111 protein-coding genes and 1 riboswitch (2 of these 112 running past the window's edge) are annotated in these 114393 nt (G+C 57.9%); of the genes, 52 read left to right on the top strand and 59 right to left on the bottom strand.

Annotated elements, in window-relative coordinates:
- On the top strand, positions 1 to 1508 hold the 3' portion of the coding sequence (locus AC2FFP_RS14430; protein ID WP_496881186.1) for an autotransporter assembly complex protein TamA. The gene continues 241 nt to the left of window position 1, outside the view; 1508 of the gene's 1749 nt are visible here — the last part of the coding sequence; its start codon lies off the left edge, out of view; the stop codon is at positions 1506 to 1508.
- A 38-nt stretch (positions 1509 to 1546) separates the two neighbouring features.
- Positions 1547 to 5584 carry a translocation/assembly module TamB domain-containing protein gene (locus AC2FFP_RS14425; protein ID WP_496881185.1) on the top strand — a complete coding sequence of 1346 codons (4038 nt, stop codon included), beginning with the start codon at positions 1547 to 1549 and terminating at the stop codon, positions 5582 to 5584.
- 12 nt (positions 5585 to 5596) lie between these two features.
- On the opposite strand, the gene AC2FFP_RS14420 is transcribed toward AC2FFP_RS14425, so the two are convergent.
- From AC2FFP_RS14420 to ychF, 7 genes are all read right to left on the bottom strand, one after another.
- Positions 5597 to 6118: a thioesterase family protein gene (locus AC2FFP_RS14420; RefSeq protein WP_496881184.1), complete on the bottom strand. Its 522-nt coding sequence runs from the start codon at positions 6116 to 6118 to the stop codon at positions 5597 to 5599.
- On the bottom strand, positions 6102 to 6908 hold the full coding sequence (locus AC2FFP_RS14415; RefSeq protein WP_496699698.1) for a cyclase family protein: 807 nt from the start codon (positions 6906 to 6908) through the stop codon (positions 6102 to 6104). Before AC2FFP_RS14415 ends, AC2FFP_RS14420 begins: the two co-directional genes overlap by 17 nt.
- 111 nt (positions 6909 to 7019) lie before the next feature.
- On the bottom strand, positions 7020 to 9803 hold the full coding sequence (gene fdhF, locus AC2FFP_RS14410) for a formate dehydrogenase subunit alpha (RefSeq protein ID WP_496767089.1): 2784 nt from the start codon (positions 9801 to 9803) through the stop codon (positions 7020 to 7022).
- 13 nt (positions 9804 to 9816) lie between these two features.
- Positions 9817 to 11520: an NAD(P)H-dependent oxidoreductase subunit E gene (locus tag AC2FFP_RS14405; RefSeq protein WP_496767090.1), complete on the bottom strand. Its 1704-nt coding sequence runs from the start codon at positions 11518 to 11520 to the stop codon at positions 9817 to 9819.
- An 85-nt stretch (positions 11521 to 11605) separates the two neighbouring features.
- Positions 11606 to 12487 (bottom strand): LysR family transcriptional regulator, encoded by an 882-nt coding sequence (locus AC2FFP_RS14400; RefSeq protein WP_496844478.1) that lies wholly within the window; start codon positions 12485 to 12487, stop codon positions 11606 to 11608.
- Positions 12488 to 12556: 69 nt separating this feature from the next.
- Entirely contained in the window at positions 12557 to 13066 is a 510-nt protein-coding gene (locus AC2FFP_RS14395) for a GNAT family N-acetyltransferase (protein WP_496844476.1), read from the bottom strand.
- A 7-nt stretch (positions 13067 to 13073) separates the two neighbouring features.
- A complete protein-coding gene (gene ychF / locus AC2FFP_RS14390; RefSeq protein ID WP_496844475.1) occupies positions 13074 to 14171 on the bottom strand; it encodes a redox-regulated ATPase YchF in 1098 nt (365 codons plus the stop codon).
- Positions 14172 to 14369: 198 nt separating this feature from the next.
- On the opposite strand from ychF, the gene AC2FFP_RS14385 reads away from it, so the two are divergent.
- The 9 genes from AC2FFP_RS14385 (at position 14370) to hmuQ (ending at position 22860) form a co-directional block, all read left to right on the top strand.
- A complete protein-coding gene (locus tag AC2FFP_RS14385; protein WP_496779541.1) occupies positions 14370 to 14855 on the top strand; it encodes an acyloxyacyl hydrolase in 486 nt (161 codons plus the stop codon).
- A 79-nt stretch (positions 14856 to 14934) separates the two neighbouring features.
- On the top strand, positions 14935 to 15726 hold the full coding sequence (gene trpA / locus AC2FFP_RS14380; RefSeq protein WP_496726827.1) for a tryptophan synthase subunit alpha: 792 nt from the start codon (positions 14935 to 14937) through the stop codon (positions 15724 to 15726).
- A 153-nt stretch (positions 15727 to 15879) separates the two neighbouring features.
- Positions 15880 to 17046: an alpha-hydroxy acid oxidase gene (locus AC2FFP_RS14375; protein ID WP_496740172.1), complete on the top strand. Its 1167-nt coding sequence runs from the start codon at positions 15880 to 15882 to the stop codon at positions 17044 to 17046.
- Positions 17047 to 17312: 266 nt separating this feature from the next.
- Positions 17313 to 17969, top strand: coding sequence for a 50S ribosomal protein L25/general stress protein Ctc (locus tag AC2FFP_RS14370; RefSeq protein ID WP_496767097.1), 657 nt, complete (start codon positions 17313 to 17315; stop codon positions 17967 to 17969).
- 201 nt (positions 17970 to 18170) lie between these two features.
- Positions 18171 to 20051: a DUF3604 domain-containing protein gene (locus AC2FFP_RS14365; RefSeq protein ID WP_496767098.1), complete on the top strand. Its 1881-nt coding sequence runs from the start codon at positions 18171 to 18173 to the stop codon at positions 20049 to 20051.
- Positions 20052 to 20141: 90 nt separating this feature from the next.
- Positions 20142 to 20822 (top strand): aminoacyl-tRNA hydrolase, encoded by a 681-nt coding sequence (gene pth, locus AC2FFP_RS14360; protein WP_496726824.1) that lies wholly within the window; start codon positions 20142 to 20144, stop codon positions 20820 to 20822.
- A gap of 82 nt (positions 20823 to 20904) precedes the next feature.
- Positions 20905 to 22068: a serine hydrolase domain-containing protein gene (locus AC2FFP_RS14355; RefSeq protein WP_496844474.1), complete on the top strand. Its 1164-nt coding sequence runs from the start codon at positions 20905 to 20907 to the stop codon at positions 22066 to 22068.
- Positions 22069 to 22077: 9 nt separating this feature from the next.
- On the top strand, positions 22078 to 22455 hold the full coding sequence (locus tag AC2FFP_RS14350) for a DUF2237 family protein (protein WP_496767100.1): 378 nt from the start codon (positions 22078 to 22080) through the stop codon (positions 22453 to 22455).
- Positions 22456 to 22539: 84 nt separating this feature from the next.
- Positions 22540 to 22860 carry a heme-degrading protein HmuQ gene (hmuQ, locus tag AC2FFP_RS14345; protein ID WP_496767101.1) on the top strand — a complete coding sequence of 107 codons (321 nt, stop codon included), beginning with the start codon at positions 22540 to 22542 and terminating at the stop codon, positions 22858 to 22860.
- Positions 22861 to 22891: 31 nt separating this feature from the next.
- On the opposite strand, the gene AC2FFP_RS14340 is transcribed toward hmuQ, so the two are convergent.
- From AC2FFP_RS14340 to AC2FFP_RS14305, 8 genes are all read right to left on the bottom strand, one after another.
- Complete coding sequence (locus AC2FFP_RS14340) at positions 22892 to 23515, bottom strand: class I SAM-dependent methyltransferase (protein ID WP_496767102.1); 624 nt, start codon at positions 23513 to 23515, stop codon at positions 22892 to 22894.
- Positions 23516 to 23565: 50 nt separating this feature from the next.
- On the bottom strand, positions 23566 to 24813 hold the full coding sequence (trpB, locus tag AC2FFP_RS14335; protein ID WP_496767103.1) for a tryptophan synthase subunit beta: 1248 nt from the start codon (positions 24811 to 24813) through the stop codon (positions 23566 to 23568).
- Positions 24814 to 24880: 67 nt separating this feature from the next.
- Positions 24881 to 25216, bottom strand: a complete 336-nt coding sequence (locus AC2FFP_RS14330) for a hypothetical protein (protein ID WP_496767104.1) — start codon at positions 25214 to 25216, stop codon at positions 24881 to 24883.
- A gap of 46 nt (positions 25217 to 25262) precedes the next feature.
- Positions 25263 to 25904, bottom strand: a complete 642-nt coding sequence (locus tag AC2FFP_RS14325; protein WP_496767105.1) for a phosphoribosylanthranilate isomerase — start codon at positions 25902 to 25904, stop codon at positions 25263 to 25265.
- Between the two features lie 11 nt (positions 25905 to 25915).
- Entirely contained in the window at positions 25916 to 26266 is a 351-nt protein-coding gene (locus AC2FFP_RS14320; RefSeq protein WP_496735491.1) for a lipopolysaccharide assembly protein LapA domain-containing protein, read from the bottom strand.
- Positions 26267 to 26273: 7 nt separating this feature from the next.
- On the bottom strand, positions 26274 to 26558 hold the full coding sequence (ihfB, locus tag AC2FFP_RS14315) for an integration host factor subunit beta (protein ID WP_037310872.1): 285 nt from the start codon (positions 26556 to 26558) through the stop codon (positions 26274 to 26276).
- A gap of 271 nt (positions 26559 to 26829) precedes the next feature.
- Positions 26830 to 28506, bottom strand: a complete 1677-nt coding sequence (gene rpsA, locus AC2FFP_RS14310) for a 30S ribosomal protein S1 (protein ID WP_496844471.1) — start codon at positions 28504 to 28506, stop codon at positions 26830 to 26832.
- Between the two features lie 248 nt (positions 28507 to 28754).
- The gene (locus tag AC2FFP_RS14305; protein WP_496844470.1) at positions 28755 to 29030 is read right to left on the bottom strand and encodes a DUF6525 family protein; all 276 of its coding nucleotides are present in this window, start codon (positions 29028 to 29030) and stop codon (positions 28755 to 28757) included.
- Between the two features lie 215 nt (positions 29031 to 29245).
- Here AC2FFP_RS14305 and AC2FFP_RS14300 point away from each other — a divergent pair, with 215 nt between their 5' ends.
- Entirely contained in the window at positions 29246 to 30721 is a 1476-nt protein-coding gene (locus AC2FFP_RS14300) for a sulfatase family protein (RefSeq protein ID WP_496881183.1), read from the top strand.
- 95 nt (positions 30722 to 30816) lie between these two features.
- Here the strand turns inward: AC2FFP_RS14300 and AC2FFP_RS14295 are convergent, their stop codons facing one another.
- Both AC2FFP_RS14295 and AC2FFP_RS14290 read right to left on the bottom strand, forming a co-directional pair.
- Positions 30817 to 32505, bottom strand: coding sequence for a tryptophan halogenase family protein (locus tag AC2FFP_RS14295; RefSeq protein WP_496844468.1), 1689 nt, complete (start codon positions 32503 to 32505; stop codon positions 30817 to 30819).
- 306 nt (positions 32506 to 32811) lie between these two features.
- Positions 32812 to 33336, bottom strand: a complete 525-nt coding sequence (locus AC2FFP_RS14290; protein WP_496881182.1) for a hypothetical protein — start codon at positions 33334 to 33336, stop codon at positions 32812 to 32814.
- A gap of 218 nt (positions 33337 to 33554) precedes the next feature.
- Here AC2FFP_RS14290 and AC2FFP_RS14285 point away from each other — a divergent pair, with 218 nt between their 5' ends.
- Positions 33555 to 34034 carry a YHS domain-containing (seleno)protein gene (locus tag AC2FFP_RS14285; RefSeq protein WP_496844466.1) on the top strand — a complete coding sequence of 160 codons (480 nt, stop codon included), beginning with the start codon at positions 33555 to 33557 and terminating at the stop codon, positions 34032 to 34034.
- Between the two features lie 24 nt (positions 34035 to 34058).
- Here AC2FFP_RS14285 and cmk read toward each other — a convergent pair whose 3' ends face one another.
- The 10 genes from cmk to miaB form a co-directional block, all read right to left on the bottom strand.
- Entirely contained in the window at positions 34059 to 34685 is a 627-nt protein-coding gene (cmk, locus tag AC2FFP_RS14280; RefSeq protein WP_496844465.1) for a (d)CMP kinase, read from the bottom strand.
- 5 nt (positions 34686 to 34690) lie between these two features.
- Complete coding sequence (gene aroA, locus AC2FFP_RS14275; RefSeq protein ID WP_496844464.1) at positions 34691 to 36043, bottom strand: 3-phosphoshikimate 1-carboxyvinyltransferase; 1353 nt, start codon at positions 36041 to 36043, stop codon at positions 34691 to 34693.
- A 68-nt stretch (positions 36044 to 36111) separates the two neighbouring features.
- On the bottom strand, positions 36112 to 36822 hold the full coding sequence (gene trmB, locus AC2FFP_RS14270; RefSeq protein WP_496767110.1) for a tRNA (guanine(46)-N(7))-methyltransferase TrmB: 711 nt from the start codon (positions 36820 to 36822) through the stop codon (positions 36112 to 36114).
- Positions 36823 to 36926: 104 nt separating this feature from the next.
- Positions 36927 to 38108 (bottom strand): methionine adenosyltransferase, encoded by a 1182-nt coding sequence (metK, locus tag AC2FFP_RS14265; protein WP_496767111.1) that lies wholly within the window; start codon positions 38106 to 38108, stop codon positions 36927 to 36929.
- 5 nt (positions 38109 to 38113) lie between these two features.
- A riboswitch (SAM-SAH riboswitch) is annotated at positions 38114 to 38162 on the bottom strand.
- A 45-nt stretch (positions 38163 to 38207) separates the two neighbouring features.
- Complete coding sequence (gene lnt / locus AC2FFP_RS14260) at positions 38208 to 39701, bottom strand: apolipoprotein N-acyltransferase (protein WP_496844463.1); 1494 nt, start codon at positions 39699 to 39701, stop codon at positions 38208 to 38210.
- The gene (locus AC2FFP_RS14255; RefSeq protein ID WP_496881181.1) at positions 39698 to 40585 is read right to left on the bottom strand and encodes a hemolysin family protein; all 888 of its coding nucleotides are present in this window, start codon (positions 40583 to 40585) and stop codon (positions 39698 to 39700) included. The genes lnt and AC2FFP_RS14255 overlap by 4 nt, the downstream gene beginning before the upstream one ends.
- 36 nt (positions 40586 to 40621) lie before the next feature.
- Positions 40622 to 41116, bottom strand: coding sequence for an rRNA maturation RNase YbeY (gene ybeY / locus AC2FFP_RS14250; RefSeq protein ID WP_496767114.1), 495 nt, complete (start codon positions 41114 to 41116; stop codon positions 40622 to 40624).
- Positions 41117 to 41155: 39 nt separating this feature from the next.
- On the bottom strand, positions 41156 to 42178 hold the full coding sequence (locus tag AC2FFP_RS14245; protein WP_058273235.1) for a PhoH family protein: 1023 nt from the start codon (positions 42176 to 42178) through the stop codon (positions 41156 to 41158).
- Positions 42179 to 42332: 154 nt separating this feature from the next.
- Positions 42333 to 43064 carry an outer membrane protein gene (locus tag AC2FFP_RS14240; protein ID WP_496881180.1) on the bottom strand — a complete coding sequence of 244 codons (732 nt, stop codon included), beginning with the start codon at positions 43062 to 43064 and terminating at the stop codon, positions 42333 to 42335.
- A gap of 217 nt (positions 43065 to 43281) precedes the next feature.
- Positions 43282 to 44601, bottom strand: coding sequence for a tRNA (N6-isopentenyl adenosine(37)-C2)-methylthiotransferase MiaB (gene miaB, locus AC2FFP_RS14235; RefSeq protein WP_496881179.1), 1320 nt, complete (start codon positions 44599 to 44601; stop codon positions 43282 to 43284).
- A gap of 120 nt (positions 44602 to 44721) precedes the next feature.
- Between miaB and AC2FFP_RS14230 the strand changes: the two genes are divergently transcribed.
- The gene (locus AC2FFP_RS14230) at positions 44722 to 45585 is read left to right on the top strand and encodes a hypothetical protein (protein WP_496881178.1); all 864 of its coding nucleotides are present in this window, start codon (positions 44722 to 44724) and stop codon (positions 45583 to 45585) included.
- 29 nt (positions 45586 to 45614) lie between these two features.
- Here AC2FFP_RS14230 and AC2FFP_RS14225 read toward each other — a convergent pair whose 3' ends face one another.
- On the bottom strand, positions 45615 to 46412 hold the full coding sequence (locus AC2FFP_RS14225; RefSeq protein WP_496726800.1) for a phytanoyl-CoA dioxygenase family protein: 798 nt from the start codon (positions 46410 to 46412) through the stop codon (positions 45615 to 45617).
- Positions 46413 to 46498: 86 nt separating this feature from the next.
- On the opposite strand from AC2FFP_RS14225, the gene AC2FFP_RS14220 reads away from it, so the two are divergent.
- Entirely contained in the window at positions 46499 to 47389 is an 891-nt protein-coding gene (locus AC2FFP_RS14220) for a LysR family transcriptional regulator (RefSeq protein WP_496767118.1), read from the top strand.
- A 1-nt stretch (position 47390) separates the two neighbouring features.
- On the opposite strand, the gene irrA is transcribed toward AC2FFP_RS14220, so the two are convergent.
- A complete protein-coding gene (gene irrA, locus AC2FFP_RS14215) occupies positions 47391 to 47807 on the bottom strand; it encodes an iron response transcriptional regulator IrrA (RefSeq protein WP_109312620.1) in 417 nt (138 codons plus the stop codon).
- A 188-nt stretch (positions 47808 to 47995) separates the two neighbouring features.
- Between irrA and fabA the strand changes: the two genes are divergently transcribed.
- Genes fabA through AC2FFP_RS14195 form a run of 4 tightly spaced genes read left to right on the top strand, consistent with a single transcriptional unit; the run spans position 47996 to position 50811 of the window.
- The gene (gene fabA, locus AC2FFP_RS14210; protein ID WP_282152633.1) at positions 47996 to 48505 is read left to right on the top strand and encodes a bifunctional 3-hydroxydecanoyl-ACP dehydratase/trans-2-decenoyl-ACP isomerase; all 510 of its coding nucleotides are present in this window, start codon (positions 47996 to 47998) and stop codon (positions 48503 to 48505) included.
- A 31-nt stretch (positions 48506 to 48536) separates the two neighbouring features.
- Positions 48537 to 49766: a beta-ketoacyl-ACP synthase I gene (gene fabB / locus AC2FFP_RS14205; RefSeq protein ID WP_496767119.1), complete on the top strand. Its 1230-nt coding sequence runs from the start codon at positions 48537 to 48539 to the stop codon at positions 49764 to 49766.
- 5 nt (positions 49767 to 49771) lie between these two features.
- A complete protein-coding gene (locus AC2FFP_RS14200) occupies positions 49772 to 50563 on the top strand; it encodes an enoyl-ACP reductase FabI (RefSeq protein WP_496735389.1) in 792 nt (263 codons plus the stop codon).
- A 59-nt stretch (positions 50564 to 50622) separates the two neighbouring features.
- The gene (locus AC2FFP_RS14195; protein ID WP_058273151.1) at positions 50623 to 50811 is read left to right on the top strand and encodes a hypothetical protein; all 189 of its coding nucleotides are present in this window, start codon (positions 50623 to 50625) and stop codon (positions 50809 to 50811) included.
- An 18-nt stretch (positions 50812 to 50829) separates the two neighbouring features.
- Here AC2FFP_RS14195 and AC2FFP_RS14190 read toward each other — a convergent pair whose 3' ends face one another.
- Entirely contained in the window at positions 50830 to 51258 is a 429-nt protein-coding gene (locus tag AC2FFP_RS14190) for an FKBP-type peptidyl-prolyl cis-trans isomerase (protein ID WP_496767120.1), read from the bottom strand.
- A 128-nt stretch (positions 51259 to 51386) separates the two neighbouring features.
- On the opposite strand from AC2FFP_RS14190, the gene AC2FFP_RS14185 reads away from it, so the two are divergent.
- The 9 genes from AC2FFP_RS14185 to AC2FFP_RS14145 all read left to right on the top strand — a co-directional run bounded on the left by AC2FFP_RS14185 (position 51387) and on the right by AC2FFP_RS14145 (position 59560).
- Entirely contained in the window at positions 51387 to 52073 is a 687-nt protein-coding gene (locus AC2FFP_RS14185; RefSeq protein WP_496735383.1) for a haloacid dehalogenase type II, read from the top strand.
- A complete protein-coding gene (locus AC2FFP_RS14180; protein ID WP_496735382.1) occupies positions 52073 to 52900 on the top strand; it encodes an alpha/beta fold hydrolase in 828 nt (275 codons plus the stop codon). The genes AC2FFP_RS14185 and AC2FFP_RS14180 overlap by 1 nt, the downstream gene beginning before the upstream one ends.
- Positions 52897 to 53871 (top strand): threonine ammonia-lyase, encoded by a 975-nt coding sequence (locus tag AC2FFP_RS14175; protein ID WP_496767121.1) that lies wholly within the window; start codon positions 52897 to 52899, stop codon positions 53869 to 53871. The genes AC2FFP_RS14180 and AC2FFP_RS14175 overlap by 4 nt, the downstream gene beginning before the upstream one ends.
- A gap of 59 nt (positions 53872 to 53930) precedes the next feature.
- Positions 53931 to 54719, top strand: a complete 789-nt coding sequence (gene pcaD, locus AC2FFP_RS14170; RefSeq protein WP_496767122.1) for a 3-oxoadipate enol-lactonase — start codon at positions 53931 to 53933, stop codon at positions 54717 to 54719.
- Positions 54720 to 54731: 12 nt separating this feature from the next.
- Positions 54732 to 55460: an alpha/beta fold hydrolase gene (locus AC2FFP_RS14165; protein ID WP_496881177.1), complete on the top strand. Its 729-nt coding sequence runs from the start codon at positions 54732 to 54734 to the stop codon at positions 55458 to 55460.
- A 67-nt stretch (positions 55461 to 55527) separates the two neighbouring features.
- Entirely contained in the window at positions 55528 to 56727 is a 1200-nt protein-coding gene (locus AC2FFP_RS14160) for a TCR/Tet family MFS transporter (RefSeq protein ID WP_496881176.1), read from the top strand.
- Positions 56728 to 56808: 81 nt separating this feature from the next.
- Positions 56809 to 57903 (top strand): Zn-dependent alcohol dehydrogenase, encoded by a 1095-nt coding sequence (locus tag AC2FFP_RS14155; RefSeq protein ID WP_496767125.1) that lies wholly within the window; start codon positions 56809 to 56811, stop codon positions 57901 to 57903.
- 24 nt (positions 57904 to 57927) lie between these two features.
- On the top strand, positions 57928 to 59160 hold the full coding sequence (locus AC2FFP_RS14150) for a mandelate racemase/muconate lactonizing enzyme family protein (RefSeq protein WP_496881175.1): 1233 nt from the start codon (positions 57928 to 57930) through the stop codon (positions 59158 to 59160).
- Between the two features lie 109 nt (positions 59161 to 59269).
- Positions 59270 to 59560: an ArsR/SmtB family transcription factor gene (locus AC2FFP_RS14145; RefSeq protein ID WP_496767308.1), complete on the top strand. Its 291-nt coding sequence runs from the start codon at positions 59270 to 59272 to the stop codon at positions 59558 to 59560.
- Positions 59561 to 59563: 3 nt separating this feature from the next.
- Here AC2FFP_RS14145 and AC2FFP_RS14140 read toward each other — a convergent pair whose 3' ends face one another.
- Positions 59564 to 62560: a cyclic nucleotide-binding domain-containing protein gene (locus AC2FFP_RS14140; RefSeq protein WP_496881191.1), complete on the bottom strand. Its 2997-nt coding sequence runs from the start codon at positions 62558 to 62560 to the stop codon at positions 59564 to 59566.
- A gap of 244 nt (positions 62561 to 62804) precedes the next feature.
- On the opposite strand from AC2FFP_RS14140, the gene AC2FFP_RS14135 reads away from it, so the two are divergent.
- Positions 62805 to 63164, top strand: a complete 360-nt coding sequence (locus tag AC2FFP_RS14135) for a DUF3307 domain-containing protein (protein ID WP_496779658.1) — start codon at positions 62805 to 62807, stop codon at positions 63162 to 63164.
- 12 nt (positions 63165 to 63176) lie between these two features.
- Here the strand turns inward: AC2FFP_RS14135 and AC2FFP_RS14130 are convergent, their stop codons facing one another.
- From AC2FFP_RS14130 to AC2FFP_RS14100, 7 genes are all read right to left on the bottom strand, one after another.
- Positions 63177 to 63908: a hypothetical protein gene (locus AC2FFP_RS14130; protein WP_496881174.1), complete on the bottom strand. Its 732-nt coding sequence runs from the start codon at positions 63906 to 63908 to the stop codon at positions 63177 to 63179.
- 56 nt (positions 63909 to 63964) lie between these two features.
- On the bottom strand, positions 63965 to 65269 hold the full coding sequence (locus tag AC2FFP_RS14125) for an NAD(P)/FAD-dependent oxidoreductase (protein WP_496881173.1): 1305 nt from the start codon (positions 65267 to 65269) through the stop codon (positions 63965 to 63967).
- The gene (locus AC2FFP_RS14120; protein WP_282120739.1) at positions 65266 to 65940 is read right to left on the bottom strand and encodes a TetR/AcrR family transcriptional regulator; all 675 of its coding nucleotides are present in this window, start codon (positions 65938 to 65940) and stop codon (positions 65266 to 65268) included. Before AC2FFP_RS14120 ends, AC2FFP_RS14125 begins: the two co-directional genes overlap by 4 nt.
- Positions 65941 to 67491: a trimethylamine methyltransferase family protein gene (locus AC2FFP_RS14115; protein ID WP_496881172.1), complete on the bottom strand. Its 1551-nt coding sequence runs from the start codon at positions 67489 to 67491 to the stop codon at positions 65941 to 65943.
- Positions 67492 to 67493: 2 nt separating this feature from the next.
- Positions 67494 to 69896 carry a GcvT family protein gene (locus AC2FFP_RS14110; protein ID WP_496881171.1) on the bottom strand — a complete coding sequence of 801 codons (2403 nt, stop codon included), beginning with the start codon at positions 69894 to 69896 and terminating at the stop codon, positions 67494 to 67496.
- A gap of 112 nt (positions 69897 to 70008) precedes the next feature.
- Complete coding sequence (locus AC2FFP_RS14105; RefSeq protein WP_496767132.1) at positions 70009 to 70638, bottom strand: glutathione S-transferase family protein; 630 nt, start codon at positions 70636 to 70638, stop codon at positions 70009 to 70011.
- Positions 70639 to 70655: 17 nt separating this feature from the next.
- Positions 70656 to 71153, bottom strand: coding sequence for a class I SAM-dependent methyltransferase (locus AC2FFP_RS14100; RefSeq protein WP_496767133.1), 498 nt, complete (start codon positions 71151 to 71153; stop codon positions 70656 to 70658).
- Between the two features lie 233 nt (positions 71154 to 71386).
- Between AC2FFP_RS14100 and AC2FFP_RS14095 the strand changes: the two genes are divergently transcribed.
- From AC2FFP_RS14095 to AC2FFP_RS14075, 5 genes are read left to right on the top strand one after another with little or no spacing between them, the layout of a single operon-like run.
- Entirely contained in the window at positions 71387 to 73159 is a 1773-nt protein-coding gene (locus tag AC2FFP_RS14095) for an ABC transporter ATP-binding protein (RefSeq protein WP_496726786.1), read from the top strand.
- Positions 73152 to 75062, top strand: coding sequence for an ABC transporter substrate-binding protein (locus AC2FFP_RS14090; RefSeq protein ID WP_496779611.1), 1911 nt, complete (start codon positions 73152 to 73154; stop codon positions 75060 to 75062). Before AC2FFP_RS14095 ends, AC2FFP_RS14090 begins: the two co-directional genes overlap by 8 nt.
- A gap of 14 nt (positions 75063 to 75076) precedes the next feature.
- Positions 75077 to 76105 (top strand): ABC transporter permease, encoded by a 1029-nt coding sequence (locus AC2FFP_RS14085; protein ID WP_170561146.1) that lies wholly within the window; start codon positions 75077 to 75079, stop codon positions 76103 to 76105.
- Entirely contained in the window at positions 76102 to 77256 is a 1155-nt protein-coding gene (locus tag AC2FFP_RS14080) for an ABC transporter permease (protein ID WP_496767134.1), read from the top strand. Before AC2FFP_RS14085 ends, AC2FFP_RS14080 begins: the two co-directional genes overlap by 4 nt.
- Entirely contained in the window at positions 77253 to 78608 is a 1356-nt protein-coding gene (locus AC2FFP_RS14075; RefSeq protein ID WP_496881170.1) for a CoA transferase, read from the top strand. Before AC2FFP_RS14080 ends, AC2FFP_RS14075 begins: the two co-directional genes overlap by 4 nt.
- A gap of 88 nt (positions 78609 to 78696) precedes the next feature.
- Here the strand turns inward: AC2FFP_RS14075 and AC2FFP_RS14070 are convergent, their stop codons facing one another.
- Positions 78697 to 81072: a mechanosensitive ion channel domain-containing protein gene (locus AC2FFP_RS14070; protein ID WP_496844451.1), complete on the bottom strand. Its 2376-nt coding sequence runs from the start codon at positions 81070 to 81072 to the stop codon at positions 78697 to 78699.
- 357 nt (positions 81073 to 81429) lie between these two features.
- On the opposite strand from AC2FFP_RS14070, the gene AC2FFP_RS14065 reads away from it, so the two are divergent.
- Genes AC2FFP_RS14065 through AC2FFP_RS14035 form a run of 7 tightly spaced genes read left to right on the top strand, consistent with a single transcriptional unit; the run spans position 81430 to position 87927 of the window.
- Positions 81430 to 82644: a glycosyltransferase family protein gene (locus AC2FFP_RS14065; protein ID WP_496844450.1), complete on the top strand. Its 1215-nt coding sequence runs from the start codon at positions 81430 to 81432 to the stop codon at positions 82642 to 82644.
- The gene (locus tag AC2FFP_RS14060; RefSeq protein ID WP_496844449.1) at positions 82641 to 83888 is read left to right on the top strand and encodes a glycosyltransferase family 4 protein; all 1248 of its coding nucleotides are present in this window, start codon (positions 82641 to 82643) and stop codon (positions 83886 to 83888) included. The genes AC2FFP_RS14065 and AC2FFP_RS14060 overlap by 4 nt, the downstream gene beginning before the upstream one ends.
- A complete protein-coding gene (locus AC2FFP_RS14055) occupies positions 83888 to 84964 on the top strand; it encodes a glycosyltransferase family 4 protein (protein ID WP_496779621.1) in 1077 nt (358 codons plus the stop codon). The genes AC2FFP_RS14060 and AC2FFP_RS14055 overlap by 1 nt, the downstream gene beginning before the upstream one ends.
- Positions 84961 to 85545 (top strand): histidine phosphatase family protein, encoded by a 585-nt coding sequence (locus AC2FFP_RS14050; protein ID WP_496767139.1) that lies wholly within the window; start codon positions 84961 to 84963, stop codon positions 85543 to 85545. The genes AC2FFP_RS14055 and AC2FFP_RS14050 overlap by 4 nt, the downstream gene beginning before the upstream one ends.
- Positions 85542 to 86684, top strand: a complete 1143-nt coding sequence (locus AC2FFP_RS14045) for a glycosyltransferase family protein (protein WP_496767140.1) — start codon at positions 85542 to 85544, stop codon at positions 86682 to 86684. The genes AC2FFP_RS14050 and AC2FFP_RS14045 overlap by 4 nt, the downstream gene beginning before the upstream one ends.
- Positions 86681 to 87436: a polysaccharide deacetylase family protein gene (locus AC2FFP_RS14040; RefSeq protein ID WP_496767141.1), complete on the top strand. Its 756-nt coding sequence runs from the start codon at positions 86681 to 86683 to the stop codon at positions 87434 to 87436. Before AC2FFP_RS14045 ends, AC2FFP_RS14040 begins: the two co-directional genes overlap by 4 nt.
- A 14-nt stretch (positions 87437 to 87450) precedes the next feature.
- Positions 87451 to 87927: a class I SAM-dependent methyltransferase gene (locus tag AC2FFP_RS14035; protein ID WP_496767142.1), complete on the top strand. Its 477-nt coding sequence runs from the start codon at positions 87451 to 87453 to the stop codon at positions 87925 to 87927.
- Here the strand turns inward: AC2FFP_RS14035 and AC2FFP_RS14030 are convergent, their stop codons facing one another.
- Positions 87928 to 89067: an alpha-D-ribose 1-methylphosphonate 5-triphosphate diphosphatase gene (locus tag AC2FFP_RS14030; RefSeq protein ID WP_496779628.1), complete on the bottom strand. Its 1140-nt coding sequence runs from the start codon at positions 89065 to 89067 to the stop codon at positions 87928 to 87930. It abuts the gene before it with no gap.
- A 52-nt stretch (positions 89068 to 89119) separates the two neighbouring features.
- Between AC2FFP_RS14030 and AC2FFP_RS14025 the strand changes: the two genes are divergently transcribed.
- Positions 89120 to 89803, top strand: coding sequence for a DUF1045 domain-containing protein (locus tag AC2FFP_RS14025; protein ID WP_496844447.1), 684 nt, complete (start codon positions 89120 to 89122; stop codon positions 89801 to 89803).
- Here AC2FFP_RS14025 and AC2FFP_RS14020 read toward each other — a convergent pair.
- From AC2FFP_RS14020 to phnG, 8 genes are read right to left on the bottom strand one after another with little or no spacing between them, the layout of a single operon-like run.
- A complete protein-coding gene (locus AC2FFP_RS14020; protein WP_496881169.1) occupies positions 89785 to 90333 on the bottom strand; it encodes a ribose 1,5-bisphosphate phosphokinase PhnN in 549 nt (182 codons plus the stop codon). The genes AC2FFP_RS14025 and AC2FFP_RS14020 overlap by 19 nt on opposite strands.
- Entirely contained in the window at positions 90330 to 91013 is a 684-nt protein-coding gene (gene phnL, locus AC2FFP_RS14015) for a phosphonate C-P lyase system protein PhnL (RefSeq protein ID WP_496706868.1), read from the bottom strand. The genes AC2FFP_RS14020 and phnL overlap by 4 nt, the downstream gene beginning before the upstream one ends.
- Positions 91014 to 91037: 24 nt before the next feature.
- On the bottom strand, positions 91038 to 91808 hold the full coding sequence (gene phnK, locus AC2FFP_RS14010; protein WP_496706870.1) for a phosphonate C-P lyase system protein PhnK: 771 nt from the start codon (positions 91806 to 91808) through the stop codon (positions 91038 to 91040).
- Entirely contained in the window at positions 91805 to 92665 is an 861-nt protein-coding gene (locus AC2FFP_RS14005) for an alpha-D-ribose 1-methylphosphonate 5-phosphate C-P-lyase PhnJ (protein ID WP_496740115.1), read from the bottom strand. Before AC2FFP_RS14005 ends, phnK begins: the two co-directional genes overlap by 4 nt.
- Entirely contained in the window at positions 92662 to 92934 is a 273-nt protein-coding gene (locus tag AC2FFP_RS14000) for a hypothetical protein (protein WP_496767148.1), read from the bottom strand. Before AC2FFP_RS14000 ends, AC2FFP_RS14005 begins: the two co-directional genes overlap by 4 nt.
- 28 nt (positions 92935 to 92962) lie before the next feature.
- Positions 92963 to 94054: a carbon-phosphorus lyase complex subunit gene (locus AC2FFP_RS13995; protein ID WP_496881168.1), complete on the bottom strand. Its 1092-nt coding sequence runs from the start codon at positions 94052 to 94054 to the stop codon at positions 92963 to 92965.
- A 3-nt stretch (positions 94055 to 94057) separates the two neighbouring features.
- On the bottom strand, positions 94058 to 94633 hold the full coding sequence (gene phnH / locus AC2FFP_RS13990; RefSeq protein WP_496767150.1) for a phosphonate C-P lyase system protein PhnH: 576 nt from the start codon (positions 94631 to 94633) through the stop codon (positions 94058 to 94060).
- Positions 94633 to 95091, bottom strand: a complete 459-nt coding sequence (phnG, locus tag AC2FFP_RS13985; RefSeq protein WP_496767151.1) for a phosphonate C-P lyase system protein PhnG — start codon at positions 95089 to 95091, stop codon at positions 94633 to 94635. The genes phnH and phnG overlap by 1 nt, the downstream gene beginning before the upstream one ends.
- Positions 95092 to 95194: 103 nt before the next feature.
- Between phnG and phnF the strand changes: the two genes are divergently transcribed.
- Positions 95195 to 95905: a phosphonate metabolism transcriptional regulator PhnF gene (gene phnF, locus AC2FFP_RS13980; protein WP_496767152.1), complete on the top strand. Its 711-nt coding sequence runs from the start codon at positions 95195 to 95197 to the stop codon at positions 95903 to 95905.
- Here the strand turns inward: phnF and AC2FFP_RS13975 are convergent.
- From AC2FFP_RS13975 to phnC, 6 genes are all read right to left on the bottom strand, one after another.
- Positions 95902 to 96066, bottom strand: coding sequence for a hypothetical protein (locus tag AC2FFP_RS13975; RefSeq protein ID WP_496767153.1), 165 nt, complete (start codon positions 96064 to 96066; stop codon positions 95902 to 95904). The two genes, phnF and AC2FFP_RS13975, sit on opposite strands and share 4 nt — an antisense overlap.
- The gene (locus tag AC2FFP_RS13970) at positions 96063 to 96683 is read right to left on the bottom strand and encodes an LbetaH domain-containing protein (RefSeq protein WP_496881167.1); all 621 of its coding nucleotides are present in this window, start codon (positions 96681 to 96683) and stop codon (positions 96063 to 96065) included. The genes AC2FFP_RS13975 and AC2FFP_RS13970 overlap by 4 nt, the downstream gene beginning before the upstream one ends.
- A 24-nt stretch (positions 96684 to 96707) precedes the next feature.
- On the bottom strand, positions 96708 to 98075 hold the full coding sequence (gene phnE, locus AC2FFP_RS13965; protein WP_496767155.1) for a phosphonate ABC transporter, permease protein PhnE: 1368 nt from the start codon (positions 98073 to 98075) through the stop codon (positions 96708 to 96710).
- Positions 98072 to 98953, bottom strand: coding sequence for a phosphonate ABC transporter, permease protein PhnE (gene phnE / locus AC2FFP_RS13960; protein WP_496767156.1), 882 nt, complete (start codon positions 98951 to 98953; stop codon positions 98072 to 98074). Before phnE (AC2FFP_RS13960) ends, phnE (AC2FFP_RS13965) begins: the two co-directional genes overlap by 4 nt.
- 67 nt (positions 98954 to 99020) lie before the next feature.
- Complete coding sequence (gene phnD / locus AC2FFP_RS13955; RefSeq protein WP_496881166.1) at positions 99021 to 99923, bottom strand: phosphonate ABC transporter substrate-binding protein; 903 nt, start codon at positions 99921 to 99923, stop codon at positions 99021 to 99023.
- A gap of 65 nt (positions 99924 to 99988) precedes the next feature.
- Positions 99989 to 100810: a phosphonate ABC transporter ATP-binding protein gene (gene phnC / locus AC2FFP_RS13950; protein ID WP_496699749.1), complete on the bottom strand. Its 822-nt coding sequence runs from the start codon at positions 100808 to 100810 to the stop codon at positions 99989 to 99991.
- A gap of 164 nt (positions 100811 to 100974) precedes the next feature.
- Between phnC and rpe the strand changes: the two genes are divergently transcribed.
- Positions 100975 to 101664: a ribulose-phosphate 3-epimerase gene (gene rpe, locus AC2FFP_RS13945; RefSeq protein WP_496699750.1), complete on the top strand. Its 690-nt coding sequence runs from the start codon at positions 100975 to 100977 to the stop codon at positions 101662 to 101664.
- A 25-nt stretch (positions 101665 to 101689) separates the two neighbouring features.
- Here rpe and AC2FFP_RS13940 read toward each other — a convergent pair whose 3' ends face one another.
- Positions 101690 to 102997, bottom strand: a complete 1308-nt coding sequence (locus AC2FFP_RS13940) for a tetratricopeptide repeat protein (RefSeq protein ID WP_496881165.1) — start codon at positions 102995 to 102997, stop codon at positions 101690 to 101692.
- A gap of 474 nt (positions 102998 to 103471) precedes the next feature.
- Between AC2FFP_RS13940 and AC2FFP_RS13935 the strand changes: the two genes are divergently transcribed.
- Entirely contained in the window at positions 103472 to 103813 is a 342-nt protein-coding gene (locus AC2FFP_RS13935) for a RidA family protein (RefSeq protein ID WP_282120772.1), read from the top strand.
- Between the two features lie 93 nt (positions 103814 to 103906).
- Here AC2FFP_RS13935 and tuf read toward each other — a convergent pair whose 3' ends face one another.
- From tuf to AC2FFP_RS13920, 3 genes are all read right to left on the bottom strand, one after another.
- A complete protein-coding gene (gene tuf, locus AC2FFP_RS13930) occupies positions 103907 to 105082 on the bottom strand; it encodes an elongation factor Tu (protein ID WP_496767160.1) in 1176 nt (391 codons plus the stop codon).
- Positions 105083 to 105195: 113 nt separating this feature from the next.
- The gene (locus AC2FFP_RS13925; protein ID WP_496740310.1) at positions 105196 to 105789 is read right to left on the bottom strand and encodes a hypothetical protein; all 594 of its coding nucleotides are present in this window, start codon (positions 105787 to 105789) and stop codon (positions 105196 to 105198) included.
- A 97-nt stretch (positions 105790 to 105886) separates the two neighbouring features.
- Positions 105887 to 108235, bottom strand: coding sequence for a DNA topoisomerase IV subunit A (locus tag AC2FFP_RS13920; RefSeq protein ID WP_496881164.1), 2349 nt, complete (start codon positions 108233 to 108235; stop codon positions 105887 to 105889).
- Positions 108236 to 108437: 202 nt separating this feature from the next.
- On the opposite strand from AC2FFP_RS13920, the gene AC2FFP_RS13915 reads away from it, so the two are divergent.
- From AC2FFP_RS13915 to AC2FFP_RS13890, 6 genes are all read left to right on the top strand, one after another.
- Entirely contained in the window at positions 108438 to 109064 is a 627-nt protein-coding gene (locus AC2FFP_RS13915) for an SH3 domain-containing protein (RefSeq protein WP_496844443.1), read from the top strand.
- Positions 109065 to 109133: 69 nt separating this feature from the next.
- Positions 109134 to 109961 (top strand): SDR family NAD(P)-dependent oxidoreductase, encoded by an 828-nt coding sequence (locus AC2FFP_RS13910; protein WP_496767163.1) that lies wholly within the window; start codon positions 109134 to 109136, stop codon positions 109959 to 109961.
- A gap of 80 nt (positions 109962 to 110041) precedes the next feature.
- Positions 110042 to 110242, top strand: coding sequence for a twin transmembrane helix small protein (locus AC2FFP_RS13905; RefSeq protein WP_496740307.1), 201 nt, complete (start codon positions 110042 to 110044; stop codon positions 110240 to 110242).
- Between the two features lie 3 nt (positions 110243 to 110245).
- Positions 110246 to 110818: a cob(I)yrinic acid a,c-diamide adenosyltransferase gene (locus AC2FFP_RS13900; protein ID WP_058278922.1), complete on the top strand. Its 573-nt coding sequence runs from the start codon at positions 110246 to 110248 to the stop codon at positions 110816 to 110818.
- A 264-nt stretch (positions 110819 to 111082) separates the two neighbouring features.
- On the top strand, positions 111083 to 111841 hold the full coding sequence (locus tag AC2FFP_RS13895) for an electron transfer flavoprotein subunit beta/FixA family protein (protein ID WP_058278923.1): 759 nt from the start codon (positions 111083 to 111085) through the stop codon (positions 111839 to 111841).
- Positions 111841 to 112770: an electron transfer flavoprotein subunit alpha/FixB family protein gene (locus AC2FFP_RS13890; protein WP_496737205.1), complete on the top strand. Its 930-nt coding sequence runs from the start codon at positions 111841 to 111843 to the stop codon at positions 112768 to 112770. The genes AC2FFP_RS13895 and AC2FFP_RS13890 overlap by 1 nt, the downstream gene beginning before the upstream one ends.
- A 60-nt stretch (positions 112771 to 112830) precedes the next feature.
- Here AC2FFP_RS13890 and AC2FFP_RS13885 read toward each other — a convergent pair whose 3' ends face one another.
- Positions 112831 to 113652 (bottom strand): DUF6473 family protein, encoded by an 822-nt coding sequence (locus tag AC2FFP_RS13885; protein WP_496881163.1) that lies wholly within the window; start codon positions 113650 to 113652, stop codon positions 112831 to 112833.
- 162 nt (positions 113653 to 113814) lie between these two features.
- Between AC2FFP_RS13885 and AC2FFP_RS13880 the strand changes: the two genes are divergently transcribed.
- Positions 113815 to 114393: the 5' portion of a 3-hydroxybutyryl-CoA dehydrogenase gene (locus AC2FFP_RS13880; protein ID WP_058273257.1), read on the top strand. 297 nt of this gene lie beyond the right edge of the window; 579 of the gene's 876 nt are visible here — the first part of the coding sequence; the start codon lies at positions 113815 to 113817; its stop codon lies beyond the right edge, outside the window.

Here is a 114393-nt window from a genome sequence, read left to right as displayed (position 1 = left end):
CAGCTGAGATCAGCTCGCTCAGCGTACCGGCGCAGATCAATCGCGCGGTAATCACGGTCAACACCGGCCCCAAGTTCACCTTTGGCGAAGCCATCGTACAACCGATCACGCCCGAATCAGTTCTGCCCGAGGAGTTTGCGGTCGGCAAACTCGCGACCACCGGCGCGATCCAACAAGCCGCGTCAGCTGGCGTGCAGGGTTGGCGCAACGCGGGTCATGCCAAGGCCGAAGTCGAAGGCCAGAAAGTCATTGCCCGCCATGCCGAGGCCAAGCTGGATGCCGAGATCGACCTTACCCCCGGCCCGCGCCTGAGATTTGGCAAAATGATCATCAAGGGCGACACCGATGTGCGCCACCGGTCAATAGAAAAGATCGCCGGGTTTCCGGCAGGCGAAGTATATTCGCCCGAGAAAATCCAGAAGGTCGGCACACGGTTGCGGCGGACCGGGACCTTCAACGTTGTTTCGATTGAAGAGAGGGACACTCCGAACCCGGACGGCACATTGGATTTCGACGCAACGTTTGAAGATTTACCCAAGCGCCGACTGACCTTTGGCGCCGAGATCGCTTCGCGCGACGGGGTAGACGTGACCGCGACCTGGACGCACCGCAACGTATTCCGGCGTGCCGAACGTCTGCGGTTCGAGGCGGCAGTCCGTAATATCGGCGGTGCCGAGGATATCGACGGCCGGATCGGCTTGCGTCTGGATCAGCCCGACCGGCTTGGTCCCGATGACAACACTTTCTGGAACGCGCTTCTGGAACGGCGCAACACAGAAAACTACAACGTCACCGTTGCGTCGCTGGCCTACGGTGCCCGGCGCACGTTCTCTGATCGCCTATATGCCGAAGCCTCAGCCGGGTTTCAGTGGTCCAGCGCGGACGACGCCTATGGCGATGACCGCAGGTTCCGATATTTCATCCTTCCCTTGCGTTCGGAATGGGACGAGCGCGACAGTAAGGTCAGCGCAACGCGCGGCTTTTATCTGGACGCGCAGATCACGCCCTTTGCTGGTCTGTCCGAAACCGAAAGCGGCATACGCATGTTTTTTGATGGACGCGGCTATACCAGCCTCGGCACCGGCGGACGGCTGGTTCTGGCCGGTCGCGTACAGCTGGGATCGGTGCTCGGGCCGTCGCCGGACGGTGTAACACCAGACTTCCTGTTTTTCTCGGGCGGTGCCGGAACGGTTCGGGGCCAACCCTACGAGAGTCTTGGCATCCCTGTCGGCACTGGGATCGCAGGCGGCAAATCTTTCCTTGGTCTTTCCGCGGAGGTGCGCGGCAAAGTCACCGAAGCCATATCTCTGGTCGGGTTTTATGACTACGGTACCGTTGACACATCCTCATTCATCGGCAGCGGCGCAGAATATCACGCGGGTGCCGGACTTGGGGTTCGGTATGATCTGGGCGGTTTTGGTCCTTTGCGGCTGGATCTGGCCGTTCCAGTGCAGGGCGACACCGGCGACGGTTTGCAGTTTTATATCGGGATCGGACAGGCATTTTGATTGGACGTCGCGCATATCCGTTATTGTTTTCGGGGCTGATGCTGTCTGCCCCTCTGCCACTTGCCGCGCAGGAAGAAGGCGGCAGCATGCTGGAAAACTTCCTGCAGGATACGCTCTCCGGCGACGACCAAAACGTGACCGTTAAGGGCCTGCAAGGCGCGTTGAGCGCGCGCGCGACGATTGAAGAGATCACAGTTGCCGATGATGAAGGTGTTTGGCTGACCATCAAGGACGCCGAACTTGACTGGAACCGTTTGGCACTGATCCGCGGCCGGTTTTCGGTCAACTCTCTGACCGCGCAGGAAATCGATATTGCCCGTGCACCGGGCACAACGACCAAGGAAGAACCACCTGCTTCGGCGGAAACGCAACCGTTTCAACTGCCCGAACTGCCAGTTTCCGTCGAAATCGGTGAAATCCGGGTGGATGAGCTGTCTCTTGGTGAGCCGCTGATCGGTGTCGCTGCTGATCTGAGCGTGACAGGCAACCTGTCGCTGGCAGATGGGGCGCTGGACACCAATCTGGACGTGATCCGACTGGACCGCGCAGGGGATGAGATCAAGCTGGCGGCTGGTTTCCAGAACTCAACAAGTGAGATCAATCTGGATTTGCAAGTGAACGAAGCCTCCGGCGGTCTGATTTCAACCGCGCTGAAGATCCCTGACAGCCCACCGATCGGCCTGACAGCCAAGGGCGCGGGCCCGCTGTCGGATTTCACTGCCGATATCGGGCTGAGCAGCGACAACCAGATGCGCGTTACCGGGCAGGTTCAGCTGCAGGCGGCCGAGGGTGGCGCAGCGGACAGTATTGCGTTCACCGCTGATCTGAACGGCGATCTGACACCCTTTCTGGGGGATGACATTGATCCGTTCTTCGGCCCAAAATCACGGCTTTATGTCGATGGCCAGACCAAGCCCGAGGGCGCGCTGGACATCTCGGATTTGGAACTCACCACGCAGGCACTGGATCTGAAGGGTGAGCTTCAATTGGCCGAAGGTGGTGAATTGCAACTGGCGGCCCTGCAAGGGCGCATCACTCCGCCGGATGGCGAAGCCGTCGTTCTTCCGGTCGCGGGGGGCGATACCTCTATCAAGGCGGCGCAGGTGTCGGCACTGTTTGACCGCCAGAACGGAAACCTTTGGGATCTGAGCCTGACGGCCAACGAATTCGCGTCCCCGCAGGCCAGGCTGGGTGATGCCCGGATCACCGCACAAGGCACCCTGGATCAGGGCGAGGTTCTGACTGTCGACGGCGACGTTCAAATAGCGGTCGGCGGAATAGACATGGCCGATGACGCGCTGACCACGGCTTTGGGCGATCGCATCACGCTTGATGGCCAGTTCGACTACAGCAGCGACCAGTCCCTGAAACTGTCTGGGTTTGAGCTTGTGGGCTCTGACTACACTCTGGCGCTGGACGCGCTGATTGCCGGTTTGACCAGCGGCTTGACGGTCGACGGGACGGCCAAGCTGGACGCAACAGACCTGTCGCGCTTTTCGGACCTCGCCAAGCTGGATCTTGCTGGGCAGGTGTCGGCCAGCGTGACCGGAAAAGGTTCACCGCTGGAACGCAGCTTTGACGGCAAAGTCGTCGTCCAGGGCCGCGACTTGTCTACTGGCCGTGATGATATCGACCCGGTGATCACCGGCGAAACCACGATCACTCTGGACGCAAGCCGCGGCACAGACGGCATAACTATCCGTGAATTCGATCTGGACAGTGAGGCCGCCAAAGCCGTGGCCAGCGGTGTTGTGACGACGCCCGACGGCAACCTGACCATTGATGGGCAGGCCCTGGTCAACGCATCGGATTTGTCGGTCTTTTCTGGCTTGGTAAAACGCGACCTTGGCGGTTCACTACAGACGACCGTGAACGGCACAGGCACGGTGCAAACGCTGGAATTTGACGGCACGGCCAGCGTGATAGGTCAGAACATCAGGACTGGTATGGCCGATATCGACCCTCTGCTGACCGGCAGAACCGAGATCGAATGGGACGGCGCCAGAACCGCAGACAGTATCCACATCCGCAGCGCCTCGGTGAATGGCCGCGCTCTCACTGCGCAAGTGCAGGCGATTGTAGACGATCCCACCGGTGATCTGTCGGCAGACGGCCAAGCGCAGTTGAGCGTGCCGAACCTGTCCCTGTTTTCCGGTTTGGCCGGGCGTGATCTGGCGGGTTCGGTCGCTGCAAACGTGCAAGGCAACGGTACCTTGTCCACCCGGGCATTCGATGTTCAGGGCAACCTCGATGCCAACGACATTCAGACCGGCATTGAGGCCGTGGACAAGCTGATCCAGGGCCAGACGACCCTGTCCGTAGATGCCCAGAATGGGGAAGATGGCCTTAGCATTCAAACGTTCCGCCTGAACGGAACGGCCATCACCGCAACGGCTTCGGGTAAGCTGGACCGTCAAGCGGGCGGGCTGGATTTCTCGGTCAAATTGGACGATCTGGCGCGGGTGTTGAACACGATGTCCGGTCCACTGACGTTGGATGGAAACGTTGCCCCGACCTCCAAGGGCGTGGAAGGTACGGTCAACCTGAATGGCCCGGACAGCTCATACGCCAAGCTTGCCGGGACGGTTGACAGCGATGGGTCGGCGGATCTGGACTTTGACGCCAAATTCAACCGGATTGAGCGTTTTTTGCCTGACTTTCCCGGTACCGTAGCCGCCAATGGCAGCGCCAAGCGCAACAAGGGTGTTTGGACTATCGACGCAACGGCCGACGGACCCGCAGATATCAAAAGCAACGTCTCGGGAACGTTTGACGAAAGCACCGGTGAAGCCGACATGAAGGCAGTCGGCGGCGTCAATCTTGGTATCGCCAACATCTTTATCACGCCCAACAAGATCGAAGGCAGCGCCCGTTATGACCTGACATTGTCGGGTAAACCCGCGCTGGAATCCCTGTCCGGTTCGATCACCACTTCCGGTACGTCGCTGGCAATTCCCGGAGCGGGACAAACGATCACAGGCATCAGCGGATCGGTCCAACTTGCAAACAGCCGGGCCACTATTTCCCTGAGTGGCGGACCGCGGGCAGGCGGCAATTTTACCGTCAGTGGGCCAGTAGACCTTACGCCACCATTCAATGCCAATATCACGACTGCCCTTAACAGCCTCGTACTGACCGATCAGTTGCTGTATGAAACCACGCTGAACGGACAAATTGCTATGACCGGGGCGCTGGCGGGTAACAGCTCGATCGCTGGACAGATCACGTTTGGCGAAACCAATATCAACCTCGCGGCTGCATCAGGTGCCGTGGGGGCGGCACCCATTCCGGACATCGTGCACGTAAACGAAAGTCAGGCGGGCTATGTCACCCGTGAGCGCGCTGGTCTGGTTGAAAAAGAAGGCGCAGGCAAAAGCGCTTCACGTATCGCGCTGGACGTCAGTCTTTTGGCGCCCAAGGCCGTGTTTGTCCGCGGGCGTGGTGTCAACGCAGAGCTGGGAGGAAAAATCCACATCGGCGGCACCACTACCTCGGTCATTCCATCCGGTCAGATCGAGCTGATCCGTGGTAATTTTGACATTCTTGGCCGCAGACTGGCACTGACCAAAGGCATTGTTACGCTGCAGGGGGACCTGACGCCCTATATCGAGTTCGAATCCTCGACCAGCACCTCTGACGGCACCGCAACGATCGAGATCGCCGGGCCACTGGATTCGCCCGAGGTCAACGTCTTTTCCGACCCCGAGCGCCCGGCGGAGGAAGCGCTGGCAATGCTGTTGTTCGGTAATCGCTTCTCAGAGTTGTCACCGTTCGTAATCGCTCAGATGGCGGCCTCGCTGGCGCAACTCAGCGGCGCTGGCGGAGACGCGACCAAAGGCCTGCGCGAGTCTACGGGCGTCGACACCGTGGACATCGGCGTGTCCGACGGTGGCGCGGGCCGGCTCGGCGCCGGAGCGTATCTGAGCGACAACCTCTACACCGATTTCACCGTCAACACAGAAGGCGACACCGAGGTGAACCTGAACCTGGACGTTACCGACAGTTTCACTGTGAAAGGCACTGTAGATGGACGGGGTGAGACTGGTGTTGGGGTCTTTTTTTCGCGCGACTACTAAGCAGGCCTCAGTTCACTTTCTGCGGATGCCGATCGGGTGTCCGACCTCTGGGGCCGGGTCGATCGCCGCATGATCCCTCACCATGCTCTGAAGACGCGCGACGGCCCAGCCCGGATAGGGAACCGACCGGCCGGTCGTATGGCTGACATTCATGAACAACGCTTCCTGAGTGGCGCAGATATCACCGTCTTTTTCAGACACCATCTGTGCGAAATAGTGGCCGCGTTTGTGATCTGCGTCCAGCATCCGAAACCGGATGCTGAAGGCCTCACCTTCCAGTACTTCGCGCAGGAAATTCATGTGGGATTGCAAAATATAGGGCCCCTGCCCCATCGCATTGACCTGTGCCTCACCCAGCCCAAGATGATCCACCATCAACAACTCTAGCGCATTGTCAAAGGCGACGCCGTAATAGCCCACGTTCATGTGACCATTATAATCGATCCACTCGGGGCGCGCCTTGAACCCGCGGAATACAAGCGGGGCATCATAGGGTCCGTCATGTCCGGCCAGCGTTTCAGGCGTCAGTTGCATCAAGTGCTCCTTCTTGGGTCTCAAAGATCGCAACCGCGCGGATGAATCCAGCTGAAGCCCCTTTGATCTTGAACGGGAAACAGGAAATCTCGAACCCAGTTGGCGGCAAGGTTTCAAGGTTCGTCAGTTTTTCCATGTGACAATAGCCAACCTCCATCGAGGCCCGGTGCCCTTCCCAAATAATCGATGCATCTTGCGTTTCAGCATATTCCTGCGCGGTCAATGGAAACGGTGCGTCCCAGCTCCAGGCGTCAGTTCCTGTCACGCGAACCCCGCGTTTGGTCAGGTACAGCGTTGCCTCGCGCCCTATGCCGCACCCTTTGGCCAGATAGTCCCGATGCCCATACCGTGTGCCAGCCGAGGTATTCACGACGACGATATCCAGCGGCTGCAATTCGTGGCCAATCCGTTTCAATTCAGCTTCGACATCGGCGGCGGTCGCCACATAACCATCGTCGAAATGGCGAAAATCCAGTTTCACACCGGGGTTCATGCACCATTCCAGCGGCACCTCGTCAATGGTGATCGCGCGCTCGCCTTTGTTCATGGTCGAGTGATGATGGTAGGGCGCGTCCAGATGGGTGCCATTGTGCGTGGCGATCTGAAGGCGTTCGATGGCCCAGCCCTCGCCGCCGGGCAGATCATCTTTCTGCAGGCCCGGAAAGAAGGACATGACTTGTTCGGCGGTCTGGTCATGGGCCAGATATTCGATTTCGGGTAACATGATCGGCGGGTCCGACACGATGCCGGTTTCTAACGGAACTGACAGATCGACGAAGCGGCGCGCCATGTAAAACTCCTCCACCAAGAACGGTGACAGGGTTGGCCGCAGGTAAGCTGCTGTCAAGGAAAGAAAAAGGCGACCCAATAGGCCGCCTTTCCAAGACTGTATGTGACGGATTTACTCCGCCGCGATGGCGTCTTCGATCTTTTCGACGCGAATGGCCGAGAACTTGAACTCAGGGATTTTACCGTACGGGTCGATGGCCGAGTTGGTCAGGATATTCGCCGCCGCCTCGACATAGGCGAACGGAATGAACACCATATCTTCGGCGATCGCCCGGTCGGCTCGAACCATAATTTCGATCGAGCCGCGCCGCGTGGTGAGACGGATCATTTCGCCCGGCTCGATCCCCATCAGTTTCAGCTGGCGCGGGTTCATCGAACAGTTTGCTTCCGGTTCCACAGCATCCAGAACGTTGGACCGGCGGGTCATCGACCCGGTGTGCCAGTGTTCCAGCTGACGGCCGGTTGTGGCAATCATCGGGTATTCCTCATCCGGCGCTTCATCCGGCGGGATGACACTGGCCGGGGTGAACTTGGCCCGTCCGTCTGTCCGCGGGAAGCCGTCACCGAACACGATCGCCTGACCCGGATCGGTCTCACTGAGCGATGGATAGGTGATCGTCTCGGTCTCAAGCCGCTCCCAGGTGATGTTGTCGAGTGACGCCATGGTCAGCTTCATCTCGGCAAAGACCTGAGACACATCCGTGTAGTCCCAGTTCAGCCCGATGCGCTGCGCAAGCTCGACGGTGATTTTCCAGTCCTCACGCGCCTCGCCCGGAGGTGCCACAGCCGGACGCACACGCTGAACCTGACGGTTGGTGTTCGACACGGTGCCGTTCTTTTCATACAGCGCCGAGGCGGGCAGGATGATGTCGGCATAGTTGGCCGTTTCGGTCAGGAAGATATCCTGCACGATCATCAGCTCCAGCTTGGCCAATGCTTCCCGTGCGTGACCAACATCCGGGTCGGACATGGCCGGGTTTTCGCCCTGAATATACATGCCCTTGATGTTGCCCGCATAGGCCTGATCGATGATCTCGGTGACGGTCAGGCCCTTCTCGTTAGAGAAGTCGTCCGAGTCCCAGACATTGTTGAACTTGGCCCGAATGCCGTCATCCATAACCGACTGATAATCCGGCAGGAACATCGGGATCAGACCCGCGTCAGACGCGCCTTGCACGTTGTTCTGGCCACGCAGCGGGTGCAGACCCGCGCCGGGTTTACCAACATTGCCGGTCATCAATGCCAGCGAGATCAGGCAGCGGGAATTATCGGTGCCGTGAATGTGCTGGCTGACGCCCATACCCCAGAAGATCAGACCAGCCTTGGCCTGCGCGAAGGTACGCGCGACACGGCGCAGTTGATCCGGTTCAATGCCGCAGATCGGCGCCATCGCCTCGGGTGTGAAGGCGCGCAGATGCTCTTTTTCGGCTTCCCAGTTCTCGGTCCAGCGGTGGATGTACTGGCTGTCGTACAGTTCCTCTTCGACGATCACGTTCATGATCGCGTTGAGCATCGAGACATCCGCCCCCGGACGGAACTGCAGCATTTCGTCTGCGAACTTGCGCATACCGACGCCGCGCGGGTCCATCACGATCAGCTTGCCACCGCGCTTGGTGAACTGCTTGAAGTAGGTTGCCGCCACGGGGTGGTTTTCGATTGGGTTGGCCCCGATGATGATAACCACATCCGAGTTCTCGACCTCGTTAAAGGTGGCCGTCACCGCGCCCGAGCCCACGTTCTCGATCAGCGCCGCCACGGACGAGGCATGGCACAGACGGGTGCAGTGGTCGACGTTGTTGTGCTTGAAGCCCTGACGAATGAATTTCTGGAACAGATAGGCTTCTTCGTTGGTGCATTTGGCCGAACCAAAGCCAGCGACGTTGCGCGGATCTTCATCACGCAGCGCTTTCAGCTTGGTGGCCGCCAGATCCATTGCTTCTTCCCAGGTCGCCTCGCGGAAATGAGTGCCCAGATTGCCCGGATCGACATTCAACCCCTTTGCAGGCGCATCCTCACGCCGGATCAGAGGTTTGGTCAGGCGGTGTGGGTGGTGGATATAGTCAAAGCCAAAGCGACCTTTGACACACAAGCGGCCTTCGTTTGCTGGGCCGTTAATGCCTTCGACATACTTGACCTTGCCGTCCTTGACCTTCAGCGAAACCTTACAGCCGACGCCGCAGAACGGACAGACGCTTTCGGTTTCGCTATCGTAATCCTTGCTGTCCCCCTGCTGCTGATCGTCCAGCACAGTGGCTGGCATCAACGCACCTGTCGGGCAGGCCTGAACACATTCACCACAGGCGACACAGGTCGAATCCCCCATCGGGTCGTTCTGGTCAAACACCACCTGCGCGGTATGCCCGCGTCCAGCCATGCCAATCACGTCGTTGACCTGCACGTCGCGACAAGCACGGACACAGAGGTTGCAGTTGATGCAGGCGTCCAGATTGACGCGCATTGCAACGTGGCTGTCATCCAGCAGAGGGATTTTCTCGGCTTCTTTCGCCGGGAAGCGACTGTCGCTGACATCGTTCAGCTTGGCCATATCCCAGAAGTGGCTGGATTTATCGTGCGCCTCTTCGGGTTGGTCGGCGACCAGCAATTCCATGACCATTGCGCGCGATTTCTCGGCCCTGTCGCTATCGGTTTTTACCACCATTCCGTCCGCAGCCGGACGGATGCACGAGGCGACCAGAGTGCGCTCGCCTTCCACCTCGACCATACAGGCGCGGCAATTGCCGTCGGGTTTATAGCCCGGTTGCGGCTTGTGGCAGAGGTGCGGAATGGTAAATCCCTGCCCCTTGGCCGCCTCCCAGATGGTCCAGCCCTCGGGCACGGTGACGTCATCGCCGTTCAGGTTGAAGGTGACGGTCTTGGTTGGGCTTGCATCAAGCATGGCTCTGTCTCCCTCAGATTTCGTCAGCGAAATGTTTCATGACCAGGCGGATCGGGTTCGGGGCCGCCTGCCCCAGACCGCAGATCGAGGCATCGCCCATAACCTGGCACAGATCTTCCAGAAGATCCTGATCCCACTTGTCAGCCTGCATCAGCTTCACGGCCTTTTCGCAGCCCGCCCGGCATGGCGTGCACTGGCCACAGCTTTCATCCTCAAAGAAGCGCAGCATGTTCAGCGCGGCATCGCGTGCGGTGTCCTGATCGGACAGAACCACCACAGCGGCTGATCCAATAAAGGTGCCATGTGGCTGCAGCGTGTCAAAATCCAATGGGATATCATCCATCGACGCAGGCAGCAGGCCCGAGGATGGACCACCCGGCTGATACGCTTTGAAGGTCTGACCTTCGATCATGCCACCAGCGGCCTCAATCACGTCCAAAATGGTCGAACCCGCCGGCAGCAGGTAAACACCCGGCTTGGCCACCCGCCCCGAGATTGAATAGCTGCGCAGGCCCTTACGACCATTTTTTTCGACAGAGTTCAGAATCTGCGGCCCTTCGCGGCAGATCTTTGAGACCCAATACAGCGTCTCGACGTTGTGCACCAAGGTCGGACGATTAAAGACCCCAACCTGCGCCACAAACGGAGGACGGTGGCGCGGCAGGCCCTTCTTACCCTCGATCGACTCGATCATCGCGGATTCTTCACCGCAGATGTAAGCACCAGCACCCCGGCGCAAGTCAATGTAACCCTTTTCGACGATCCCGGCCTCTTCCAACGCGGCAATCTCGCGGGCGAGGATTTCCAGCACCGCAGGGTATTCATCACGCATGTAGATGAAGCACGTCTCTGCCTCGACCGCCCAAGCAGCGATCAGCATACCCTCAAGGAAAACATGCGGCGCACGCTCTAGATAATAACGGTCTTTGAAGGTACCGGGTTCGCCCTCGTCACCGTTCACGGCCAGATAGCGGGTGCCTTCGTTCATGCGAACAAAGCCCCATTTCTTGCCGGACGGGAAGCCAGCACCACCCAGACCGCGCAGGCCTGAGGACAGAACGTCTTCTTGTACTTTCTCCCAGTCGCCGCTCTCGCGCAGCTCTTTCAGCTTGGCGTAACCGCCGTTTGCCTCATGGGCGGCAAAGGTTTCGTAATCGGGCAGATGGGCGTGAGTATCACCGGCGGCAATTGCGGCCTGCACCTTTTCCGGGGTCGCATGGTCGATGTGGTTGTGACCAATCTCAAGCACCGGGGCCGTATCGCAACGCCCCATGCAGGGCGCGCGCACCACACGCACTTCGGATGCGTCCAAGCCATCTTCCAGGGCCTTTTGCAACTGCTGGGCACCGGCCATTTCGCAGGAGAGAGAATCACAGACACGGATCGTCAGCGCGGGCGGAGGCACCTCGCCTTCTTTCACCACGTCGAAATGGGCGTAAAACGTCGCGGTCTCATAGATCTCTGCCTGACCGATCCGCATCTCAATCGCCAGCGCGGCGATGTGATCAGCGCTGATATGGCCGTGCTCATCCTGAATCAAATGCAGAAATTCGATCAGCAGGTCGCGGCGGCGCGGGCGGTCGCCCAACAGGCGCGCAATCTCGGTCTGCGCCTCATCCGTGAACTGACGGCCTTTGGGCGTGTGCCGCCCTTTGCCTTTACCTGACTTCCAGACGCCCTTGGGTGCGCCTGATGGCTTGGTATCTAATGGTGCCATGATGCCCTCCGATTGAGGCTCCGTGTCTCATCAGAATAGCATATCGTCAAATCTCTTATCGCTATCGCACGATAACGACACCTTATCACCGTAAAGACGTCACCACAGCGCGCAAAGCACCAACCGTTGGCAATTCCGGGTCTCGGCTTAAGGTGGCCAGACAAATCGGTTTACTTACAACAGGATCGACCAGAGGCAGCACACGCGTCCCCTTAAGATCACCCAGCGCACGCACCAGAACGCGGGGGACAACTGTGGCTGCCAGCCCTTCACGCGCCATGACCATTGAGGCAGTAAAGCCACTGGTTTCAGCGACCACTTGGGGGTGGAGACCCTGCTCAGCGAAGATGCGGTCCAGAATGCGACGGTTCTGCATCTGCGGCTCAAGCAGGCTGAGTGGAAACTCGGCGACCTGTGTCCACGGGATCGGCCCGGTTTCTTCGGTCATATGCGACGGGATCAACAGCACGTAAGTCTCTTCGTACAACGGCTGAACCTGCCGCAGGTCGGTGCCAATGCTGTCGCCATAGGTGATACCCGCATCCAGACTACCTTCGTCCAACCGGTGCTGAATGGACGAGGCCGACATGGTTTCGATCCGTGTGACAACGCGCGGATGCGCCTGATGCAGCCGCTTGATCAGCCGTCCGGTAAAGGCAATCGCGGTTGGGATTACACCCAGTTTGAGTGTCCCGGTAATCTCTCCCTTCGAGGCCAGAACCTGCTGTTCCAGCGCCTTTGTCTCATCCAGAATGCGCCGCGCGCGCTGGACGATCATCTCGCCTTCTTCAGTCAGGCCCTGAAACCTGTTGGCGCGGCGCACGATTGAGATACCCAGCCGGTCCTCGAGATTCCGAATACGCATGGAAAACGCTGGCTGAGAAATTCCGCATTCCTCGGCCGCTTTGGCAAAATGGCGATGCCGGGCCAAGGCGCTAAGCAATTGCAGGTCGCGGATTTCGATCATGTTTCGGTATCCCAAGGTGAGGCCAGAAACCCAGATTAGCGGCTTTTACGTTGGGGGAAAGCGATGTGTTCAGGTCAAAGACAAGGCATAGACATTGTTGAGATAGCCCTGGTCTGCAATCCGGAACTGGGTCTCGCCAATCTGTACAAACCCATTTGCCAGATAGAAGGCGATGGCCGGATCGTTTTCTGCATTGGTGGTCAACCAGACGGAATCGGTCCCTTGCTCTCGGCAATGCGACAGCGCTGCCGCAAGCAGGCGCGTGCCGATCCCTTTGCCGTGATGACGCGGCTGAACATAGAACGTCGAAATTTCCATACCCGACCACCCCGCGATAGGGGCATCACAGACCGGAGAGACGCGAATGAACCCGTCGATCCCCTGTGAATTATTCGACACCAGAATGAACTCTTCCGGATCGCTGATCAGGGCACCGATACGCGCTGGCGTGAACTCGGTCAGCGCGTAATCCGCAAAAAAACCGCTAACCCCGCGTTTGAGATAGGTGCCAATCCAGACTTCAATCGAAATCGCAGCGATGCTCGACGCATCTGAATGGTCCGCTTCACGCAGGGTCAATCGGCGCTCAGGTATTGAACAAAAAGTGCATCACATCGCCGTCTTTGACGATGTAGCCCTTACCCTCGGCCCGCATCTTGCCCGCCTCTTTCGCGCCCTGTTCGCCATTGGCGGCGATATAGTCGTCATAGGCGATCGTCTCAGCGCGAATGAAACCTTTTTCGAAATCGCCATGGATCACACCAGCGGCCTGTGGCGCAGCGGTGCCGGTGCGGATGGTCCAGGCGCGGGCCTCTTTCGGGCCGACTGTGAAATAGGTTTCCAGCTTGAGCAGGTCATAGCCGGCACGGATCAGACGGTCGAGGCCTGGCTCTTCCAGACCCATTTCCTCTAGGAACATCTGCGCCTCGTCTTCTTCCAGCAGGCTAATCTCTTCTTCGATCTTGGCGCTGATGATGACGTGGGAATTGCCCTGCGCTGCGGCCATTTCAGCCACGCGGGCGGAATATTCGTTACCCTCGGCGGCTTCTTCCTCGGACACGTTGCAGACATAGAGAACCGGTTTTGTGGTCAGCAGCTGCAGCATCGTCCATGCTTTGGCGTCTTCGTCGGAAACTTCGACCAGACGCGCGGGTTTGCCGTTTTCCAGCATCGCTTGCGCCTCGGCCAGCAAGCGTTCCTGCTGCTGCGCCTCTTTGTCATTGCCTTTCAGCTTGCGCACCAGATTGGCGCGGCGCTTTTCGATGCTCTCCAGATCGGCCAGCATCAGTTCGGTCTCGATGGTGTCGGCATCGGCCACAGGATCAACGCGGCCGTCCACGTGGGTCACATCGCCATCTTCGAAACAGCGCAGCACGTGGGCAATGGCGTCGGTTTCACGGATGTTCGCCAGAAACTGGTTGCCCAGCCCTTCACCTTTCGAGGCACCCTTCACCAGACCCGCAATATCCACAAAGGTCATGCGCGTCGGAATGATTTGCTTGGAGCTTGCGATGGTGGCCAACTGGTCTAGCCGGTCGTCGGGGACGGCCACATCGCCCACATTGGGTTCGATCGTGCAGAACGGGAAATTCGCCGCCTGCGCAGCTGCGGTTTTGGTCAGCGCATTGAAGAGGGTCGACTTACCCACATTCGGCAGACCCACGATTCCCATTTTAAAGCCCATGACGGCCTCCTGCATAGCATTCGAGCGCAGCTTCTATGCAGGTCGGGCACAATGCGCAAGCCAGCGGGCGCATTAGGTACGCAAGAGCGTTTTGACAACACAATTGATTGTCACGGCTTTGTGCGCTTGCGCACATTGAAACGAGAGCACTAGAATCACCAATTAGCCATTTAGAAAAATTGAATAGTGAATGCTGACATGAGATCTTTCGTTCTTGCCCTTGGGGTTCTTTTCGCCACGACCTCCGCACACGCACAATCAGTTGTCTTCGGTGCCGGATATGCAGATTTTTCCGAAAGTGACGCAAAAGACCAGGCCGCCTTTTCGGTCGAATACCATCATCGCCCTTTCTACGAGGCAACGCGCCTGTCCGCGACATGGGGTGGTGCGCTGACCGTGGACGAAGCCGGTGACGTTCATGTGGGTGCTGGCCTGATCGGTACATACACTTTCGCTGAACGCTGGTTCGTAGAGGGCAGCGTCATGCCCGGCTATTTCTCTGAATCAGAGGAATTGAACGACCTGGGCGGCAGTTTCCAGATCCGCAGCCTGTTGGGCGTCGGTTATACGCTGAACAACGGCAACAAAGTCTCTGTTGCGATTACGCATAAATCGAATGCAAGCACGCAACAGGAAAACCCGGGCGTCAATTCCGTGCTGTTGCGATACCACCTTGCGTTCTAGGGGCTGCGCTGCGAACCGGGATTGATTTCTTTTCAAAGTTTCTGCACATCAGGTCTGAACCTGATTGCAAGGACAGCTTATGACCCGTATCGACGCCAAGTTCGCCTCTCTGAAAGAACAGGGAAAGAAGGCGTTCGTCGCCTACATCATGGCCGGAGACCCAGATTTTGAGACTTCGCTTGAGATCGTGAAGGGCCTGCCCGGCGCAGGTGTCGATGTCATCGAACTGGGCCTGCCCTTTACCGATCCAATGGCAGACGGCCCGACGATCCAGGCCGCCGGTCAGCGCGCACTGGACGGTGGAATGACCTTGCAGCGAACCTTGGATCTGGCCCGCGCCTTCCGCGAGACCGACGATACCACTCCGATTGTGCTGATGGGCTACTACAACCCGATCTATAACCGCGGCGTCGATAAGTTCCTTGCAGATGCCAAGGAGGTCGGAATTGACGGTCTGATCGTCGTCGACCTGCCACCAGAAGAAGATGAAGAGCTATGCCTGCCCGCACAAGCCGCAGGTCTGAACTTTATCCGTCTGGCCACGCCGACCACCGATGACAAGCGCTTGCCCCGCGTTCTGCAGAACACATCGGGCTTTGTGTATTACGTGTCAATCACCGGCATTACCGGTGCGGCCGAAGCCCAAGCTACAAATGTTGGCCCCGAGGTCGCCCGCATCAAATCTGCAACCGATTTACCAGTGATCGTCGGGTTCGGAATCAATACACCTGAAAAATCACAGGCAATCGCAACTGTTGCTGATGGTGCAGTGGTCGGCTCTGCTATCGTCAGCCAGATCGCTGCGGGCAAGCCCACCGGCGAAGTATTGGATTTCGTAAAATCTCTGGCTGACGGCGCACACTCAGCCTGATTGAGACCTGATCAATTTTCAACGCGGTCGGCCCTGTCCGGCCGCGTTTTTTGTTGCCCCGGGATACGTGACGTTGCCTCACAACGTCCCAACGTTGCGAGGGCCTCAAATGGTTGGTAACAAACATCACCAATACTGCGAAGGCCGAACCTCATGCCCGTCATTACCAATATCGACGATCTGAAACGTATCTACGAACGCCGCGTGCCGCGCATGTTTTTCGACTATGCCGAAAGCGGCAGTTGGACAGAACAAACCTTCCGCGAGAACAGCTCGGATTTCGAAGATATCAGGCTGCGCCAGCGGGTCGCCGTGGATATGGACGGGCGCTCGACTGCAACGCAGATGATCGGACAGGATGTTGCGATGCCGGTGGCTCTGGCCCCAGTTGGCCTGACAGGCATGCAGCACGCGGACGGTGAGATGAAGGCCGCAAAGGCTGCCGAGGAGTTCGGCGTGCCTTTCACCCTGTCGACCATGTCGATCAACTCGATCGAGGATGTCGCAGGGCATACAAGCAAACCCTTTTGGTTCCAGCTTTATGCAATGAAGGATCAGGATTACGTCGGTCGCCTGATCCAGCGCGCCAAGGATGCCAAATGTTCCGCATTGGTGATCACCCTGGACCTGCAAATTCTGGGGCAGCGCCACAAAGATTTGAAAAATGGCTTGTCCGCGCCGCCGAAACTGACCGCCAAGACAATTGCAAACCTCATGACCAAATGGGCTTGGGGGATAGAAATGCTGGGCGCACATCGGCGCGAGTTTGGCAATATCGTTGGTCATGCCGAAGGCGTTTCTGATGCCTCATCGCTGGGCGCGTGGACGGCCGAGCAATTCGACCCCAGCCTCGATTGGAAAAAGGTCGAAAAGTTGATGGAGCAGTGGGGCGGCAAGGTGATCCTGAAAGGTATTCTGGATGCCGAGGACGCCAGGATGGCAGCTAAACTGGGCGCAGATGCCATCGTTGTTTCAAACCACGGCGGGCGGCAGTTGGATGGAGCGCTCAGTTCGATCCGTGTCTTGCCTGAAATCATGGACGCAGTTGGTGATGACGTCGAAGTCCATCTGGACAGTGGCATCCGGTCCGGGCAGGACGTTCTCAAAGCGCTGGCACTTGGGGCCAAGGGTACTTACATCGGTCGCGCTTTTGTCTATGGGCTGGGTGCGATGGGCCAACAAGGTGTCACGACTGCGCTGGATATCATCCACAAAGAGCTGGACACCACGATGGCCCTGTGCGGCGAGCGGAATGTGAGCAGTCTGGGTCGTCACAACCTGCTGATCCCCGAGGGTTTCGGCGGCCGATGGCAAGCCTGATCTCGCAAAACCTTCCAGCAAACCATTTCAAAGGGGGCTCTGCCCCACCGCAGCAAGCTGCGATTCCCCCGAGATATTTTCTGCCAGATGAAGCACGGGATCCGATCTTCATCTGGCCCCAAATATCCCGGAGCGCGAGGCAGAGCCTCGCAAAGTATGAAGACCGCGAAAAACCCCTTTTCAAACCTGACAATTCAAGCTAAGGACGCGGCTTCACGCGGGCATACAGCCTTGGAGGATGCCCGCCCTAACATTGGAGAATTATCATGGCTGGAGAGATTCCTGATCTCGTAGCTCTGGAACGGACGGGGACAGGCAAGGGCGCCGCTCGTCAGGCACGCCGCGACGGCATGGTTCCGGGCATCGTATTTGGTGGCGACAAAGAACCGCTGCCGATCCAGATCCCGTTCAACGAACTGTTCAAGCGCCTGAAAGCTGGCCGGTTCAAGTCGACCCTGTGGAACCTGAAGGTTGAAGGCCAGGAAGACGTTCGCGTCATCTGCCGCGACGTTCAACGTGACGTCGTCAAAGACTTGCCGACCCACCTGGACCTGATGCGCCTGCGTCGCACCACCAAAATCGCGCTGTTCATCCCGGTTGAGTTCATCAACGAGGAAGAAGCACCCGGCATCAAGAAGGGCGGCGTTCTGACCGTTGTCCGTCCAGAGGTCGAACTGATGTGCACCGCAGGTGATATTCCTGAGAAAATCACCGTTGACGTGACCGGCATGAACATCAACGACGTTGTAACCATTTCGTCGGTCGATCTGCCCGAAGGCACCAAGCCGACTATCGACCGTGACTTCGTGATCGCGAACATCTCGGCACCGACTGGTTTGTCGACAAGCGACGACGAAGAGGGTGAAGAAGGTGAAGTGGCCGCAGACGAAGTTGAAGTCGTCGGTCAGGAAGCCGAAGAGTAAGTTCAGGCTTAACTGTACTGAAAATGAAACGGGGTTCCATCGGAGCCCCGTTTTTTTCAAATGCACATTTTCGCATTTGATCGCAGACTGTGCTAAGTTCGCTGCCAGTGGCCCAATTGGAATGCCACCAGCTCATCGAATAGTTCAGCGTAGCACGCGATCATGAGACCCCAATCAAATTTTCTACCAGCCCTAATTTCAATGGCCGTCAGCGTCGGTTTCGGATCTTCGGTCACTGCGCAAGTGCAGGACACTCTGCCCAGTAAGGATGACGTTGCTGAACGTTTCACGTCTGATCATTTCTCGCCATATGCCGGTAGAAACTTTCCGACCCGACCGCTTTGGGGTGACACACATCTTCATACCCAGGTGTCCGTTGACGCCGGAACCATGACCCGTCTTAGCCAAGAGGACGCGTTTCGGTTCGCGCGAGGCCACGAAGTCACTACGACGCATGGATTGCAGGCAAAGCTTTCCCAACCACTGGATTGGCTTGTAGTCTCGGACCATGCCGAAATGTATGGGCTAATGCCCCAGTTACTTGGCGGGGATCAGAATGTTCTGTCGACCCCGCAAGGCAAAGCCTGGTACGACGCGCTTACCAGCAACGACAACGACATTGTCTTTGCCACCGCTATGGAAATCGTGGCGTCGTTGTCCGGGAATGAGCCCCCGATCGACAATCCCAAAGCCATCAAGGACGCTTGGCAGAACTATACGGCCCTTGCGGACCAGTACAACGAGCCCGGCGTCTTTACCGCTCTAATCGGTTACGAGTGGACGTCTGAGGGCGGAGACAACATCCACCGCAACGTGATCTTCCGGGATGCTGCGGCCAACGCCAATCAGGTACTTCCGTTCTCGCAATTCGACAGTAAGAACCCTGAAGACCTATGGGCACACCTGGCCGACTATGAGGATCGGACAGGCGGTGACGTGCTTGCAATTCCCCATAATGGCAACCTGTCCAATGGTCGCTTGTTTTCAGTTTCGAACTTTGACGGGACGCCCTTATCGGAAGAAAACGCGCGCCTGCGTGCACGGTTCGAACCGGTCATCGAAACTACGCAGATCAAAGGTGACAGTGAAGCGCATCCGTTTCTCAGCCCCGATGACGAATTCGCGGATTTTGACACGTGGGACGCGTCAAACCTGAACGGGACCGAAGCCAAAACTCAGGACATGTTGCAATACGAGTATTCCCGCGAGGCTTACAAAACCGGTCTGATGCTGGAAGAACAACTGGGCATCAACCCCTACAAGGTCGGTCAGATTGGTTCGACTGACGCGCATACTGGCATGGCAGCCGTGGAAGAGGAGAACTTCTTTGGCAAGCATTCCGGCGTGGAACCGGAGCCAAACCGCTGGGAACATTTGGTTATCGAAGCCCCCGACCCCGAGTTCTCAATCTATGGCTGGAAACAGGCCTCGGGTGGATATGCTGCTGTTTGGGCCATGGAGAATACCCGCGAGGCGATCTTTGACGCGCTCGAGCGGCGCGAAGTCTACGGCACCACCGGTTCGCGTATGCTGGTGCGGTTCTTCGGCGGCTGGGATTTTGCAGAAGAAGATGCTCTGTCTCGCCTGCCTGCCGATCTTGGCTACGCTAAGGGCGTACCGATGGGTTCGGATCTACCCGCCAGAACCGGCGACGGTGCACCGAATTTCCTGATCGCAGCGCTGAAAGACCCCTATAGCGGCAATCTCGACCGTGTACAGGTCATCAAAGGGTGGCTGAACGCAGACGGGACGCGCGGAGAAAAGGTCTATGACGTGGCATGGGGCGGAGATCGTGTGCCCGACGCAGACGGAAAATTGCCTTTGGTCGGGAACACGGTCGATGTGGGAAACGCGACTTGGACCAACACAATTGGTGCACCGGAATTGATCACCTATTGGCAGGACCCGGATTTCGACCCGTCGCAGCGGGCCTTCTACTATGTCCGCGTCATCGAAATCCCGACGCCGCGCTGGACGGCCTATGAGGCCAAAAGGTTCAACGTCCAGATGGATGCCGACGTGCCGATGACCACAACCGAACGCGCCTATACCTCTCCGATCTGGTACACGCCCAAAGGCTGAAGCTCGTCTTTTGCACCTTGCCATCACTGGATTTTCGATCCATTTCGGGGCATGAGGGGCAAGTCCTACTAGGAGGCGCAGAGCAGAGTCATGAAACTTTTTGTCGGACTGGGAAATCCGGGGCAGAAATACGCCCGGAACCGGCACAATATCGGGTTCATGGCACTGGACAGGATTGCCGACGATCACGGTTTCGGCCCGTGGAAATCAAAGTTCCAGGCAGAAATCGCCGAGGGGCGGTTGGGCTCGGAAAAGGTGCTGCTGATCAAGCCACAAACCTTCATGAACCGCTCGGGTCAATCCGTGGGTGAGGCCATGCGCTTCTATAAGCTGGACTCGACAGATGTGACCGTTTTTCACGACGAGCTGGATCTTGCGCCCGGTAAGGTGCGTGCGAAAGCAGGTGGAGGTCACGCCGGGCATAACGGTCTGCGGTCGATCCATGACCATATCAGCCCGGCCTATGATCGAGTTCGTCTGGGCATTGGGCATCCGGGCCGCAAAGAACTGGTCTCGCCTTATGTCCTGAGTGACTTTGCCAAGGCAGATTCGGATTGGCTGGAAGACGTCTTGCGGGGGGTTTCCGACGGTGCCGGTCATTTGGCAGATGGCGATGGTGGCAGATTCATGAACGCGGTCGCATTGCGCACCGCACCGCCACGGTCATCAAAAACCGCTGCGGCCTCCTCGAAATCGGTCGCTGCAGCTACGCCTGAACCCGAGGCGGACACCAGGTCCGCCATGCAAAAACTGATGGACAAGTTCAAGTAAGGCCAACGATGGTGCCGCTACGTCTCAATTGCGAACTGCGCCAGTCCGCGCTCCAATGCACACCAAAAGCGGGAGGTAACATATGCGAACCCTGATGAAATGGGTGCTGCGCATCGTTTTGATGTTGGTGCTGGCAGCGGTGGTCGTTGGCGTTTGGAAGCGCGAAGAGATTCAGCGCCTGATGGCAGTGAACTCTTTGTTTTCCGAAGGAAAGATCATTTACAACTTCTCTCACATGGATGACGCCTTCCTGACTGTCGACCTGCTAAGGGGGGAAGGTGCGACATTCGAACTGCCCTACGGCCCCGGTTTTGACCTGCCCGAGGGCACGGACAAATGGGTCGAAGACCGGGCCGTAACCTCTTTGCTGGTGATGCAGGACGGGCAGATCAGGTTCGAAGAATACTATTTGGGGACCGCCCCCGAGGATCGCCGGATATCCTGGTCGGTCGCCAAAAGCTATCTGTCCGCCCTGTTCGGCATCCTGATGGCCGAAGGCGCCATCGACTCGCTGGACGATCCGGTGGTCAAATACGCCCCGAAACTGCAGGGCACCGCTTATGACGGCGCAACGATCCGCAATGTTCTGAACATGGCCAGCGGTGTGACCTTCGACGAGGACTATCTGGACTACAACTCCGACATCAACCGAATGGGTCGCGTCGTCGCCCTGGGTGGAGAGCTGGATGACTTTGCCGCCTCGCTGAACGAAACGTTCGTCGAGCCCGGCGAGACATGGCAATATGTCTCGATCGACACCCACGTTATCGGCATGATTGTTCGCGGTGCGACGGACCGATCTGTGGCTGATTTGCTGACCGAAAAGATCATTGAACCTTTGGGCCTTGAACGCGACGGCTACTATGTCACCGACGGTGCTGGCGTGGCTTTCGTCTTGGGCGGGTTGAACTTCACTACTCGCGACTTTGCCCGGTTTGGACAGATGATCCTGCAAAACGGCGAGCATAATGGCCAGCAGATCGTGCCCGCTGAGTGGATTGCGGAATCCGTTTTTCCCAGCGCCCCCACCAAGGCCGGAGAGATCGGCTATGGCTATCAGTGGTGGATCCCCCTTGGCGCGCATGAAGGTGAGTTTCTGGCCCGTGGCGTATATGGCCAGTACATCTATTTCGACCAACCGCGCGGTGTTGTTATCGTCGCAACCGGGGCTGATCGCAATTTCCGCGACGATGGTGTCAACGAGGCGAACATAGAAATGTTCCGCACGATCGCTCAAAGCCTGTAAGGTGTGCTCATGCAAAAACTGGACAGCATAAACGTTCTGGGGGGCGTCCTTGCCCCCTGCTCCCGCGATCCACAGACCGGGTTCTTTCGGGACGGGGCCTGTAACACCTGCGCCGAAGATCAGGGCAGTCACACGGTCTGCGCGGTCATGACGGCCGAGTTTTTGGCCTATTCCAAATATGTCGGCAATGACCTGAGCACACCGCGCCCTGAATTCGACTTTCCCGGTCTCAAACCCGGTGACAAATGGTGCCTTTGTGCCGGGCGTTTCCTGCAGGCCCATGACGAGGGCTGCGCGCCCAAGGCCGACCTTGAGGCCACGCATCAGCGGGCGCTGGACATCGTCCCTATTGGAATCTTACGCGAATACGCCGCGAAACCCGATTGACCTCGGGGACAAAACCACATCAAAGAAACCCGCCAGCCGACACTTTGTTTAGCAAGCGCAAAACCGTTAAAAACGAGGTAGGCTATGAGCTTTATCGCGATGAACCGCTTCAAAGTCCGTCTGGGCAACGAAGCCGATTTCGAATCCGTTTGGAAAGACCGCGAAAGCCGCTTGAAAGAACTGCAAGGGTTTCAGGAGTTTCGCCTTCTGAAAGGCCCCGAAGACGACGGATATCGGCTGTATTCCAGCCATGTGATCTGGGACAATCGCAGCGATTTCGAAGCCTGGACCAAGTCCCAACAATTCCGGGATGCGCACAAAAACGCTGGCAACGGCAAGACGCAGTCGGCTCTGGTGGGACCACCTCAGTTCGAGGGGTTCGAAACGGTTTTGCATCAGAACTGATCAATCCATGTCGCCAACACCGGATTGATGTTTACACGGCGCGCGCCAGATAGCCACGCGATGTGCGCGAGGGCGGACCAGTTGGAAAACTGTGCTCCGCCTCCAGCAGCCACCCCGCATCCTTTAGCATCTTGGCCACCTGTTGCGGCCTGTAGGACCGGTGACGCCATTGAAGCCAGATAATCGCGTTGCACCAGTGCGGTTTGCTAACGACCAGCCATAGCTTTGCCGCTGGCGTGGCCTGCCTGCGCATGTGGTGTAGGGCATCGGTGGGGTCGCTGCAATGTTCAAGGACATGGGCGGCGAGAATGCAATCAAAGGGCTCGGCTGGGTGAAATTTCTCCAACCGTGATCGGGCAGTCTGGGTCGTAACGCCCCTTTGGGCCAATGCACCCTCGGCCTGTTTCAGCATTTTCCCGGATGGCTCGAGCAGAGTGACCCGACCTTTGGGTTGAATGACTGCACGTGCCTCGGCAAAAGCGCCGGTCCCGCACCCGACATCCAGCCCGTTCCGGCCTAAATCATCTGCTGAACCAGTCGACAGAAACCCCAGATAGGCGTCAAAATAGCCCAGCAGACGCATCTTATCCGCCCAGCCGGGTGCCGCGGCATCGTATTTTTGAGCGAGTTTATCTGAACTGGACGCGTCCTGCATGCCCACCAGCGTGGCATGAAAGACCCGGGACGCAAAGCCCCGGGTAGTCGTTAGCCAGCAGTACGTCCTTCGGTATCGGACATGTCGAAGTTCAGGTATTTGGCCACAGTCTGAACGTCCTTATCGCCGCGCCCGCACATGTTCATGCAGATCAGGTGATCCTTGGGCAGCTCTGGCGCGATCTTCATAACATGTGCCAGCGCGTGGCTGGGTTCCAACGCGGGGATAATGCCTTCGGTTGCACAGCACAGCTGGAACGCTTCCAGCGCCTCTTTGTCGGTGATCGAGACATAGTTCGCGCGACCGATGTCATTCAGCCAGGAATGCTCAGGCCCGATGCCGGGGTAATCCAGACCGGCCGAGATCGAATAGCCTTCAAGGATCTGGCCGTCATTATCCTGCAGCAGGTACGTGCGATTACCGTGCAGCACACCAGGGCGACCGCCGGTCAGCGAAGCGCAATGCTCCATCTTTTCGTTCACACCTTTGCCGCCCGCCTCAACACCGATGATGTTGACGCTCTTGTCGTCAAGGAACGGGTAGAACAGACCCATCGCATTCGACCCACCGCCGATGGCGGCGATAAGCGTATCGGGCAAACGGCCTTCGGCCTTTTGCATCTGCTCCTTAGCTTCCTTGCCGATGATTGACTGGAAGTCACGCACCATCGCCGGATACGGGTGCGGGCCCGCCACAGTGCCGATGCAGTAGAACGTGTCGCGCACATTGGTCACCCAGTCGCGTAGCGCGTCGTTCATCGCGTCTTTCAGCGTGCCTCTGCCGCTCGTCACCGGAATCACTTCGGCACCCAGCAAACGCATACGGAACACGTTGGGCGCTTGACGCTGTACGTCATGCGCGCCCATGTAGACGACACACTTAAGGCCAAACTTGGCGCAGACGGTGGCGGTGGCCACGCCGTGTTGCCCTGCCCCGGTTTCCGCAATAATTCGGGTTTTACCCATGCGCCGCGCCAGAATGATCTGGCCCAGAACATTGTTGATCTTGTGTGCGCCGGTGTGGTTCAGCTCATCGCGCTTGAGATAGATCTTCGCGCCGCCCAGGTGCTCAGTCAGGCGTTCCGCGTAGTACAGCGGCGAGGGGCGACCCACGTAGTTCGCCCACAGATCGTCCATTTCAGCCCAGAAAGTCGGATCATCCTTGGCCTTCTCATATTCCTCTTCCAGCGACAGAATCAGCGGCATCAGCGTTTCGCTGACAAACCGTCCGCCGAAGATGCCAAAGCGGCCCTGTTCGTCGGGACCGGACATGAAGGAATTGAATAGATCGTTGGCCATGGGTGTCTCCCTCGTCGTACCCGTTGTTCATAGGAGGTGCTGACAGGTTTTGCCATGGCAAAACGTATCATTCTGTGGGCCTGTATCGATGCTTCCAGATCCGCAGGGCCTGTTCTTCGGTTGGAACAGCAATGCATGAGAAATGGTGGAACTCGTGCGTGATGGACAACCGGTCTGACACCGCAAGAACGCGCCTGTGTGGTCCCGAATGGGCAAATGTCAGCATGGCCTCGGCGTCTTGCCAAACACTGAGTGAAAAGTAGAGCCCACCGTGAGGGAACATCTGCGCATGCTCGCATAATGGGTCTCCGCGCGCCTGCTTCAATGCCTGTCCTGCACGCCAAAAGAACTCTGGCGCGTTGTACCAATGGTTCAGGGTAACCCCGCCAATCGCTGCAAGCATCTTTGTTCCTCCCCGACGTTATATACGGGGGAGGTCAGCAAGCAGATCAATGGGCGGCGGAAACGAATTCAGAAATCTTAATGGAGTCTTTAACTCCGGGCGAACTTTCGACGCCGGAAGACACATCAACCTGTTTTGCGCCGGTCATACGGATCGCCTCGGCGACGTTGTCCGGAGTAAGTCCCCCGGCCAGCATCCACGGCTTTCGCCAGTATTTCCGGCCTGCCAGCAATCTCCAGTCAAAGGCAAGCCCGTTGCCACCCGGCAGTTCGGAGGTGCGCGGCGGCTTCGCGTCGATCAGCAATTGATCAGCCACTTCAGAATACAGATCAATCGCGCTCAGATCCTCAGCCTCGGCGATGCCGATTGCCTTCATCACCGGCAGGCCAAACCTGTCGCGTACTTCTGAAACCCGCTGGGGTGTTTCCTTGCCATGCAATTGCAACATGTCCAAGGGCACGCGTGCGATGATACGGTCCAGTTCTTCGTCCGTCGCATTCACGGTCAGCGCGACCTTGGCCACGCCTGCAGGAACAAGCTGCGACAGCCCTGCCGCGGCATCAAGGTCCAGATGCCGTGGCGATTTTGAGAAAAAGACAAAGCCGACGTAGCGTGCACCGGCATCAGCCGCAGCGCGCACGTGATCGGGTGCGGTTAGCCCGCAGATTTTTACAGCTACATCGGTCATATAAAGGTGCCTTAGCTGGCTTCGTCCAGCAGAGCCAGAACGTCGTCTTTGCCCTCATTCTGCTTTTTCTTGAGCTTTTTGACCTCACGCTCAAGCTTGCGCACTTCTCCGGTCTTGGTCGAGACATCGCGGCGGTGTTTATGCTCGCGCAGCCATTCCCACAGGAAGCCGATGATCAGACCGGCCACGACGCCGCCCAGCACCACGATGAACAGTGGCAAAGACGTTGAGAAATTGAGCCCCAGCAACTCGGCCAGGGCATCCGGCATCAGCTTCAACTCGACGATCTGGCGATTGGCCAGCGAGATTGACACAAGAACGATCCCGAGGATCGCCAGGAAAGCATATCGAAGGTAACGCATCATGGTGTCAGGCTTTACCGTTCAATCGGTCCCTTAGCAACTTGCCAGTTTTGAAGAATGGAACACATTTTTCTTCGACCTGCACGGTCTCACCCGTACGAGGATTGCGGCCAACACGCGCGTCACGTTGTTTGACCGAGAAGGCACCGAAGCCGCGCAGTTCAACACGGTCGCCACGCGCCATAGCATCTGTCACTTCTTCGAACACGGTATTCACAATCCGCTCGACATCACGCTGATAGAGATGTGGGTTTTCGTCGGCGATTTTCTGAATCAGTTCTGAACGGATCATGAGTGTTACCCTCCCAGGCGACCGGTTAACCATGTCTATACTTCTGGACAGTATAGGAAAAAACCGTGATCGGGGGAACGTAAACTCTGTGTGCAAAGCATTCATTTTACAGCAAAGTCGCGCGATTTTTTGCTTGTTCAGGCAAAATCCGCTCTTAAAGCGTGAACGACGGCCGCAATAAGCCCAAATTTTGGAACATATTGATTCGCAACAAAAACGGCCCCGCGCGTCTGCACGGGGCCGTAAACTCGGCTGAAAATCCAACCTGAGCTTAGTCGCCGGATTTCAGCGCTGCACCCAGGATATCGCCCAGCGATGCGCCCGAGTCGGAAGAACCGTACTGTTCCACGGCCTCTTTCTCTTCGGCGATCTCACGTGCCTTGATCGACAGACCCAGACGGCGAGTCTTGCTGTCGACATTTGTGACGCGGACATCGATCTTGTCGTTAACCGAGAAACGCTCGGGGCGCTGCTCTGCACGATCACGCGACAGGTCGGAACGACGGATGAAGGACTTCATGCCTTCGTATTCCACCTCGATGCCGCCATCTTCGATCGCAGTGACTTCTACAGTGATGATCGAACCGCGCTTCACGCCGCCAACGGCTTCTGCGAACTTGTCACCACCCAGGGCTTTGATCGACAGCGAGATACGCTCTTTTTCCACGTCAACTTCCGAGACAACGGCCGAAACCATGTCGCCTTTGCGGTAGTTCTGGATCGCATCTTCGCCACGTTCGTCCCACGACAGGTCGGACAGGTGAACCATGCCATCGATGTCGCCTTCGAGGCCAATGAACAGACCAAATTCGGTGATGTTCTTGACTTCGCCTTCGACTTCGGTGCCCTCGGGGTGTGTTTCTGCAAACACTTCCCACGGGTTGCGCATGGTCTGCTTCAGGCCCAGAGATACGCGACGCTTGGCACCGTCGATTTCCAGAACCATGACGTCGACTTCCTGGCTGGTCGAAACGATCTTGCCGGGGTGGACGTTTTTCTTGGTCCAGGACATCTCGGACACGTGCACCAGACCTTCGACACCGGCTTCCAGCTCGACGAACGCGCCGTAGTCGGTGATGTTGGTGACGCGACCCTGATGGACCGAGCCCAGCGGGTATTTCGCAGCAACCAGATCCCATGGATCTTCCTGCAGCTGCTTCATGCCCAAGCTGATGCGGTGGGTCTCTTTGTTGATCTTGATGACCTGAACCTTGATGGTTTCGCCGATCGTCAGGATCTCGGACGGGTGGTTCACACGGCGCCATGCCATGTCGGTGACGTGCAGCAGGCCGTCAACGCCGCCCAGGTCAACAAACGCACCGTATTCGGTGATGTTCTTGACCACGCCTTCGACGGTCTGACCTTCGGTCAGGTTGCCAATGACTTCGGCACGCTGTTCGGCACGCGATTCTTCCAGGATAGCGCGGCGCGACACAACGATGTTGCCACGGCGGCGGTCCATTTTCAGAATCTGGAACGGCTGCTTCAGACCCATCAGCGGGCCAGCGTCGCGCACGGGGCGAACGTCAACCTGCGAGCCGGGCAGGAACGCAACTGCGCCACCCAGATCGACGGTGAAGCCACCTTTGACGCGACCAAAGATTGCACCTTCGACGCGCTGGTCGTCGGCATATGCTTTTTCCAGACGGTCCCATGCCTCTTCACGGCGGGCCATCTCGCGCGAGATGACAGCTTCGCCACGGGCGTTCTCTGCGGCGCGCAGGTAGACTTCTACCTCGTCACCAACAGCGATTTCAGGAGCTTCGCCGGGATTCGCGAATTCTTTCAGATCAACGCGGCCTTCCATTTTGTAGCCAACGTCGATGATGGCTTGGCCGGCTTCGATCGCCAGAACCTTGCCTTTGACAACAGAACCCTCTTCGGGCGTGTCCATTTCGAAGCTTTCGTTCAGGAGGGCTTCGAATTCCTCCATGGTTGTATCAGCCATCTGGCAGTGTTTTCCTTTACATACGTTTTTACTGGCCGAGCGGTTGTCTCCGCCGGTCTTGTTTCATGGTGTCATCGGACGTGATCCGGTGCGCCCCTGAGCAAACAAACACAAAGGGCCGAGGTGACCCGGCCCTGCTCAGTAACGTCATCCGGACGTTGACCGCCCTTGTGTTGACAGCGCGCGTATAAGCCGAATTCTCGACATGTGCAAGAGGAAAGCCTTGATATACAGGGCATCGGCCGCCGTCACACTCGGCGCGCCATGTCCCAAACGCACCCGTCCCGTTGCAACATGGACTGCTCAATCGCATTCAATCGCGAATAGGCATCATCGGGACTATGCGCGCCGCCTTCTTTATGCCAAATGCGCAGCGCCGAGGCCGGGCTCCACGGCAAACAAGCCGAGGCAAGCCACAATCGCAATTCGGCAGGCAACGCGTCATAGGCCTGCATTGGCAATCCCGTCCGCCGGCGGCGTTTGATCCGGCTGCGCAGGTTTCGGTTCTTTCTGCGGTCAGTCATTGTGCGCTCCGTTCATCGGCGCGCACGTACCTAGACTGTCGGGTGTCAACGGATATCGTCATGCTCGCTCGATAGTTTTGCTATGTTATTACATTAGAATAAACCATGTGCAACCACTCTCGTTAGGCGCAACTCCCGATTCCTGCGAAGAATGTCGTGTTTCGAACAGCAAAGTCTGCGCCACTTGCGAAGCTTTGAATAAGTTGGAGGATCTCATGCGTCAAGACCTGAACTTTCTCGTCATCATTTCAGACGAACACCGCAAAGACGCAATGGGATGCGCTGGCCATCCGATTGTCAAAACGCCCAATCTGGATGCACTGGCCGCGCGCGGAACGATGTTTGAGTCCGCCTACACGCCTTCGCCCATGTGCGTACCCACACGGGCGGCGCTAGCGACCGGAGACTGGGTTCACACGACAGGAAACTGGGACAGCGCAACACCCTATGACGGACATCCGCGCAGCTGGATGAGGCAGGTGCGCGACGCCGGGCGCGAGGTCGTCTCTATTGGAAAACTGCATTTCAGGTCCAACCAAGACGACAATGGCTTCTCGGAGGAAATCCTGCCGATGCACGTGGTTGGAGGTGTCGGCTGGGCCGTTGGGCTTTTGCGCGAAAACCCACCAGACTATGATTCGGCCTCCGAGCTGGCGGGCGATGTGGGCGTCGGGTCCAGCACCTATACCGATTATGATCTGGACATTACCGCAGCAGCCGAGGCCTGGCTGGCCGATCCCGCGCGCCAAGCCAAACCCTGGGCTGCATTTGTGTCGCTGGTCAGCCCACACTACCCCCTGACCTGTCCCAAGGAATGGTACGATCTTTACGATCCAGCCCAGATGGATCTGCCCGTCGGGTATGGCAAAGGGCTGCCCGATCATGAAGAGCTGCGCAACATCGCCGCGTTCTTCAACTACGAAGATTACTTCGACGAACAGAAAATGCGCGAAGCCAAGGCGGCTTATTATGGCCTGACCTCATTGATGGATGATTGCGTGGGGCGCGTCCTGAAAGCCCTGTCCGACAGTGATCAGGCCGAAAATACGGTGGTGATCTATGTATCCGACCACGGTGACATGATGGGGGATCAGGGGTTTTGGACCAAACAGGTGATGTATGAGGCCAGTGCAGGAATTCCGATGATCGCGGCCGGCCCGGGTATCCCGTCGGGGCGACGTGTTACCACATGTACCAACCTGACCGATATCGCTGCAACCGCCCGGGATGTCTGCGGCGTCGAAGACGACGACGGCAACGCGGGTCAACCCGGCTTGTCTCTGATCGGATTGGCTAATGCGCCGGACGACCTCGATCGGACCGGTTTCAGCGAATACCACGATGGTGGGTCAAAAACCGGCAGTTTCATGGTGCGATGGGGCGAATGGAAATACGTCTATTATGTCGGACAGCCCCCGCAATTGTTCGACCTGTCAACCGATCCTCAAGAACAGACCAACCGCGCGCTGGATCGGGTAAATGACCCGCAGGTTCAGACTGCGCTGGTCGAAGGGGAACGCCGCCTGCGCGAAATCTGTGACCCCGAAGAGGTAAACGCCCGCGCCTTTGCCGACCAGCGAAAGAAAATCGAAGACCTGGGCGGAGAAGAAGCCTGCCGCACGGCCTTTGTCTTCAATCACACGCCGGCCCCGTCCGAGCAGGAAAAGCTGCGTAAAGGACCCGCGCTTTAACGCAGGTATTTTGCATTTCTCCAGTGGGTCCTCGGTCCGCGCAGCGCAGTTCAATGCTGCCACCACCGCAAAGCTGCGCGGAGCGCTAGGACCTTCTAGAACAGTTGCAGGTCCTTCTTGCCGCTTTGGATTTCGGCAAGGTTCGGCATGTTCTGGATTGCCACGGGTGCAAGTTGTTCGCCCGGCATCGCGACGGTCGGTTGCATCGCAGCCGCCATACCAAAGGCTGGCGGTTGCTCCAGCTCTCCTCGGATATCGCGCAGCAGTGTTTTGTGATCCGGCATCGCCTTGAGGATCTGCGCAAGATCCACCTTCGCGCCCTTCCACCACTGGAACCAAATCGGTTTCTTCAACGGCCGCAGACGATCACGGATGCCAGTCCCATAGCCGGTCTCATAGACCTGCTTGCCCAAAAGAACCGTCTGATAAACGCGGAAATTAAACAGTGTGGCAAATTCGACATCGTGTTCCATGGGCAGGCGGTGCTGCCACAATTCCAGGTTTTCGGCCAAACGATCCGGTATCTTCATCTCTGTGCGCGCATCGATCCAATATTGATCATCCGTGCGGTTGCCCAGGCGATAGTGCAGACAGATGAAATCCAGGACCTCGTCATACATCTTGTTCATTTGCCGGTTATATCTTGCCCGCAGCGATGGTTCGATATCGCGTGTAGGTAGGTGTTCTGCGAACCAGCGCACCGCATGATCAACCATATGGATTGCAGTACTTTCCAACGGTTCAATGAACCCGCCGGACAAACCGATGGCCAGACAGTTCTTGACCCAGGCATTGCGCACGCGCCCGATGCGCATTGGAATCACACGCGGTGTCAAACCTTTTCCGCTGTCGCCTAGCCATTCAAGATATTCATCGGCCGCCTGATCATCCGTGCGATGCGCCGATGAATACACATAGCCTGTGCCCACACGGTTGTAGAGCGGAACCCGCCACGTCCACCCCGCACCCAGTGCGGTAGAGCGTGTGACGCTTTCGATTTTCTCTGGGTCGGGATGTTCGATCTGCAACGCCATGGCACGGTCGTTGGGCAGGTAATCCGAGTAATCCATAAACGGCTCACCCAGTGCTTTGTTGATGATCAAACCTCGGAACCCGGTGCAATCTATGACCATCTCGATGTCGTGGCGGCCCTTACGCTCTAACATCAGATGGCTGACATTGCCCTGTTCATCCAGCTCAACCGTCTGCACCTCATCCTGAATGTGCTCCACCCCGCGCTTGGTGCAGACCTTGGTCAGCATGCCTGCAAACTTCACAGCGTCCAGATGATATGCATAGCCAAACCGTTGCTCGAACTCGGGCTGACCCAGCGGTCGTCCGCCCTTGCACAGGCGGGCCAGATCGTCATGCGGCGAGATGGATTGTGTAAAATCCCTATCGCCGTTGCCAAAGCGTAAGAAATACTCGGCGGCTTCCAATCCTTCCAACAACTGACCGTGGGCAAAAGGGTTCACGTAATCGATGCGATTGCCTTTTGCGTCCTTGTTCCAATTGCAGAACTTCACACCCAGCTTGAACGACGCATTGGTCTCGCGGAAGAAATCCCGCTCGGAAATGCCCGCTTGGCGCAGCGTGACCGGCATGCGCGGCACCGTGGCCTCACCTACGCCAACCGTGGCGATATTGGGGCTTTCGATCAGGCAGATGCGCGGACGATCCTTGGGGGCCGAGGTGCGTGAAAACACCATGTCCAGTATCAGCGCGGTCATCCAACCCGCCGTGCCACCACCCACGATAGTGATCTTACGCAAACGATTATTCATATTGTTCTGTCCCTGTTGGCTTGAGGGATTTTTTGGCTGCTTCCCCTTTTTGTTTTTGAGGATTGTATGGCAGCCTTCCCTTCTGGCATGGGCAAAGCATAGCAGGTTTCCTGCGTCCAGCTAGGGTCTAGCGCGCCCTGACCTGAATGTACTTTCCTTCTTTCGGCAAAGCGACGCTCGGTCACGGCACGCTGCCCCGGCCAGTACACATAACCGCGATGCGTTAAAGGCAAACCGGGCCGCCGATGGACCGCAGCTTCTGCGCGGCAACTTGAAATCAGAGCAAACGCAATTCCCGGGCGCGTGTCAGATTTCCTCACCTTTTTTCAGAAGCTCTTCGATCAGATCGCGCTGCAAATCCTGGCTGTCGCCCCCTCCGAATTCCGCCGCGCCACCGGTGTACAAGGTGCCATAAGTCTTGGCGATATTCACTGTCTGGGCCAGCCCCGAGATCAGTTGGTTCTTGTCCAGCCGGGATAGCGGATGGATGTACGCAGCCCACAAGATACCATTCGCGAGCGCGTAACGCGCGTCTAGCGTACTGTCAAAATTCGCCTGCATCACGCGTTCAAGGTCAGCGGGCGACAAATCTTCGGCGCTGCCAATCGCGACCATGGCCCGCATCCGATCCGCATTGATATCCGTAACGACCAGCACCGTTACGTCCCCAACCTTCAGCTCAAACCCCGGTCCAAACGGTTTCGCGTCAGGATCGAGCGCAAAGATGATCTTTCCCAACCGCTCATACGTCATCGGGGGTTCCGGCTCAGCCGTCTCTTGAGCGAATGCACTTCCGGCAAGGAAAATCATCAATAAGGCTAGTCGGATCATGGCATCACTCCTGCAGGCTATAGGCCGACAATAGGGTCGAGGCACAGACCTGACCAAACAAAGCTTGGTGAACAGTATTTCGAAGGCACCGACAGCTTTGAACGATCTGCAAGATACTCAGGGCTTTCTGCGATAGCTCGTTCAGAACCTAGTTCCTAGCTTTGGTTCAGCGGCTGGCAGACCTGCTGGCCGGACGCTGAACCGGAAAGGAAACACAAATGAAATCTCTCGTTCTTATCACCCTGATCGCCACATTGCCCCTGATCGCAGCCCCGGCCTTTGCTGCGGATGAGATCAACGTATCAAACGGTATTTCTGCCGCCGGTGCGCCGCTTGCCGCGCATGGGGTCGATCTGGTGACTCTCGTTAACGACGGCAACCCGGTCGATGGCTTTGCCACCCACTCGGCCACTTATGACGGCGCATCTTATTACTTCACCAGCGCCGCCAACCGCGAAGCGTTCGAGGCCAACCCGGCGGCCTACCTGCCACAACATGGCGGGTTCTGTTCGTTCGGCGTTTCTGTCGGCAAAAAATTCGACGGCGATCCGGATCAATACCTTGTGGCTGACGGAAAGCTGTATCTGTTCCTGAACGCAGATACTCGCGCGGCGTTCCTTGAAGATGTCTCTGCCACATCTGAAACCGCGGACAATCAGTGGTCCAAGATCAAAAGCATCGCGGTCGGAGAGCTGTAATCTAATAGCCAAAGGCCCGCGAAGTTACGATTTTGCGGGCCTTGCCTTCTCGATGATCTCGACAGCCTTTGCTAAGGCAGCTTCGATGCTCAGATCTGACGTGTCCAGCAAGACTGCATCCTCTGCTGGCTTCATGGGCGCGGTGCTGCGTTCCGTATCCCGCGCGTCGCGTTCTTTTACGTCCGACAGCACCTGTTCGCGCGTGATATCACTGCCCTTCGCGCTGAGCTCAAGAAAACGACGCTCAGCCCGAACTTCGGGGCTGGCGGTGACGAACAGTTTCACCTCGGCCTCGGGACAAATTACCGTACCGATGTCGCGACCGTCCAGCACAGCGCCCCCACTGCGGCGTGCGAAAGCGCGCTGGAAGTCAACCAACGCGGCCCGAACCTCGGGGATTACAGCTACTTTTGAGGCCGCCTGCGCGATCTCGGCCGTGCGCAAATCGCCCTGCTCCAACTCTTCGGGGGTCAGAGCTTGTGCTGCCGCAATCGGCTCCAGTCCCTGCAAAGTCCGCCTGCCGACCGCGCGGTACAAAAGCCCGGTGTCCAGATGCGCGAACCCAAATTGCGCCGCAACCGCCTTTGAGATCGTGCCCTTCCCTGCCGCAGCTGGCCCATCAATGGCGATAGTGAATTGTGAATCCGACATCAAACCTACCGATTATTTCGTTGCAGTTTCGCACCCAACTTGGCCATCAAAGGTTCAAAAATCGGGAACGACGTCGCGATCGGGCCCGCGTCGTCGACGGTTACACCCTTTTTGGCCCCCATCCCCAAAATCATGAACGACATGGCGATCCGGTGGTCCAGAAAGCTTTCGCAGGTGCCGCCACCGGGGACGTTGCCGATGCCCAGCCCTTCAACCGACCACCATTCATCACCTTCTTCGACAGTTACACCATTGGCGCGCAGGCCCCGAGCCATTGCGTCGATCCGGTCGCTTTCCTTTACGCGCAGTTCTTTTACGCCGCCCATCATCGTGACGCCGGTGGCATTTGCCGCAATCACGGACAAAACCGGGTATTCATCAATCATCGAGGCCGCGCGTTCGGGTGGAACATCGATCCCCTTCATATTCGGCGAGTACTTTGCGCGCAGATCGGCGACAGGTTCGCCGCCCTCTTCGCGCTCATTCTCATAGGCCAGGTCTGCACCCATCTCGCGCAGCGTGGTGAACAACCCCGCACGGGTGGGGTTCAGGCCGATGCCCGGCACCAAAACGTCCGACCCCGGCGTGAGCAACGCAGCGCAGACCGGAAAGGCCGCGCTGGACGGATCGCGCGGAACGGCGATGACCTGCGGTTTCAACTCGGGGCGACCGGTCAGAGTGATCACCCGGCCCTCATCAGTGTCCTCAACGGTGATTTCCGCGCCAAAGCCTGCCAGCATACGCTCGGAATGGTCACGTGTGGCTTCTTTCTCGATCACAACGGTTTTGCCGGGAGCATTGAGGCCAGCCAGAAGCACTGCAGATTTCACCTGGGCCGAAGGCACGGGCACCTCGTAGCGCACCGGAGTGGAGTCAGCCGCGCCAACGATCGTCATGGGCAAGCGCCCCCCTGAACGGCCCACCGATTGCGTTCCGAACAAAGCCAGCGGATCTGTGACCCGCGCCATGGGGCGTTTGTTCAGGCTCGCGTCGCCCGTAAAAGTCGCCGAAATCGGACAGGTCGCCATCGCGCCCATAATCAAGCGAACACCGGTGCCCGAGTTGCCGCAATCGATCACCTGATCGGGTTCGGCAAAGCCACCGACGCCCACACCATGCACAGTCCATTCACCGCCGCCATGGTCAGTAACCTCGGCCCCGAAGGCGCGCATGGCCTTGGCGGTGTCCAGAACATCTTCGCCTTCCAACAGGCCCGAGATCCGGGTCTCGCCCACGGCCATCGCGCCCAGAATCAACGACCGATGCGAGATTGACTTGTCACCGGGCACCTCTGCCGTTCCGGTCAGCGGGCCGCAAGGATGCGAGGTCATCGGGATGGGCGTGCCGTGTCCGGACATGGGGGCTCCTGTTTTCGCTATCAGTTCAAGGCGGATTAGCGAATTGGGGCCGGTTGGTCCAGCCGCAATCAGTCTTTGCGGCGGAAGGTCAGGTAGTGTGGCGTACGGCCTTCACGCAGGGCTTTTTGTTCATAGCGGGTGGAAATCCAGTCATCCCACGGCTCGCGCCAGTCGGCAGGGCGCTCGGCCAGCCATTCGAACCCGGCGCGTGGCACCTCTTCCAACGTCTGGCGCACATAGTCGGGAATGTCGGTAGCAACGCGGAAAATAGACCCCGGCTTCAGGGCGCGGGCCAAAGGCTCCAGATGTTCCTGCGTCACGAAACGGCGACGGTGGTGCCGCGTTTTGGGCCAAGGGTCGGGATAAAGTAAAAAAGCGCGTGAGATGCTGGCCTCGGGCAGAACATCGAACAGATCGCGCACATCGCCTGGATGCACCGCCAGATTTTCGACCCCGGCCTGACGAATCTTACCCAACAGCATAGCGACTCCGTTGATATACGGTTCGGCCCCAATAATGCCGGTATCGGGGTTGCTGGCAGCCTGGTGCACAAGATGCTCACCCCCACCAAAGCCGACCTCAAGCCAGACGTCCCTGCCATCGAACAGAGCGTTCAGATCCAGCGGATGGCGTTCGGGATTGGTTTCCCAATCCACCGCACCCGGTGACAGTGCATCAAGGTCTTCGTTCAGATACGTCTTTTGGCTGGGCTTCAGGGTTTTCCCTTTGAAGCGGCCATAGAAGTTTCTGCGCGGGCGTTGTGGGGTCTGGGTGCTCATGGCGGTGGCCATACTGCGACACCGAGGTTGGTTCAAGAGGGGCGTAGTAATCACCGGCCAACAAAAAAAAGCGCGCCGATGTCGGCGCGCTTTGATAATTCGGATCAGACGGCCGCTTTCAGCGCATCGGCCAGATCGGTCCGTTCCCAGCTAAAACCGCCATCCGCCTCGGGTTCGCGGCCAAAGTGGCCGTAAGCCGCCGTGCGCTGATAGATAGGTTTGTTCATCTGCAGGTGCTGCCGGATGCCGCGCGGGGTCAGATCCATGACCTGACCGACAGCCTTTTCGATTTCTGCGTCCGGGATTTCACCAGTGCCGTGAGTGTCGGCGTAGATCGACAGCGGCTTGGAAACGCCGATCGCATAGCTTAGTTGGATCGTGCAGCGTTCTGCCATTCCGGCAGCCACAACGTTCTTGGCCAGATAACGCGCGGCATACGCAGCCGAACGGTCCACCTTGGTCGGATCCTTGCCCGAGAACGCGCCACCGCCGTGCGGCGCTGCGCCACCATAGGTGTCTACGATGATTTTGCGCCCAGTCAGACCTGCGTCACCATCCGGGCCACCGATCACGAATTTGCCCGTGGGATTCACGTGCCACTCGGTATCGTTGCTCAACCAACCTTCAGGCAGGGTTTCACGGATATAGGGCTCTACAATCGCGCGAATGTCGGCCGAAGTCAGCGCTTCGTCCAGGTGCTGTGTCGACAACACGATCGAGCTGACACCCACAGGTTTGCCGTCACGGTAAATGACCGACAATTGCGACTTGGCATCAGGGCCCAATGCGGGCTCGCTGCCATTCTTGCGCACTTCGGCAAGACGGCGCAGGATCGCGTGCGAATACTGGATTGGGGCCGGCATCAGCGCAGGCGTTTCAGTGGTCGCATAACCGAACATGATGCCCTGGTCACCGGCACCTTCGTCCTTGTCTGCCGCTGCATCCACACCTTGGGCGATGTGCGCGGACTGTTCGTGCAGCAGGTTCGTCACCTCGACGGTTTCGTGGTGAAATTTGTCCTGCTCGTATCCGATGTCTTTGATACAGGCGCGCGCAATCTCGTCGATGCGGCCCATGTAATCGTGCAGCTTTTCCTGATCAGACAGACCAACTTCGCCACCGATGACGACCCGGTCGGTCGTAGCAAAGGTTTCGCACGCCACGCGCGCTTCGGGTTCTTCATTCAGAAATGCGTCAAGTACGGCATCGGAAATCCGGTCGCAAACCTTGTCCGGGTGCCCTTCGGAAACAGACTCCGAAGTAAATGTGTAGTTCTGTCGGGACATGAAAGTGCTCCATTAAGATTATCCCATCACGTCAGGAAGCCGTTGTAATGAGCATGCAACGGGATACGCATCAAGAAACACAGCGTCAATCCGAAAATACTATTGCTGTTCTCTGGCGTTGCGCCAAAACAGCGCGAAAAACGCCAACAGCGCGACAAATACCGGTGCATCACCCAACCGGGCGTACACAGTCGGGGCCAGCGCCTTGGGCAATGTCGCATCGAGAAAACCGGCCTGCCCCAGAGGTAAGGCCCTGGTAATACGACCCAGCGGGTCAATCATCGCTGACACTCCGGTATTGGCCGACCGCATCATCGGCAACCCTTGCTCGATGGCGCGCATCTGAGCTTGTGCCAGATGCTGATACGGCCCCGAGCGCGTTCCGAACCATGCATCATTGGTGATCTGCAGCAAAAAATCGGCACGACCCGGTGCAGACAAGACGTCCTGAGTAAAGACTGCCTCATAGCAGATAAGTGGCAGGGCTTTCCCAAGCTTGCCAGCGTCCATCAGCGAAGCACCCGGTCCGGCACTAAAGCCATTGCCAGTAGTGGCAGCCATTCCGTAAACTCCGAACTGGGCCAACATGTCGCCAAATGGCACATATTCGCCAAAGGGTGCCAGATGATGCTTGTCATAAAGCCCCTGCTGCCGGCCATCTTCATCCAGATAGATCATCGAATTGTAGATGCGCGGGCCGTCTCCTCTCTGAATTCCCAGAAATACGGGCGTCCCCTGCGCGGCGTCGGCGATTGCGGTCAGATAAGGCTGCGCGCTTCCCAGCCATGCAGGAATCGAGGTTTCCGGCCAGACAATCAAATCCGGTCGCGGGGCCGCCGCTGTGAACTCTAGTTGACGGGCAAAAAACAGCGGGGCGTAATCCGGATCCCATTTCTGATGCTGGGGCGCATTTGGTTGAATGAGGCGAACAGCATTGTCAGTGTCCGTAACAACCGGGCGCGACATGGCATAAATCAATGCGAAACACGCGGTTCCAACGGTCAGGACTGACGGAACCACATAGCCATCGCGCCGCGACAGCGCGGCCCCGAGCGGCAAAGTCGCCAGCAAAGTCACCGCGCCCAGCCCATATGGCCCGAACAGAGACAATAGCTGCGCGACCTGTGTATTCACCCAGACCTGCGCCAGCCCCGCCCAGGGAAACCCCGTCAGGACATACCCTCGGGCAAATTCCAGCAGTGAGATTGAAATCGCCAGAAACACGGCCTGTGATACGCCATCGCTGTCGGGACGCCGCACCAGCCAAAAAGCAAGCGCCCAAAACAACGCGAGGCCGCCTGCCATGAATGTCAGGGCAAAGGGCGCCATCCATCCGTGACGCTGGACATCAACTAGGAACGGCTCGACAATCCAACTGAGCGCATGCGCAAAATACCCGGTCGCAAAGGCCCAGCCCAACCACGCCGCCCTCGCCCGCGTCTCAGTCGTAAGAAACAGAGGCGACAGCAGGATCAGTGCGATCACTGTTGCCGGCCAAATGCCGAACGGAGCAAGCCCAAACGCCGCGACCGCGCCCAGCAGAGCTGCGGATATTAACCGCAACCAAAACGGCCAGCCCTGTGCAGGGTTCATTCAACGCGATCCGGCAACATGACACGCAGACGTTTGATCCGGCGCGGGTCGGCGTCAATCACCTCGAACTCAGGACCTTCGGGATGCAATACGACCTCGCCCCGTGCTGGGACGCGACCAGATAGCATGAAGACCAATCCGCCCAAGGTGTCGATCTCTTCCTCGTCCACGTCTTCGTGACTTGTCAGAGAACGCCCGATCTCGGCCTCGAACTCTTCCAACGGAACGCGGGCTTGCACGACGTAGTAGCCGGGCTTTTCCTGTATCCAAAGTTGGCCTTCGTCGGCATCGTGCTCATCCGCAATCTCACCGACCACCTGTTCGATCAGATCCTCGATCGACACCAGACCATCAACACCGCCGTATTCGTCAATCACCAGCGCCATATGGCGGCGTTCGGTCTGCATCTTCGTCAACAACACGCCAATAGGCATCGACGGCGGCACAAACAGCAAAGTGCGCAGCATCGAGACCAGATCAAACTCTGACCCCGTGCCGTTAAATCCGTGCGTAAGCGCAAAATCCTTCAGGTGTACAAACCCCAAAGGCGTATCAAGCGTTCCCTCATAGACGGGGATACGGGACAGGCCGCTGTCGCGGAAAACCTGAGCCAGTTCATCCTTGCTGATTGTCGAGGGCACGGACACGATTTCCGCCGTGGGAATAGCCACATCTTCGACCCGCATTCGCCGCAGGTTGATCATGCCGCGAGGCTGAACCATGTCGACCTCATATCCATTGGTTGCGCTGACCTCTTCGTCGCTCTGCGGCGAGAACGCGTCCACTATTCGAGAAAAGAAGCCAGCTTTTTCGCTGGCATTTTCACCGCTGTCCTTCGGTTGCGCGCTCTGCGCCGCCATAGAACTGCCGTCTGTATCGCCCATAATCCTGTTCCAAATGATCGGCCAATGCGGCCACTATTACATACTATATGGGTCATCTATACCCATTTTGCCAAGTATCTCGACCTCGACCCCTTCCATCAAAGTGGCGTCGGGGTCACGGATGTGGTCATAGCCCAGCAAGTGCAACACTCCGTGAATGATCAGATGCGTGACGTGATCGTCCATGGTTTTGCTGGCGTCGGCTGCTTCACGGGCGCAAGTATCGAAAGATATCGCAATGTCGCCCAGCGCGATTTCGCCTGTAAAGTCTGGCGTGGGTCGGGCAGGCCTCTGCCCCGCTTCATCAGCGGCCAGATCTTCGGCTGGCCAACTCAGCACATTGGTCGGCGTGGGCTTATCCCTAAATTCCGCGTTCAGGTCAGCAATTCGCGCATCATCGCAGGCCAGCAGACTGATTTCGCACAGCTCGGCGTCCAGATCGCAAAAGTCCAAAACTGCCTTTATCGCGCGCGCGGCCAACGGTTCAAGCTGTTGCCAGCGCGCATCTTCGATCGTCACTTCCAGGTTCATCTCACCGTGTCCAAAGCCTTGTGGCCGCAACCGGGACGACTATGCTTTCTCGCGGCCCGAGTCGGCCTCATACGCTTCGATAATGGCGGCCACAAGCGGGTGGCGCACAACATCCTTGGACGTGAAGTAGTTGAAGCTGATGTTTGGTATCGTATTCAACAAACGCTCGGCATCGGCCAGCCCTGACTGAACACCGCGCGGCAGGTCAACCTGCGAGCGGTCACCGGTGATCACCATTCGGCTTCCTTCACCCAGACGCGTCAGGAACATTTTCATCTGCATCGTCGTGGCGTTCTGAGCTTCATCCAGCACAACAAACGCATTCGCCAGCGTACGCCCCCGCATGAAGGCCAGCGGCGCGATTTCGATTCGCTTTTCTTCGATCAGCTTGGCCAGCTGCTTTCCCGGAAGAAAGTCATTCAATGCGTCGTAAAGCGGCTGCATGTAAGGATCGACTTTGTCTTTCATGTCACCGGGCAGATAGCCCAGCTTTTCGCCAGCTTCGACTGCAGGCCGGCTGAGAATGATCCGATCAACATGGCCTCCGATAAACATCGACACGCCAGCGGCCACGGCAAGATAGGTCTTACCTGTACCGGCAGGGCCAATTCCAAAGGCCAGTTCGTTCTGGAACAGCGACTGGACATAAGCCTTTTGCGCATCCGTGCGCGGCTCGACCAGTTTCTTGCGCGTCTTGATTTCGACCGTGCCGCCTCTGAACATCTCAAGCTGATCACCGTCGCGGCTGCCGGTTCCCGTCTCCGAGCCACCCATCCGCAACTCGCGGTCCACATCGGCCGCTTCGACGTCACGTCCGCCTTCCAGGCGTGTGTACAGCGCCTGCAAAACCTCGATAGCCTGCTTCTGGGCGTCTTCGTCACCCATAACGGCCAGCTGATTCCCGCGGCGCACAATCTGGACAGATAGCTTTTGCTCAATATCTGTCAGATTGCGGTCATATTCCCCACACAGGTCTATTAACAATCGGTTGTCTGGAAACTCAACAAACGCTTCGCGCTGAGGCATTTCATCTTGCGGTGGGTTTAGGGCACCGATGGCCAATCCGCTCTCCTGTCTTGGCGTTTCACCTTGAGCGTAGACAGGAAGTCTTGGTGGGCGCAAGCCACAGTTTCATTTTTTCCGCCCAAATGGCAAAACCGCCAATGCGCCCGGCCCGTGCGCCGCACCTGTTGGCGCCGCTGTTTTGGTCGGCGCGTCAGAACCGATAGTTCAAACCCAGCTTCAGACCGCGATACTTCGGTGTCGATCTGGTTGAGGTTCCATTGCCGAAATCCACGTTTTCAGCGCTGAACTGAACGTATTCGAACTCACCCGTGATCGACCAGTGTTCGGTCAGGTTACGTTCGGCTCCGATGCTGGCAGTAAAGCCGCTGCGCCGGCCGCCACTTTCGAAGAATTGAGAGCCCCCCTGGACGGCCTGTCTGCTTGTTGTGTTGATGTCGCCATTCACATATCCAGCCGACACAAAATACAACACTGTACCGCTTTTATTGGTCAGGCCATTGCGCAGCCGAATCGAGAACACGTCCGATATTTCGGACCCGCCCGTGACCGTCTGGCCGTTGATCTGGTTGGAGGCGTCATCGCTAAGCGAGCCGAACTCGTACCCAAGCTCAAACCCGTAAACATAGTCGCGCCCGCCGCGCGCAGGCAAAACGCCGCGCCACCCGGCACGCACGCCACCCAACGAACCGCTCAGGTCCAGGTCGCCTACTTCCGAGGTTCCGCTGGGTCCAGTCAGCCCAAATCGATCGTCGCCTCTGAAAGCGTACGCGCCCGTAGCACCCAGGTAAAAGGCGCTGACGTCACTGCCGAACCGTTTGGGGTTAACGACAGGAGGGTCAGAGAGACCTTGATCCAGATTGCCTGCAGCGGTCACATCGGGAAGCGCCGTAATAGCGATCGCGGTGGTAAGAGCGGATTTCAACAGCCGCCCTGATAAACGTTTCAAAGTCTTCACTCGTACCCTTTCCATTCACCGACCTGCTCATCCCGCCGGCAAGAGATGAGGTTTCCCAAAGGCGCAAAACACTCGCCCTCTAAGCAACCTGATTTTTCTCGGAACATAATTCCGAGTAATAAATCAAGGGTAAATTTGGAATTAACAAAACCGTATGGTTTCTAAAATCCAAATAACGGACGCGTTAGCGCAACGCACCCGCCAGTGAATTTGCGCCCGATGACATGATCCGGACATCGCGCAATTCGCCTACCGCAACATCAGCGTCAGAAACGTGAACCGAATGAAGATACTCGGATTTTCCGACCATCTGACTTGGCAGACGACCCGGTTTTTCAAACAGCACTTTCACGTCCCGTCCAACCATCGCGTCCTGAATCTCGCGCTGGTGACGGGTAATCAACCCCTGAAGCCGCTGCAGACGATCGTCCGCAGCCTTGGGATCAACCTGAGACCGCTCAGCCGCCGGTGTTCCGGGGCGGGTCGAATATTTGAACGAATACGCATATCCGTATTTGACCTCTTCCACCAAATCCATGGTGGCCTGAAAATCCTCTTCGGTCTCTTCAGGGAAGCCGACGATGAAGTCGCCGGACATCACGATATCCGGACGCGCTGCGCGAATACGTTCGATCAGGCGCAGATAGCTCTCGGCGGTGTGACTGCGGTTCATTCGCTTGAGGATGCGATCCGAACCCGACTGAACCGGCAGATGCAGATAAGGCATCAGCTTGTCGCACGTCCCGTGCGCCTCGATCAGGTCATCGGCCATGTCGTTGGGGTGTGAGGTGGTGAACCGGATCCGCTCTAGCCCGTCGACCTTGTTCAGCTCCCAGATCAGACCGGCCAGCGTCATGTCACCATTCGGACCAGCGCCGTGATAGGCGTTGACGTTCTGCCCCAGCAGAGTGATTTCGCGTACTCCGCGTTCGACCAGATCGTTCGCCTCACGCAGGATACGATCAGCGGGACGGCTGACTTCGGCCCCGCGCGTATAAGGCACCACGCAGAAGGCGCAGAACTTGTCGCAGCCCTCTTGCACCGTCAGAAACGCAGTCGGACCACGTTTGGCCTTTGGTCGGCCTTTGAGTTTCTCAAACTTGTCCTCTTCGGGGAAATCCGTGTCCAGTGCCTTGGCACCGGTGCGCGTCTTCGCCTCCATCTCGGGCAGGCGGTGATAGCTTTGCGGGCCAACAACAAGGTCGACCATCGGCTGACGACGCATGATCTCTTCGCCTTCCGCCTGCGCAACACATCCCGCAACACCGATCTTGAGGTCGGGCTTTTCAGTCTTCAAACCTTTGAACCGGCCAAGCTCGGAATAGATTTTTTCCGCGGCTTTTTCCCGAATATGGCAGGTGTTCAGCAGGATCATATCCGCATCATCGGGGCTTTTGGTTTCCACGTAACCCTGACCGCCCAGCGTTTCCGCCATACGCTCGCTGTCGTATACGTTCATCTGGCAACCATAGGTCTTGATGTACAGCTTTTTGGGTTCTGACATGAAAACGGCCTTTGCATTCGCGGGATCGGCGTCGTCTATACCCAACGAACGCCGCTTGCAATGGCGACGCGATTACCTGATTTTGACCCGAAACTCCAGCAAGGCGGCAGCGGACAGGCAATGCAATACGAATCTTTCGACTCTTTTTTGCAAACGGGCAAGGCCGCTTTGGCAAAGGGACCCCTCGCGTTGGTTTTCGTCGAAGATGACGTCGAAATTGATAGCACCATCCGTCACCATCTGAATCTGGGCTTTGAGTCTTTGATCGTATTCATGCCGCAGGAATTTGTGCTGGACCCCGAACTTGGGGATCAAGTTCACCGCGTCACTCTCAGCTGCGTTCCCCGCACCATCGTGTTTGAGACGATCAACAAGATCATTCAGGCGGCACCAGGTTTGTGGATGTATTACTGCTTTAACGCCGAGTACCTCTTCTTTCCCTTTTGCGAGACGCGTTCAATCGGAGAGATGCTGGCGTTTCACACTGAAGAGCGCCGCGACTCGATGCTGAGCCATGTTGTCGATCTGTATGCCGAGGATCTGAACGAATTCCCGAATGGCGTCGCACCTCAACGCGCGATGATGGATCGCACAGGGTATTTTGCCCAGGCGCGTCTGGATTCAATGAAGCACCCGAAGGAGCGCCAGCTGGATATGTCTGGTGGTTTACGATGGCGGTTCGAAGAACACGTTCCCGCACAAAACCGCCGAATTGACCGGATCGCCCTGTTCAAATCCAAAAGTGGATTGTTATTGCGGCCGGATCACACGTTTAACGACGAAGAATACAATACGTATTCTTGCCCGTGGCACCACAATTTGACTGCTGCGGTGTGCTCGTTCCGGGCAGCCAAAGCCTTGAAAACCAACGCAGGATCTACCTTCGACATTCCAACATTCCGCTGGCGCAATTCGATCCCGTTCGAATGGTCGTCAAACCAGTTGCTTGAGATGGGGTTGATCGAAACGGGCCAGTGGTTCTGACCCGCCTCTTTGACCTCTTCGGTGTCTGATCACCGCCGCAGCAACATCGGAAACCAATCCTCGCGCAAGCGCTGGCCTGGAATCATGTCATGCCCCGGAAACGGCGGCGATGTCCGGCCTGGCCGCTCGACATATCGCGCATCGTCACCAACCAAACGCAGTGAAAATGCGCGGCGGCGGCTGTCGGATTGATTTCCTCGCGCGCCGTGAAGCGTGCGATAGTTGAAAGCAACCGCGTCGCCCGGCTCCATCTCGAACTCGACAACCCGCATCCCTTCGGCATCCGGGTCCGGGGCCGGGATGTACTGGCCTTCGTCGGGAAAGAACCCGTCTTCCGAAACCCAGCGGGTCGGCAAGACCTCTTTCTCCCACCGGTGCGAGCCTGCCACACAGCGCAGTGTGGCTTGCGTGACCGGATCAAGCGGCGACCAAAAGCTGATCGTTTGCTGCCCTTCAACAAAGTAATAGGGCCCATCCTGATGCCACGGCGTCGCCATCGAGGTTCCGGGCTCTTTGACCAAAACGTGGTCGTGGAACATCTGCACTGTATCCGACTGCATCAAATCTGCCGCGACTTCTGCCGCCGGGGATTCGTGAATGACCGTCTGAAATTGTTCAATGCGCGACCAGTTGCAATAATCGTCGAAAAACCGACCCGTCTGGCCTTCTTTCTTGTTCTCGGAAGCATACGGCCCGGGATCCGCCATATTCGCTGCCACCCCTTCGCGCAGGGCCTCAACGTGATCGGCAAATAGCCCTTTGATCAGGACAACGCCGTCCCGTTGATAGGTGTCGATCATTTCGTGAGTAACCAAGGGGTGCGTCATGTCTGTCTCCGTGCCGGCGGTAGGACGATCTGCGCATGGATGCCCCCTCTGTTCAAATAATATCTTTCTAAGTTAGGTTTAATTTCATGTTATATATTTCACTTCGCCAATACGAATATGTCTGTGCTATCGGCCGCTTCGGCAGCTTGTCTGCCGCGGCGCAACAGCTGAATGTCTCACAACCTGCGCTGTCCACCGCTCTGACGCGCGTCGAATCGCATCTTGGTCATCCGTTATTTTCGCGAAAACGCGGGGCCGCGCTGGCGCTGACCCCGCAAGGACGCAGATTTATCGAAGACGCGGAAAACTTGCTGACCAATGCGGCCCGGCTTGAGAAAGCGGATCAGGTCAGTGCAACCTGGGCACAGTTGCGATTGGGGTGTTTCGTGGATTTGGCCCCGTTTTTGCTGGCCAAGGCGCTGCACCCGCTTCGCGTGGCACTGCCGGACTTGACCGTTTCGTACAAGGTGGACGGGTTCGAAGGGCTGATATCTGGCCTGATTGACGGGCGTATAGATTTGGCGCTGACATACGGCATGAGCATGGATGCCGGATTTCAACAGCAGACCCTTTTCCCCAGCAGGCCAAATGCCATCATGGCCCCGGATCACCCATTGGCGCACGTGCCGTCTGTTTCGCTGAGCGAGCTGGCCGCCCATCCGCTAATCCTGTCAAACGAAGGCCTCTCATCACAGCACGTGCTTGGACTGTTTCGGCAGATCGGATTGCGACCTTCAGTGGCACACCGGGCGGCAACGCTGGAAATCCAGCGCAGTCTTGCCGCTCATCATGAGGGGGTCGCGATCAGCTATGCCACCCCGCCCTCGAACGTCAGCTATGACGGAATCCCCCTGGTCAGTCGCCGAATCCTGGATGACATCGCTGCGGAACCTGTGGTTCTGGCCCGCCACGGCATCGGCCCTACAGAGCCGCACATCGCGCAGGCGGAACAGATTCTGATGGAGTTGTTGGCCTGAGTTACTTTTTCCGCAGACGGATCACTACGTCGACCGACGCGATTTCAACGCCCTCGGGCGCTTCGGGCAGGCGTTGAATCACCAATTGATCCGACGGCGCATCACTCAGGCGGCTTTCGTCTTCCCAGAAAAAATGCGGATGATCGTGGGTATTGGTATCGAAATAGCTTTTCGAGCCATCAACCGTGATCTCCTGCAGAACCCCGGCCTCACAAAACGCGCGCAGCGTGTTGTAGACCGTTGCCAGAGATACGGCGTCCCCATTCTTTTTGGCCGCCTCAAACAGGCTTTCGGCAGTGACATGCCGATGGCGACCATCGCCGACTAAAAGCTCGGCCAAAGCGACACGCTGGCGCGTTGGGCGCAGCCCCGCGTCAACCAACCAATCTGTGGCTCTGTTCTGGCTCTGAGGTGTCATCAATCCGAAACCCAATTGTTGCTGAACCATATATAGGTGCTGTGTTCGGGTAATTTCAAATGAAATTCATTCGCAAAGAATGCCGTCTGCACAACAGGATGTGACGTGCTGCTCTTGCAGGACCTTGCATACGGGTGCTAGACGAGGCCAGATATAACGAACGGACCCCTGGCAGGAGAGGCGGCAGAATGGCCCAATTCCCGAGCAGCTTTGACAAGGACGATCTGCTGAAATGCGCCCGTGGCGAATTATTCGGCCCCGGTAATGCGCAATTGCCTGCACCTCCGATGCTGATGATGGATCGGATCACCGACGTCTCGGCCGATGGTGGCGCGCATGGCAAAGGCCACATACTGGCCGAATTCGACATCACCCCTGACCTGTGGTTCTTTGATTGCCACTTCCCCGGCAACCCCATCATGCCCGGCTGTCTGGGACTGGACGGCCTATGGCAGTTGACTGGTTTCAACCTGGGCTGGCGTGGCTGGCAGGGACGCGGCATGGCCGTAGGCGTCGGCGAGGTCAAGCTGACCGGCATGGTCCGCCCGGACCGCAAGATGCTGACCTACAAGATCGACTTCAAAAAAGCGATCCAGACCCGCCGCCTGACCATGGGTGTGGCGGATGGTATCGTCGAAGCGGATGGTGAAATGATTTACGATGTCAAAGACATGAAAGTCGTTCTGTCCGAAGCCTGAGCCTGACCGGCCCGAAATAAGGAGCACGCACATGCGTCGAGTAGTTGTCACCGGTTTGGGGGTCGTGTCCTCCATCGGGAACAATGCCCAGGAAGTATTGGCCTCTCTCAAGGCCGGAAAGTCCGGCATCGAGGCCAACGAGCAGATGGTCGAACACGGCTTTCGCAGTCAGATCGCCGGAACGCTCAAGATCGATCCGGCTGAGCATGTAGACAAGCGTACCCTTCGCTTCATGGGTCCCGGTGCAGCATACGCGCATATCGCCATGAATCAGGCAATCGCCGATGCTGGCCTGACAGAAGACCAGGTCGTGAACCCGCGCACCGGTTTGGTCGCCGGTTCCGGCGGTCCGTCGACCAGCGCAATGCTGACGGCGCATCAGACTGTTCTGAAAACCGGCGCGACCAAGCGTATCGGCCCCTTCGCCGTGCCGAAATGCATGTGTTCGACGATCTCGGCCAACCTTGCGACCGCGTTCAAGATCAAGGGCATCAATTATTCAATCACCTCGGCCTGCTCGACCTCGCTGCATTGCATCGGCAACGCGGCGGAACAGATCATGCTGGGCAAACAGGATGTCATGTTCGCCGGTGGCGGAGAAGAACTGGACTGGACCCTGTCCTGCCTGTTCGACGCGATGGGTGCCATGTCCTCCAAGTACAACGACACTCCGGAAAAAGCATCCCGGGCATTCGACCAGGATCGCGACGGATTCGTCATCTCCGGCGGCGGCGGGATCGTCGTTCTTGAGGATCTGGAACACGCGCTGGCCCGCGGCGCAAAAATTTATGCCGAAGTGACTGGGTATGCGGCCACGTCGGATGGCCACGACATGGTGGCACCATCCGGTGAAGGTGGCGAACGCGCGATGCGTCTGGCTCTGTCGACCATGCCCGAAGGGCGCAAAGTCGGCTACATCAACGCCCACGGCACCTCGACCCCGGTTGGAGACGTTGGCGAAGTTGAAGCCGTGCGCCGAATCTTTGGTGAAGGCAATGTGCCCCCGATCTCATCGACCAAGTCGATGACCGGACACGCACAGGGTGCGGCAGGCGCGCTGGAGACGATCTTCTGCCTGTTAATGCTGGACAATGATTTTATTACGCCGTCGATCAATGTCGACACGCTTGCCGAAGGCATCTTGCCCGGTGAAATTGCAACTCAAGTAGTTGAAAACGCAGGATTGGATAGTGTGATGACCAACAGCTTCGGCTTTGGCGGCACCAACGGGTCCATGATCCTGTCGAAGTATAACGGGTGAATGTAATGTCGGATCTTCTAAAAGGTAAACGCGGCCTGATCATGGGCGTGGCCAATGACCGCTCGATTGCGTGGGGCATTGCCAAGGCCATGCATGAGGCCGGTGCCGAACTGGCATTCACATATCAGGGCGAGGCGTTCGGTAAACGTCTTGAGCCATTGGCCCAAAGCCTGGGCAGTGATTTCATGGTGGACGCGGACGTCACGGATGACACCTCGCTGGATCGCGCATTCGAAGAGCTTGGCGCGCGCTGGCCCACCATCGACTTCGTGGTTCATGCGATTGCCTTTTCGGATAAATCCGAACTGACGGGACGTTTTCTGAACACCACGCGTGCCAACTTCAAGCACTCGCTGGACGTGTCGGCGTATTCCTTCATCGAGGTCGCGCGCCGCGCTTATCCGCTGATGCAAGAGAATGGCGGCACGCTGCTGACCCTGACGTATCAGGGATCGAACAAGGTTGTTCCGAACTATAACGTCATGGGTGTGGCCAAAGCCGCACTGGAATCGGCGACCCGCTATCTGGCCAACGATCTGGGTCCAGAAGGCATTCGAGTCAATGCGATCTCGCCCGGCCCGATGAAGACGCTGGCAGGTGCTGCAATCGGCGGTGCCCGCAAGACTTACAAATTCTGCGATCAGAACGCGCCCATGCGCTCGAACGCAACGCTCGAGGCTGTTGGCGGCACGGCCGTTTACCTCACTTCAGATGCGGGAGCATGCACGTCGGGTGAGATCATTCGCGTCGATGGCGGCTTCCACGTTCTGGGCATGCCGCAACCTGATCACATGTGACCCGATCTTTCCCTGCCGGTGCCAAGATTTCACCATCTTTCACGGGCAGGGATATCGGCATGAGCAAAGCCGAACATATCCTTTCCAGCAACACTCGCAGCATCCGGTCGCGCCGCAGATCCGGATTTCTGGGCACGCGTGGCATTGTCGCGTTATTGGCCCTGACCACCCTATTGTTGTTTGTGTTTTTCACACAGCCGCAGATGCGGGAAACCGTCAAAGCCTGGATCAGCCTCATAACAGGCTGATCCAACTCGTTTCATTGGTCAGTTAATTGAAACGACCTCGATATCGAAAATCAGATCCTGACCAGCCAATGGATGGTTAGCATCCAGCGTGACGGTTGCTTCGTCGACCTCGATCACCGTCACCGGAACCGCCTGTCCGTCTGGCGTTTGCATTTGCAATTGGGTGCCAGGATCCAGCGGAATATCGTCCGGAATGCCTTCACGCGGGATCTGCTGGCGCGCTGCGGGGTTGATCGGGCCATAGGCGTCCACGCAGGCGATCTCGACCAGCTTTTTGTCCCCAATGTTCAAACCCGGCATCGCCGAATCCAAACCCGGGATAATCTGGCCCGTGCCAACGACGAATTCCAGCGGGTCACGTCCTTCGGAACTGTCAAAGACGTTTCCGTCCAACAGCGTTCCTGTGTAATGGATGCGAACCGTGTCGCCTTGTTTGATTTCCGTCATATTGGTCTCCGGCCTCTTTTGGGGTTTAGCGGCCAAGCCTAGGAGGTAACACGACATTGTAAACCCCACCCTCTTTCATGCCCGTTATTGTTGTGCAAACCTGCGCCGGACGATCAGGAGGGGACCGGATGCCAATCACAACCTGCATTTTCGATGCGTATGGAACGCTGTTCGACGTGGCCGCCGCCGCACGACAAGCAGCCGGGGAACCGGGCTTTGAGAAACTGCAACATAAGTGGCCCGAACTCGCCAATCATTGGCGCCTGAAACAGCTGCAATACACCTGGCTGCGCGCGGTCACGGATGCTCATGCGGATTTCTGGGATGTTACACAGGATGGCCTCGACTGGGCGCTTGAGGCGACCGGCCTGGACGGCGACGCAACACTGCGGCAACGGCTTCTGGATCTGTACTGGGAATTGCAGGCCTATTCCGAAGTTCCAGAAATGCTGCGCGCACTAAAAGCGGGTGAGTTGCAAACAGCGATCTTGTCAAATGGCTCGCCACCGATGCTTGATGGCGCGGTTCAGTCAGCGGGTATCGGGGACGTTTTGGACGACGTGTTGTCCGTGGAAAGCGTCGGAGTCTTCAAGCCGGATTCGCGGGTCTATGACCTTGTGCAGGAACGGTTCTGCTGTGCCCGAAACGAGGTTCTGTTCGTCAGCTCGAATGGCTGGGATGCGGCTGGGGCCAGCGGGTACGGCTTTGTCACCGCCTGGGTCAATCGCGCCGGGGAACCGATGGACCGCTTGCCATGGAAGCCTGCGCATGTACTGTCCGACCTAACGACGATTCCGCAACTGGCTGGACTTTAATGGCATTTTTCACTTCGTCTGATGACAGGCGTCTTTTTTTCGAGGACACCGGCTCTGGTGCGCCTGTGCTTTGCCTTGCCGGGTTGACCCGCAACAGCAAGGATTTTTCGTTCCTCGCGCCGCATCTGGGTGACATGCGGGTAATTGCGATGGATTACCGCGGGCGCGGTCGCTCGAACCATGACCCGGACTTTATGAACTACAACGTCCTTCGCGAATCTCAAGACGCGATCGAGCTGCTGGACCATCTTGGTCTGGACCGTGTGAATGTCATCGGCACCTCGCGTGGGGGGCTGATTGCCATGGCGCTAGCCGCCAGCCATCCCGAACGGTTGTTGAGCGTTGTTTTGAACGACGTCGGTCCGGTGCTGGAACCATCGGGTATCGCCAAGATCATGGAATTTGTCGGCAAGCAGCCCGTTTCCAAAACATATGATTTGGCGGCCCGGGCGTTGCAGCACGTCTTGGGGCCCCAATTTCCCGGCGTGTCACTAGCGCGTTGGCGGCAGCAGGCGGAAGTCCAATTCGACGAAACGCCTGATGGTCTGACCCTCAGCTATGATCCTGCGCTGCGTACAGCGCTTCTGGAACAGGCCGCTGCAGGGCCCGCCCCTGATCTGTGGCCCCTGTTTGAAGCACTGCAGAGCATTCCAACCGGCGTCATTCGCGGCACAAATTCGGATATTTTGGGCAAAGACACGCTGACTGAAATGCACAACCGCCACCCTGATCTTATATCGACAGAAATACCCGACCGTGGTCATCCCCCGTTTCTGGATGAACCACAGTCGGTAGAACTCATTCGCAAGGTACTGGTCACCGCATGAGCACACTTGAAATGATCGAGGCCGCCGCCGAGCGCCTCAGAGGGCATGTTCGCGAGACACCGATTCTAACCTCGCCGTTTCTGGACAAAATCGCGGGCCGCCGCGTGCTGGTGAAACCCGAGTGTTTGCAACATACCGGCAGCTTCAAGTTTCGCGGGGCCTGGTCGGCGATATCGGCCCTTGGTGATGCGGACCGGCAGCGCGGTGTCATCGCCTATTCCTCGGGCAATCATGCGCAGGGCGTGGCCTATGCGGCCGCGCAGCACGGGATTTCCTCGGTCATCGTCATGCCCTCTGACGCACCGCAGCTAAAGATCAACAACACCCGCGCGCTGGGGGGTGAGGTCGTTCTGTATGACCGCGCAAACGAAAGCCGCGAAGAGATTGGCGAGGCGCTGGCGTCCCAACGCAGTTTGACCCTGATCCGGCCTTACGACGAACCTCAGGTCATCGCAGGACAAGGCACGGTCGGGTTGGAGCTGGCGCGGCAGACGACCGATTTGGGTATCGAGAAGGCGGATGTTCTGGTGTGCTGCGGTGGCGGCGGGTTGACCTCGGGCACTGCACTGGCGCTGGAAGGTCACGCGCCGGGGCTGCGGGCCCGCCCGTGCGAACCTCAGGGGTTCGACGACGTCAAACGGTCTTTGGCCACGGGTCATATCCAAAGCAACAACGCCGCATCGGGCAATATTTGCGATGCGATTCTGACGCCGCAACCGGGCCAGATCACATTTCCGATTCTGAACCGGCTGTGCGGTCCAGGCTTGTCGGTGTCCGAAGAAGACGCGCTGCGCGCCATGGCGCATGCGTTTTTGCGCCTAAAGATCGTTCTGGAACCGGGCGGGGCGGTGTCACTTGCCTCGGCCCTGTACCGCGCGGACGAAATCGAAGGTGATACAGTGATCGTGGTAGCATCGGGTGGCAACGCCGACCCCGAAGTCTTTGGAAAAGCGCTGGAATACCTGACCTGACAAGTCGTTTAGGCTGGGGCAACCTGACATGTGGGCGTGTGACGCCAGGGGATTGAGTCGTGCAGATCGCAGACATTGGAAACATTCAAATCCACTACCGGATCGATGGTGATCCAGGCGGCGCGCCAATTGTGTTTGCCAATTCTTTGGGAACCGATCTGCGGCTTTGGGACGATGTGTTGCCGCACCTGCCTGCAGGGCTGCGTGTGATCCGTTTTGACAAGCGCGGGCATGGTCTTTCGTCGCAACCCCCGGCCCCCTATTCGATGGGTGCGCTTGTGCGGGACGTGGAAGGATTGCTTGATTTCCTTGAAGTCCGCGATTGCGTGTTTGTCGGCCTTTCGATCGGCGGGCTGATTGGACAAGGACTGGCCGTCAAACGTCTGGATCAGGTCCGCGCTTTGGTGCTGTCCAACACCGCAGCCAAGATCGGTATCCCTTCGATCTGGCAGGACCGCATGGACGCGATACGAAAAGGCGGGATCGAGGCCCTGGCTGATGCAACCATGGAGCGCTGGTTCTCAAAGACGTTTCGCGCATCACCCGAGCATCTGCTTTGGCGCAACATGATGGTGCGCCAGCCGGTGGATGGCTATCTGGGCTGCTGCGCGGCAATCTCCGGCACAGATTTCTACACCCCCACCAGCGGCCTGCGCCTGCCGACCCTCGGCATCGCCGGCAGCGAGGACGGATCGACCCCACCGGATCTTGTGCGGGAAACCGTTGACCTGATCCCCGGCTCTCGGTTCGAGCTGATGCGACGCGCTGGGCACTTGCCTTGTGTGGAACAGCCGGCAGAATACGCGGCATTGCTGCACAGCTTTCTGACCGAAATCGGACATGTTTGAAGGAGCCTTGGTTTGGCCGATCTTCTGTTAGTCCATGGGTCCTGCCACGGTGCCTGGTGTTGGCGCGACCTTATCCCGGCGTTGGAAGCGCTGGGGCACGAGGTACGCGCCATTGACCTGCCCAGCCACGGATCGGATCCGACGCCCGTTGCCGATGTGACGCTGGACAGCTGTCGCGACACAATTTTGGATGCGACCTCGCGCAATACAATCATTGTCGGTCATTCCTGGGGTGGCTACCCGATCAGTGCCGCGGCCGAAGCCGCACCGGAGGCCATGCGCGCCCTTATCTACCTTGCCGCCTACGTCCCGCAGGATGGTCTTTCGATGGTGGAAATGCGCAAACGATCGCCCCGGCAGACAATCCATGATGCGGTCGAAAAATCAACTGACGGCCTCTCGTATACGGTTGTACCAAGCAAGGTGCATGATCTGTTCTACCACGACTGCCCACCCGAAACCGTGCCATTTGCATTTGCGCGCTTGTGCCCGCAAGCCATCGCACCACAGGACACCCCCGTGCCCTTGACCGGCAATTTCGACCGGGTTCCCAAGGCCTACATCCGGGCAACCGATGACCGGACCATCCCGACCGAATACCAGGAACAAATGAGCCGCAGCGCCCCCGAAGCGATGCGGCATACGATTGCCACGTCGCATTCCCCGTTTTTTGCGCAACCCCAAAAACTCGCTGATTTGTTGGACAAAATCGCAAAAGACCTGCCAGGGTCACAAGTCTGAGCACATCCCTTTCAACCCGCATCGTCTGCGGATAAGGTCCGCCCAAATTATCATCCTTGCGGTTCAAATGCGTCTTCCCTTTTTCTTCGTCCTTCTCACGGTCATGATCGACGCCATGGGCATCGGCCTTGTCCTGCCTATCATGCCGGAACTGATCGTCGAAGTTCAGGGTGGCACATTGGCGACAGCTGCGATCTGGGGTGGCATCCTCAGCACCGCGTTTGCCGCCAATCAATTTGTGTTCGGACCGGTTCTGGGTAACCTTTCGGATGCTTACGGGCGACGGGTGGTATTGCTGGTCTCGCTGTTCGTCATGTCACTGGACTATGTTGTCATGGCGCTTGCGGGCAGCATCTGGTTGCTGTTGGCCGGACGCATCGTCGGAGGCATTACGGCTGCCACGCATGCAACGGCGGCGGCTTTCATGGCGGATGTGTCGAAACCCCACGAAAAGGCTGCAAACTTTGGTCTATTGGGCGCAGCATTTGGCGTCGGGTTTGTCTTTGGCCCAGTACTAGGTGGGCTGCTGAGCGAATATGGCACACGTGCACCATTTTGGGCTGCGGCGGGTTTGTCTGCACTGGCCTTCATCATCGGTGTATGTGTCATGCCCGAGACGGTCACCGACAAGACGGGCCGGGCCTTCAGCCTGAGGCGGGCAAACCCAGTGAACTCTCTGCGCGCGATTGCCGCGTTGCCCGGTATCCGGCCGATGCTGTGGGTCTATCTCCTGTACTCCATCTCGATCTATGTCTACCCGGCAATTTGGGCGTATTTCACAACCGAACGGTTCGGCTGGTCACCACAAATGATCGGCCTGTCATTGGGCGTCTACGGGATCGGCATGGCGGCCGTTCAGGGCGGCCTGATCCGTCCCGCAACCAAGTATTTGGGGGAACGCGTTACAATCATCTACGGCATGGGCTTCGAGCTGTTTAGCTTTTTTCTTCTGGCCTTTCTGACCAACGGGATCATTGCCCTGATGCTAATCCCAATCACTGCGATCGGAGCGGTTGTGACCCCTGCCCTGCAGGCCCTGATGTCGCGTAAGACGCCCGATTCGCAACAGGGTGAACTGCAGGGGGTGCTGACATCCTTGCACGCTTTGTCGATGGTCATCGCACCGTTGCTCATGACCAGCGTGTTCGCCCAGTTCATTAAACCCGACGCGGTGATCTACTTGCCGGGCGCACCATTCCTCTTGGCATTCGTCATGATGGTGATCTGTCTTCTTGTGTTTTCCCGTTCACGTGGGGTCATGGCATAACTACGACATCCCTTTGACGGATTCCGCCTTGCAGCGTCCCGATAAGCGCGCCACCGTAGCGCAAAGCGAGAGAGGGACAGCATGCAAACCATCAAAGCCGCCGTTTGCCGGGCGTTCGGTGAACCTCTGGTCATCGAAGATATTCAGATCGCACCGCCCAAGTCAGATGAGGTCGAGGTGACACTGGATGCGGTGGCAATTTGCCATTCAGACATTTCATTTGCCGGTGGTGCGTGGGGCGGGCATCTTCCTGCCGTCTACGGGCACGAAGCAGCGGGTATTATCACTGCGGTCGGCGACTCGGCAGGTGAATTTCAGGTTGGGGACCCGGTTGTCGTTACCCTGATCCGGGCATGTGGCTCGTGCCCCTCTTGCGCGGGGGGGAAACCAACTGTTTGCGAAACGCCTTATGACAAGGTCAACGGGCCGTTGCGCACAGCAGATGGTGGACCACTGGAGCAGGCTATGGCCTGTGGTGCCTTTGCCGAAAAGGTTGTGGTCAGCCACCGACAGATCGTCAAAATTCCGCCGTCGATGCCCAAAGACGTCGCCAGCCTGCTGTCCTGCGGAGTGATCACGGGCGTCGGCGCCGCCGTCAATGCCGCCGGGCTGCGGCCCGGACAGGACGTGGTGGTGATCGGTGCCGGAGGTGTCGGGCTGAACGCAATTCAGGGCGCCCGCATCGCCGGTGCACGCCGTATTGTGGCCGTGGACATGACCGAAGAGAAGCTGAACATTGCCAAGGAATTCGGCGCGACCCACGGCGTTTTAGCAGATCAGAAAGCCCCCTGGAAGGCCGCCTACAAGGCGCTTGGGGGGCGCGGCGCAGATGCCGTTTTGATCACCGTCGGCGCGATTCCTGCCTACGACCAAGCCCCTCGTTACTTGGGTCCGGGTGGTAAGGCGGTAATGATCGGGATGCCGCACTCCGGGGATATGGCAAGCTACGAGCCGGTAGTTCTGGCCGCGCTGGGTCAGGGTTTGATCGGATCAAAAATGGGCGATGTTGTCATTCAGCGGGATATTCCGTGGATGATCGACCTTTATGATCAGGGACGCCTGAAACTGGATGAACTGATCTCAGGCCGATGGTCGCTGTCGCAGATCAACGAAGCGATCGAGAACACCAAAACCGGATCCGCCAAGCGTAACGTGATCGTTTTCGACAGGGATTAACCCGGCAGGGCAGGAGACCACCTGATGAAACTGCAAGACCTCGACATCATTGTCACTGCCCCTCCTGCGCCCGGATGGGGCGGGCGGTATTGGATTCTGGTCAAAGTCACGACCGATACCGGGATCACGGGCTGGGGTGAATGCTATGCATCCTCGGTTGGCCCCGAGGCGATGTGCCATGTCATTCGGGACGTGTTTGAACGGCACATGCTGGGAGAGAACCCCGAAAACGTTGAGCTGATGTTCCGCCGAGCATACTCCAGCGGATTTACACAGCGTCCTGATCTGACGGTCATGGGCGCCTTTTCAGGACTGGAAATCGCGTGTTGGGATATTCTTGGTAAAGATCGCGATCGCCCGGTCTATGCCTTGCTGGGGGGATTGGTGAACGAACGCATAAGGGCCTACACCTATCTGTACCCCCTGCCCCAACATAACCTGAACGATTTCTGGACGTCGCCTGAACAAGCTGGCGAATGTGCCGCCGAAATGGTCCGGCGCGGGTTCACAGCCGTCAAGTTTGACCCCGCCGGGCCCTACACTGTTCGGGGCGGGCACATGCCTGCGATGTCCGATATCTCGATGTCTGTTGCGTTCTGCAAAGCGATCCGAGAGGCCGTGGGCGACAAAGCCGATCTGCTGTTCGGCACCCACGGCCAGTTCAACACCGCGGGCGCAATCCGATTGGGTCAGGCGCTTGAACCCTATTCACCGCTTTGGTTCGAAGAACCGACACCACCGGACATGATTGAAGATATGGCTCGTGTCGCGCGGAACGTTCGGATCCCGGTCGCGACCGGTGAACGCATGACCACCAAAGTCGAATTCGCGGCCGTTTTGCGGGCTGGGGCGGCGGAAATCCTCCAACCGGCGCTGGGTCGTGCCGGCGGAATTTGGGAAATGAAGAAAGTCGCGGCCATCGCTGAAGTCTTCAACGCCCAGATGGCCCCACATTTGTACGCGGGTCCGGTTGAATGGGCCGCAAATATCCATCTGGCCGCGTCCATCCCCAACCTGCTGCTGCTTGAGACCATAGACACGCCGTTTCACGATCAACTCATCAACGGCTCATTGCAGGTTGAGGCCGGATTTGTCCCCGCGCCGACCGCACCGGGCCTGGGGATTGAGGTGAACGAAGACCTTGCACGGGCGCACCCTTTTAACGGTGATGGCCTGCATCTGCAGATGCAGGAAGAGCCCTGTGATTACGTGAACGGAAACGCCTTTCAAGGTGGTGCCCCTGCAACCGAGGGGTGACAACTCAATAGGTCTTGGGGCACATTGACCCAACCCATAGGTGTTAAACAGGCAACGCGTGACACTTGAAGACGACCAAACCGAACAAACCGAAGCCGCGCTATCTGAAATGAAAGAAAGCGCGGCTCGGGCCTCTGCATTTCTGAAAACGCTCGCGCATGAGGGGCGGTTGATGATCCTGTGCCATCTGGCCGACGGCGAAAAATCCGTGGGTGAGTTGGAGGCCTTGTTGCGTATCCGTCAGGCTGCGGTCAGTCAGATGCTGGCGCGCCTGCGCGCTGAGAACATTGTTGCGACGCGCAGGGACGGAAAGTCTATCTATTACTCGCTGAACAACGACGGCGCGGCGCAGGTGATCGCCGTTCTTTACGATATGTTCTGCGGCCCCGACAGCGAATAACCCTTAGTTCGATACATAGCCCGCGATCACCTGCAACAGTTTGAACGCGGTTGCGGCATCATTTTCGACCACGGCCAGGAATTCCTCTTCACCAATACGCAGGCACGACAGTTCCGTCTCGGCGATCATGCTCAGCGCCCTAGGTTCCTTGCGGATCAGGCCCAATTCTCCGACCAGGGCACCGGGGCCGACCGTGGCAATCAACTGATCCACTCCGTCGGTTTGCGGAAGGTACAGCCCGGCTTCCCCGTCCAGCACCACATAGGCGCCGTCGGTTGGCTGATCGTCCTTAAGGAAAACAACCTCTCCTGCTTTGGCATCGAACCAGCGCGCACCAAAGGCCAGCAGGCGCAGCTGTCGACGGTCCAGCCCGGAAAACAGCGGTGTCTGTTCCAGCGCGCGCAGCTTGCGCGAAAGGTCAGCTGAGGCGGCACTGTCTTCTTCCACGTCCGCAGGTCCTTCGTCCGAGACGACCCGACCTTGCCTGATTTCCACATACATGTCGAACACGCTCGGGTTTTCGAACTGGTCGTTCAGGTAGATCACCGTGGTATCCGGCAGCAAAGCGCGTAGATTTTTGTACACGGCCACTTTCGAGGCCATGTCATAACTGGCCAGCGCATCCTCAAGGATCAAGATATCCGGTTTCTTGATCGTCGCGCGCGTAAAGGACAGAGGTTCAGCAAAAACCGCGGGCAGGTTTTGACCGCCAAGCGCCACCGGCACGTCATAGATCAGTTCGACCACCAACGGGCGCGCACCGTTTTCGTTCAATACATCCACGATCAGTTTGCGCGCCTCGTCCGAACGGGCGCCGCCGATCTGACTGACCTTTCCGAACAAAGCGTTTTCCAGAACCGTCAAGCCAGGCGCGAACTTCGTTTTGTCTAACGGGACAAATACATCGAGCAACCGTTCCAACAACTTTTCGGAATGGCTATGCCGCAACTCAAGAATGCGGTCTTTGAGGTCGTCGGTGAAGGCTGGTCCAATCTGCTCCGCCGAAATCACGAACGGAACGGCCAGCAGGTTTGCCAGCTGTTCATCATTCAGCCCCGATACGCCCTCGTTCCGGGTCTTTTCGACCAGCTCGACCGCAGCCTCGTACGTTTGCGCCTCTAGTCCCAGTTTGCGAAACAGCGGGTGATCGGTGCCGTCCAGGCCGAAAATCTGGCGCAGCATCTCAATCACATCGCGTGTCAGGCTCACCAGAGTCTCATCCAGACCAAATTCGCGCAATTGCTCAAGGAACACGGTCTGCTGCGCCAAAAGCTCCTGCGTGACCGGCACTTTGGGCGTGGCGAACAGCAAGTTCTCCGCAACCGGCAAGGCAGGATTATAGCTGTCGCGATCAAAGATCAGGGCCTGTTGCTCCAGCCCTGATGCTTTCACCGCATCCTGAACCAAAGGTCGCAGTTCGACCAGTTTGTCGGCCAGCTCGGGATGCTCGGCGGCATCGAAGACCTGTTCGGCCCCGCGCAAAAACAGCGCCGCGCCGGAACCCATCCCGTCAATCAGTTTCAACCACCAGTCGCGCACCTCTTCAGCGCTGGCCAATCCCGCAGTCGTCGGGTCCAGCCAGTTTGCCTTGAAGGGGTCCGGGCTATTGCCGGCCCGCAACGTCTCATCATATCCGGGGTCGTTTGTTTCGGTTGTCTGTGGCTTGAACCGCATCGGCATCATGACGTTGTCGCCCAGCGTACCCTGGAACATTACGGGTCGTGACGAAGCATACCCAATACGGGCGGCCACAACGCTTTGATGCAGCTCTGCCAAACGGATATCACCGATCCGCACTCGGCCCGAGCTGGGCAGAATTTCCCGCGTCAGCAACTCTGCCAAAGCGCGGCGATCTTCTTCGCTGGGGGCCGCGATCCCGATGATTTTCCCGCTGGGAAAGGACAGGTTCAAATCATCCAGAACCTGGTTACCGTCCATATCGCGGACCGAAACATGGTCGAGCACTATGTCGCCGTTCAGCCTTGGCGTGGTCTCGGGTTCGCCATCGAACAGTTTTTCGTCATGCATTCCGGAAGGTGCAAACCGTTCCGTCACCACGTCCCAGCGCAGCGACATATCCTGTGTCTGGTTATAATAGGTCAGCAGTTCCTTCCACGGCGAGCTGAGGTCCTTATACGCAGCCAGGGCCGCAACCAATGCACCCAGCGAAACCGAACCCTGCAGGACCAGAAGACCACCAACCAGATAGAACAGGAACGGCGTTAGCTGCGAAATGAAGTTGTTGAGGAACTTCATAAAGAACTTTTTCTGGTAGATCTCGAACCGGATACCAAACAGGCGGCCCAGTTGATCGGACACCATCGCCCGGCGGTATCGCCACCCGCCATTGGCACGCAACGTGGACGCGCCCGCCGCGTTCTCGCCGATTTGGGCGGCCAGCAACCGAACCTCTTGAATGCGTTTTTTGTTCAGAAGGTTGATCTGTCGCTGCAGTTTCGGAATCAGCCAAGCTTGCAGCGGGATCAGCGCAACTGCCGCCAACCCGAACCAGAAACTTTGCAGAAACAGGAAGGACAGGATGGTGATCATCTGGCCCGCCTGCAAAACTGGTTGGCTGATCGCATCACCCATAAGCCCACCCATCGGCTCGCTTTCGGCGGTGACCATCGACACCAGCTCGCCTTGGCTGACGCGTTCGAAATAGGGTTGAGGGAAACGCAACGCGCGGCTGATCAGCACGTACCGGAACCGGCGCAACATACGCTCGCTCAGCACGCCTTTCATGGTGTTGATGCGCATTTTCATCAGGCCATGCGCCAGCACCGCAATCAGGAACCCGATGCACAGAACAATCAGAAATGTGGTCTGCGGCAGGCTATAGCCCCAAACATCCACAATCGGACTGGCAGCACCGATTGCATCGTTGATGATGCGTTTGGGAAGTTCGAGTGTCAGATAGAGTAGTGGAAACAACGTGGACGTCACGGCCAGCAGAATCAACTGGTCGCGCTTCGAGTATTTCCAAATAAACTGGAAAATTGAACGTTCTATGGAACCTGCCCCTACTACGGATCACTGAAACAGTCTTGACGAAAGTGCAGTAAATCCAACACTGTGAATTTACGTTAGTCCAGCCAAAAGAGGCAAATAGTTTCCAGTTTGAACAGTTAATTGCCAAGTGTGAACAAGTTCATTTGCGCAACCACAGATTAGTGCCTAGAGTCTGTTCTGGGACGATATTGGGAGGACTCATTTGACTGCCAGTTTAGGCGCAGTGCTATTGATGCTCTGCTTGTTGCAGATCAAACATATGTTTGCGGATTTTTTTCTCCAGACTCCTAAAATGTTGGCAGGGCGCGGTGAGTATTTTCACGCGGGCCGCGCGCAGCATGCCGGTGTGCATGTTATCGGGTCAGTGATTGTCTTTTTGCTGTTTGGCGCGCCGTGGTCGTTTATTTTGATCATTGCGGCGCTGGAATGGATTGTTCACTTCAATATTGATTTCGCCAAGGCCAGCTATTCGGACAAAAAGCAACTGATACCGACACAGGCCGCGTTTTGGCGAGCTGCCGGTCTGGACCAGTGCCTGCACAACCTGACCTACATTGCCATGGTATGGGCCTGGGCTACATTCGCGACCTGATCAGCGTTAGACTCAGGCGACGTTTTCCAGGGATTGCGGGCAATACGCGTCCAGCCACATTCGATCCAAATGGTCAATTCTAGCGGCATCGAAACGTTCCGCTTCTTTCCAGTAGCGACCAGACGGAACGAAGTAATTCAGCTGTTCCTCCGCCTGCAGTGCCGCTTGCATACTTTTTGTCGACGGCAGCGCGGCAGACATTAAGGTGTCAGTCGTCACCGAAGGAAAGACCAGCCGACTTTCACCCTGCGACAGTCGAACCACGAGGCAGTTCTGCGCGGCACCGAACAACGCTAACCGGGCGGATTTCGCCTCAAGCGATCGCAGCGTCACATCAGCGCGCAAAGGATCGGCTGTTCCGTTGCCGTAAAAATGGGTCTGGCCGAAATTTGGGTAAATCATATCACAGCCCAAAAATGCCAAAACGGCAGGTTGAAGCGCGGCCAAGGCCCAGTAACCGGCCGTGAACGCCATAGTCCCACCAGCATAAACAAACCCTCCAAACTGGTTTTGAAGGGGAACGTATTCATCGGCTTCGACAATGCGTTGGCCGTGGGCCAGTTTGTCTGGACGATTGCGGACAGGGAAATCCTCGGGGTGAATAAGGACATCCCAATCATCACGAATTCGCCATGCGTTGTTGATGGCAACGATGTGGGTGAACGGATCCCGAGGCCACTCGCGCGCGGCCACAGCGGCCGGCGCACTGCCTAGTATCAGAACGCGATGTGTCAGCTCGGCCATCCTGGGTCCTGCGCTTTTTCAGTTCCCCGGAAGGATAGGGCGATTTTTTTCCTTAACTACCCCAGTACAGAAAAACTGCTTTCTTCGTTGATGGGTCGCTTGCGGGAATAGAACCCGACATCAATGCTCCGCCCGATATAGGGAAGTTCGTATTGCAGCGGCTGCGCATCGTGATCCGCGCCACCTTCGCAATACGCGATCAGGGCGGTCATCATCTTGCCCGCAATCGGAGCATTCTTGTACTGGTTCCCGCTGGTCCCGCAGGCCATGTAGAACCCCGGCAGGCTGGATTTGTCGTAGATCGGAATCCAGTCTGTGGATGCGTCATACAGGTCCACAACTCCGCGTGTTTTAGACGGGATGCCAAGACTTGGGACGCGCTGTGCATACCGCATGGCCTGCGTTGTCCACTGGTCGGTGAAATCGTGATTATAGTTCACATCGTCTTCGCACCATTGATGCGGATCGCATTCGGGGTCTTCCGAGCCAACCAGAATGTGGTTGCCGTGCTCGGGTCGGCAATAGCAGGCAATATCGCTGTCCGAGACAATCGTTCCGTCGTTTTCGAAATCAAACCCCTCGGGTGCGGGGACGTGCACAACCTCTTGCCGCAACGGGCGGGTTTCGATCGTCATATCATCCAGGACACCCGCCATCTTGTTGATGATCGCTGAGCCAGGGCCCGCGACGTTCACGACGATTTTTGCGTGGATTTCTTCGCCCGAGGCAAGTTTAACACCTGAAACCCGATCGTCGCTGGACAATATCTCGACCACTTCGGCACCAGTGCGCACTTCTGCGCCATGCAGCTTGGCAGCATCCATCAAGTTCTGCGCGGACAAAGCCGGGTCCGTGACATATCCCGCCTGCGGCCAGAACACGCCGCCCTGCATCTTGCGCCCGTTCGGGTGCCCAAATTCCGGATCATCCATCCGGCGCGCCGGTGTGAAACTGTCCTGCGAGTAGATCGGCAGGCGCTCACTGACTTTATCAGGTGACCATTCTTCGAACGGGCAATCCAGATCGGCGCTGTTTTTCATGTGTTTTTCCAGCAAGCCATTGGCATCGGTCTTCATCACCAGACAGCCGGTTTCGCGGAATTGCGCCAGATTGGCATCCTCGGGCAGGCCGAGGTAGTCGGCCCAATCGCGCCAGTAGTGGTAACCTTCCCACGCAAACGCCGTTCCGTCGAAGGTCGAATAATGCATGCGGATAATGGCGCAGGATCCGGCAGTCGAACCGTGGCCAACCTGACTGTTTCTGTCCAGCGACAGGGTTTTCCAGCCCGCTTTGGCCATTTCAAAGGCGATGGCCGCTCCGATCACACCTGTTCCGATGATGATTGCGTCAGGTTGACTCATGAGGCTTCTCCCTTCCAATAGCGCGTTGAATAGGCGCTGAATTCTTCGACTTCCTCGGGCTTGGGCTCAACCCCGGTGAAGACATAAAGGTAATGCGGAACCATTGCGATCCGCGTGGACATTGGTTCGTTCAGCTGGGCCAGATCGTACCCGATCTGCATGTAGTACAGCACGCGGGCGCGCGTTTCGGCCTCAACTTCGGAATAGCCGTACCGCGCGAACATGTCGTGAAGCGCTTCGAGCCTGCGCGCATCCGACTGATCGAGCGCCCGGCGCACTTTCCCCGATTTGCGCGCCCAATCCCGGACGGCAAAATCCAGCGCGGTATCGAACAATTCGGTGTTCACCACGCAACGATGCACGTTGCAGACGGCTGCGGTTATCGTATCCGCTGGGGCCTTGGCCTGCGCAACCAAAGCCGCTGTATTCGTCGCATGCCAGCGCGCTAGCAGGGCATCCAAAAGCTCTTGCCGGGATTTGAAGTACCAATAGAAAGACGACCGCGACACGGCCATCCGTTCAGCCAGGTTCAGGACCTTGATCTGATCTACACCGTCCGAGATCAGCACATCCATAGCCACGTTCAGCCAGTCGTCACGCGTGACTTTGATGTTACCAACCAAGGGTTCAGCTTCGGGGTCATCCCGGTGCAGGATGGGTTTTGTGCTCATCTAACTCTCCGGCGGGGCGCCGCCCTCAGCCGTACGGCGCGTAATATAGTCTCGCAAGGCACCAATGCGGTCGCTGTCTGTGGGCGGGGCCTTAAAGTCATTCACAATGCCTTTCCAAACCCTGGTTGCGCGATGATTGGCATCCACTGATCCGCGTTCCGTCCAGGTTCCGAAATTTGCGTAATCGTGCAAATGCGGTTCATAGAATTCGGTGTTGTAGCGCTCCATCGTCTGGCTCGACGCAAAGAAGTGCCCGCTTGGTTCGACTTCGCTCAGCGCGGTGTCGAAACCGATCTCAGCTTTGCCCGCCTGCGCCCCCGCGCACAGTTCGGCGATCATGTTCAGGACCTCGGCGTCACAGATCATTTTCTCAAAAGACACGGTCAAGCCACCCTCGAGCCAACCGGCCGAATGAATGATTACCGTCGCCCCTGCCATTAGACAGCCCCAAAGACCAAACTGGTTTTCATTCGCCGCCTGTACATCGTTGATGTTCGACGCTGATCCGGCAGCTGACCGCCAAGGCAGCCCAAGGTGCCGCGCCAATTGACCTGCGGCAAGCGAAGCCTGGAAATGTGAGGGTGTTCCAAATGCGGGCGCACCCGATTTCATATCTACGTTGCTGGTGAACGTGCCATAACACACCGGCGCACCCGGTTTGGTCAGCTGTGCCAGCGCCAGCGCCGCTAACGCCTCAGCATGTGAAAGCGTTATTGCCCCGGCCACTGTAATCGGGGCCATCGCGCCCATCAGGGTGAACGGCGTGATGATCGACATCTGTCCATTGCGAGCGAAATCAATCAGCCCCTGCGCCATTGGAATATCCAGCGTGCGCGGGCTGTTCGTATTGATGATCGTATAGCAATGCGCGCCCGCCTGAAACTCATCGTCCGACAGACCACGCGCGATAGAAAGCATTTCAAAGCAATCCATCACCTGCGGCGTCCCGCGTGAGAAAAAGAACGGGAACTTGTCGGTCAGCTCCATCTGCGCCTGCGTCGTGAAGTAGTGGCGCAGATGGGTTGGAACATCCTGCGGCTCGACCTGAGGCGAGATCATCTGGAACACATCGAAATGGTGCGTCAGCTTGAGGAACTCCAGATAGTCCTGCCCCGATGCCGGGCGGCGGCCGCGTTCAAGATCTGTCGCGTTCGGTGCCCCTGCCCCCGGCTGAAACACCAAACTACCTAGCTCAAGTGTGAAGTCTCTGTGTCGCGCGCCTGCATGGCACGCAATCGACTTTGGCGCTGATGCAACAGCGGCCTCAACAATGTCGCGGCCGATAAACACCATCTCGGTATCTTCATCCACACGCGCGCCTGCTTTCGCAAAGAGACGCCGGGCTTCCGGAAGCAGGCATTTGACGCCCAACTCCTGAAGTGTTCGCAAGGCCGTTTCGTGCATGTCCGCAATCTGATCCGCCGGGAACACCTCCATCAACGGGAAGGGATTCTTCAACTGGCGATAATTCACGTTCCGACTCGGCGCAGGGGCTGCCTCGGCGCTTCGTCCGCGCCTTCGTCGCCCGCGTTCAGGTGTTTGCGACATCATCGTCAGCCCCTCATCGCTTTGCCTTGAGGATCGTAAGGCGAAGGTGCGATGACCCGCGCCGAGCGCTCAACGCCAACTACGTGCACCGACAATTCTGTCCCCGGCTCGGCCTTTTCGCGGTTGACTAACGCCATTGCCAGCGACTTTCCAGTGTAGTGTCCATACCCGCCCGAAGTGACGAAGCCCACGCGCTCATCGCCTGCCCAAACGGGTTCGTATCCGCTGGCGTCCGCGTCTGCGGCGTCCACTTCCAGTGTTACCTGAACCTGCGCCGGACCATTGCCGTCACGTTCTGCGACTGCCGCATCCTTTCCGACAAAATCCTTGCCCCAGTCGATCCAGCGATCCATTCCGGTCATGCCCGGAGTGTAGAGCTGCGTGAATTCTGCAGACCAGATGCCAAAACTCTTTTCCAGCCGCGTCGACAGCATCGCGTTGAAGCCACATTCGCGAACACCTTCATCTGCCCCGGCCTCCAGCAACATACGGCGTAGCTTGATGTGGTCTCCGTAGCGGCAGTTGATCTCGTATCCTTTCTCGCCGGTCACAGACATGCGGGCAACACGTGCGCGAACGAGCCCGATGTCGAAATCACCGCAGCCCATGAATTTGAGGTCCGAGATGTCCTGTTCGGCCAGTTTTTCCACAACCGCTTGCGATTTGGGACCGACTACGGCGAAACCGCAATATTCCTCGCCCAGATCCCGGACAGTAACGCCGTCGATCATGTGATAGTCAAACCAGCGCATGTGCCAAGCCCGCAGGTAATAGCTGCCCATGATCCACCAGGTACCATCGCCCCAGTTCAGAACGGTCAAGTCCCCCTTGAGCCGCCCATTTTCACCCAGCATAGGCGCCAGCTTTGCGCGACCCGGCGCAGGTAGTTTCGAGGCCATGACTTTGTCGAGCCACACTTCTGCATTTGGTCCCGAGACCTCGAACCGCGAAAAGCCCGAAATGTCCAGCAATCCCACGCCTTCGCGGATTGTCTTGCATTCCGCGGCGACGATGTCATGCGCGTTCGAGCGCTTGAGCGTCGGTGTTTCCTCGAACCCTTTCGGCGCGAAATACAGCGGCACTTCAAGATCCCAACTGACGCCCCATTTGCAACCCGCATCCGTCATCGCGTCGTGCGCCGGGGCCATCTTTAGCGGTCGGCCCGCGGGCAATTGCTCGTTCGGGTAGGTCATAACAAAGCGCCGGGAATAAAACTGGCCCGTAGTTTCACGGATGTATCGCTTGTTCTGCGCAAAATCACCAAAGCGCGCCACGTCCATTGGCCAGGCATCCGCCTCGGGCTCGCCATGGATCATCCATTCAGCCAGCGTTTTGCCGACGCCCCCGCCCTGCAGGAAACCTGCCATAACCGCGCAGGCCGACCAGTAGCCGCGCTTGCCCGGCACCGGACCGACCAGCGGATTGCCATCGGGGGCAAAGGTGAAGGCACCGTTTACCCAAGTCTTGATGCCTACGTTCTGGATCGACGGATAGCGTTCAAAGCCAAGCGTCAGCTCGTTCTCGATCCGATCAAGCTGTTCCTGAAACAGCTCCTCACCATAATTCCAAGGCGCGCCGTCCATGGCCCAGTGTTCGTGATCCACCTCATAAATCCCGACCAGAACGCCTTTCTGGTCCTGCCGCATATAGGTGAACCCCTCGAGGTCCACCGTCATCGGCATTTCGAATTCGGCTTCAGCGACCTCGGGGACTGTATCGGTGATCAGATAGTGGTGTTTCAGAGGAGACACCGGCAGCTCCACCCCGGCCATACGCCCTACTTGCTTGGCCCAAAGGCCAGCGGCGTTAACCACGTGTTCACAAGTGATTGTGCCCTTGTCGGTGATGACCTGCCAGCCATCATCGGTCTGGATCAGCTCCTCGACCTTGGTTTCCTCATAATACTCAGCACCGCGTTTTTTGGCAGCCGTCGCATAAGCCTGCACCGTGCCGGTTGTATCGATATAGCCCTCGCGATCAGCCCACATCGCGCCCAATACGCCGTCGGTGGACATGATGGGGCAACGTCTTTGCGCCTCTTCCGGAGAAAGCAACTCGCAGTCGTCAATGCCGATGGATTGGAAAATGCGATAGTTCGCCTGCAGCCATTCCCACCGTTCTGGCGTACCCGCCAATGTCAGACCACCGGTCATGTGCAACCCGATATTCTGACCAGACTCCTTTTCGATCTCGCTGAGCAGATCGATTGTATAGGCCTGAAGCGACGCCATGTTTGGGTCCGCATTCAGAGCGTGAATGCCGCCAGCCGCATGCCAGGACGAGCCGGACGCCAGCCGCCGCCGTTCCAGCATGACCACATCTGTCCAGCCAAACTTGGCCAGATGATACAGAACCGAGGCGCCCACAACGCCGCCCCCGATGACCACAACGCGATACTGAGATTTCATACTGCGCTCCCCTGTATGACTAAGGAAGGACGCTAGTGGCACTGTTCACTTCTGTCTAGACATTTCTGTACAGTTCCGCGCAAGCGAAGAACCGGCCTCGGGCCAGCAGTTTCTAGAGCTGAGCGCTGGGACGGGATGCGACCTTGTCGAACCATGCCAAAGTGGCTGTATTTTCTTGTGGAATCCGTTTCTTGATCACGCGGGCAAAGTCCACAAAGACAAAGGTGGAAATGTCCGCGAGGGTGAAGTCGGCACCTGCGATAAACGCACTTTCGCCCAGCCGCTGTTCGAGCAGCGAAAAGAAATGATCAACCCGCGCGGACCCTCGCTGAGCCAATTCCGGAATTTGCCGGTGATTCACCGGACCCGGAATCGCCCTGTCCGCAAAGGCCGGATGCGTGTTGCGCAAGGCCTCGGCAACAGGCATGCCGCCCTGTTGTTCGACAATGCTGTTCCACATCAGAACCTGTCCCTTTTCATCGGGTGTGCGCCCCAATAGCGATGGCTCGGGAAACCGCGCCTCAAGGTAAGCGGCGATCCCAAGATTCTCGGTTAGCGTGCTGCCCTCATCCGTCACCAACACGGGGACAGTTGCATTCGGGTTCACCGCGCGAAATTCGTCGCTGAGTTGCTCACCTTTGCCGATCGAGATTTCTCGGGTTTCGATATCCAAACCCTTTTCGGCAATGAACATGCGCGCGCGCCGCGGGTTGGGGGCCGTGGAACAATCATAGAAAAGCATTGAGGTTCCCTTCCAGGTCAGCGGCGGTAGATAAAACAGCGACCTTTGACGGCCCCTTCGGGAAGGGAAACTTCGGTCAAGGTATCGAAATACATCCGGTCGCTGGACACCATCAAACCACCCTCGGCTAATAGCGGCTCGATCAATGGTGAGACAAATCTGGCGAAGTCGTCGTTCTTTTTGCGGTTGTGGCCGCCCAAGTCCGCGTGGATCAGACTGGCCGTGGCTCCGAACCGATCCACCGAGGCCGGTAGTGTTTCTCGCACATCCCCCAAAATCACCCGATCTGCGGGCGGCGTGGAATCCGGATGCGACGCCACGGCGCGCTCGAACACATAAACAGGTCGACCTGAAATATACTGCACCATGTGATGATAGGTGCGCCCGTTGCCCAACCCCAGTTCGAACACTGGCCCAGGCATTCCTTTGGTTTCAGAGATGGCGAAATCCAGACAGGCCCGTTGGGACACCATACGGTCGATGAACAGATCCAGGCGGCTTTGGTTGTCGGGCACGGGGAAATCTCTCCTTGATATCAGTCAGCTCATGATTTGGGGCCGACACCGCATGTGATGACAAATCCTCAAGGATTTGTGTAGGTAAATTGGCCTAAGTTTCACATTTTCGCGACAATTCGGCCCAAGAACGGGTTTGACTACACAGGCACAACCGCGCGAGACTAAGTCAAAAAACACAGGGAGTTGAATACGCCGATGTCGAACCACGGACGAACGGGTGGAAAACCCGCATGACTGCGTTGTTGTCCGTCAGAGACCTCAGCATCGGTTTTGGTGCGGGCGACTCAGTTGTCAAAGGTGTCAACTTTGATGTCGAGGCTGGGCAGACATTGGCTCTGGTCGGTGAATCCGGATCGGGAAAAACCATCTCGTGCCGGGCGGCCTTGCGTATTCTGCCACGTGCCGCGCAAATCCGCAGTGGCACGATAACCCTGAACGATTCAAAAGGCTTCGAGGATCTGACCAAGATCAGCGAACGCCAGATGCGCGACATTCGCGGCAATCGGGTTTCGATGATTTTTCAAGAACCGATGCGATCACTATCCCCGTTGCACAAGATCGGCAATCAGGTCAGCGAGGTCTTGTGGCTGCATCGGAGCGCGTCCGAGGCGCAAGCCCGCAAAGAGGTCCTGACCCAATTCGAACGCGTGGGCTTTCCTGATCCGCAGCGTGCGTATGATTCTTACCCGTTCGAGTTGTCGGGCGGCATGCGCCAGCGCGCCATGATTGCGATGGCAATGGTTTCCAAGCCGGAACTGCTGATCGCAGATGAGCCGACGACCGCGCTGGACGTAACGACACAAGCGCAGGTCCTGGGGCTGATTAAGGAGTTGCAGCGCGAGACGGGCATGGCCCTGATCCTTGTGACACACGACCTTGGGGTTGTTGCCAATATGGCGGAACAGGTTGTCGTCATGCACAAAGGCCGGGTGATGGAAGCTGGTGCCGCCGCGCCAATCCTCAGCGCCCCAGCGCACCCCTACACACAACAATTGTTCAACGCGGCCCCTGCGATTCCAGACGAAGATTCGGTCGGGCTGCCGATGCCGGATGAGGACCTCATTCTACAGATGAAGGGGGTGTCCAAGACCTACACTATGCGGTCCAGCAGGGGCTGGCAGGGGGACAAGCTGATCTATGCCTGCCGAGGTGTGGACCTGAATCTGGCCCGCGGCAAAACACTGGCAATCGTCGGCGAAAGTGGCTCGGGCAAAACAACGGCGGCGCGGATCGCCCTTGGCGCGGAACTGCCCGATCCGGGTGGCGAGGTTCTGTTTCGCACCTCGCCAGGCGAAGACCCGATCACCGTGCACCACATGAACCGCTCTCAGCGCACGGCCTTTCAACGCAAGGCGCAGATGGTGTTTCAGGACCCGTACAGCTCGCTCAGTCCGCGGATGCGCATTCAAGACGCGCTGACCGAGCCTTTGGAAATCCACTCCATTGGTTCGACCGCCGAACAGCGGGACAAAGCGGTCGAGATGCTGCAGCGTGTGGGACTGAATGGTGATATGCTCAAACGCTACCCACACGCCTTTTCCGGCGGACAACGGCAACGCCTGTCGATTGCGCGGGCGATGATGCTGGACCCGCAGCTGATTGTCTGTGACGAACCGACATCGGCACTGGATGTATCGGTTCAGGAACAGATCCTGACCTTGCTGGAAAACCTGCAGGACCGGTTGAACCTGTCCTACCTGTTCATCTCGCACGACCTTGCGGTTGTGGCGCGCATTGCCGACGAAGTGGCCGTGATGCGCCGGGGTCTTGTCGTCGAACAGGCCCCGCCCGAGACACTGTTTTATAACCCCCGACACCCTTACACCAAGGCGCTGATTGCCGCCCAACCAGAACCCGACATCAACCGGCCCATCGACCTTAAACTGGTTGCGTTGGGCGCTGGTTCACCAGACAGTTGGGATGACACCTTCCGATTTACGGACTCCGTGATACCCTCACTGGTAGAGATGGAGCCCGGCCATAAGGTACGATGCCATGTTTAAAACCACTCGCCCGCTTATTCTGGCTGCCACGTTGGCTGCCACTTTGGTCCTGCCCGCCACGGCAGGAACACCGACCCCTCAAGAAAGCGAATTCTGGAAAGCCGAAGTAAACGCCGGGAACCTGCCACCGGTCGCAGAGCGCCTGCCAGCCGAACCTCTGGTCGTGGATCTGGCCGCCAAAGGCCGCGAGTTTGGTGCCCCCGGTGGTACCCTGCGCACCATGGTGACCCGGTCAAAAGACATCCGCCAGATGGTTGTCTATGGGTATGCGCGACTGGTTGGGTTTGACGAAAACTACGAGATTGTCCCCGATCTGTTGGAATCCTATGAAAATGATGGGAACCGGAAATTCACACTGCATCTGCGTGACGGGCACAAGTGGTCCGATGGATCGCCGTTCACATCCGAAGACTTTCGTTATTGGTGGGAAGACGTTGCCAACAATGAAATGCTCAGTCCTTCTGGCCCACCTGACTTCCTGATTGTTGAAGGTAAAACGCCAACCGTGACCTTCCCGGATGAGACAACTATTGTCTTTGAGTGGGAAAACCCAAATCCTGATTTCCTGCAATCGCTGGCCCAAGCGCGCCCGCCATTCATCTACCGGCCGTCTGAATTCCTCAAACAGTATCACGAGAAATTCGCAGATGCTGAAGACCTCGCCTTTCAGGTCGAAGACGCACGGGTCAAAAGCTGGGCGGCGCTGCACAACAAACTGGACAACCTCTACAAGTTCGACAACCACGAACTCCCGACGCTGCAGCCTTGGCTGAATGCAAGTTCGGGCAAGAAGATCCGCCACAATTTCGTTCGCAACCCATATTACCACCGCATCGATTCCAACGGCGTTCAGTTGCCTTATATCGACGTCGTCGAGATGGAAATCGTCGCTGCTGGCTTAGTCGCGGCCAAGACCAATGCTGGCGAGACTGATCTGCAGGGGCGCGGTCTGGCGTTTCGCGATGCATCTATCCTGAAAAAAGGTGAAGCAGGCGGAGACTACAAAACCTTGTTGTGGAAGACCGGTGTCGCATCACAAATCGCGATCTACCCGAACCTGAACTACTCGGATGAGGTTTGGCGCGACGTTCTGCGCGATGTTCGTGTTCGGCGGGCGCTGTCCTTGGCTATCGACCGCAAAACCATCAATCAAGCGCTCTATTTCAAGCTGGCCCATCCCGGTGCGATGTCCGTTTTACCCGCGTCTCCGTTCTATGACGAGGAAAACGCAAAAGCCTGGGCGCAGTATGACGTTGAGATGGCCAACGCCCTACTGGACGAAGCTGGCCTGGCCGAGCGCGATAAAAACGGCATTCGCCTGCTGCCGGATGGCCGCCCGATGGAATTGATCATCGAAACCGCCGGTGAAAGGCAAGAAGTTGAGAACGCGCTTCAGATCGTCACCGATACATGGCGTGAAATCGGTGTGGACCTGATCATGCGCCCACTGGACCGGGACATTCTGCGCAACCGCGTATTTTCAGGCAACACCATGGCCTCAGTTTGGTTCGGCTGGGATGACGGTATACCGCAGGCGCACACATCCCCTGCTTATTTGGCCCCCACGGATCAGGTGTTTCTGGCCTGGCCCAAATGGGGACAATTTTATCAGACCGGCGGCGACGTTGGTGAAGCGCCTGACATGCCCGAAGCCGAGCGTTTGATGCAACTGGCACATGATTGGGAGGTTGCCACCACCGACGAAGAGCGCAAGGCAGTCTGGACCGAGATGTTGAAAATCCACGCTGACCAGCTTTTCGCCATCGGAATTCTGAACGGCGCACCGCAGCCTATCGTAGTGTCCAACCGTCTGCGCAACGTGCCCGAGCAAGGCATGTGGGCATGGGAGCCCGGCGCACATTTTGGCATTCACCGCCCCGACGAATTCTTTTTCGCCGACTAATCAGGAGCAGCTAAATGGTAATGCTGCGCTATGCGGTGTATCGCTTTTTTACGATGCTGCTGACTTTGCTGGTGGTGTCGGTTCTGATCTTCGTGATCATCAACCTTCCACCCGGCGATTATCTGAGCAATCAGATCGCGGAATTGCAGGCATCTGGCCAGTCCGCCGGGGTGGCCAAGGCCGAGTTCCTGCGCGCGGAGTACGCTCTGGATCGTCCCGTATGGGAGCAATACTTGATCTGGATGGGCTTCTGGCCCGGTCCGCACGGGTTCGAAGGCCTGCTGCAAGGCAACTACGGCTGGTCCTTTGAATTCGACCGCCCCGTGGCCGAAATCGTTGGTGATACTTTGTGGCTGACGGTTGTGGTCAATCTGGCCGCTATCCTGTTTGTTTACGCCGTTGCCCTGCCGCTGGGTGTCCTCGCTGCAGCAAAATCGCGGACCTGGATCGACTATACGTCGGCCTTTGTTGGCTACCTTGGTCTGGCGACGCCCAATTTCCTGCTGGCGTTGATCCTCTTCTACTACGGCCACCGTTACTTCAACCTGCCTATCGGCGGCCTGATGGACCCATCGTTCGAAGGCCAGCCCATGAGCTGGGAAAAGTTGAAGTCCATTCTTGTCCACCTGATCGTGCCGACCTTTGTCATTGGCACATCTGGCGCATCAGCCATGATGCAGCGCCTGCGTGCGAACATGCTGGATGAACTGGGCAAACCTTATGTGGAAACGGCCATTGCCAAGGGTATGGCGCCATCGCGAATGCTGACAAAGTATCCGCTGCGCGTGGCGTTCAACCCTTTTGTTGCAGATATCGGGAACCTGCTGCCGTCGATGGTATCCGGATCGGTTCTGGTGTCGGTCGTGCTTGGCCTGCAAACCATCGGCCCGACCTTGCTGACCGCACTCAAAACCCAGGACCAATTTCTGTCTGCCTTCATTTTGATGTTCGTGGCCTTGCTGACACTGATCGGCACCATGATCTCTGATATCTTGCTGGTCATGCTGGACCCGCGTATTCGATACGAGGGGCGTGAAGCGTGACCAAACACACCGACGGTCGCTTTGTCGACGATGCACCTTTCGACGCGGATGCCGCCCTGCAACAGTTAGAGCGCGCCGATCTGGACGCACCCAACTGGGTTCTGGTCTGGCGGAAATTCAAAACCCATAAGCTGGGTTTGATTTCAGGCGTCTTCCTGCTGTTCTGCTACCTGATGCTGCCCTTCGCTGGATTCATCGCCCCCTACGGTCCGAATGAACGAAACGGCGAACACCTTTACGCCCCACCACAAAGCATCAATTGGTTCCACGATGGCTCCTTCATCGGCCCGCATGTCTATCCGATCGTGGCCGAAGCTGATCTTGAGACCTTTCAGTGGAAATTCGTGCCCGACACAGAAGACCCTCGCCCGATCCGCTTTTTCTGCGAGGGGACCGAGTACAGGCTTGCCGGGCTTGTAAAATCGGACACCCACCTGTTCTGCGCGCCAGAGGGCGCGACACTGTTCCTTTGGGGATCCGATCGTCTGGGCCGCGATGTGTTCAGCCGCATTCTGTACGGTGCGCAACTGTCGCTGACTGTCGGCCTGATCGGCATTTCGGTATCGTTCACCCTTGGCATCTTTTTTGGATCAATCGCGGGGTATTTCGGCGGCAAGATCGATTGGGTCATCAACCGCGTGATCGAGGTCTTGCGCTCGCTACCTGAACTGCCGCTGTGGCTTGCTCTATCGGCGGCGGTGCCCTCAAACTGGAGCCCGGTTGCTGTTTTCTTCATCATCTCGATCATCCTCGGGATTCTCGATTGGCCCGGCCTCGCCCGTTCGGTACGCGCAAAATTCCTGTCCCTCAGGGAAGAAGAATACGTCCGCGCCGCCGAGATGATGGGTGCAAGCTCGGGCCGTGTCATCCGTAAGCACTTGCTGCCGAACTTTATGTCTCACCTGATTGCCTCGGCCACATTGTCAATACCGGCCATGATCCTCGGGGAAACCGCGCTCAGCTTCCTGGGTCTTGGCCTGCGGGCCCCGGCCGTCAGTTGGGGTGTGATGTTGAACGATGCGCAGAACCTGGCCTCGATCGAGATATACCCCTGGACGGCAATCCCGATGCTACCGATTATCGTGATCGTGCTGGCCTTCAATTTCCTGGGTGACGGGCTGCGTGACAGTCTGGATCCATACCAGCAATGAGCTTGATTTCAGCCCTTCCTGCAACTGACGGATACCGCAAAACGGGCGCCGGGGCTTGGTCCAGCGTCTACGCGGTATCTGAATTGGCGACGGCAACCTTCGGCGCGGTGGGTCAGGAACTGGCTCGTCTGATGACGGCGCTGAACCTGTCGCCCAGTGCCCCGGATGTGTCTGTGGATCACCGGCTGGCCTCGCTTTGGTACCAATATTCCTTCAAGCCCAATGGTTGGGAGATGCCCAACCTCTGGGATGCGGTCGCGGGCGATTACCAGACTGCGGATGGTTGGATCAGGTTGCACACCAATCTGCCCCGCCACCGGGTGGCGGCACTTAAGGTCCTTGAGGTCAAAGCAGATCGAGACGCGGTCTCTCAGGTGGTGCGGCAATGGTCCGCCAGCGAGCTGGAATCGGCAATCGTGGCCCAGGGTGGCGTTTCCGCAGCCATGCGCAGCCGAGCAGTGTGGTTAGAGCATCCGCAAGGTAGGGCCGTGTCACGCGATCCACTAATCGGTTGGCACAGCCCGCGACAGATCAAACTGCGACACCGATCCGAGGCCACGGCTGAGCGCCCTTTGGCAGGACTGCGCGTCCTCGACCTGACACGCGTGCTGGCTGGGCCCGTCTCAACGCGAACCCTCGCCGGTTTTGGCGCTGACGTTCTGCGTGTCGACCCACCCTGTTGGGACGAGCCCGGTGTCATACCCGATATCTCTTTGGGTAAATCCTGCACTTACCTCGATCTGAAATCGCCCTCAGGTTTGGAAAAGCTGTACGAGTTGCTGTCTCAGGCCGATGTGTTCGTCCACGGGTATCGCCCCGGTGCTTTGGATGCGCTCGGCCTGACTAGGGCCAAGCGCGATGAACTGGCCCCTAACCGGGTCGAAGTCACTCTCGACGCTTATGGCTGGCAAGGTCCTTGGGCTGCGCGGCGCGGGTTCGACAGCCTTGTCCAGATGAGCGCAGGCATCGCGGATGCAGGCCGTGACTGGGCGAATGCGGACAAACCAACTCCGTTGCCGGTTCAGGCGCTGGATCATGCAACCGGCTATCTGATGGCCGCCGCTGTGCTATCCGCCTTGGCTGAGGCCGCCTCGGGGAATGCGATCATGCTGGGCCAGCTCTCTCTCGCGCGCACGGCCGAGTTGTTGGCCATTCTCGGCAAGTCCGACACGAAAGAGGTCATCACCGGTGCCAGTCCGTCAGACTACAGCCAAGCTCTCGAAGAATCTGGCTGGGGCGCCGGTCACCGCCTGAAACCTGCTCTGACCGTTGGCGAGGCCAAGATGTTCTGGGACAAGCCTGCACCTAAACTAGGCACGTCGGCTCCGGTCTGGGCCACGGCCATCACCTGAGCCAACCGCCGCGCGGTACGCGCGGCCCGGCCCAACGCTTTGGGTCACGTCTCGCCAGAGACGTTACCCAAAGGGGCGGGAGACCCCCTCAGCGATCATCACCACCCGGGCCGATATCGTCCAAATAGTCCTCGTCAATCGCAGCCTGCACAGCACCAGTGACAGCCTCTCGCTGCTTCGGCGTCAGATCTTCCGACTCCTTGCCCTCGGCCAACCGTACCGTGACTTCACGGTGCGCGAACTTGATGCCTTCGCGGGCGAACAATTCCCGGATGTCCTGATAGACTTTCTTGCGCACAAGCCATTGATCGCCCGGTTTGGTCATGAACTTGACCCGAATGATCATCGCAGAGTCTTGCATTTCGATCACGCCCTGCGACTTCAGCGGTTGGATAAAGTTGTCGCCGATCACCGGGTCGCTCAACAACTCTTGACCCAACTTCTTGATCAGCTTGCGCACCTTCTCGACATCGGTGTCATACGTCACCCGTAACGGCAGTTTCATGATCACCCAGTCGCGTGAATAGTTGGTCAGAACCTTGATCTCACCAAAGGGGATGGTGTTCAGCGCGCCCAGATGGTGACGCAGTTGGAACGACCGAACCGAGATCTTTTCCACCGTTCCCTTCACGTCGCCGATGTCGATGTATTCACCCTTGCGGAACGCGTCATCCATCAGGAAGAACGCCCCCGAAAAGATATCGCGGACCAATGTCTGCGACCCAAAGCCCACGGCCAGGCCCACGACACCAGCACCCGCGAATAGCGGACTGACATTGATACCCAATTCCATCAGGGCAATCAGCGCTATGGTCACAACAACTACGGCCAGAATGGCCCCGCGGAACAAGGGCAACAATGTTGCAAGGCGGCTTTGCCCACCTTCTCCGCCTTCATCGCCCAGCTCAGCCTCACCACCGCCGTCGTCAATCTCCTGCGCGATCTTCGAGTCGATCCCGATGCGGAAGAAATGGAACAGGATGTAACCCATGAAGAGGATCACCATCACGTCCAGCGCCCGCTCGATCGGCAGGTCCTCGCTCCAGCTGGCATCCGGATTCCAGATGACAACCAACGCATACAGACCGACAACAAAAGCCAGAATACCGGCAACCCGCCGCGCCAGATCTTCGTAGGTCAGGATCGAGTGCTTGCGCATCTCGGCCTGCGGCGTTTCGATCGCTTCAACCTCGGCATCCGCCTCATCAGCATCGGCATTCATTGCGTCCAGCTGGCTGTTGCGATTGAAGTACCGTTCCAGAAGATAGTTCATGGCCCCATAGGCAACCACGACCGACATGAAGATAGCATAGCTGCTGGCCACGATCGGGATCGAGTTTTGATTTTCCAGCACCAGGTCGACGGCCAGTTTGAACCAGCTGAACACCATGTAAAGGATCAGCACCGGCGCCCATGCGAACGAGATTAGGCGCAGAATCCACGACACCTGATCCGGTGATCGCCCGCCGCGGATAGCGTTCGAGATGGCGCGGGCGTTGAACAGGATCATCAGGACATTGCCGATCGCACCAAACATGGTCAGGCCGCCATAGACCAAGGCGTAGACGTTATAGTTCAGCCCAAAATCAGCGACCCAAGTGGCAAAAAGCACCACGGTAATGTCGTAGGTCGCCAGCGCCGAAGCCCAGATATACAGGCGTTTGGCGTCACGATCCGAGAAAGGCGGCAAGCGATATTGGCTCAGATACGGGGATAGAACCATGCGCCACAGATCAGACACGGTACGCGACAGGAAGAAGGCGGTAAAAATTGCTGTGACCGTGAACTGGATCGAGATGTCCTCAGCCTCACCGAAAAACACGAAACCGACGATAAGCGCCATCACCATGGCGAAAATCGTGGCGCCTATCCCCATCAGGAATCGGAACACCAAAAACGGCATCTTCTCGCGATAGCCTTGCGGATCTTCCTTGGATCGCGCCACGACGATTCGCTTTGCGATACGCTTGCCGTAGATTTCAATCGACAACCATCGTCCGATCAAAAGGAAGAGAACGTTCCAGAACAGGACCTCGACATAGGTCTGTATTCGACCATCCGGGCTGGTCTGACGCAGGATGTATTGCACCTCGAAGATCGAATAAGGCAGCGCCTGAAGCCGTGAATTCATCGAGTCGCGAAATCTCGAAAACCGCTCCTGCGCTTTCATGAGCTGCGAACCGTCGCCCATCGGATCCCCGGGTGCAGCCTCGGGGGTGGCGCTGTTTTGCTGGCCGGAAGACACGATTTGCCCGGCGCTGTCGATGACGATCACACTGGCCCCGGCTTCGGTCGCGGAACGGATCGCCGTAGCCAGATCGCTTTCGCTGGCTGTTTCCGAACTGCTGCCCCCGGCTGAGGGATACCCCGGTATCAGAGAGGTCTGCGCAACTGCACCAGTGACCAGCGCCAGAGTAAGGGACCAGATTACAAACGTTAATCCAGCCAGCAATGTTCGTGTCATCGGATATTTTTCCAGTTCGCCATTCGTAACACAGGTTATCGAAGCCCGGTGGCGGGTTCAAATATTCAACCCCCGCAGCCTCAACATCTTATCAAGCCGTGTTCCCCGCACCATGCTATGAACAGAAGTGTTTGCAACCCGGAAAAAACTGAATATGACCAACCTGACGCTGTCATCATGACGGATGGGCAGGAAATTTGATATAGAACAGGGCGCAGATGCGAAACCCACGGCTAAAATCGAAACAAGCCGGTAACGACTGGTGGGGTCAGTGATTTTGCACGCGGCCAAAAAAAATATATACGATACGGGTGCAAGCGCGCGGAGTTGCACCGGAACACTGAATTGGGCAAAGGCATGAGCCTAGGAAGACAAAACGATACAACCGGCCGTGCGCCGCGCATCTTGTTCTACAGCCACGATACGTTCGGGTTGGGTCACTTGCGCCGATCCCGTGCACTGGCTGGTGCGATGACGCAGGCTGACTCATCGGCATCGGCGCTGATCCTGACCGGGTCACCCGTGGCTGGGCGGTTCACCTTTCCGCGTCGCGTCGACCACGTGCGTTTGCCAGGAGTGACCAAACGCGCCGATGGATCTTATGCATCCCAGACAATTGGAATGGGCATCGAGGAAGTGACTGAGCTGCGGGCGGGTCTTATCCAGACGGCGGTTCAGCAATTCGATCCTGACGTCCTTATCGTCGACAAGGAACCAACCGGTTTCCGCAGCGAGCTGTTGCCCACCCTGGAAAATTTGCTGCGGTCCCGCCGCACCAAAATGGTCCTGGGCCTGCGTGACGTTTTGGATGAACCCGAAGTGTTGGCCGCCGAGTGGGAGCGGAAAGAAGCCATTGCAGCAACCGAAAGATTCTACGACGAAATCTGGGTGTACGGGCTGCGCTCGATTTATGATCCGACCGAGGGCCTGCCGCTCAGCCCTGCCGCGCAGTCGCGTATCCATTGGACTGGTTATTTGCGCCGCGATCTTGGGCCGATAGGCGATCCGCCGGAACAACCCTACATCCTGATTACGCCCGGTGGCGGCGGCGACGGCAAAGCCATGGTGAACCAGGTTTTGTGCGCCTATGAAAAAGACCCCAACCTGTCACCGCGCGCTGTCCTTGTCTACGGCCCCTTCCTGTCGGGCGAGCTGCGCGACGATTTCGAAACCCGCGTTGCTGCGCTGAATGGTCGGGTCACGGCTGTTGGCTTTGAATCGCAGATCGAAACGCTGTTTGCCGGCGCTGCAGGTGTGGTCTGCATGGGCGGCTACAATACGTTCTGCGAGGTGCTCTCGTTCGACAAACGCGCCGTCATCGTTCCGCGCACGACTCCGCGGCTGGAGCAGTGGATCCGCGCCTCACGCGCCGAAGGTCTGGGACTTGTCAGAATGCTGGACGAAAATCGTGACGGGTTAACTGCGGACGCGATGATTGAGGCTATTCGCAATCTGCCCGATCAGCCCTTGCCTTCACAGGCAATCCGTGACGGCCTGCTTGATGGTCTGGACTATGTCACAAGCCGCATCGACGCGCTGCTTGGTGGGGAACGGGAACGAGCCACCGGATGACGTCAGGAAAACCCAAGCTCGCGGTGCTGGTCAAAGGATGGCCGCGCCTTTCAGAGACGTTTATCGCACAGGAACTGGTCGCCTTGCAGGACGCGGGCCACAGCTTTGACATCTGGTCCCTGCGCCACCCGACCGACATCAAACGCCACCCGCTGCATGACCGGTTTAAGGGGCAGGTTCACTACCTGCCCGAGTACCTGTACGAAGAACCTGATCGCGTCTGGGCCGCGCGCCACCTCGCGCAGACCCTACCCGGCTATACCGAGGCTTATAAGGTCTGGCGCTCTGATCTGCGGCGCGACCCGACACATAACCGCATCCGGCGTTTCGGGCAGGCCTGTGTTCTGGCCGCCGAGTTGCCTGGGGAAACGCAGGTGATGTATGCGCATTTCATGCACACGCCGTCGTCGGTCGCACGCTACGCCGCCATCATGCGCGGCCTGCCCTGGAGCTTTTCGGCACACGCCAAAGACATCTGGACGTCACCCGACTGGGAGAAAGCCGAAAAACTGCAGGCCACCACGAATGGGGCCGCTTTTGGCGCAACCTGTACTGCCATCGGGGCCGAACACTTGCGAAGTTTGGCCGATGATCCGGCTCGGGTCGATTTGATCTATCATGGCTTGGACCTGAGCCGTTTTCCCGATCCGCCGACCCGCGCAGCTCGGGCACCGGATGGGCCGTTTCACATGCTCTCCGTCGGTCGTCTGGTCGAGAAGAAGGGCTTTGATCGCCTGATCGATGCGTTCGCCATGCTACCCAATTCGCTGGACTGGCACTGGACACATATTGGCGGCGGTGCGCTTGGTGATGCGCTGCGCGAACGGGCTGAGGCCCAAGGTATCGCAGACCGGATCACCTGGAAGGGGGCCTGTGACCAGCCCGAAGTGATCGAGGCGATGCGCACATCTGATCTGTTCGTGCTGCCCAGCCGGATCGCGGCTGACGGAGATCGCGACGGGTTGCCAAATGTTCTGATGGAGGCTGCGTCGCAGCTGTTGCCGATCCTGTCGACACCGGTTTCCGCCATTCCGGAATTCATAGAAACCGGGACGCATGGCGTTTTGTCCGATGACAACCCGGCCGCACTTGCCAGCGCGATCACCGAATTGGCCGCCGCTCCTGAGCGTACTGCATCTATGGCCAACGCTGCCTATTCCCGCTTGATCGCCGAGTTCCGTATGGACCCCGGCATAGCCCTGTTGTCCAAAAGGCTCAGCGCGTTGGGCGCGGGCAAAGACTGATGGCCCGCGTCGCCTTTTTCTCACCGATGAAATCACCGGACAGCCCGGTGCCGTCGGGAGACAGGGAAATGGCGCGCAATCTGATCAGGGCGATCGGGGCACAGGGCGATGAGGTCAATCTCGTCTCGGAATTGCGCATTTATGACAAAACGGGCGATCCGGCGGTTCAACAACGTCTCTGCTCTGACGCCGATGCCGAATCCCGGCGACTGATCGCGGACATGATCCACGACACGGATTTGTGGGTGACCTATCACAACTACTACAAGGCCCCCGATCTGCTGGGCCCTAAAGTGTGCGCCGCTCGAGGCATCCCTTATGTGCAATTGGAAAGTACCCGTGCAACCAGCAGGTTACGCGGCCCATGGTCCGGCTTTGCACAAGCCGCACATGAAGCCTGCGACGCGGCGAACGTCATTTTTTACCACACGGCCAACGATCTAATCACGCTGGAACGTGAAAAATTCGAGGATCAGCGTCTGGTCGAATTGCCGCCCTTTTTGCCAATCTCGAGCCTGCCGCCCGCTTCCTCATGTGACGGGCCAATGCTGGCGGTGGGAATGATGCGGCATGGCGACAAACTGGCGTCGTACCAACTGCTGGCGCAGGCCCTGTCGCATTTAAACGGGGATTGGGCTTTGGATATTGCAGGGGATGGACCTGCGCGGGCTGAGATCAAAGACCTAATGGTGCCGTTTGGCTCGAAGGTGCGGATTCTGGGGCAACTGGATCGCGACGCCTTGCAAAACATATACGCAAATGCATCCATCTTGGTGTGGCCCGGCGTGAATGAGGCATATGGCATGATTTACCTTGAGGCGCAGGCCAGCGGAGTTCCGGTTGTTGCGCAGAACAGGCCCGGTGTCCGCGATGTTCTGGCGCCGGCCAACTATCCCGAGGTCGAAGCAGGACCCGAAGCGCTTGCCGCCAGGCTACAGACGCTGATTGGCGACCCTGCCCTGCGTCGTTCGCTTGGTACGACAGCCCAGGGATACGTGTCCAACCGCCACCTGATGCCCGCCGCAACCGAACGGTTCTGGCAGGCTGCGCGGCCTTTGATCGGAGGCACCGCATGAGCCAACTTGCTCTTTTGCGTCACGGCCACACCCATTGGAATCGCGCAGGCCGTATTCAGGGCCGCAGTGACATTCCGCTGGACGAGGACGCGCGCACTGAACTGGCCGGTTATGAGCTTCCCGATCCGTGGAACAAGGCCGCGCTCTGGTCCAGCCCCCTGCAGCGCGCCAGCGAAACCGCCGCATTGGTCGCGGGGCGCGAGCCTATCGTGTCCGAAGCCCTGACCGAGATGAACTGGGGCGATTGGGAAGGCAAGCGCGGCGTTGACCTGATTGCAGAAGCAGACAGCGGATATCGCCATATCGAGGATTGGGGCTGGGACTATTGCCCACCAAACGGCGAAAGCCCGGCGGACGTGCGGGCGCGATTGCAACCCTGGCTGGGCAGTTTGCAGGGCGACACCGTCGCCGTGTGTCACATTGGGATCATGCGCGTCATTCTGGCCTCGGCCTGGGGATGGGACTTTGACGGCACCGCCCCATTCAAGATCAAGCGCAACCGCCTTTATGTCATTGATCTGGAGTGTTTTCAGCCTCAGCCCGAACCGGTTCGCCTGCTGCGACAGGGGCCCCGCGAATGAAGGTCATGATTGTTGTCACCCACCTGCTGGGCACCGGGCACCTGAGTCGCGCGTTGACGCTGGGCCGAGCCTTTGTCGCGGATGGGCATGATACCTTCGTGGTCTCTGGCGGGATGCCTGCTCCTCAATTGGACACGTCCGGAATGACGTTGTTGGGACTGCCCCCTTTGCGCTCGGATGGCACTGATTTCACCCGTCTTTTGACACAAGCCGGAACGGTGGCGGATGAGGGGTATTTCGCGGCGCGCAAGACTGCGCTGGTTGAAGCAATTCGCAGCTTTGCACCGGATGTTCTGATCACCGAGCTTTATCCGTTTGGCCGCAGGTCTCTGGCAGGTGAATTTTCAGCCGCGTTGGAGACCGCTCGTGAAATACGCCCGCGCCCGATAATTCTGGGATCGATCCGTGACATTCTGGCACCGCCGTCAAAACCCTCAAAGGCAGAGCGGGCGGAGCAGATTATCGCAGAGCATTACGACGGCATCCTTGTCCATTCGGACCAGAGCGTTGTCCCGTTGAACGTCAGTTGGCCTGTGTCTGAGCAACTGGAGGGCCGCCTGTTTTACACGGGTTTCGTGGCTCCACTGGCTCCAGCACCGCACAAGGATGCAACCGGCAAAGGCGAGGTGCTTGTCAGCGCAGGCGGCGGTTCGGTTGGGCAGCCGATCTTTCGCGCGGCCATCGAGGCCGCCCGAAAGATGTCCAACAGGCACTGGCGCCTGTTGGTCGGCGGACAGGATGCAAAGGCACGCATTACCGAACTGCGGAAGCAAGTGACGGATGCCCCTGTCACTTTGGAACCGGTGCGGCCCGATTTTCGCCAGATGCTGCCCCACGCGGCGGCTTCGGTCAGCATGTGCGGCTACAATACAGCATTGGATATTCTGCAAGCAGGAACCCCTGCAGTGTTCATTCCATTTGATGATGGCAATGAGGTCGAGCAGAGCCTCCGCGCCCGCACCCTTGCGGAAATGCCCGCCATAGATATCATCTCAAGCAAAGAATTGAACGGAGATCTACTGGCCCAGGCCGTGGGCCGCGTGATTTCATCGGAAACTCGTCCGGTCTCAGATCAGGGGTTCGATGGCGCAGCGCAATCCGTACGCATCGCCAAAGGACTTTTGGAGCGCCGCAGATGAGTGTTGACTGGCGCAGTTTGTCGGATGAGTTGGATATCTGGCTTCAACAAGGACTGGCACTGCCTTTGTGGTGGCGCGACGATGATGCGGTTTCCACAACGCCGCAGCTTGATCGCTTGACCGCGATGTCAGACCACCTTGAGGTGCCCGTTCATCTGGCGATCATCCCCCGCGATGCCCAAGACACGCTGATCGAGTATGTAACTGCCCAGCCAAACTTGATCCCGGTCGTGCACGGTTGGGCCCATCAGAACCACGCACCACCGGATGAAAAGAAATCCGAATTCCGCCTGCACCGGCCCATGGACGATATCACTGGGGATATCGGTTCAGGGATATCGCGGCTGCGCACCCTGTTTGCAGATCGATTGTGCCCGATGTTCGTGCCGCCATGGAACCGCATAGCGCCAGAGGTGGTTCAGGAATTGCCCGCAGCGGGGTATCGTATCTTATCGACCGCCACGCCACGGTCCAGCCCGCAGGCAGCGCCCGGATTGGCCCAGATCAACACGCATCTGGATCCAATCGACTGGCGCGGATCACGCGGACTGGCCGACCCGGACATGTTGATCGCCAAAACCACTCTGCTGCTGCAAGATCGCCGCGAGGGTCGCGCGGACAACGCCGAGCCCTTTGGCATCTTGACCCACCATCTGGTTCATGATGAGGACATCTGGGCCTTTACCCACGACCTGCTGCACCGGCTGCTGAACGGGCCGGGCTTTGTCTGGTCAGCCCCCCAAGCCGATTGAAAACGGAGATCTGAATGAGCCGACTGGATTCCATGCTGCGCCGCCTGACCGCACAACGTGACGGTTTGAATTGGGCGGTAGATCAGATCTCGGGTATGGCAGGCGACGTGCTGGATATGGGCCTTGGAAACGGGCGCACTTATGATCACCTGCGGGAAATTCTGCCGGATCGGAGGATCTGGGTCATGGACCGCGTGCTGCAGTGCCATCCGTCCAGCACACCGCCAGCGGAAGATTTTTTGCAAGGTGAGGCCGAGCTGATGCTGCAGAAGCTGGCAGAAGGTGGACCCAGGATCGCTTTCGGTCACTACGATTTCGGGCGGGGTGTCAAGGAAGAAGACGTTGCCGAAGCCGCGCGCCTCAGCCCTCTGATTGCGCAGGTGATGTTGCCCGGTGGTCTGCTAATCTCGGGCCAACCTTTGGTTGGCTTTGAACAGATAAGCGGCCCGGACACCATCGCGCCGGACCGTTACTTGTTCTACAGGGCCTGATCAGGCTACGCGCCGTCCGCGCGACCAAACGCCATTCAACGCAGGAGTGCCTTCGCGCATCCGGAACCGGATGACGTCCGCCCGGGTGCCCGCCCGCAACTCACCACGATCATCCAGCCCAACGACCTCTGCCGGTGTCTTTGTCACGGTTTTCAAACCGCGGGCAAAATCACCCCACATCTCGCCCAGTTTCACAGCGGACAGCAACAATGCGGAGGGCACATAGTCCGAGGACAGTATGTCGAGATGGCCCAACTGTGCCAGTTCATGCGCAGCGACATTGCCGGAATGCGACCCGCCCCGGATCACATTGGGTGCGCCCATCATCACCTTGATACCGTGGTCTTGGCAGGATCGCGCGGCCTCGACCGTGGTCGGGAACTCGGCAAGGGTGATCCCGTGACCGGCCGATACGCGCACCTGTTCGTCCGTCGTGTCATCATGGCTGGCCAGCATTGCACCAAACCGTTTGGCTGCTTTTACCGTCTCAACCTCGTGCAGATCACCATAGCGGTCGCGCATCGCCTTGAGGTCGGCCACGTGTTGCAGAAATCCATCGCCCTCAAGCCCCAGTTTGCCTTTCAGATACGCTTCCAGTTTCGACATATCGCGGAACTGTCGTTGTCCGGGCGTGTGGTCCATGAGTGAGACTAGGCCAACACGGTCTTCGGGCCCAAATTCGTTTAATTCTTCGGCCAGGGTTTCCGAGCAGACCTCGGCCCGCAAATGCAGAAAATGGCTGATCTTCAATGCATCCTGTTCCCGTAACTGCCACAGCTCATGCGACAGACCGCGCGCGTATTTGACATAGCGTTGCCCGGACGGGATCGAGCCTATCCGCATCGCGTCGAACACGGTCGTGATCCCGGTACTGGCCAGTTCGGCATCATGGGCCAGAATAGCGGCGGCATGAGGCCAGTCGACCTTGGGCCGCGGCTGAATGTGGCGCTCAAGATTATCGGTGTGCAGTTCGACCAGACCGGGGCAGACATAATCGCCTTCGCAGTCAATTGCACCAGCGGGAACAGTTGCGCCGGTCGCAACCTCAGCAATCGTATCCCCCACAAACCGAAGGCTGCCCACGACCGTCTCATCGGGAAGAACAAGCGTGGCATTGGCAAGTATCATTTCTTCTGTCATCTGAACTTCACAAGGTTTGAGCTATTGGAAAGGCCACGCATAGGAGGCCAATGTGACATTCACGCGATACGCGATCTATTTTGCGCCACCGGCTCAGGCCGAATGGACAAGCTTTGCGACCCAATGGTTGGGCTGGGACATGGAAGCCGGAACGGAAGTTGCGCATCCTGTCATTGACGGCGTGGACGTCGGAGCCGCGACCGATGTTCCGCGCAAATACGGTCTTCACGCGACGTTGAAGCCGCCGTTTCGCCTGAACAAGGGGCAATCTCTGACCGACTTGCAAGATGTCTGCAAACGGTTGGCCGGAACGCAACCGCCCGTCACGCTGGACGGGTTCGAGATCGCCCGGCTGGGTCGTTTTCTGGCCCTGCGGCCGGTAGGTTATACCGACGCGCTGAACGCGCTTGCAGCGGCTTGCGTCCGCGAACTTGACAGCTTCCGCGCCCCCGCATCCGCCGCGGAACTGGACCGCCGACGTGCCTCGGGCCTGACGCCTGAACAGGACGCCAACCTGCAGCGTTGGGGTTACCCTTACGTGATGGACACGTTCCGCTTTCACATCACCCTCAGCGGAAAACTGGACAAACCCACGCTGAAAACCGTTCAGGCCGCATTGGAGGACCAGCTGGTCCCCCTGCTGCCCGCCCCCTGTCAGATCAAGGATCTGGCGCTTATGGGCGAAGCCGAAGATGGGAGGTTTCATCTGATACATCGCTACGCCCTTTCCGGTTGAAGCCCGGAAAGGATCGCATCAATCGTGACTTCCAGCGGCCCGGAATTATCAACTTCGATCACACGGTTCAGCCCGTCGGGCAAGGGCATACCAGCCCGTCCCAAACGACGCGCCTGATCAGAGGCGCTTTCCCGCCCGCGTATAAAGAGGCGCTGCGCCAGCACCTCAGGGTCCGCTGTCAGCGAAATCACGATCAGGTCGCCAAAAACCGCCTTCGCGTTCAACAAAACCGAACGGGACAGATTGACCAACAGAGCATTCGCCGTTTGCCGTTGGTCTTCGATTTCAATCGGGATGCCATAGTGCAATCCATACGCGCTCCAGTGCAACGCAAAGGCTCCGTCCAGAGCCATCTGCTCGAAGATTTCGACCGACACGCGATCAAAATCTTCGCCTTCTTCGCCCTCGGGGCGGGTAATCACCCGGCGAACCCGCAAGGTACCTGGCGACGCCGCCACCAACGCCTCCATGACGCTGTCTTTGCCGACACCTGACGGACCAACAACGGCTATGACCGGCGCAAGGCTCACGCGACCATCCCCGGGGTGAATTCAGACACGTTGATCTCGCGATCACAGACCCGGCTGCGCGCTTCGATATCGTGGAAAATGCCAACAATCGCCGCGCCGCGTTCTTTGGCCTCTTCGATCAAAGACAGTACCGTTTCGCGATTTTGCGCATCCAGTGAGGCAGTCGGTTCGTCCAACAGCATCGCAGGGTAATCATGCGCAAATCCACGTGCGATGTTCACCCGCTGCTGCTCACCGCCCGAAAAAGTGGTCGGGCTTAGGCTCCACAGTCTTTCGGGAATGTTCAACCGCCGCAACAAACCCGCCGCCTTGTCCAGCGCCGCTTGCTTGTCGCAGCCAACGGCCAACAGCGGCTCGGCCACCACCTCAAGCGTCGGAACTCTGGGGACCACGCGCAGGAACTGACTGACATAGCCGAGCGTCTCGCGCCGCAAAGCCAGAATTTCGCGCGGTTCGGCCTTGGCGACGTCCAGACCACCGACAAGGACCCGGCCTGATGCGGCCAGATAATTTCCATAGACCACCCGCATCAGTGTTGATTTCCCTGCGCCTGAAGCCCCGGTCAGGGCGACGCATTCACCTGCGGCGACATTCAGAGATGCACCCTGCATCACCGGAATTACGGCACTACCCTGATTGTGCAGGGTAAAACTCTTGCTGACATTGATAAGCTCAATCATAGCACTTCATCTTTTTCCAAATACTCAAACCTGCAGAACGCTGGACACGAGCAACTGCGTGTAGGCATGTTGTGGATCGTCCAGAACCTGATCGGTCAACCCGGCCTCAACCACTTGACCGCTTTTCATCACCATCAGTCGATCCGCCAGCAGGCGTACGACGGCGAGGTCATGGGTGACGATGATCGCGCTCAACCCCATCTCACGCACCAACCCGCGCAGCAGATCCAGCAGACGCGCCTGAACGGAAACATCCAGCCCGCCCGTTGGTTCATCCATGAACACGAGGCGCGGCCCCGTGACCAGATTGCGGGCAATCTGCAATCGCTGCTGCATCCCGCCAGAAAAGGCCGACGGACGGTCATCCACACGAGATTCCTCAATCTCAACCCGGCCCAGCCAGTCGATCGCACGGTCCCGGATGTCGCCATAGTGGCGATCCCCCACCGCCATCAGACGCTCACCAATATTGCCGCCAGCACTGACCGACATCCGCAGGCCATCGCGCGCATGCTGATGTACAAAGGCCCAGTCCGTACGGCTCAGCATCCGACGTTCCGGTTCGGACATGGTGACCGTATCCACTGGACCATCAGCACGTGTGTCAAAAATCACCTGCCCTGCATCGGGTTCCAGATGACCGGCCATGCAATTCAACAGCGTCGACTTGCCCGATCCGCTTTCACCCACGATCCCCATTACTTCTCCAGGGAAGAGATCAAAACTCACATCCGAGCACCCGATCCGCGCGCCATAGCGCTTTTCGATGCCTTTGACCTGCAATAAGGGGGTCATGCCGCATTCTCCTCGGCCAATCGGCCCTTGTGGCCCGCTTCGCGGCGAGACCGGCAATAATCGGTGTCGGAACAGACGAACATCCGGTTGCCTGCATCATCCATGATCACTTCGTCGAGATAGCTATCCTCTGCCCCACAAAGATCGCATGGGTGATCGGCTTTGGTGGCCTCAAACGGGTAATCCTCGAAATCCAGACTGACGACCTTGGTATGCGGCGGAACCGCGTAAATCCGCTGTTCACGTCCCGCACCAAACAGCTGGATCGCGTCCATCTCCAGTTTTGGATTGTCGAATTTCGGGATCGGCGACGGATCCATCACATAGCGGTCCGACACTTTCACCGGATAGGCATATGCGGTCGAAATCGCCCCGTGCTGGCTGATGTCCTCGTACAGCTTCACATGCATCAGCCCATATTCTTCAAGGCTGTGCATCTTGCGTGTCTCGGTCTCACGCGGTTCCAGAAAGCGCAGAGGTTCCGGGATCGGCACCTGATAAACGATGATCTGGTCCTTGCGCAGCTTCGCCTCGGGGATGCGGTGGCGGGTCTGGATTACCGTGGCCTTTTCGGTTTCCTCGGTCGTTTTCACACCTGCCGTGTTCTCAAAAAACTTGCGGATCGACACAGCATTGGTGGTGTCATCGGCACCCTGATCGATCACTTTAAACGTGTCCTCGGGCGTCAATGTAGCAGCTGAAACCTGCACGCCACCGGTGCCCCAGCCATATGGCATAGGCATTTCACGGCTGGCGAATGGCACCTGATAACCGGGCACAGCCAGACCTTTCAGAATGGCGCGCCGGATCATTCGCTTGGTTTGTTCGTCCAAATATGCGAAGTTATACTCATTCATTTTGATGTATCACTTTGTTTTTGGTGTTTTTGTGGACGTATTTCTGTTGGGCGCACTGTTATTGGCGCTATTGGTGTATCTTTTCTTTCACTCTCGTCATGCGAAGCGACGACGTCGTGCGCAAAAGCGGGATCCAAATGGCGAATGGAGTTCGGTTGGCGCGCGCACGGACTCGCCACCCGGTAGAAACCTGCGACGCCAATAAGGCGGGTTGGTAAAATCCCCAGCGTGGCTTGCCGCCGCGCATATGCGGGCGCTATCCAGTTCATTGATGCCCCCTTTCCTTTGGCTCCGCCATCATTCCGCAGCTTCTTTCGGCTGCATCCGTTCTTCGGCTTCGCGCCGTAGTTTGCGAACAAGTTCCAGCTCGGACTGGAAATCCACGTAGTGCGGCAGCTTGATATGCTCGAGGAAACCCGTCGCCTGAATGTTGTCCGCGTGGCTGAGCACGAATTCCTCGTCCTGCGCGGGTGCGCCCAGATTGTCTTCGCCCAACTCTTCCCAACGCAGGGCGCGATCCACCAAAGCCATCGCGATGGATTTCCGTTCAGACTGACCAAACACCAAACCATAGCCACGGGTGAATTGCGGGGGTTCCGTCTTGGAACCTTTGAACTGGTTCACCGTCTCGCATTCGGTCAATTCGATTTCGCCGATGTCGATGGCGAAACCCAGTTCCGGGATGTCCATTTCCACTGCGACCTTACCGATCCGCAACTCACCGACGAATGCGTGGTTACGGGCGTAACCGCGTTGCGTTGAATAGGCCATGCCCAGTACAAACCCCTCATCCCCGCGGGTCAGGGATTGCAGACGCAGGGGGCGGTTCGACGGAAACTCCATCGGTTCGCGGGTCAGATCACCCGGGGTGGTGTCACTGGCGGGTTCATCCTGAATGATGTCCTCGCCCTTCAGGAACTCAGTGATATGCGGCGTCGCCTCGGTGCGGAGTTGCGCCGTAGGCGCAGCCGGAACCTCACCTTCTGCGGCCAATTTGAAGTCCAGCAGGCGGTGCGTGTAGTCAAAGGTTGGCCCCAGCACCTGCCCACCCGGCGCATCCTTGAACGTGGCCGAAATCCGGCGATCACACGCCATCTCATCAGTCTTAACCGGGTTCGAATAGCCAAATCGCGGCAATGTCGTCCGGTAGGCCCGGATCAGAAAGATCGCTTCGATCAGATCACCGCGCGATTGTTTGATGGCCAGGGCCGCCAAATCGGGGTCGTACAAGGACCCCTCGGCCATCACCCGATTGACCGCCAGACCCAGCTGTTCCCGGATTTGGGCGATGCTCAGTTCGTCAATGTCGGTTGCGCCGCGCCGCTCTTCCGCCAACCAGGCATGTGCGTTTTCGATGGCCGTCTCGCCACCCTTGACTGCAACATACATTGCCTAGGCCTCCACACTGATTTGGGTACTGCGAGGCAGGGCCGCCACCCGGTCGCCGCAAGTAAAAAAGAAGTCACATCCAAGCGGGTACAAAGCCGCGTTGGCCTGCAATGCCGGGGCATCCGGCAAGGATAGCCGCGCAGTGTCTTTGATCCCCGGACCACTTAGAATAGCACCTGCTTGTTGCAGCGCGTCACATTCAACAATCAAGGTGGCCGAGCGATCTGGGTATTCTGCTGTTCCGATGCGGTATGTGCCCAATGGCCCAAGCTGGGTCCATGTCCCAACAGCAAAATCCGCGTCAGCTGCCTGTGACAGGGGCGCTCCGGTGTGAAAGGTCAGCCATGCGCGCACCGCATCGGTGTTGAAGGCGCCAGCCAGATGGACCTTTGTCTCGGGGTCACTCAACGTCAGCAAAAGCGTTCCTGCTGCGATCGACAAGGGGTTCGGCGGCTGCACGCCTTTCAATTCACGGATTTCGCCGGGCCGGGCCATCACGGTCATCGCGGCACGGAACGCATGTGCAGCCTGCACTGGTGCGTTCTGAAATCCACCGGAATACTGGAGCTGTGCCGTCATCAATCTTCTCCCCTTACCAATGTAAAGAACTCGACCTTTGTCGCGGCGGCTTTGGCAGCGCGGTCTGTTCTGGCGGCTTGCATCTGCTTTTTGAGCGGCGCAATCACCTGATCCTGGATCGCATCCGCAGCAGGGGTCTGCATCAGCGCATCAATCAAGGCGGCCGTTTCGGCCTTGGGCTTGGACCGGCCCTGCACGTATCCATGCCCAATCGTTCCGTCCTGCAACACCAGCGAACACCGCGTGACGGTCATTTCGCCAAGATTGAACCGGGCACCCGTGCCACCCGTGCGCCCGCGCACCATGACACCGCCTACTTCGGGGCTGCGCAGCCATTCAAAGTCCGGGCGGTCTTCGTAGCCACCCCAAAGCTTCATCAATGCGCCTTCAGGGGCCCGCGCCAACAGGCTCATCCAATCCTGCCGCGCCGCATTCGAAATATTTGTTTGATCTGCCATCAAAGCCTCTTGGCCGGGTTGTCTATCTGAACTATACAACTAGACAAATATTACATCCCGCCACCACGTCTGGCAATCCGCAACCTTGTGAAGTTTTGGTGACATGAGAAAAACACCCGTTTGGAAAGGCATCGCGCTGAATCTCACATCGGACATTGCAGAGGGTCGGTACGACACCGGCGACCGCCTGCCGACCGAGGCACAACTGGCAGCAAAACACGGGGTCAACCGCCACACGGTACGGCGTGCACTGTCGGATCTGGCGGACCAAGGTCTGGTGCATGCCCGTCGCGGCGCCGGTGTCTTTGTGGCGGCACGTCCGACCGATTATGCCATCGGCAAGCGCGTCCGATACCACAAGAGCATCTCGGCCAGCGGTAAAATCCCCGGCAAAAAGATCCTGACACTCACAACGCGCGCCGCAGATGAAACAGAAGCAGAGGCCCTGGAGATCGCTTCAGGCGATCAGGTGCACGTTTATGATGGGCTGTCTCTGGCGGATGGGCAGCCGATCGGGCTATTCCAAAGTGTCTTTCCCGCGGACCGCTTGCCCGGCATTCTTGAGGCGCTGTCCGAAACACAATCAGTAACGAAAGCTCTTCAGCACTGCGGTGTTAAGGATTACACCCGCGTCTCGACACGCCTGACAGCGCGCGCGGCGACGGCAACACAGGCCCTGCATCTGCGACTGACAGAAGGTGCGCCTGTTCTGTTTTCCGTCGGTATTAACGCAGATCCCAATGGTCTGCCGGTTGAATTCGGGCGAACCGTATTTGCCGGAGATCGGGTCACCCTGACCCTGAACGAGGACTAGGCCGCAGCGCCCTCCCGCCCGTCTTCGACCTCCTGACGGCGGTCATATCCTGTTGGGCATAGCGCCGCGTGAAACGCGGTGCCGCGCCCAAGGCCGCCAGCCTGTATCGGCAAAGCCGATGCAGGTGCGGGCGCGGGAGATTTCAGCTCTTGCCTATTCAAATCGGTTCGTATTTTTCCAGAAATGCCTCGGCGCTCAATGTGCGGAAATCCGGCAGGGCCGCGCGCAGACGGGCATTGTCCCAATCCCACCAGGCCAGGTTCATCATGCGCTCGGCCACGCCAACCGGATACCGGGTACGGATCGGTTTGGCCGTCACACCGCCTACAATTGTATAAGGCGCTACATCCTTGGTGACGACAGACCCCGAGGCAACCACCGCGCCGTGCCCAATGGTCACTTCAGGTTTGATAATCGCCGCATGCCCAATCCAGGTATCATGGCCGATCCGGGCGATGCGGCTGGCGCGATGTTTGAACCAATCCGCGTCATCCTCGGCATCATCCCAGTAATCTGCTGAGCGATACAGGAAGTGATGCAATGACGCCTTTTCCATCGGATGATCTGTCGCACCGATCCGTGTGAAACTGGCGATATTGGCAAACTTGCCGATCTCAGCATTGGCAATGTCACAGGTCCGGTCGCAATACGAATAGTCGCCGAAAGCAGAGTCTACAACGCGGCTTCCCGCACCAATTTCGACAAATTCACCGAAGGAACTACCCGAGATTTGGCAATCAGGATGGATAAACGGTTGGTCAGAACGCAGTCGTGCCATGGTTTTGTGGTCCTTGGTCATGAGTCACGGCAAAAAGAACGACTTTGCCTTTGTGTCCCGAGCTTTGCGTATCTTGCTTGTCTCTCCCTGGATAAGCCGTCGGCGCAGCCAGCCCGAGAACCAGTCCATCAGCATCACCATCAGGATGATCAGAACGATGTAATAGGCGACCTCTTCCCAATCCTTCTGGGTGATGATCGCTTGCGTCAACAACAGACCGATACCACCACCGGTGATCGCACCGACCACCGTGGCGCTGCGGGTGTTGGATTCAAGGAAGTAGAGCAACTGACTTAGCAGCACCGGCGTCACCTGTGGGATCACACCATAACGATAGCGTTGCGGTGCATTGGCCCCTGTGGACTGCACGCCCTCGATCTGTTTCTGGTCCACATTTTCCAGCGCTTCCGAGAAGATTTTGCCGAAGGTTCCGGTATCGGTCACCAGAATGGCCAGCGCGCCGGTGAGTGGACCAGGTCCAAAGGCACGCGCCAACACAACCGTCCAGATCAGCGCGTCCACACCGCGCACAAAGTCAAACACACGGCGCGTCAGGAACCGAATGGATTTTAGCGGGTTGAAATTGCGCGTGGCGAAAAACGCCAAAGGCAATGCGATCATACCCGCGCCTAACGTGCCGAGAAATGCCATCAGGATGGTTTCAAAAATGGCCCAGGCCACGTCCTGATGCCGCCACATCTTGTTGGTCCAGAAGTCATTCAGGATTGCCCCGCCCTCACCCTTTGCGGCGAGGCCCGCCAGTTCCGGGAGGGATTTGCCGTAATAAGGGCTGTCGAGCGTGAACCAGAACAGTTCCCACCCATTGAAATAGCGGAAGACCTCGGACCGGTTGCGTGTCACGGTCAGACGCCCCGCATCCGTTGTAATCGCCATGCGGTTTTTTGAGACGTTGATCCAATCCGGCACCTCGCCTGCGGGCAGTTCAGCCTGAACACCGGCAGAGCGGGTCGGTGTCGCGCGGACGGTGCCATAGCCGGGGATATCGTATTCCACCGTCTCGGGACCAAAGCGGACGATGTGGCCGTCTTCCAGATCAATGACTGTAGTTTCGCCTAAACTCACCCAGCCCGGAGCCTCACCGTCGGGGTAGCGGCCCTTGCGTTCACCTTCGATGGCGGTTGAAACCTCGCCGGTGCGATTGTCACGCGAAACATGCGTTTTGTAGCTGTAGCTGTCTGCAATCAGCGTTTTGCCGTTCTCCCAGTTCGCACGCTCGGCCATTCCAGACACGTCGAAAGCAAAGAACACGTAAATCAGATAGACAAAAACAAGCGCGGGCAATCCAAAGTTGGTCAGCCGTTTGCGGTTGAACAAACGGGCAGCCTCAGCCTTCAACTCATCGGCGGTCAGGTCGGTGGCAAAAGTGCTCATGCCCGTGCTCCTTTCTCGGAACCGTGGGTCAGGCGCTCACGCAGCAGACCCGATATCTGATCGACAACAACAATCGTGACGAACAGCAGAAGGAAGATGGCGGCAGCTTCGTCATAACGCCCCTGCCCCCAGGACATCGCGTTGCGCAGCTCATAACCCAGCCCGCCGGCGCCAACAAAACCCAGAATGGCCGAGGCGCGAATGTTGATCTCGAACCGAAGCAGCGCATAGCTGACATAGTTCGGTCCAACCTGTGGGATCACGCCAAGATACATCCGCTGAGACCAGTTCGCGCCGACCGAATGAAGCCCCTCGACCGGTTTCAGCGAGGCATTTTCGTTCACTTCCGAGAAAAGCTTCCCCAACGCGCCTGCCGTATGGATTGCGATGGCAATCATTGCGGGCACCGGACCACCGCCCAGCACAAAGATCAAAACCAAAGCGATAACGATTTCAGGCACCGCGCGAAAAATATCAGCGATGCGGCGAAACAGCGGGATAAGTGAGGGCCACAATGCCATGCCACGCGTGGACATCAGCGCCAGAAACGTCCCAGCGATGGCCCCTATCAGCGTCGAAGCCGCAGCGATATTGAGTGTCTCGACCAGAGCCGGGAAAAACTTCACAAGGTTCTCCGGCATCGCGCCGATCTTTTCCCATGCTTCCGACAGAACCTCGGTCGGGTAGTCGAGGATACGGTGCCAGCCGTCGACAAAGCTGCCGGCATTGCGGTCGTCTGCAGTACGGAAACCCGCGGCCATCATCGCCACGAATACGATCAGAAGGATACCACCATAGACCCTCTTGCGTCGTGTCATCTCGGAATAGTCGGCCCGGATCTGGTCGACGCTGGGGGACCCTACGGTCAGGTCTGTCATGGAATGCTCCTGAGTGGAAAAACGGGGTCCGGTTGTGCGCCGGACCCCGATCATTGTGCTTACGGACTTAGTTGGACTTCAGCTTGCGCGCTTCGATAATGATTTCGTAGGCGTCGTGGGTGATCGGCATAAGGCCTTTGGATTCACCGCCCAGAACGTTGTACATGCAGTCCGGATCAATCGAATTCATCGAGGCCAGCATACCGGTCATCTTGATTTTGACATCCTCGGGCAGTTCGGTGCGCAGAACAAACGGGCCTTCAGGGATCGGAGCGGATTTCCAAATCTCGACCAGATCGTTCATGTCGACCAGACCGGCATCCACGGCACGGCGCAGTGCGCCGGACTGATAGCCATCTTCCCAGTCCCCAAGACCGTCGGCCCATGTCACGCCACCGTCGACGTCACCGTTGTTTACGGCCACAATAGTCTGCTCATGACCACCGGTGAATTTGACTTCACCAAAATAATCACCCGAGGTCATGGTTGCACCGGTGGCCTGCGGAATTTCGATTGACGGGATAAGGAAGCCCGAGGTCGAATTGGGGTCGCCAAAGCCGAAGGTTTTGCCCTTCATGTCTTCCAACGAGGCAATGCCACTGTCCTTGCGGGCAAATCCGATCGAATAGTAGCCATAGCTGCCATCGGTGTTGACCTTGACCAGAACAGGCTCAACCGCTTCGGGATCACTCAGGTAGGTTTTGGCGTAGCCGGATGCACCCAGCCAAGCCATGTCGATGGTGCCGCCAAGCAGCCCTTGAATGACACCATTGTAATCGGCGGGCGCGAACAGCTTGGTCTCGACACCCAGCAGGTCCTCAGTCTGCTCGCGCAAGCATTCCTGCTTGCTCAGACGGTCCTGTGCGTTTTCTCCGCCCAGAATACCAATGCGGAATTCGGAAATCTCTTGCGCCATGGCTGGCGCGGCTATTGCAGTTGTGGCCACCAGGGCGGCAATCAGTTTTTTCATCTGTCTCTCTCCGGTTTGATGCGCCGGCCTTTCATCGGCCGGTCGATGAAAGGGGTGAATTGGGCCTAGATGGTCGCTTCGGCTTCCATCAACGCTTTTGAGGTCGCGTCGAGTGTTTCAATCTGGGTCGAAGTTGCCTCTTCCGAGAAGCTGGCGTCGGCGCCGTAAATTTCGCGGGCCACGCCAGTTGTCAGCTGCTCGGGCAACCCGTCGAAAACGATACGTCCGTCGCGCATACCGACGACGCGGTCACAATAGCGGCGGGCGGTATCCAACGTGTGCAGGTTGGCGATGACGGTTCGGCCGTCTTCTTCGTGGATGCGGCGCAGCGCCTGCATCACCACCTGCGCGTTCATCGGGTCCAGCGAGGCGATGGGTTCATCCGCCAGAATGATCTTAGGGTCCTGCATCAGGGCGCGCGCGATGGCGACGCGCTGTTGCTGACCACCCGACAGCGCTTCGGCGCGTTTGGGCGCGTGCGCGGCGATGCCAAGGCGATCCAGAATATCAATCGCACGGTGGATATCTTCCATCGGGAACAGGTTAAACATGGTCGCCAGTGTCGAGTGGCGGTTCAACGTGCCATGCAGCACGTTCGACACCACATCCATGCGCGGCACCAGATTGAACTGCTGAAAGATCATCGCGCAATCAGCCTGCCATGCGCGTTTATCACGGCCTTTCAGCTTGGTGATATCACGACCTTGAAACAGGATCTCGCCGTCGCTTGCATCCGTCAGACGATTGATCATCCGCAACAACGTCGACTTGCCCGCGCCGGACCGCCCGATGATGCCAATCATGCATGGCTTGTCTACATCCAGCGTCGCTGCATCAACGGCCACGTTGTCGCCAAAGCGCTTGGTCAGTTTTTCTATCCGCAGCACGTGCCACCCCCAATTCGTGTTGGCGACCAGCTACAGGCGGGATTCAACGGCTTTGTGTCGGCACAGTGAAAGTTTTGTAAACACCCCTGCGCACCGAGGGCCTACCCATTGGCGCATATCGCCGCTATACGCTGTGCCAACACGCTATCCATATGAGGCCATTCATGAGCTTTGACCGCAGCATCAAGATCGCCCCGTCGATCCTGTCCGCAGATTTCGCCAATTTCGGTGCCGAGATTCAGGCCATCGAAGCCCAGGGGGCGGATTGGGTCCATATCGACGTCATGGACGGCCATTTCGTGCCCAACCTGACCTTTGGCCCGCCCGCCGTCAAAGCGTTCCGCCCTCATGTCAAAACGGTCATGGACGTGCATCTGATGATCGCGCCGGTTGATCCCTACATTCAGGCCTACGCGGATGCAGGCGCCGATATCCTGACTGCACATGTCGAGGCCGGGGCCCATACCCACCGTACTTTGCAGGCGATTCGCGCCGCTGGCATGAAGGCGGGCGTTGCGTTGAACCCCGGCACCCCGGCCGACGCGGTTGAACACTTGCTGGACCTGACCGATCTGGTTTGCGTCATGACAGTGAACCCCGGTTTTGGCGGCCAGAAATTCATCGACATGACCAACAAGATTCGCAAACTGCGGTCGATGATCGGAGACCGTCCGATCCATATCGAGATTGACGGTGGCGTCGACCCCAAGACGGCCCCGCTGGTGGCCGCAGCTGGTGCGGATGTGCTGGTCGCAGGTTCAGCCGTATTCAAGGGCGGTTCGGTCGATAACCCGGACGTCTACGGCGCAAACATCAAAGCGGTGCGTAGCGCGGCGGAATCGGCGACCTCGTAAACATCACTGCATTAGAAGTGACGCGCTAGTTCGAACGTTGCGCGTCACTTGTCGCATCCGGTTGGCGGTTTTTGTACCGAGCACGCATCTTGATCGCTTGCATGAACCGCCCCTCGGCCACCAAAGCGGCCAGAAAGTCGCCAAGGTAGTCCTGGTGCAGGCCTGCGGCGGTGGCAGAATCGAACATGCTTTCTGCTGCATCGAACCTGTCCTCGGCCAGCAGCACCAGCGCATTCGAATACTGCTCAAACTCTCCATCGGGATAGAGACCAAGCGCCTGATCAATGGCATCACGGGCTTCATCCGTGTACCCCAGCCCTAACGCGATATCCGCATGCAGGCGGTGGTCAAAGCGGTCGGCACCCTCAAGCGCGACACTGCGTCGAATGTGGAAAAGAGCGGCTTCATACTCGAGGTCGTCCGCCAACAGGCTGGCCCGCCAATAAAGCGGATAACTACCCGGTCCCACCCGGCTTTCCGCCAGCTCCAACACCTCATGCGCCTGTGATCTTTGGCCTAAGTCTGACAGCGCCCGCGCCTTTCGCACGTAGCCGTCCGTGTCATCAGGTTCGGCCTCAATCACCGCTTCGGCATCTTTCAATGCCTGTTTGGGCCGATCCAGCATCAGCAGGATAAGGGACCGGCGCGATAATGCGGTCACGAAATCCGGCTTCAGTTCCAATGCCCGACTTACGTGGTCAAACGCAGCTTCCCAATCGTTCTGCTCGGACAACAGAAAGGCGACGCCGTATTCCGCATATGGATCATATGGATCCAGTTCGCTGGCGGTTCTGAACAGGCTCAGCGCTTCGTCCTGCCGGTGATGGTCCACCAATTTCCAGGCCAGTTCCCGCATCGCCCAAGTGTATTCCGGGTTCAAGGCCAGAGCGGTTTGCATCATCTCTTCGAAATCGGCAAAATCCATCTGCCCGGCCCGGCGCGCGCTGGCGGCCAGACCAGCCATGTTGCTTGCATTGGGCTTGCGCGATACGGCTTGCCTAAACAACGCACTCGCAGCCGCGTAATAATCGCGATTGTAATGCACCCACGCCCGCCCCTGCAGCCCAAGCTCGGCATCGGGATTCAAGGCCAGAATTTCGGCAAACGCGTCATCGGCCTGATCCATATCATCGAGATCATAATAGGCCCATGCCAGCTTATCCAACATCTCAATACGCTGCCGATCAGACGCACCGACACCACCCAGCCCGTGTTGGCAGATTTCGATGATACGCTCTGGCGTGTCACTCTGATCCAGGCAGGCGGAAACATAGGTTTCCTGTGAATTCGTAAGCAAAGGCTTGGCCTGCCCTACGCCAGCGACTGCGATCATTGCTGTTAGGGAAAACCCGGTGAATTTAGTTAACGATTTTATCATGTTACCGAAAATCTGAATGTCTGCCGCCAGAATACTGACAATTGTGAAAAGAAAAAGGCCGCCCCGGTTGACGCGGCCAAATACTTCGCCTGTGTGCCGAAAGTAATCGCCTGCAGATTTTCAGAGAACATACGGAAGGGCTGCGGGGTTGGCGCTGGCAATTTTGTTTTCGGTATCAACGGCTTCTACAATCCACGCCGAGGCCACTCAGCGCCGGGATGGAAAAGCCTGTGCGCGTTTGAACGGAAGGTGGCAAAGACAAGCACTCGAGGCGGCACGAATGCGAGATAGGTCCACGCGCTTTCTGATCACGTTTTTTTCTGCGTATTAAATTTCTCTGAAACGCACTCAAACGGTTTCCGTTTGCCATACAGGGTGGATTGTGACCATGAACGACCGTATCCGACACTAAAAAACGAGAATACCCCCATGATTGAACGCATCGACACCGGCGAACGGTCCTCAAAAATTGTGAAACACAACGGAGTGGCCTACCTGACCGGGCAAGTCGCCGAGGGCGAGACTATTCAGGAACAAGTCCGGATTTGCCTCGAGAAGATTGACGCCCTTCTCGAACAGGCTGGCTCATCGCGCGAAAAGATGCTGCGCGTGACGATCTGGCTGGCGGACATGAAAGATTTTGCCGGATTGAACGAGGTCTGGAATGCCTGGGTTCCAAAGGGCCACGCCCCCGCGCGGGCTTGCGGCGAGGCCAAATTGGCCCGCGCCGAGCTAAAGGTGGAATTCATCGTCGACGCGGCCTACGACTAATTCCTTTCCGCGCAAGGCGCGCTGACCATAGCAGGAATGCAAAAAAAGGGCGTCCCGAGGGACGCCCTTTCTTTGGATATTCGCTGGTGCGACTTACTCGATGATTTTCGAGACGACGCCGGCACCGACGGTGCGGCCGCCTTCGCGGATGGCGAAACGCAGACCGTCTTCCATCGCGATCGGTGCGATCAGCTCGACGGTGAAGCCAACGTTGTCGCCGGGCATAACCATCTCAGTGCCAGCTGCCAGGGTCACAGTGCCGGTCACGTCAGTTGTACGGAAGTAGAACTGCGGACGGTAGTTCGCGAAGAACGGAGTGTGACGACCGCCTTCTTCCTTGGTCAGGATGTAGGCTTCGGCTTCGAACTTGGTGTGCGGTGTAACCGAACCCGGCTTACACAGAACCTGACCACGCTCAACGCCTTCACGGTCGATACCGCGCAGCAGGGCGCCGATGTTGTCGCCCGCTTCACCGCGATCCAGCAGCTTGCGGAACATTTCAACACCGGTACAGGTGGTTTTCTGAGTGTCGCGGATGCCGACGATTTCGATCTCGTCGCCAACGTTGATCACGCCACGCTCGACACGACCCGTAACAACGGTACCACGACCCGAGATCGAGAACACGTCCTCGACCGGCATCAGGAACGGCTTGTCAACTTCACGCTCAGGGGTGTCGATGTAATCATCAACAGCCGCCATCAGTTCGCGGATCTTCTCTTCGCCGATTTCCGGCTTGTTGCCTTCCATCGCCGCCAGAGCCGAACCTGCGATGATCGGAATGTCGTCGCCGGGGTATTCGTAGCTGGACAGCAGTTCGCGAACTTCCATCTCAACCAGTTCCAGCAGCTCTTCGTCGTCAACCTGGTCAACTTTGTTCATGAACACGACCATCTTCGGGATGCCAACCTGGCGGCCCAGCAGGATGTGCTCGCGGGTCTGCGGCATCGGGCCGTCAGCTGCGTTCACAACCAGGATCGCGCCGTCCATCTGAGCGGCACCGGTAATCATGTTCTTGACGTAGTCGGCGTGGCCGGGGCAGTCGACGTGCGCGTAGTGGCGGTTGTCGGTCTCGTATTCCACGTGGGCGGTCGAGATGGTGATGCCACGTGCTTTTTCTTCAGGCGCGCCGTCAATCTGGTCATACGCTTTGAAGTCACCGAAATACTTGGTGATTGCTGCGGTCAGCGTGGTCTTGCCGTGGTCAACGTGGCCAATCGTGCCGATGTTGACGTGCGGCTTATTACGCTCAAACTTTTCCTTTGCCATTCCTCAGGCGCCCTTTTGCGATTTGGGGGACCCTTAGTCCCGTGGTTACATCTGCGCGCGCGAGATATTTGGTTCAAAGGGGAAAATCAAGCACATCCTGCGTGAAAAGCTGGTTAAGACGCCGGATTTTGGGTGACCTCGACGGAATCCAGCGGCTGGATCAAGTCCGGGCGCCGGTCAAACCAGCCATTGTCCTTGTGTTCCTCGGCAAGCCATTCCTCGACACGATCGGCAACCTTGAGCGCCAGGCCATCCATTTGCTCTTCTCTGGTGCGCGAGTGACCAGATCCCGTGAGTGCACTTTCACCGGTCGTGTCTTCTAGCACCTGAAACTGTTTTCCTTTGGCCAGGAACTCTTTTTTGCGCACGTCATAGACGTTAACCAGGACAATTGCCGTGCTTTTGGGATTGTAGATCACGGGCACACCCGGAGGTGCCAACATGTAGCCTTCCAGGCTGATCCCAATGTCGTATTCCTGAGCGCCCTCATATCGGCCAAGCCGAATATTCACGGCGTTCTGAATGGCGTCTTCCCACTCTTTGGGCGTCGCATCCCGCGACACCGGCCCCTGCCGGGCCTTTTCGGCAAATGCGTAGTTGACGCGCAGTTTGAATTCGCCCAGCGATTCAGGCTCTTCGTAAACCTGTGTCTGCGTGCACGCGCCCATCAGGGCCAGTCCGGTAATCAGGGTCAAAGCTCGCAACATTTTCTCGTCTCGATATGCCTGTTTTTCTTTGATCTAGCGCAACGATACCGCTTGTGCCATGCCGTATCGGCAGAAATCCACTTGCAAGCGCGCTTACTCACGAAAATTTATAGTCGCGTGGGAAACCATAAGGCGCTTTTTTCCCAACGCTGGCCCGTTTGGCCAGCCACTGTGACATGTCCGCCTCGTGCCGGGTCTTGTCGCCACCCATGGACCATTTCAGGCCCTCTTCCCAATTGAAGGTGGTGATGTCGGACAGGCCACCATCCAGTTCCAGTGTGCCCTGCCGACCGCGCGCCATGTTGTATTTCTGCAGACGTACGCCCTTACCGCGACCCATTTCGGGCAGCTCTTCCACTGGGAACACCAAGAACTTGCCGTTCTGCGACACAACCGCGACGTGATCGCCCGATACGGGCTTACAGATCATCGCCGTCTCGTCAGCTTTGACGTTCAGCACCTGCTTACCGTTGCGGGTCTGGGCCAACACGTCATCTTCGGGCACCATGAAACCGTTACCCGCGTCTGACGCCACCAACAGCTTGCGCCCTGGCTTGTGGATCAGGATGTCGATGATCTGTGCCTCATTCGGCAGATCGACCATCAGGCGCAGCGGTTCGCCCATACCGCGCCCGCCGGGCAGGTTCGCAGCACTGACCGTGTAGAATCGGCCATTCGAAGCAAACACCAGCAGACGGTCAGTGGTTTCGGCGTGGAAAGTGAACCGTGGCCCGTCGCCGTCCTTGAACTTCAGCTCGCGCTTGAGGTCGATGTGACCGGTCATGGCGCGAATCCACCCCATCTGAGAGCACACGACCGTGATCGGTTCTTTGTCGATCATGGCCTCAAGCGGCACTTCCTCGACCTGACCTGCCTCGGCGAACTGGGTGCGGCGGGCACCGCCCTCGTAGTCCTTGCCAAAGGTTTTCTTGGTCTCTTTCAACTGCTCAGATATCTTTGCCCATTGCAGGACCGGATCAGCCAGCAGGTCTTCGAGATTGGCACGTTCCAACATCAGCGCGTCACGTTCGCGGACCAGCTCCATCTCTTCGAGACGGCGCAGGCTGCGCAGGCGCATGTTCAGGATTGCGTCGACTTGAACCTCGGACAGCTCGCCCTCGCCCGGCTTGGGTGAGACATAGTCGGCCTCGCTGGTGGCGCGGACATGGTCGATGCCCCAATCCTCGCGCATCAGCGCGGCCTTGGGGTCGTCGTCATAGCGGATGATGTCGATCACACGATCCAAGTTCAGGAAGGCGACGATAAAGCCTTCCAACACCTCCAACCGGTGGTCGATCTTGGCCATACGGTGACGCGAGCGGCGCAGCAACACTTCTTGCCGGTGATCAAGGAAGGCGCGCAGCACTTCCTTCATCGAACAGACTTTGGGCGTCACGCCGTCGATCAGCACGTTCATGTTCAGGCTGAACCGCACCTCAAGATCCGAGTTGCGGTAGAGCATGCCCATCAGCACCTCGGGGTCCACGTTCTTGGAGCGCGGCTCGAGGATCAGACGGATGTCATCGGCGGATTCGTCACGCACGTCGGCGAGGATCGGGATCTTCTTGGTCTGGATCAGCTCGGCGATCTTTTCGATCAGCTTCGATTTCTGAACCTGATAAGGAATTTCGGTGACAACGATCTGCCACTGGCCACGCCCAAGATCCTCGACTTCAAACTTACACCGCAGGCGGAACGAACCGCGCCCGGTGCGATACGCTTGTGCGATGCTCTCGGGAGGCTCAACAATTACACCGCCGGTCGGAAAGTCCGGACCAGGAACATAGTTCAACAGTGTGTCGTCGCGGGCATCCGGTGTCTTGATCAGATGCAGGCAGGCATCGCACAGTTCGGCGATATTGTGCGGTGGGATGTTCGTCGCCATACCGACCGCGATACCGCTGGAGCCATTGGCCAGCAGGTTCGGGAACTGCGCCGGCAACACAACCGGCTCGGTCAGGGTGCCGTCATAGTTGTCGCGAAAATCGACGGCGTCTTCGTTCAGACCCTCAAGCAGCGCTTCGGCCACGATGGTCATCCGAGCCTCGGTGTATCGCGAAGCCGCCGGGTTATCGCCGTCGATATTGCCAAAGTTCCCCTGCCCGTCGACCAGCGGGTAACGGACGTTGAAGTCCTGCGCTAAACGCGCCATCGCGTCGTAGATCGCGGCATCACCATGCGGGTGATAGTTACCCATCACATCGCCGGAAATCTTAGCGGACTTTCGGAACCCGCCCGTTGCGTTCAGGCGCAGCTCGCGCATCGCATAGAGGATTCGCCGGTGTACCGGCTTCAGCCCGTCGCGCGCATCAGGCAAGGCCCGGTGCATAATAGTGGACAGCGCATAGGTTAGATAGCGTTCACCAATTGCGCGGCGCAGCGGTTCCGCTACCTCGCCCCCATTGTCGGGGGCCTCCATATTGGGGTCGTCGATCGTATCGTTCATATATGATGTGATACGCCGCAAGCGCGCGCGGGTAAAGCAATCAGCTTAGATTTTGCTGGGGACAAGTCGCGCTTTTTGCAACAGGGGGAGACAAGTCCCGGAATTCCCCCGGTTTTCGACTCGGACCCCGAAATATGGTAGGCTGTCTTCATTAGCCTGCTGCCGATTTCTTGTACCTAACGATTGACCTGGGGGATGCGCCATGACGCGCCTTATTATTCTGACTTTCACTGCACTTGGCTGGTGTTTTTACGTTATGAGCGGTGGACCAAATTTCGAACCGCGCGGCTTGCGGAGCGATCAACCTGTGCGCGTTGCCTCTGTATCCCAACCTGCAGCAGTAGCACCCGCTCGGGTTGAAGAGCTTGTGACCGAAGAGCTTGTGACCAATGTGGCCGTTCGGGCACCGACGGTGCGCGCACAACCCCAACCTGAAACCGAAGAGATCGTGCAGATCGTGGCCGAACCAGCCAGCCTTCAGTCTTTGTCCGGCATTTCGGTGTTCGATGATCAGAGCGCAAACATCACGCTTGCTTCGCTGGAAGACGGCGTAGCGGGTTTGCGTCAGATCGATGAAGCGCCCCTGCCGGAAACATCAGAGGCTGCGGCGATTCCCGAACCTGAAAAAGACATCCGCGAAATCTCGGGAACGCGGGTGAACATGCGCGATGGACCCGGTACCATTTACCCAATTGTCGGCAAAGCGGCCATCGGACAGAAAGTCGAGGTGCTGAGCGATTCCGGAACCGGCTGGCTGCGCCTGCGCGTGTTACCCGCGCAACAGGTCGGTTGGATTTCAGCCTCACTGGTTCGAAAAATTCAAAACTGACGCTGCACCGTCATTGTCCTGACCCTCACCTCGCAATAGCTTTGGCCTGAATTGAAGGTCAGGAAGATCATGCAGAAAACCATTCTTATCACCGGCTGCTCGTCCGGCATCGGCCTGGACGCGGCACACGGTATGCGTGCGCGCGGCTGGCGTGTCTTTGCATCCTGCCGCCAGCAGCGTGATTGCGACCGGCTGCGCGCGCAAGGCTTTGAAAGCCCGCGCATCGACTATACCGACGCCGCAAGTATCGCATCAGGCCTGACCGAAGTGCTTGAGGCCACCGGAGGTACGCTGGATGCGCTGTTCAACAACGGAGCGCACGGCTTGCCCGGCGCAGTTGAAGATCTGCCGACCGAAGGGCTCCGTGTGATATTCGAGGCCAACTTTTTTGGCTGGCATGAACTGACACGGCTGGTGATTCCAGTCATGCGCGCGCAAGGACATGGGCGAATCGTTCAGAATTCGTCGGTTCTGGGCCTGGTGGCCTTTCCATGGCGCGGCGCATATGTCGCCACAAAATATGCCATTGAAGGCCTTACCGACACGCTGCGTCTGGAACTTGCCGGAACGAACATCAAGGCCATTCTGATCGAACCCGGCCCAATCACGTCGAAAATCCGCGAGAATTCGATCCCCTTCTTTGAACGTTTCATCAACTGGGAGAACTCGGCCCTGCGCGAAAAATACGAGGCTTCTCTGTTGAAAAGACTGTACGAATCCTCAGGCCCGGATCGTTTCGAACTGCCTGCATCAGCGGTGACCGACAAGCTGGCCCATGCGGTTGGATCAAAAAGGCCGCGCGCGCGCTACTATGTCACCACGCCAACCTACATCGCCGGGTATCTGCGCCGCCTTTTGCCCACCCGCACCATCGACCGCATTCTGTCGGACGTCTGAGGCGAAATTACCCGTTCGCTTTTCATGTACATGAGGCTAGATGATAGCCTAACGAAACAAGAAACGCGGACGGTGTGCTTATGGACCTTTTGATGGTCATTTTGCTGTTGGCCATGGCGGCGGTCGTCGTCGTGCTGGCGATCGGCATCTCCAATTTCGGCAAAAGCGGCAAAGCTGCTGCGATGAAAAGCAACAAGATGATGCGCCTTCGCATCCTGTTCCAGTTCATTGCCGTGGTGCTGATCGTGCTCTACGTCTACCTGCGCGGACAAGGAGTTTAATAAATGGTCGTTCTGAACAAGATTTACACCCGCACCGGCGATGATGGAAAAACTGCGCTGGGCAACGGCGAACGGGTCGCCAAGTATTCTGGTCGCGTGGCCGCGTATGGGACCGTTGACGAACTGAACGCTTTTGTTGGCGTTGCTCGGACCGAGGCGGAAGGCGACGTCGATGCCGCCCTGGCGCGCATTCAAAACGACCTGTTCGATCTGGGCGCAGATTTCTGTCGCCCCGACATGGAAAAAGACGCCGAGGCGGACTACCCGCCCCTGCGCATCGTTGCATCTCAGATCGATCGGTTGGAGGCGGAGATTGACGTGATGAACGAAACGCTAGAGCCGCTGCGCAGCTTCATCTTGCCCGGCGGGTCGCGTCTGGCAGCGAATCTGCATGTCTGCAGAACCGTATCCCGCCGCGCCGAACGTCTGGCGGTCGAGCTGACCAACATGGAACCCGTGAATGCAGTCGCGGTAAAATACCTCAACCGTCTGAGTGACTGGTTTTTTGTCGCCGCCCGCTGCGCCAACGAAAACGGCACTGCGGACGTTTTGTGGGTACCAGGCGCGAACCGCTGAAGGCGACGCGGGATCCGGCGAACCCTGCACCGACCAACAAAGCAAATCTCCAGCCAAACGGGTGGGGCCCAAAGCTCTGGCACCGGCCACCAAAGCAATAAAATTTCACGCCGTTGCGTCAAAATACATGAAACGCGACGTCTCAAGTTCATGACGTGACGATTTTGCCCTGTTGCAGCGTGAACTGAGACGCTATTCAGTCCCCCGAGAGCATTGGTGGAGTCGCTTCGCGGCTTACCGTTTTTTGTGAGGAGCAAGCGCAAAATGAAGGTACTCGTGCCTGTCAAACGCGTGATTGACTATAATGTGAAAGTTCGCGTGAAAGCGGACGGTAGCGGTGTTGATCTCGCCAATGTCAAAATGTCGATGAACCCGTTCGACGAAATCGCTGTGGAAGAAGCGATTCGCCTGAAAGAAGCAGGCAAGGCTGACGAAATCGTTGCGGTTTCGATTGGCGTCAAGCAATCGCAGGAAACCCTGCGCACCGCACTGGCCATGGGCGCTGACCGCGCCATTCTGGTTGTTGCCGCCGATGACGTCCATCAAGACATCGAACCGCTGGCCGTTGCCAAGATCCTGGCCAAAGTGGTCGAGGAAGAGCAACCCGGCATCGTTTTGGCTGGTAAGCAAGCGATCGACAACGACATGAACGCTACCGGTCAGATGCTGTCGGCCCTGCTGGGCTGGTCGCAAGGCACCTTCGCGTCCGAGCTGGACATCGAAGGCGACAGCGCCAAGATCACCCGTGAAGTAGACGGCGGCCTGCAGACCATCAGCGTCAAGATGCCGACCATCGTCACTGTTGACCTGCGCTTGAACGAGCCGCGCTATGCGTCTCTGCCGAACATTATGAAGGCGAAGAAAAAGCCGCTGGACGAGAAAACCGCCGCCGATTACGGCGTCGACGTCACACCGCGTTTGGAAGTTGTCAAAACCGAAGAGCCGCCGGCACGTGCTGCTGGTATCGTCGTCGGCTCGGTTGATGAGCTGGTCGAGAAACTCAAAGAAGCGGGGGCTGTGTAATGGCTGTTCTTCTTCTCGCAGAAGTCAACAACGGCGAACTGGCGATGGACGCCACCGCCAAGGCTGTCACTGCCGCAAAGGCACTGGGTGACATCACCGTTCTGGCCGCGGGCGGTTCTGCCGCTGCTGCCGGTGAGGCCGCCGCCAAGATCGACGGTGTGTCCAAGGTACTGGTTGCCGAAGACGCGTCGCTGGGTCACCGCCTGGCTGAATCGACCGCGGCCCTGATCGTGGGTCTGGCTGATGGTTACGAGCACATCGTTGCGCCTGCCACCACCGACGCCAAGAACGTGATGCCGCGCGTTGCAGCCCTGCTGGACGCGATGGTGATCTCGGATGCATCCGGCGTGGTTGACGGCTCGACTTTTGAGCGTCCGATCTACGCGGGCAACGCGATCCAGACCGTCAAATCGAACGACGCCAAGAAAGTCGTCACCTTCCGTACCGCGTCCTTTGACGCGGCTGGCGAAGGCGGCTCGGCCGCTGTCGAGACCATCTCAGTCGGCGAAAACCCGGGCCTGTCTTCGTGGGTCGAGGACAAGGTTGCCGCAAGCGACCGTCCGGAACTGACTTCGGCTGGCGTTGTTGTCTCGGGCGGCCGTGGTGTCGGCTCGGAAGAGGACTTCAAACTGATTGAAGGTCTTGCTGACAAGCTAGGCGCCGCTGTTGGCGCATCGCGCGCCGCCGTGGACTCGGGCTATGCACCGAACGACTGGCAGGTCGGTCAGACCGGTAAGGTTGTTGCACCCGATCTGTATGTCGCGATCGGCATCTCGGGCGCGATTCAACACTTGGCTGGTATGAAAGACTCGAAAGTCATCGTTGCGATCAACAAGGACGAAGAAGCGCCGATCTTCCAGGTTGCGGATTTCGGACTGGTTGCAGATCTGTTCCAGGCCGTGCCTGAACTGACCGAGAAACTCGGCTAACCGCTGGTCTAGCTTTTTCATCGCGAATTTTGGAAAGGCCCGCCAATTGGCGGGCCTTTTTTAATGCAAATTGCGTATAGGCCCCATCAAAGCTGCCGCAATCGCCCGATGGGCAGCTGGGCCAATCATGTGCTCTGCCATTGGCTGTTGCAGTGTGCCGAACAACATATCCTCGATCTCATCAGACTGGCCGCACACATGTGTTTTGACGTCGACGATATCCGCGCAGGGTTTGCCAACGGTTTTGATCATCTGATCCGTTACGCCGACATTAGCGCTGTCAATATGATGCGCGCCCAGTTCTCCTCGAAGGACGTGTAGGCGCAAGAGGATCACCGGAATTTCCAGGCTTTGAAGAAATTTACCGATCTTCCGAACCCAGTTTCGGCGCAATTCGTCCAGAACAACTTCGATGCGTGCGTCGCGAACCTTTTCCAGGCAGCTCATCAGGTGGCGCACGAAATGAACCTCGGTGAAGTCGATTTCGGGATACAGACTGATCAAATCCTTCGTTGGCGCCAGAAATCGGTCATTGCGCCTGGAATGAACGCGATAGAAATGGTTGGACTGTCCAAGAAGCCTTGGCGCCTGCATGACGCACAGATCTGCGCCTCTTAGCAAATCGCATAACCCCCTATCATCGCACAGCGCATCGACGCCGCTGAACAGGCATCCAAAGTTCAGAACGCGTCTTTCAAGCCCGTCTTCGAGAATAGCTGAGAATGGTCGGTCGACGAATCGCCCAAATGTCTCATCCCCGCCGACGCAGGCCGCGTAAGGTTGATCCAGAACACGCCGAGCGCCACGAAACCACAGCCGCGATCCGTCATATTGGCATACCTCATGCCCAGGTCCCCCCGAGCCTGTTTGATAATAGCTCATATCACTCACCCATTTTTTACCCGGTTGCCATCTTGCAGCCGCAAGTCTTGAGAAAATCCTAATGTGCGCATTTGAAGCAAAATCGAACAGTCGGATCCCCTTGCCGCCCGCCCCGATCTGTCGATACTGTCGCCGTATCCCGAGACACAAAGGCACCTGAACATGGATGTAAAATCGGTCGGAGTGATTGGCGCAGGTCAGATGGGCAATGGCATTGCTCATGTTCTGGCGCTGGCGGAGTATGACGTTCTGCTGAACGATGTCTCGCAGGACGCGCTGGACAGCGCCGTGGCGACGATTGAAGGCAATCTGGCCCGTCAGGCCTCAAAAGGCAAAATCTCGGACGAAATGATGCAAGCCACGCTGAGCCGGATCAACACGACGTTGGAGCTGCCCCAGTTGGGTCAGACCGATCTGGTGATCGAAGCCGCAACCGAGCGGGAAGCAATCAAACAGGCGATTTTCGAAGACCTGCAGCCGCATCTTCTGCCCCATACGATTCTGACATCCAATACGTCCTCAATCTCGATTACCCGCCTGGCCAGCCGAACGGATCGGCCGGAACGCTTCATGGGGTTCCACTTTATGAACCCGGTGCCCGTGATGCAGCTGGTCGAGCTGATCCGGGGGATTGCCACGGATGAAGAGACGTTCAAATCGTGTAAGGCGGTTGTGGACCGGCTTGGCAAAACCGCAGCAAGCGCGGAAGACTTCCCAGCCTTCATCGTGAACCGCATTCTG

The organism is Ruegeria sp. YTSC004 (genome assembly GCF_059609805.1).
Note: the sequence above shows the minus strand (reverse complement) of the source record. Positions and strands in the feature narration are given on the sequence as shown.

Coding starts and splice junctions, on each gene's coding strand:
- AC2FFP_RS14255 (WP_496881181.1), bottom strand. CDS start 40,585: ATGGGCGATACAGACGGCAGTTCTATGGCGGCGCAGAGCGCGCAACCG.
- AC2FFP_RS14085 (WP_170561146.1), top strand. CDS start 75,077: ATGGTAATGCTGCGCTATGCGGTGTATCGCTTTTTTACGATGCTGCTG.
- AC2FFP_RS14300 (WP_496881183.1), top strand. CDS start 29,246: ATGCGTCAAGACCTGAACTTTCTCGTCATCATTTCAGACGAACACCGC.
- AC2FFP_RS14330 (WP_496767104.1), bottom strand. CDS start 25,216: ATGCTTGCAGCGATTGGCGGGGTTACCCTGAACCATTGGTACAACGCG.
- AC2FFP_RS14045 (WP_496767140.1), top strand. CDS start 85,542: ATGAAGGTCATGATTGTTGTCACCCACCTGCTGGGCACCGGGCACCTG.
- phnF (WP_496767152.1), top strand. CDS start 95,195: ATGAGAAAAACACCCGTTTGGAAAGGCATCGCGCTGAATCTCACATCG.
- rpsA (WP_496844471.1), bottom strand. CDS start 28,506: ATGGCTGATACAACCATGGAGGAATTCGAAGCCCTCCTGAACGAAAGC.
- AC2FFP_RS14155 (WP_496767125.1), top strand. CDS start 56,809: ATGCAAACCATCAAAGCCGCCGTTTGCCGGGCGTTCGGTGAACCTCTG.
- AC2FFP_RS14070 (WP_496844451.1), bottom strand. CDS start 81,072: ATGACACGAACATTGCTGGCTGGATTAACGTTTGTAATCTGGTCCCTT.
- pth (WP_496726824.1), top strand. CDS start 20,142: ATGAAACTTTTTGTCGGACTGGGAAATCCGGGGCAGAAATACGCCCGG.
- AC2FFP_RS14095 (WP_496726786.1), top strand. CDS start 71,387: ATGACTGCGTTGTTGTCCGTCAGAGACCTCAGCATCGGTTTTGGTGCG.
- ybeY (WP_496767114.1), bottom strand. CDS start 41,116: ATGAACCTGGAAGTGACGATCGAAGATGCGCGCTGGCAACAGCTTGAA.
- cmk (WP_496844465.1), bottom strand. CDS start 34,685: ATGTCGGATTCACAATTCACTATCGCCATTGATGGGCCAGCTGCGGCA.
- AC2FFP_RS14290 (WP_496881182.1), bottom strand. CDS start 33,336: ATGATCCGACTAGCCTTATTGATGATTTTCCTTGCCGGAAGTGCATTC.
- AC2FFP_RS14220 (WP_496767118.1), top strand. CDS start 46,499: ATGTTATATATTTCACTTCGCCAATACGAATATGTCTGTGCTATCGGC.
- AC2FFP_RS14405 (WP_496767090.1), bottom strand. CDS start 11,520: ATGGCACCATTAGATACCAAGCCATCAGGCGCACCCAAGGGCGTCTGG.
- AC2FFP_RS14370 (WP_496767097.1), top strand. CDS start 17,313: ATGGCTGGAGAGATTCCTGATCTCGTAGCTCTGGAACGGACGGGGACA.
- AC2FFP_RS14375 (WP_496740172.1), top strand. CDS start 15,880: ATGCCCGTCATTACCAATATCGACGATCTGAAACGTATCTACGAACGC.
- AC2FFP_RS13920 (WP_496881164.1), bottom strand. CDS start 108,235: ATGAACGATACGATCGACGACCCCAATATGGAGGCCCCCGACAATGGG.
- AC2FFP_RS13970 (WP_496881167.1), bottom strand. CDS start 96,683: ATGGCACGACTGCGTTCTGACCAACCGTTTATCCATCCTGATTGCCAA.
- AC2FFP_RS13935 (WP_282120772.1), top strand. CDS start 103,472: ATGATTGAACGCATCGACACCGGCGAACGGTCCTCAAAAATTGTGAAA.
- AC2FFP_RS14385 (WP_496779541.1), top strand. CDS start 14,370: ATGAGATCTTTCGTTCTTGCCCTTGGGGTTCTTTTCGCCACGACCTCC.
- AC2FFP_RS14145 (WP_496767308.1), top strand. CDS start 59,270: ATGAAAGAAAGCGCGGCTCGGGCCTCTGCATTTCTGAAAACGCTCGCG.
- AC2FFP_RS14005 (WP_496740115.1), bottom strand. CDS start 92,665: ATGAATGAGTATAACTTCGCATATTTGGACGAACAAACCAAGCGAATG.
- phnG (WP_496767151.1), bottom strand. CDS start 95,091: ATGGCAGATCAAACAAATATTTCGAATGCGGCGCGGCAGGATTGGATG.
- AC2FFP_RS14190 (WP_496767120.1), bottom strand. CDS start 51,258: ATGACGGAAATCAAACAAGGCGACACGGTTCGCATCCATTACACAGGA.
- AC2FFP_RS14230 (WP_496881178.1), top strand. CDS start 44,722: ATGCAATACGAATCTTTCGACTCTTTTTTGCAAACGGGCAAGGCCGCT.
- AC2FFP_RS14060 (WP_496844449.1), top strand. CDS start 82,641: ATGACGTCAGGAAAACCCAAGCTCGCGGTGCTGGTCAAAGGATGGCCG.
- AC2FFP_RS14035 (WP_496767142.1), top strand. CDS start 87,451: ATGAGCCGACTGGATTCCATGCTGCGCCGCCTGACCGCACAACGTGAC.
- AC2FFP_RS14185 (WP_496735383.1), top strand. CDS start 51,387: ATGCCAATCACAACCTGCATTTTCGATGCGTATGGAACGCTGTTCGAC.
- AC2FFP_RS14135 (WP_496779658.1), top strand. CDS start 62,805: ATGCTCTGCTTGTTGCAGATCAAACATATGTTTGCGGATTTTTTTCTC.
- miaB (WP_496881179.1), bottom strand. CDS start 44,601: ATGTCAGAACCCAAAAAGCTGTACATCAAGACCTATGGTTGCCAGATG.
- AC2FFP_RS13885 (WP_496881163.1), bottom strand. CDS start 113,652: ATGAGCTATTATCAAACAGGCTCGGGGGGACCTGGGCATGAGGTATGC.
- AC2FFP_RS14090 (WP_496779611.1), top strand. CDS start 73,152: ATGTTTAAAACCACTCGCCCGCTTATTCTGGCTGCCACGTTGGCTGCC.
- AC2FFP_RS13910 (WP_496767163.1), top strand. CDS start 109,134: ATGCAGAAAACCATTCTTATCACCGGCTGCTCGTCCGGCATCGGCCTG.
- rpe (WP_496699750.1), top strand. CDS start 100,975: ATGAGCTTTGACCGCAGCATCAAGATCGCCCCGTCGATCCTGTCCGCA.
- AC2FFP_RS14400 (WP_496844478.1), bottom strand. CDS start 12,487: ATGATCGAAATCCGCGACCTGCAATTGCTTAGCGCCTTGGCCCGGCAT.
- AC2FFP_RS14150 (WP_496881175.1), top strand. CDS start 57,928: ATGAAACTGCAAGACCTCGACATCATTGTCACTGCCCCTCCTGCGCCC.
- fdhF (WP_496767089.1), bottom strand. CDS start 9,803: ATGCTTGATGCAAGCCCAACCAAGACCGTCACCTTCAACCTGAACGGC.
- AC2FFP_RS14350 (WP_496767100.1), top strand. CDS start 22,078: ATGCAAAAACTGGACAGCATAAACGTTCTGGGGGGCGTCCTTGCCCCC.
- aroA (WP_496844464.1), bottom strand. CDS start 36,043: ATGTCCGGACACGGCACGCCCATCCCGATGACCTCGCATCCTTGCGGC.
- AC2FFP_RS14055 (WP_496779621.1), top strand. CDS start 83,888: ATGGCCCGCGTCGCCTTTTTCTCACCGATGAAATCACCGGACAGCCCG.
- AC2FFP_RS14325 (WP_496767105.1), bottom strand. CDS start 25,904: ATGACCGATGTAGCTGTAAAAATCTGCGGGCTAACCGCACCCGATCAC.
- trpA (WP_496726827.1), top strand. CDS start 14,935: ATGACCCGTATCGACGCCAAGTTCGCCTCTCTGAAAGAACAGGGAAAG.
- AC2FFP_RS14340 (WP_496767102.1), bottom strand. CDS start 23,515: ATGCAGGACGCGTCCAGTTCAGATAAACTCGCTCAAAAATACGATGCC.
- AC2FFP_RS14050 (WP_496767139.1), top strand. CDS start 84,961: ATGAGCCAACTTGCTCTTTTGCGTCACGGCCACACCCATTGGAATCGC.
- lnt (WP_496844463.1), bottom strand. CDS start 39,701: ATGAACCCTGCACAGGGCTGGCCGTTTTGGTTGCGGTTAATATCCGCA.
- AC2FFP_RS14425 (WP_496881185.1), top strand. CDS start 1,547: ATGCTGTCTGCCCCTCTGCCACTTGCCGCGCAGGAAGAAGGCGGCAGC.
- hmuQ (WP_496767101.1), top strand. CDS start 22,540: ATGAGCTTTATCGCGATGAACCGCTTCAAAGTCCGTCTGGGCAACGAA.
- AC2FFP_RS14160 (WP_496881176.1), top strand. CDS start 55,528: ATGCGTCTTCCCTTTTTCTTCGTCCTTCTCACGGTCATGATCGACGCC.
- AC2FFP_RS14130 (WP_496881174.1), bottom strand. CDS start 63,908: ATGGCCGAGCTGACACATCGCGTTCTGATACTAGGCAGTGCGCCGGCC.
- AC2FFP_RS14030 (WP_496779628.1), bottom strand. CDS start 89,067: ATGACAGAAGAAATGATACTTGCCAATGCCACGCTTGTTCTTCCCGAT.
- AC2FFP_RS14365 (WP_496767098.1), top strand. CDS start 18,171: ATGGCCGTCAGCGTCGGTTTCGGATCTTCGGTCACTGCGCAAGTGCAG.
- AC2FFP_RS13925 (WP_496740310.1), bottom strand. CDS start 105,789: ATGTTGCGAGCTTTGACCCTGATTACCGGACTGGCCCTGATGGGCGCG.
- irrA (WP_109312620.1), bottom strand. CDS start 47,807: ATGACACCTCAGAGCCAGAACAGAGCCACAGATTGGTTGGTTGACGCG.
- phnD (WP_496881166.1), bottom strand. CDS start 99,923: ATGAAAAAACTGATTGCCGCCCTGGTGGCCACAACTGCAATAGCCGCG.
- AC2FFP_RS13895 (WP_058278923.1), top strand. CDS start 111,083: ATGAAGGTACTCGTGCCTGTCAAACGCGTGATTGACTATAATGTGAAA.
- AC2FFP_RS14225 (WP_496726800.1), bottom strand. CDS start 46,412: ATGACGCACCCCTTGGTTACTCACGAAATGATCGACACCTATCAACGG.
- AC2FFP_RS14320 (WP_496735491.1), bottom strand. CDS start 26,266: ATGCGTTACCTTCGATATGCTTTCCTGGCGATCCTCGGGATCGTTCTT.
- AC2FFP_RS14355 (WP_496844474.1), top strand. CDS start 20,905: ATGCGAACCCTGATGAAATGGGTGCTGCGCATCGTTTTGATGTTGGTG.
- AC2FFP_RS13995 (WP_496881168.1), bottom strand. CDS start 94,054: ATGTATGTTGCAGTCAAGGGTGGCGAGACGGCCATCGAAAACGCACAT.
- phnL (WP_496706868.1), bottom strand. CDS start 91,013: ATGATTGAGCTTATCAATGTCAGCAAGAGTTTTACCCTGCACAATCAG.
- AC2FFP_RS14000 (WP_496767148.1), bottom strand. CDS start 92,934: ATGAACTGGATAGCGCCCGCATATGCGCGGCGGCAAGCCACGCTGGGG.
- AC2FFP_RS14110 (WP_496881171.1), bottom strand. CDS start 69,896: ATGAAATCTCAGTATCGCGTTGTGGTCATCGGGGGCGGCGTTGTGGGC.
- fabB (WP_496767119.1), top strand. CDS start 48,537: ATGCGTCGAGTAGTTGTCACCGGTTTGGGGGTCGTGTCCTCCATCGGG.
- AC2FFP_RS14415 (WP_496699698.1), bottom strand. CDS start 6,908: ATGGCGCGCCGCTTCGTCGATCTGTCAGTTCCGTTAGAAACCGGCATC.
- AC2FFP_RS14295 (WP_496844468.1), bottom strand. CDS start 32,505: ATGAATAATCGTTTGCGTAAGATCACTATCGTGGGTGGTGGCACGGCG.
- tuf (WP_496767160.1), bottom strand. CDS start 105,082: ATGGCAAAGGAAAAGTTTGAGCGTAATAAGCCGCACGTCAACATCGGC.
- ychF (WP_496844475.1), bottom strand. CDS start 14,171: ATGGGCTTTAAAATGGGAATCGTGGGTCTGCCGAATGTGGGTAAGTCG.
- trmB (WP_496767110.1), bottom strand. CDS start 36,822: ATGAGCACCCAGACCCCACAACGCCCGCGCAGAAACTTCTATGGCCGC.
- AC2FFP_RS14200 (WP_496735389.1), top strand. CDS start 49,772: ATGTCGGATCTTCTAAAAGGTAAACGCGGCCTGATCATGGGCGTGGCC.
- AC2FFP_RS13890 (WP_496737205.1), top strand. CDS start 111,841: ATGGCTGTTCTTCTTCTCGCAGAAGTCAACAACGGCGAACTGGCGATG.
- AC2FFP_RS14195 (WP_058273151.1), top strand. CDS start 50,623: ATGAGCAAAGCCGAACATATCCTTTCCAGCAACACTCGCAGCATCCGG.
- phnK (WP_496706870.1), bottom strand. CDS start 91,808: ATGACCCCCTTATTGCAGGTCAAAGGCATCGAAAAGCGCTATGGCGCG.
- AC2FFP_RS14105 (WP_496767132.1), bottom strand. CDS start 70,638: ATGCTTTTCTATGATTGTTCCACGGCCCCCAACCCGCGGCGCGCGCGC.
- phnE (WP_496767155.1), bottom strand. CDS start 98,075: ATGAGCACTTTTGCCACCGACCTGACCGCCGATGAGTTGAAGGCTGAG.
- AC2FFP_RS14285 (WP_496844466.1), top strand. CDS start 33,555: ATGAAATCTCTCGTTCTTATCACCCTGATCGCCACATTGCCCCTGATC.
- metK (WP_496767111.1), bottom strand. CDS start 38,108: ATGTCCCGACAGAACTACACATTTACTTCGGAGTCTGTTTCCGAAGGG.
- AC2FFP_RS14420 (WP_496881184.1), bottom strand. CDS start 6,118: ATGCAACTGACGCCTGAAACGCTGGCCGGACATGACGGACCCTATGAT.
- AC2FFP_RS14125 (WP_496881173.1), bottom strand. CDS start 65,269: ATGAGTCAACCTGACGCAATCATCATCGGAACAGGTGTGATCGGAGCG.
- AC2FFP_RS14075 (WP_496881170.1), top strand. CDS start 77,253: ATGAGCTTGATTTCAGCCCTTCCTGCAACTGACGGATACCGCAAAACG.
- phnE (WP_496767156.1), bottom strand. CDS start 98,953: ATGACAGACCTGACCGTAGGGTCCCCCAGCGTCGACCAGATCCGGGCC.
- trpB (WP_496767103.1), bottom strand. CDS start 24,813: ATGGCCAACGATCTATTCAATTCCTTCATGTCCGGTCCCGACGAACAG.
- AC2FFP_RS13940 (WP_496881165.1), bottom strand. CDS start 102,997: ATGATCGCAGTCGCTGGCGTAGGGCAGGCCAAGCCTTTGCTTACGAAT.
- phnH (WP_496767150.1), bottom strand. CDS start 94,633: ATGACGGCACAGCTCCAGTATTCCGGTGGATTTCAGAACGCACCAGTG.
- ihfB (WP_037310872.1), bottom strand. CDS start 26,558: ATGATCCGTTCAGAACTGATTCAGAAAATCGCCGACGAAAACCCACAT.
- AC2FFP_RS13905 (WP_496740307.1), top strand. CDS start 110,042: ATGGACCTTTTGATGGTCATTTTGCTGTTGGCCATGGCGGCGGTCGTC.
- fabA (WP_282152633.1), top strand. CDS start 47,996: ATGGCCCAATTCCCGAGCAGCTTTGACAAGGACGATCTGCTGAAATGC.
- AC2FFP_RS13900 (WP_058278922.1), top strand. CDS start 110,246: ATGGTCGTTCTGAACAAGATTTACACCCGCACCGGCGATGATGGAAAA.
- AC2FFP_RS14120 (WP_282120739.1), bottom strand. CDS start 65,940: ATGAGCACAAAACCCATCCTGCACCGGGATGACCCCGAAGCTGAACCC.
- AC2FFP_RS14175 (WP_496767121.1), top strand. CDS start 52,897: ATGAGCACACTTGAAATGATCGAGGCCGCCGCCGAGCGCCTCAGAGGG.
- AC2FFP_RS14180 (WP_496735382.1), top strand. CDS start 52,073: ATGGCATTTTTCACTTCGTCTGATGACAGGCGTCTTTTTTTCGAGGAC.
- AC2FFP_RS14040 (WP_496767141.1), top strand. CDS start 86,681: ATGAGTGTTGACTGGCGCAGTTTGTCGGATGAGTTGGATATCTGGCTT.
- AC2FFP_RS14065 (WP_496844450.1), top strand. CDS start 81,430: ATGAGCCTAGGAAGACAAAACGATACAACCGGCCGTGCGCCGCGCATC.
- AC2FFP_RS14305 (WP_496844470.1), bottom strand. CDS start 29,030: ATGACTGACCGCAGAAAGAACCGAAACCTGCGCAGCCGGATCAAACGC.
- AC2FFP_RS14115 (WP_496881172.1), bottom strand. CDS start 67,491: ATGATGTCGCAAACACCTGAACGCGGGCGACGAAGGCGCGGACGAAGC.
- AC2FFP_RS13915 (WP_496844443.1), top strand. CDS start 108,438: ATGACGCGCCTTATTATTCTGACTTTCACTGCACTTGGCTGGTGTTTT.